This is a genomic window from Pseudomonas sp. WS 5059 (assembly GCF_012985525.1).
GTDB lineage: Bacteria > Pseudomonadota > Gammaproteobacteria > Pseudomonadales > Pseudomonadaceae > Aquipseudomonas.
In genome coordinates, this window is sequence record NZ_JAAQWO010000001.1 from 227,202 (window position 1) to 342,544 (window position 115,343).

Genomic DNA, 115,343 nt, shown 5'->3' on the forward strand with positions numbered 1-115,343 from the left:
CCGAAGAACTGGTGCACCAGGCGCTGCCCAAGGCCAAGGTCGACCAATACGACAGCGTCGACCTGATGTACCAGGCCGTGAACTCCGGGCGTGCCGACGCCGCTGCCACCGACCAGTCTTCGGTCAAGTACCTGATGGTGCAGAACCCCGGCCGCTACCGCAGCCCCACCTACGCCTGGAGCCCGCAAACCTACGCGTGCGCGGTCAAGCGTGGCGACCAGGATTGGCTGAACTTCGTCAACACGGCGCTGCATGAAGCCATGACCGGCGTCGAGTTCCCCACCTATGCGGCCTCGTTCAAGCAGTGGTTTGGCGTCGACCTGCCGAGCCCGGCGATTGGCTTTCCGGTGGAATTCAAATGATTGTTGAGCGCGCGGCGTTGCAGCGGGCGCCCCGCTCAAGGTACTGCCGACCATGAACTATCAGTTGAATTTTGCCGCAGTCTGGCGCGATTTCGACACCTTGCTCGCGGGCCTCGGCCTGGGCCTGCAACTGGCCTTGCTGTCGATTGCCATCGGCTGCGTGATCGGCCTGTTGATGGCTTTTGCCATGCTGTCCCGGCACCGTGCGCTGCGCATCCTGGCCTCGGTGTATGTGACGGTGGTGCGCAACACGCCGATCCTGGTGCTGATCCTGTTGATCTACTTCGCCTTGCCCAGCCTGGGTATCCGCCTGGACAAGATCCCCTCGTTCATCATCACCCTGTCGCTGTACGCCGGGGCGTACCTGACCGAAGTGTTTCGTGCCGGCCTGTTGAATATTCCCAAGGGCCTGCGCGAAGCCGGCCTGGCGATTGGCCTGGGGGAGTGGCAGATCCGCGCCTATATCACCGTGCCGGTGATGCTGCGCAACGTGCCGCCGGCGCTGTCGAACAACTTTATCTCGCTGTTCAAGGACACCTCCCTGGCGGCGGCGATTGCGGTGCCGGAGCTGACCTATTACGCCCGCAAGATCAACGTCGAAAGCTACCGGGTGATTGAAACCTGGCTGGTGACGACCGCGCTCTATGTGGCTGCCTGTTACTTCATCGCCCTGCTGCTGCGTTACCTGGAACAGCGCCTGGCGATTCGTCGATGAGAGGGGTTTTGCATGTATTGGCTGCATGAGTTGTGGATCGCCCGGGCAACCCTGTGGGCGGGGTTCCAGACCAGCGTGTATTGCTCGGTGCTGGCGATTATCTTCGGCACCCTGATCGGCATCGTCGCCGGGCTGGTGCTGACCTACGGCAAGTTCTGGATGCGCGCGCCGTTTCGCCTGTACGTCGACCTGATCCGTGGCACCCCGGTGTTTGTGCTGGTGCTGGCCTGCTTCTATATGGCGCCGGCGCTCGGTTGGCAGATCAGTGCGTTCCAGGCCGGCGCCCTGGGCCTGACGCTGTTTTGCGGCTCCCACGTCGCCGAGATTGTGCGCGGTGCGCTGCAAGCCATTCCCCGTGGGCAACTGGAAGCGGGCAAGGCCATCGGCCTGACCTTCTATCAGTCCCTGGGCTATGTGTTGCTGCCCCAGGCACTGCGGCAGATTTTGCCGACCTGGGTCAATTCCTCCACCGAGATCGTCAAGGCCTCGACCCTGCTGTCGGTGATCGGCGTCGCCGAATTGCTGTTGAGCACCCAGCAAGTGATCGCCCGGACCTTCATGACCCTGGAGTTCTACCTGTTCGCCGGGTTTCTGTTCTTTGTCATCAACTACGCCATCGAGTTATTCGGGCGCTACATTGAAAAGCGGGTGGCCTTGCCATGAATCAACCATTGCTCAACATCAGCGGCCTGCGCAAACAATACGGCGCGGTGGAAGTCCTCAAGGGCGTCGACCTGTCGTTGCAGCGCGGCAACGTGGTGACCTTGATCGGCTCCAGCGGCTCGGGCAAGACCACGCTGCTGCGCTGCGTCAACCTGCTGGAAGAGTTCCAGGGCGGGCAGATTACCCTCGACGGAGAGTCCATTGGCTATGCCGATGTTGCCGGCAAGCGCGTACGCCACCCGGAAAAACTCATCTCCCAACACCGCGCCATGACCGGCATGGCGTTCCAGCAATTCAACCTGTTCCCCCATCTGAGCGCGTTGCAGAACGTCACCCTGGGCCTGCTCAAGGTCAAGCATATGGGCAAGGACGAGGCAGTGGCCCTCGCGGAAAAATGGCTGGAGCGCGTGGGCCTGCTGGAACGGCGCAACCACTTCCCCGGTCAGTTGTCCGGCGGTCAGCAACAGCGGGTGGCGATTGCCCGGGCGATTGCGATGAACCCCAGCCTGATGCTGTTCGACGAAGTGACCTCGGCGCTGGACCCGGAGTTGGTCGGCGAGGTGCTCAGTGTGATCAAGGGCCTGGCGCAAGAGGGCATGACCATGTTGCTGGTGACCCACGAAATGCGCTTTGCCTACGAGGTCTCGGACAACATCGTGTTTATGAACCAGGGCCGGATTGAAGAGCAGGGCCCGCCCCAAGACATCTTCGAGCGCCCGCAATCGCCACGGCTGGCGGAATTTCTGAAAAGTATTCGTTTTTAATCAAGGAGCAACATTATGAGCATTACTCGTTACGGCGCCGGCAGCACCGCCGGTGGTGGCCAACCCCGCCCATTCGCCCGTGCGGTGGAGGCCGATGGCTGGTTGTACGTGTCGGGCCAAGTGCCGGCGGTGGAGGGCGAGATCATCAATGGCGGGATTGTCGAGCAGACCCACCAGACCATGAAGAACGTGGTGGCGATCCTTGAAGAGGCCGACTACGGCCTTGAAGACGTGGTCCGGGTCGGCGTATGGCTGGAGGACCCGCGGGATTTCTGGAGTTTCAACAAAGTCTTCGGCGAGTACTTCACCCCCGAACACGCCCCGGCACGGGCCTGTGTGCAGGCGAATATGATGGTCGATTGCAAGGTTGAGATCGATTGCGTGGCCTACAAGAAAAAAGGCTAAATGCCCGATCTCAAGACCATTAAAAATTCAATGTGGGAGTGAATTCGGGTGGGAGCGGGCTTGCTCGCGGAAGCGGTGTATCAGTGCCAGATTTGTTGGCTGACACACCGCTTTCGCGAGCAAGCCCGCTCCCACAACAGCCCCGCCCCACATGGACCTCTTACGCTGATGAAGACCGCCATGACCGAAGACACCATCAAACGCCGCGCCAAAGGCCTGGACCGGGCGTTCGATATCCTCGATTTTCTCAAGGAAGTCGGCCAGCCCCTGCGCCCCAACGATATTGCCAGTGGCATCGGCAGCCCCAAGTCCACGGTCTACGAACTGGTCGCCTCCCTGCTGGAGCGGCGGATTCTCGAAACCGTGGGCAAGGACGGGCACGTGTACCTGGGGCGCCAGTTGTACTTCCTCGGCCAGGCCCACTTGCGCCATTTCGACCTGACCCGCGAGGCCGATCACGCCTTGCAGGAGATCGTCAGCCAAACCCACGAGACCGCGCAGATGTGCCTGCTCAACGGGCGCAAGTACACGGTGGCGCTGATGCGCGAGGGCGAGCGGCATTTCCGGATTTCTTCGGATATCGGTGAAAACGCGCCGATTCCCTGGACCGCTTCCGGGCGCTTGTTGCTGGGACATTTGAGCGACCAGCAGATCATCGACCTGATCGACCACGACGACTTTATCCTGCCGGACGGCCAGCGTTTACCCCTGGACACCTTCCTCGGGCAGATCCGCCAGGCCACTGTCGACGGGTTCTTTTCCTTCGACAGTGTTGCCGACACCTTTACCCACTGCTTTGCCGCCCCGGTGCGTGACGCCCAGGGCGTCGCCATTGCGACCCTGTGCATCGTCGCCCCACGGGCCGACGCCAAGAACAATTACGCCGACTACCGCCGGGTGCTGATCGAAAGCGCCAATAACCTGGCCCGTCGCATCAATGAATAGCGAAACGGAGTAACGCCATGTCTGCCTTCAATGCCGTTGAAAAAGGTGCCGCCGCCAGCGGTGCCCACCTGGTACGCGACGTCAGCCTGCCTGCCCTGGTGCTGCACCGCGCGGCCCTGGAACACAACATCCGCTGGATGCAGGACTTTGTCAGCAGCAGCGGCGCGCAACTGGCGCCCCATGGCAAGACCAGCATGATGCCGGCGCTGTTCCAGCGTCAGTTGGCGCAGGGCGCCTGGGGCATCACCCTGGCCACCGCCGTGCAGACCCGCGCGGCCTATGCCGGTGGCGTGCGCCGGGTATTGATGGCCAACCAATTGGTGGGCGCGCCGAACATGGCGCTGATCGCCGAGCTGCTGGCTGACCCCGGCTTTGACTTCCATTGCCTGGTCGATCACCCGGACAACGTGGCTGACCTGGGCGCGTTCTTCGCTGCCCGTGGCCTGCGCCTGAACGTGATGATCGAATACGGCGTGGTCGGCGGCCGTTGCGGTTGCCGCAGCGAGCAAGAGGTGCTGGACCTGGCACGGGCAATCAAGGCCCAGCCGGCCCTGGCGCTCACCGGCATCGAAGGTTACGAAGGGGTGATCCACGGCGAGCATGCCGTCAGCGGTATTCGCGAGTTTGCTGCGTCCCTGGTGCGCCTGGCGGTGGATATGCAGAACAGCGGGGCCTTTGACCTGGGCAAGCCAATCATCACCGCATCGGGCTCGGCCTGGTATGACCTGATCGCCGAGTCCTTCGCCGCACAAAACGCCGAAGGGCGCTTCCTCAGTGTGCTGCGCCCCGGCAGCTATGTGGCCCACGACCACGGCATCTACAAGGAGGCGCAATGCTGTGTGCTCGACCGGCGCAGCGACCTCACTGAAGGCCTGCGCCCGGCCCTGGAAGTCTGGGCCCATGTGCAATCGTTGCCGCAGCCGGGGTTTGCAGTGATTGCCCTGGGCAAGCGTGACGTGGCCTACGACGCCGGCCTGCCGGTGCCACTCAAGCGCTACAAGGCCGGCGTGTTGCCGGCGGTGGGCGATGACGTGAGTGCTTGCAAGGTTACGGCGGTGATGGACCAGCACGCCTTCATGAGCGTGGCGGCGGGGGTTGAACTGCGTATTGGCGACATCATCTCGTTTGGCACTTCGCACCCGTGCCTGACCTTTGATAAGTGGCAGGTGGGGTGTTTGGTGGATGAGCAGTTGCAGGTAGTGGAAACCCTACAAACCTGTTTCTAGACCGCGTCGCGGCCATCGCAGGCAAGCCAGCTCCCACATTTGAATGTGTTCACAAATCCCAATGTGGGAGCTGGCTGGCCTGCGATGAGGCCCCAAAACCCAGCCGAGAATCCGAGCATGACCCCACACCCGCGCATTGCCCTGATCGGCGAATGCATGATCGAACTGCAACACCGCGCCGACGGCAGCCTGCAACAGAGCTTCGGTGGCGACACCCTGAACACCGCCGTCTACCTGCGCCGCGAGCTGGGCGCCAACAGCACGGTGGATTACGTCACCGCCCTGGGCGATGACAGTTTCAGCGATGCCATGTGCGCGCAATGGGCCGCCGAAGGCCTTGGCCTGGACCGCGTCCAGCGCCTGCCAGGCCGCCTGCCGGGTTTGTATTGCATCCAGACCGATGCCAATGGCGAGCGCAAATTCCTCTATTGGCGCAACGAAGCGGCGGTGCGCGATTGCTTCACCACGCCAGGGGCCGAACCGGTCCTGGCCGCCTTGCCCAGCTACGATGTGCTGTATTTGAGCGGCATCACCCTGGCGGTATTGGGTGAAGTGGGGCGCGCACGCCTGCTGGCCATGTTGCTGCACGCCCGCCAACGTGGCGCCCGGGTGGTGTTCGACAACAACTATCGGCCGCGTCTGTGGGCCAGTGTCGAAGCCGCTCGTGAGGCCTATCAGCAGGTGTTGGCGCTGGTGGATATGGCCTTGCTCACGGAGGACGACGAACGTGCGCTGTTTGGCTATGCCGACAGCGAGCAGGTGTTCGCCGCCTACCCGGGGATTGATGAAGTGGTGCTCAAGCGCGGGGCGGATGACTGTCTGATTCTCCGGGGCGGCGAGCGTTTTGCGGTGCCGGCGGTGGTGGTAGAGAAGGTGGTAGACACCACGGCGGCGGGGGATTCGTTCAGTGCGGCGTATCTGGCCAGCCGGCTCAGGGGTGGGTCGCCACAAGAAGCGGGCTTGGCGGGGCACCGGTTGGCGAGCCAGGTGATCCAGGTTCCGGGTGCGCTGATTCCCAGGCTATAAGGCCGCCTGCGGCGGATCGCGGGCAAGCCCGGCTCCCACATTTGGCCGGGTTCACATCTCCAAATGTGGGTGCTGGCTTGCCTGCGATAGCGGCCTTGAGCCAACCCCTCAGTCGCGGTAGAACACCTGCACCAGGTGATACCCAAACTTGCTCTTGATCGGCCCATGCACCACCCGCAGCGGTTTCTTGAAGATCACCGCATCAATCACCCCGACCATCTGCCCCGGCCGCACTTCACCCAGATCGCCGCCGCGCTTGCCGGACGGGCAGGTGGAGAACTTCTTGGCCAGCACATCAAAGGCTTCGCCCTTGGCAATACGCTGCTTGAGCTGTTCGGCTTCTTCGCTGGTCTTGACCAGGATATGGCGGGCTTGGGCTTTCATCGGGCAGTTACCTTGCAACGGTCGGGCTTGAAGGCGCGGGATTATGCATCAACTTGGCCATTGACGCCGATCATGCTGCGGATTTTCGTGGCCAACTGGTCGATGGAAAACGGCTTGGCCACCATGTCCATGCCGTCTTCCAGGAAGCCGCGGCGCTCGGCGGCCGTTTCGGCATAGCCGGTCATGAACAGCACTTTGAGCTCAGGGCGGTGCTGGCGGGCGATTTCCGCCAGTTGCCGGCCGTTCATGCCGGGCAAGCCGACATCGGTCACCAGCAAGTCCACCCGCAGGTCAGACTCCAGCAACGGCAAGGCCGCGCGTGCATCGGCAGCCTGGTGGGCGGTGTAGCCCAGCTCATCGAGCAGGTTGACCACCAGCATGCGCACTGCGGCATCGTCCTCGACCACCACCACGGCTTCGCCATCCAGCGCCACGGGGGCTTCCACGGGGATTTGCGGCAGGACTTTTTCCAGGGCGGTGCCGTGCAGGCGCGGCAGGTACAGGCGCACGCAGGTGCCACGCCCCGGTTCGCTGTGGATCGTGACGTGGCCGCCGGATTGCTGGGCAAAGCCATAAATCATCGACAACCCAAGGCCGGTGCCCTGGCCGATGGGCTTGGTGGTGAAAAACGGGTCGAAGGCCTTGGCCAGGATCTTGGGGGTCATGCCGGCGCCGTTGTCGCACACGCCGAGCATCACGTAGTCGCCGGCCTTGACCGGTTCCAGGGTGGTGATGTCGGTGCCGTCGAGGTAGCTGTTGGCCGTCTCGATGCTCAGTTGCCCGCCATCGGGCATGGCGTCGCGGGCGTTGATCACCAGGTTGAGCAGGGCGTTTTCCAGTTGGCTGGCGTCGGTGTTCACCGGCCAGATATCACTGCCCAGTTGCACCTTGAGGTCGATATGGGCGCCTTTGGTACGGCGGAACAGGTCTTCCAGGGACGCAACCAACTGGTTAGGGTCCAGGGGCCGGCGGTCCAGCGACTGGCGCCGGGAGAAGGCCAGCAGGCGATGGGTCAGGGCCGCCGCACGATGGGCCGAGGATACGGCGGCATCGGTGAAGCGCCCGATCTCATCGCTGCGCCCGGCGGCGATGTAGCGTTGCATCAGGTCCAGGCTGCCGATGATGCCGGTGAGCATATTGTTGAAGTCATGGGCGATCCCGCCCGTGAGCTGGCCGACCGCTTCCATTTTTTGCGCATGGCGCAGCGCATCTTCAGCGCGCTCGCGCTCGAACATTTCGTTTTGCAGGCGCTGGTTGGCCTCGGCCAGGGCCTGGGTACGCTGGGCCACGCGTTCTTCGAGGTTGTCGTTGAGGTGGCGCAGGGCTTCTTCGGTGAGTTTGCGTTCGGTCTCATCGATCACAAAGATGTAGAAGCCATTGACCGAGCCATCGGCGCTGAAGCGTGGCAGGTACTTCATCAGCGCATGCCGGGGCCGACCGTCGCGATGGGGAGTGACGGTGATGAAACTGCACGCCTTGCCCTTGAGCGCAGCAGCGATTTTGTCGGCGCGCCCGGCGTACACCTGGGCACCGATCACTTCAAGGATGGTCTTGCCATACAGCTCTTGCGGGGTCAGGCCGTACCAGTCGAGGTAGGCGCTGTTGTTCAGGCGAAAGCGCTCCTGGTGATCCACATAGCCGATCAGCACCGGCATCGCGTTGATGATCAGTTGCAGCTCGGTCTGGCTCTGGCGCAGGGCTTGCTCGGTGTGCTTGCGTTCGGTCAGGTCCAGGGCTGCACCGAGAAAACGCGCCGGTCGGCCGTGGTGATCCTTGTAGCAGCGGCCCCGGGCGAACACCCAGCGTATCTGCCCGTCGGCCTGGAGCAGGCGATATTCCTCGGCGTACTCGGTGCCATGGGTAATGCAATGCTTGATGCTGCGGGCCACCATGCCGCGGTCTTCCGGGTGCACGCCTTGCAGGTAGTCACTGATGGGCAACTGGTGGGCGTTAACCGGATCAACCCCATGCAACTGGGCAAAATGGCTGTCGGCGATAAAGCGGTCTTCGCTGATATCCCAGTCCCAGGTGCCCACTGCATCGGTGGCGGCCAGGGCCAGTTGCAAGCGTTGCTCGGTATCGTGCTGGGCCTTGAGGCTGGCCTCGGAGCGTTGTTGCAGCTCCTGGGCCAGTTGCCGGCGCTCGTTGGTTTCAATCGCTGTCACCAGGACCCCGGCGACCCGGCCACGTTCGTCGCGGATCGGGCTGTAGGTCAGGTCCAGCCAGATTTCCGTATCGCGGTGGTTGCGTTGCAGGACAAAACGCTGCTCGCTGAAGGTGCGCACCTGGCCGGCCAGCACGGCGCTGTAGATGGGGGCGGTGAAGTGTTGCAGTTCCGGCCAGACCCGGTGGGTCGGCTGGCCAAAGCCCTGGGGGTGCTTGTTGCCGGCCAGCAGGGCGAAGCCATCGTTGTAGATCTGCGTGAGTTCGTCGCCCCACAGCAACAGCATCGGCATCGGTGAATGGATGACGATATCGATTGCCGTGCGCAGGCTTTGTGGCCAGTGGCTGGCATCACCGAGGGGGCTTGTGGCCCAGTCCAGCCGTGCGATCAGGGCCGCGGCCTCGCTGCCGGTGGGTGATCCGTTCATGTAAGTGTCCCGCGCGTAACGTCTTGAAGAATGACAGAAGCCGATTATCCCGTGCTGCGGAAACGGCTGGCTACCCCTCGAAAAATAGCATGCTTGAGGGGTTTATCTTCAAATGAGCGTGTGGGTGCTGAAACCTTTCATCTTTTATGCCAGCTCAGGGCGGTCGCGAAACTGCTCCAGGGCCTCGGGGTTGGCCAGGGCATCGGTGTTTTTCACCGGTTCGCCATGCACGACATTTCTTACCGCCAGTTCGACGATCTTGCCGCTGATGGTGCGCGGGATGTCACTCACGCTGAGAATCTTCGCCGGCACGTGGCGCGGCGTGGTGTTGGCGCGGATCACCTCGCGGATCTGCTGTTCGAGGGCGGCGTCCAGGTGTTCGCCGTCATTGAGCCGCACAAACAGCACCACGCGCACATCGTCCTGCCAGCGTTGGCCGATGGCCAGGCTTTCCAGGACCTGCGGGACTTTTTCCACCTGGCGGTAGATCTCCGCCGTGCCGATGCGTACGCCGCCGGGGTTGAGCACTGCATCCGAACGCCCGTGGATCAGCAGGCTGCCATTGGCGCGTTGCTCGGCATAGTCGCCCTGGGCCCACACACCTGGGAACTGGCTGAAATACGAGGCGCGCAGTTTTTCCCCTTGGGGGTCATTCCACAGGCCGATGGGCATGGCCGGGAAGTGCCGGGTGCACACCAGCTCACCTTTTTCGCCGACCAGCGGCCGGCCCTGGTCGTCCCACACTTCGATGGCCATCGCCAGGCTCTTGCATTGCATTTCACCGCGCCGTACCGGCAGCACCGGGTTGCCGATGACAAAGCAGGAGACGATATCGGTACCGCCCGACATCGACGACAGGCACAGCTCCTGTTTGATCTCGCGGTACACGTAGTCGTAGCTCTGGGGCGACAGTGGCGAGCCGGTCGAGATCAGGCCCTTGAGGCTGCCCAGGTCATGGCTGCGGCGCGGTTGCAGGCCGGCTTTTTCCAGGGTGGCGAGGAATTTCGGGCTGGTGCCGAACACGCTGATGCGCTCCTGGTCGATCAGGTCAATCAGGCGCTCGGGCCCCGGATGAAACGGCGAGCCGTCATACAGCACCACCGTGGCGCCGATGGCCAGTACCGAGACCAGCCAGTTCCACATCATCCAGCCGCAGGTGGTGTAGTAGAACAAGCAGTCGTCGCGCGACAGGTCGGCGTGCAGGCCGTGTTCCTTGAGGTGGGTCAGCAGCACGCCACCGGTGCCGTGGATGATGCACTTGGGCACGCCGGTGGTGCCGCTGGAGTAGAGGATGTACAGCGGGTGGTCGAAGGGCACGGCGACAAACTGTGGTTCGCCGCCCGCGCGGTAGAAGTCATCCCACAGGGCTACGTTGGCCTGGGTCTGGTAATCCTCGACGCGCGCCTCGGGCCGGGCGTAGGGCACGATGATCAGTTGTTGCAGGGTGGGCAGGCGCTCGAGGATTTCATTGAGCTTGGCGCTCTGGTCGATCAGCTTGCCAGCGTAGCGATAGCCGGCGCAGGTGATCAGCACCTTGGGTTCGATCTGGCCGAAGCGGTCGATCACCCCTTGGGTGCCGAAATCCGGCGAGGAACACGACCAGATCGCCCCGAGGCTGGTAGTGGCAAGCATGCCCACCAGGGTTTGCCAGGTATTGGGCATGCACGCCGCCACCCGATCTCCCTGGCCCACGCCGGCTGCTTGCAGGCTGCGCTGCAGGCCGGCGACGTGGCGGGCCAGTTCGGCATAGGTCAGTTGTTCGCGCTGGCCGTCTTCGCTGATGGCGACCACGGCGGGGTGGTCATCGCGGCGGCGCAGCAGGTGCTCGGCAAAGTTCAGGGTGGCGCCGGGAAACCACTGCGCGCTGGGCATCTGCGCGCCTTCCACCAGCACTGTGCCGGGCGGCGTACGAAACTGCACGTCGAAGAACTCGACAATCGCCGCCCAGAACGCCGGGCGCTGGTCGATGCTCCATTGGTGCAGGCTGGGGTAATCGTTGATCTGCAAGGCGTGGCGATCATTGATAAAGCGCCGGAACTGGTCCATCCGGGTGTTGTGGATGCGTTCCGGGCTGGGTTGCCAGAGGATATCGGACATGGCGCACTCTCTTGTTCTTGTATGAAATCTGCCAGGCATCACACATCCAAACTGTGGGAGCTGGCTTGCCTGCGATAGCGGTGGTGGCTGGCCGACCGCTATCGCAGGCAAGCCAGCTCCTACAGGGGGTTTGCGGTGTTTGGGTTTACTGGGCCAACCACCCGCCATCGATGTTCCACGCCGCGCCACGCACCTGGCTGCCGGCCTCGCTGCACAGGAACAGTACCAGCTCACCCAACTGCGGTGGCGTGACAAATTCCAACGACGGCTGCTTCTCGGCCAGCAGGTCATGCTGGGCCTGTTGCGGGTCGACGCCTGCGGCAATGCGGTCATCGATCTGCTTTTGCACCAGCGGGGTCAAGACCCAGCCCGGGCAAATGGCGTTGCAGGTCACGTTGCTGGTGGCGGTTTCCAGGCCAACGACCTTGGTCAGGCCGATTACCCCATGCTTGGCCGCGACGTAGGCCGCCTTGCCCACCGAGCCGACCTGGCCGTGCACCGAAGCGATGTTGACGATCCGCCCCCAGCCCTTGGCCTTCATGCCCGGCAGGCTCAGGCGCGTGCTGTGGAACACCGACGACAGGTTAATGGCGATGATCGAGTCCCAGCGCTCCACCGGAAAATCTTCCACCGCCGCCACATGCTGGATGCCCGCGTTATTGACCAGGATGTCGATGCCACCGAACTCGCGCTCGGCGTAGGCGACCATCTCGGCGATCTGCGCCGGGTCGCTGACATCGGCCGGGTGATGGCCGACCTTGCCGCCAAACGCCTGCACTTGGGCGATCACCGCGCTGGCATCGCCGAAACCGTTGAGGATCAGGTTGGCGCCGGCCTTGGCCAGGCTCAGGGCAATGCCCAGGCCGATGCCGCTGGTGGAGCCGGTGACCAGGGCGGTCTTGCCGTTCAATGTCGTCATGAAAACCTCACACAATGCCGGTGGCGTAGAAAGTACCGATCACCACGAACACCGCGAGGGTCTTGATGATCGTGATGCCGAAAATGTCCTTGTAGGCTTCGCGGTGAGTCAGCCCGGTCACCGCCAGCAGCGTGATGACCGCGCCGTTGTGTGGCAGGGTGTCCATGCCGCCGCTGGCCATGGCCGCGACCCGGTGCAGCACTTCCAGGGGGATATTGGCGGCATGGGCCGCGGAAATAAAGCTCTCGGACATGGCCGCCAGGGCGATGCTCATGCCGCCGGAAGCAGAGCCGGTGATACCGGCCAACAGGGTCACGGTAATCGCCTCGTTGACCAGCGGGTTGGGGATGCCCTTGAGCCAGTCCGCCAACACCAGGAAGCCCGGCAGCGAAGCGATCACCGCACCGAAGCCGTATTCCGAAGCGGTGTTCATCGCCGCCAGCAGCGCGCCGCTGACTGCGCTTTTACTGCCTTCGGCCAACTTGCTCTTGATCGCCGAAAAGCCAAACACCAGGACCATGATGATCCCCACTAGCAACGCCGCCTGCACCGCCCAGATTGCGGTGAGCTTGGCGATTTCCGTGGTCACCGGCGCGCTCATGCCCGGCAGGGCAAGGCTGTGGGTCTTGCCGTACCACTGCGGGATCCAGTGGGTGAACAGCAGGTTCATCACCCCCACCAGGATCAATGGCGACAGGGCGATCCACGGGTTGGGCAGGCTCAGGTCTTCGGCGGTTTCCGGCTCGTTGCGCAAGTCGGTGCCATAGCCTTCGCCGGCACGCTGGGCCTTGTTGCGCTGGCGTGCCAGGTACAGCATGCCGGCGCAGAACACAAAGATCGTGCCGATCAGACCCAGCCAGGGCGCGGCCCAGGCGGTGGTGTTGAAGAAGGTGCTGGGGATGATGTTCTGGATCTGCGGCGTGCCGGGCAGGGCGTCCATGGTGAACGAGAACGCGCCCAGGGCAATGGTCGCCGGGATCAGGCGCTTGGGGATATTGCTCTGGCGGAACATCTCGGCGGCGAACGGGTACACCGCAAACACCACCACGAACAGCGACACGCCGCCGTAGGTCAGCAGGGCGCACACCAGCACGATCACCAACATCGCCTGGCGGGTGCCGAGCAAACGGATGGCGGCCGCGACGATCGAGCGCGAAAAGCCTGACAGCTCGATCAGCTTGCCGAACACCGCGCCGAGCAGGAACACCGGGAAGTAGAGTTTGATAAAGCCGACCATTTTTTCCATGAACACCCCGGTAAAGGCGGGGGCGACGGCGGAAGGGTCGGTGAGCAGTACGGCGCCAAGGGCGGCGATGGGGGCAAACAGGATGACGCTATAGCCACGGTAGGCAGCCAGCATCAGCAGCGCGAGCGCCGCCAGGGCAATGATCACACTCATGGTGTGTCTCCATCGGATTGTTATTGTTGTGGGGTAATGCTGTAGGAAGGGGCTATAGCGGGAATTGTGCCAAGTTTGTAAGTTATTGATATATATAGATATTTATAATTTCTGTGCTGTGATTTTCATGCGGAGTCTCTATTTCAAGACAGATGAAATTCCAATGTGGGAGCGGGCTTGCTCGCGAAAGCGCTGTGTCAGGCAATGATTTGTTGCTGATAGACCGCATTCGCGGGCAAGCCCGCTCCCACAGGGGGGGTCTTGGGAAATAGATTTGTGTCTCTTTATTGAGATTGAGCGATGCCCAGCGCCACCATCTTCTTGTACAGCGTCGAGCGCCCAAGCCCCAATTGCTTGGCCGCCTCGATCACATTGCCCTCGCACTGGCGCAACGCGGCCGCAATCAACTGCCGGTCAAACCGCTGCCGTGCCGCGCTGAAGGTCTGGACCTCGACTGGCGCCACGGCGCTGCGCTCTACCGGGCTGAACGTACCAATCGCCGCACGAATTTCCCGTGCATCCAGCACCAGGTCATCACTGAGCAACGCTGCGCGCTCCAGCACGTTGCGCAACTCACGGATGTTTCCTGGCCAGGCATGCTCGGCCAGCAGCGCCAGGGCTTCGCGGTCCAGTTCATGCTGGCTGCGCAGTTCTTCAAGGATCGCTTCGCTCAACGCCGGAATATCATCCAGGCGTTCGCGCAGGGGCGGGACCTGGATCGGCAATACGTTGAGGCGGTAATACAAATCGGCGCGAAATTCGCCGCGCTTGATCGCGGCTTCCAGGTCGGTGGAGGTCGCGGCGATCACCCGTACGTCGCTGTGGATCATTTCGTTGGAGCCCACCGGCTCGAACTCTTTCTCCTGCAGCACCCGCAGCAGTTTGCTTTGCAGGGGCAGCGGCATGTCGCCGATTTCATCGAGAAACAACGTCCCGCCCTGGGCGATTTGCAGTTTGCCGGCGCGGCCCTTGCGGTCGGCGCCGGTGAATGCGCCGGGCGCGGTGCCGAAAAACTCGGCTTCCAGAAGGTCGTGGGGGATGGCGGCGCTGTTGATGCTGACAAAGGCCTTATGGGCGCGTGGCGAGGCGCCATGGATGGCCTGGGCCAACAGCTCCTTGCCGGTGCCGGTTTCGCCCAGCAGCAACACCGGCGACTCGGCACTGGCACTGCGCCGCGCCCGGCGCTTGACCTCCAGGCTGGCAGCGCTGGTGCCGATAAAGTGCGCGAAGTTGTATTTGCTCTGGCGCGAGCGCAGCAGCGAACGGGTCGAGGCCAACTCCTGTTGCATGCTCAGGTAGCGCTCGATCATCGGCGAGAGGTTGCGCAACTCATCGAACAGGGCAAAACCGATGGCGCCGATGACCTTGCCGGCATCGTCGTGGATCGGCAGGCGCATCACCACCAACGGGCCTTTGGGCGTGTCCTGGATATCCAGGAGGATCGGCTGGTCACTGCGCACCACCTGGCGCAGCAGGCTGTTGGAGATCACCTGCTCGCACGGCTGGCCGATGGCCTGGTCGGCGCTTTTGAGGCCGAAGCGCTTGGCGTAGCGCTCGTTCATCCACACGATGTTGGCGTCGCGATCGACAATTACCGTGCCTTCGCTGGACTGCTCGATGATCTCGAACAGGGACTGGATCGCCAGGCCACGAACGTGCGGGTAGTCCTTGAGGCTTTCGGTGGTGTTCATGCTCGGGGCGCCAACAAAAAAGATGAATGAATGACCTGATCCCCTGTAGGAGCCGGTTTGCCGGCGATGGCGATTTTACTGGCGCCATCGCCGGCAAGCCGGCTCCTACAGAGGGAGTTGCGTGGCGGCCAGCAGTTCCTGGGTGTAGGGGTGCTGTGGTGAGTCGAACACCGCCTGGCTCGGCCCGCGCTCGACCACCTTGCCGTCCTTGATCACGATCATGTCGTGGGCCATGGCCCGCACAACGGCCAGGTCATGGCTGATAAACAGGTAGGTCAGGCCGTACTTTTCCTGCAATTCACGCAGCAGCGCCACCACTTGTTTTTGCACGGTGCGATCCAGGGCCGAGGTGGGCTCGTCCAGCAGCATCAAGGCCGGGCGCAGCACCAGGGCGCGGGCGATGGCGATGCGTTGGCGCTGGCCACCGGAGAATTCGTGGGGGTAGCGATGGCGGCTGGCCGGGTCGAGGCCCACATCTTGCAGCACCTTGATCACCTGCGCGTCACGCTCCTGCAGGCTGCAGGGCGCGTGCACTTCCAGGCCTTCGCTGATGATCTGTTGCACCGACATGCGCGGGCTCAGGCTGCCATAGGGATCCTGGAACACCACCTGCATCTGCTTGCGCCACGGGCGCATCTGTTTCTGGCTGAGGCTGTCGAGGGCCTCGCCCTGGAAGCGGATGCTGCCGCTGGAGTCGAGCAAGCGCAGGATTGCCTGGCCGAGGGTGGACTTGCCGGAGCCAGACTCGCCGACGATCCCCAGGGTCTTGCCCCGTTGCAGTTCCAGGCTGATGCCATCCACCGCTTGCAGGTACTGCTTGCGCCGGAACAGCCCGCCAGCGATGGGGAAACGCACACTCAGTCCGTCGACCTGCAACACCGTCTCGCGTGCATCCTGGCACAGTGCCGTGCCGACCGGTTCGGCATCCAGCAGCAGGCGGCTGTAGGGGTGTCGTGGGGCGTTGAACAGGGTTTGGCAGTCGGCCTGCTCGACGATTTCCCCGGCCTGCATCACGCACACGCGCTGGGCAATGCTGCGCACCAGGTTGAGGTCATGGCTGATCAGCAGCAAGGACATGCCCAGGCGTTGCTGCAAGGATTTGAGCAGCAGCAGGATCTTGCGCTGCACCGTCACATCCAGGGCGGTAGTCGGCTCGTCGGCGATCAGCAGTTCCGGCTCGCAGGCCAGGGCCATGGCGATCATCACCCGCTGGCGCTGGCCGCCCGACAACTGATGGGGGTATGACTTGAGGCGTTCCTGGGGATTGCGGATGCCCACCAGGTCCAGCAGCTCGAGGATACGCGCCTGGGCCGCCTTGCCGCCGAGGCCCTTGTGCAGCAGCAGGGTTTCGCCGATCTGTTTTTCGATGCTGTGCAAGGGGTTGAGGGAGGTCATCGGCTCCTGGAAGATCATCGCGATACGGTTGCCCCGCAGTTTTTGCAGGGTGCTGGCGGCGGCGCCGAGCAGTTCCTGGCCGCGATAGCGCACCGACCCTGTGGTAGTCGTGCCGGCCTGGGGCAACAGTTGCAGGATCGAATGGGCCGTCACCGATTTGCCCGAGCCCGACTCGCCCACCAGCGCCAGGCACTCGCCGGGGCGGATATCCAGGCTCAGGTTGCGCACCACGGTCTGGCCGCTGAAGGCGACGCACAGGTCGCGGATCTCGATCAGGTTGTCAGTCATGGATGCATCGCCCTTCATGATCGTGGGTCGAAGGCGTCACGCAGCGCCTCGCCGATAAATACCAGCAGCGACAGAATCAGCGCCAGGGTGAAAAAGGCCGTGAGCCCGAGCCACGGCGCCTGCAGGTTTTGCTTGCCCTGGGCGATCAATTCACCCAGGGACGCGCTGCCCGCCGGCATGCCGAAGCCGAGGAAATCCAGGGCGCTGAGGGTGGAAATCGCCCCGGTCAGGATGAAAGGCAGGTAGCTCAGGGTGGCGGTCATCGCGTTCGGCAGGATGTGCCGGCGGATGATCTTGCCGTCACTCAGGCCCAGGGCTCGGGCGGCTTTCACATATTCCAGGTTGCGCCCGCGCAGGAATTCGGCGCGCACCACATCCACCAGGGCCAGCCAGGAAAACAGCGCCATGATCCCCAGCAGCCACCAGAAGTTGGGCTCGACAAACCCCGAGAGGATGATCAGCAGGTACAGCACCGGCAGCCCCGACCACACTTCGAGGATGCGCTGGCCAAGCAGGTCGACCCAGCCGCCGTAATAGCCCTGCAAGGCACCGGCGGCAATGCCGATGACGGCGCTGATCGCGGTCAGGCCGAGGGCGAACAGGATCGATACCCGTGCGCCGAAGATCACCCGCGCCAGCACATCGCGGGACTGGTCGTCGGTGCCCAGCCAGTTCACCGTGGACGGCGGGCTGGGGGCAGGGCGGGTCAGTTCGTAGTTGGGCGTGTCATCGCTGAAGGGGATCGGCGGGAACAGCATCCAGCCGCCGTCCTTGGTGATCAGGTGCTGCACGTAGTCGCTGCGGTAGTCGGCCTGGAATGGCAGTTGCCCGCCGAACTGCTGCTCGGTGTAGCGCTTGAACACCGGGAAATACAACTGGTCCTGATAGCTCAGCACCAGCGGTTTGTCGTTGGCGATCAACTCGCCGCCCAGGGTCAGGATAAACAGGCCGATAAACAGCCACAGCGACCACCAGCCCCGGCGGTTTTGCTTGAAGCGCTCGAAGCGGCGACGGGCCACGGGAGACAGATTGAGCATCAGGCGTTCCTCGCGGCAAAGTCGATACGCGGGTCCACCAGGGTGTAGCAGAGGTCGCCGATCAGTTTTATCAAGAGGCCAAACAGGGTGAAGATAAACAGTGAGCCAAACACCACCGGATAGTCCCGCGACACCGCCGCTTCGTAGCTCATGCGGCCCAGGCCGTCGAGGGAGAAGATCACCTCGATCAGCAGCGAACCGGCGAAGAACACACTGATAAACGCCTGGGGGATCCCGGAGATCACCAGCAGCATGGCGTTGCGAAATACATGGCCGTAGAGCACGCGCCGTTCGCTCAGGCCCTTGGCGCGTGCGGTGACCACGTACTGACGGGTGATTTCATTGAGGAACGAGTTTTTGGTGAGGATGGTCAAGGTGGCGAAACCACCGATCACCAGGGCGCTGACCGGCAGCACCAGGTGCCAGAAGTAATCGGCGATCTTGCCCAGGGTGCTCAGTTGCTCGAAATTCTCCGACACCAGGCCCCGCACCGGGAACCAGTTCAGGGTGGTGCCGCCGGCAAAGACCACGATCAAGAACATCGCGAACAGGAAGGCCGGCATCGCGTAGCCAATGACGATGGCGGTGCTGCTCCACACATCGAAACTGCTGCCGTGGAGCACCGCCTTGCGGATCCCCAGGGGGATCGACACCAGGTAGGTGATCAGCGTGGCCCAGAGGCCGAGGGAAAGGGTCACCGGCATCTTTTCCAGGATCAGGTCGATCACCGTGGCGCCGCGAAAGAAGCTGTTGCCAAAATCCAGCTGGGCGTAGTTCTTGAGCATCAGCCACAGGCGTTCGGGGGCGGATTTGTCGAAGCCGTATTGTTTTTCGATGTCCTTGATCAGCTTGGGGTCCAGGCCGCGACTGGCGCGTGAGCCACTGCTGACGCCGTCGCCGGCCGAGCCGCCGACGCCCCCGCCGCCAATCCCCTGCAAGTGGGCGATGGCTTGCTCCACCGGCCCGCCGGGCGCGGCCTGGACGATCACAAAGTTCACCAGCAGGATGATCACCAGGGTCGGGATGATCAGCAGCAGGCGCCGCACGATATAGGCAAACATCAGCGGGCACCTCGCGGCTTGTTCAGTTCGGCTTTCATCTGCTCATTGGTCAGGGGGGTCGGGCTGACCTCCCACCACGACTCCAGCGCCTCGTCGTTGCTCGCCTCGATGGCCGGGCGACCGAAGCGGTTCCACCACGCGGCCGAGGTGCCGGGCGGGTAGTAATTGGGGATCCAGTAGTAATTCCATTGCAGCACCCGGTCCAGGGCATGGGCGTAGCTGAGCATCTGTGCCTGGGTGGTGGCACGCACCAGGCCGGTGACCAGGGTGTCGACCGCCGGGTTTTGCAGGACGATGTAGTTGTTGCTGCCCGGGTCGAAGGCCGACGAGGAACCGAAGAAGTTGTACAGCTCCATGCCCGGCGAGGTGGTGACCGGGAAGCCGGTGACGATCATGTCGTAGTCGCGGGTCATCAGGCGGTTGACGTACTGGGATGAGTCGATGCGCCGGATGTTGAGGGTAATGCCGATCTGCGCCAGGTTGCGTTTATAGGGGAGCAGCAGGCGTTCGAGGCCGTTTTGCACATTGAGGAAGGTGAACTCCAGAGGGTCGCCGGCAGCGTTCACCAGCTTGTCGCCCTTGGGCGTCCAGCCGGCGTCTTCCAGCAAGGCCAGGGCTTGCAGTTGCTTGTCGCGGATCATGCCGCTGCCGTCGGTGGTCGGCGCCTTGAACACTTGGGTGAAGACTTCGTCGGGGATCTGCCCGCGCAAGGGTTCGAGAATCGCCAGTTCCTGGGCGTCGGGCAGTTGGGTGGCGGCCAGCGGGCTGTTGGAAAAGTAGCTTTGCTGGCGGATATACAGGTTGCGCATCATCTGCCGGTTGGCCCACTCGAAATCCCAGAGCATGGCCAGGGCCTGGCGCACGCGGCGGTCCTGGAATATCGGCTTTTGCATATTGAACACGTAGCCCTGGGCCGCTTGCGGGGCTTGCTTGGCCAGGTGCGCGCGTTGCAGGCGGCCATCGTCCAGGGCCGGGCCGTTGTAGCCGATGGAATAGCCGGTGGCGGAGAACTCGCGGTTGAAGTCATAGGCGCCGCCGCGCAGGACCTGGCGCGCGACTTCGGTATCGCCGAAGTACTCCAGGCTCAAGCGGTCGAAGTTGTACAGGCCGCGGCTCACGGGCAAGTCCTTGCCCCACCAGTCGGGGTCGCGCTGGAAGGTGATAGTGCTGCCGGAATTGATCTTGCTGACTTTGTACGGACCGCTGCCCAGGGGCACCTCATAGCCGCCGCCGTTGGCGAAGTCGCGGCTTTTCCACCAATGTTCGGGGAACACCGGCAGGGTCGCGATATCCAGGGGCAGGGTGCGGTTCTCGTTGCTGGAGAAGTCAAAACGCACTTGCAGCGGGCCTTCGACCTCGACGTGCTTGACGTCGGCAAACAGCGTGCGAAAGCGCAGGCTGCCCTGGGTCATCAGCAGGTTGAAGCTATAGCGTACGTCTTCTGCGGTGATCGGCTTGCCGTCGGCAAATCGCGCCTTGGGGTTGAGGAAAAAACGCAGGTACAGGCCGTCCTCGGCGCGCTCCATCTTTTGCGCGACCAGGCCGTAGACGGTATAGGGCTCATCCAGCGAGCGGTAGGCCAGGGGCGAGTACACCCAGCCGTCCAGCTGGCTGACGCCGATGCCTTTGTCGATATACGGCAGTACATGGTCGAAGCGGCCGACTTCGAGGGCCGAGCGCTTGAGGCTGCCGCCCTTGGGGGCATCGGGGTTCACATAGTCGAAATGCTTGAAATCGGCGGGGTACTTGGCAGGTTCGCCGTAGACGGTCAATGCCTGTTGCGGGGCAGCAAACGAGATGGAACTCGCCAACAGCAGGGCCAGGGTAGAGCCAACTAACGTGAGTAAGTCCAGTCGCATTATCAGCCTTGAGCGCCGGGTGAAGAAGGAAGGGGACTTGTACCCTAACCGCACGCGGGTCGCCAGTCACCCCACTGGCACACAAACACAACGGCCCACCAAAAGGCGGGCCGTTGTGTTTTGCAAAGATGTGGATCAGTCCTGGCGGCTGGTCACTTCCAGCAGGTGATAACCGAACTGGGTTTTCACCGGGCCCTGCACGGTGTTGACCGGGGCGCTGAACACGACAGTGTCGAATTCCTTGACCATCTGGCCAGGGCCGAACGAACCCAGGTTGCCGCCATCACGGCTCGATGGGCAGCTGGAGTTGGCTTTGGCGATTTCTGCGAAATCAGCGCCGCCTTCGATCTGGGCTTTGAGTTCGTTGCACTTGTCTTCGGTGGCAACCAGGATGTGACGGGCGGTAGCTTTAGCCATGATGGGTAACTCCTTGAATAAAAAAGGTGAGCGTACCGGATTCAGGCGGTTATTTCCCGGCAAAGTTCCACTGATTTACATCAGGCTTGATCGCGCAGACGTGCGGCCGCTTCACGCAGCAACTGCTCAGTCCCATCCCAACCCAGGCAGCCGTCGGTCACCGAGACGCCGTAGCGCATCGACGGGCTGAGCGGCTGGCAGCCTTCGAACAAATGACTCTCCAGCATCATGCCGATCAGCGAGGTGTCGCCCTGCAAGCGCTGCTCCAGCACGTCATTGAACACCGCTGGCTGGCGCATCGGGTCCTTGCCGCTGTTGGCGTGGCTGCAATCGACCATGATCCGCGTGGCCACTTTACTTTTGGCCAGGTCGGTCTTGACCTGGGCCACGCTCTGGCGGTCGTAGTTCGGGCCGCGATGGCCGCCGCGCAACACCAGGTGGGTGTCGGCGTTGCCCGGAGTCTGGATGATCGCTGGATGGCCCTGGCTGTCGACGCCAAAGTGGCGGTGCGGATGGGCTGCCGAACGCATGGCGTCGCAGGCGATGGCCACGCCGCCGTCGGTGCCGTTCTTGAAGCCGACGGGCATGCCCAGGCCGCTGGCCATTTCCCGGTGGATCTGCGATTCGGTGGTGCGGGCGCCGATGGCGACCCAACTGAGCACATCGTCGAAGTAGCCGGCGGCCATTGGTTGCAGCAACTCGGTGGCGACCGGCAAGCCCAGGCGCAGCATTTCGCGCATCAATTCCCGTGACAGCGTCAGGCCGGCGGCCATGTCATCGCTGCCATCGAGGTGCGGGTCATAGGCCAGGCCTTTCCAGCCGATGGTGGTGCGCGGTTTTTCGACGTAGGCGCGGATTACCAGGAGCATCTGGTCGCTGACGTCATTGGCCAGTTTTTTCAGATTGCGCGCGTATTCCATGGCGGATTCGGGATCATGGATCGAGCAGGGCCCGACGATGACCAGCAGGCGCGAATCTTCACCCGTGAGAATCGCGCGGATCGCCTGGCGATGAGCGTTGACTTGCTCGGTCAGGAACGGGCTCAGGGGCAATTGGTGCTTGAGCTCAAGGGCGCTGGGCAAACGCTGGGTCAGCGCTTCATTGGCGCTGGACAGGGTGGTGACGGGCAGGGCGGCGATGGAGGAGTTCATATGTTCTGCTTCCTGGGCAAGCGGCGGGCTGTTCCCGCGCGCTCTGCCCTACTGGGGTGTTCGACAATTGGCCGTATTGGCTGCGTGTGTTGGCTTGCCACCAAGAGGTGACCGATCGGAGGCGGCAGGCTGTCCCGAACGGAGCTTGCTAAATCGCCAGGCGGTGCAGGTGTCGTAACGGTAATAAGTGCTGAAGTTCATGGTGTGGTTTCCTTTAAGTTCGGTGTGTAGCAAAAAATGTTCAGGGCTGAAAAAACAAAACCCCCGGTCGGGGAGCCGACCGGGGGTTAGATTTCTCTGGCAGGCGACCCCTTGAGTAGTGGGCGCCGATTTCAGGTATCAGGCGCGCCAGTGGCTAAACCAATACCCAAAATAAAAGCTGGCCAGTGCGCTCAAACCGTTCACGCGGGTAGCCACGACCGAACGCTGTGCGTTGGCAGTAGGGCAAGCCTGGGTGAGGGTGAGTTGCAACATGGTGTTTCTCCAAATGATGGGGTGGAGCTTAACTGACGCATGCCGCTGGATTCAATCAGTAATTTCTATCGCGAGGAGGGGCTTACCACTATGGCGGATGTCCCGATATGCTGGATGGATACTCACAATGATTGCCTGGACGCGACCTGTGACGCAATGGAGCCCACTGCTATGGCATTCACCCTCAAGGCAGCATCGGATCAACACCTGGCCTTTGCGCGCAGCCTGACACACCAGGCGATGGGCCATTACTATCGGCAGTATGATCTGACATGGTCCGACAAAGGCTTCGACACCGCCTGGGCCGGGCGGGAAAACTGGTTGATTTGCCAGGACGACAGGCTGGTAGGGTTCGTCAGCCTCAGCCGCGATGACAATGCGCTATACATTCGCGAACTGCACATTCTCGAGGCTTTTCGCCGCCAGGGCGCAGGCAGTTGGGTGCTGGAGCAGATGATCTGCAAGGCGCATGTCGAAAAGCGGGGTTATCTGCGCTTGACGGTATTCAAGACCAATCCGGCTAGAAGGCTGTATCAGCGCCAGGGCCTGAGTATTGTCGGTGAGGAGGGGTGTTTCTGGCGCATGGAGTCCGTTTGTCTATCAGCGCAGTCGTCCCGGTAAACCTCGCGCTCGACTTGAATCGGTGCATACTGCTCTTTAGGAGCCAATCTCCTGATCATTGCCCGGGCTTTTTGCCTCGTTAAGGATGATCCCCTCTTTCATGCCCAAAAGGACCGCGACCTTATGGGCTTCTCCCCGCCGCCCCTTTTTACGCCCAGCGAGCACTTGATAGGTGGTCGCCGGATCCACGCCATGTTCCCTGGCGAATGCCTGGACCGATTTGCCTTGATGTTCCAGCCAGGCTTTGGCTTGTGCAGCGGTACGGATTCCGGGCATAGTTCAAAACCGTTCAAGTTTGTGTAAAGCGAGATGACATCGTCACCTCTTGGGGTGTGCCAGAAAGGATATTACATCCAAATGAGTGGAATAGGTTCGCGCTTACGGCAAGAAAGGGAGCGACTTGGCTTGTCGCAAAAGGTTTTTGGTGAAATAGGAGGCGTGGAGGCTAACGCGCAAGGTAAATATGAAAGTGGTGGCCGCGCACCCAAGGCCGATTACTTATCCCGCGTCGCAGAAAAAGGTGTCGATATTCTGTTTGTTTTGACAGGTAGCCCAACTCCCATCCAGTTGGACAACCTGAGCCAGATCGAAGAAAAAGTCCTGGGCGACTACCGCGCGATGTTTAAAGAGGATCAGGATGCAATCCGCAGGCTGACCAGCACCTTGGCAGAGCATTGCTCTGTGGCAAACGGAAAATCCCGGCCGATCCCCAAGGAATCCTGACCTTTTGCCCAGGAAACAACCCCGCCTGCCGCTCGGCAGGCGTTCGTAGTGGATTGAAACTCTATATATATGACGCGTTCAGCTAGGTCTGTGCCGTGGTTTTTTGCTAAGGTGTCCGGCAACCTATAAGACCATTTCGCGAGGTGTCTGCTTGATTAGGGTGCTAGTAGTCGATGACCATGATCTCGTTCGTACAGGCATTACACGAATGCTGGCTGACATCGATGGCCTGCAAGTAGTCGGTCAGGCCGAGTCGGGGGAGGAATCCCTGATCAAAGCGCGTGAATTGAAACCCGATGTGGTCTTGATGGACGTCAAGATGCCGGGGATTGGCGGTCTTGGCGCGACCTGCAAGTTGCTGCGCAGTCATCCGGATATCAAGGTGGTCGTGGTTACGGTTTGTGAGGAAGACCCTTTTCCTACCAGGCTTCTGCAGGCAGGTGCAGCGGGTTACCTGACTAAAGGCGCGGGGCTTGCGGAGATGGTCCAGGCTATCCGCCTGGTATTTGCCGGCCAGCGCTACATCAGCCCGCAGATTGCCCAGCAATTGGCGATCAAGTCTTTCCAGCCGGTCAGCGATTCGCCGTTTGATGCCTTGTCCGAGCGCGAGATCCAGATCGCCCTGATGATTGTCGGTTGCCAGAAGGTCCAGTCGATTTCGGACAAGCTCTGCCTGTCGCCGAAAACCGTGAACACCTACCGTTATCGAATCTTCGAGAAGCTATCCATCAGCAGTGATGTTGAACTGACCTTGCTCGCGGTTCGCCACGGCATGGTGGACGCAAGCGCCTGAAATGCAAGCCACTGAAATAACCGCCGCGTTTGATCCCAGTGCATTTCTAGCGACCTGCAGTGGCCGGCCTGGCGTGTATCGCATGTTCGACAGCGAGGCGCGTCTGCTATACGTCGGCAAGGCCAAGAACCTCAAGAAGCGCCTGGCCAGTTACTTTCGCAAGATCGGCCTGGCGCCGAAGACCGCCGCGCTGGTGGGGCGTATCGCCCAGGTCGAAACCACCATCACCGCCAATGAAACCGAGGCGTTGCTGCTTGAGCAGACGCTGATCAAGGAATGGCGGCCGCCCTACAATATTCTGTTGCGTGACGATAAGTCCTACCCGTACGTGTTTCTGTCGGACGGTGACTTTCCGCGCCTGAGCATCCATCGCGGGGCGAAGAAGCGCAAGGGCAAGTATTTTGGCCCGTATCCCAGCGCCGGGGCGATCCGCGAGAGCCTGAGCCTGCTGCAAAAGACCTTCTTCGTGCGTCAGTGCGAAGACAGCTTCTACAAGAACCGTACCCGCCCGTGCCTGCAATACCAGATCAAGCGCTGCAAGGCGCCTTGTGTCGGGCTGGTCGAGCCTAAGGAATATGCCGAAGACGTGCGTCACTCGGTGATGTTCCTCGAAGGGCGCAGCAATGCCCTGGCCGACGAACTGTCGGGGGCCATGGAGCAGGCGGCCAGTGTCCTGGATTTCGAACGGGCCGCCGAGCTGCGTGACCAGGTGTCGTTGTTGCGCCGGGTACAGGACCAGCAGAGCATGGAGGGCGGCACCGGTGACGTCGACGTGATTGCGGCCTTCGTCAACCCGGGCGGGGCCTGTGTGCACCTGATCAGCGTGCGTGGCGGTCGGGTGCTGGGCAGCAAGAACTTCTTTCCCCAGACGGGGATCGAGGAGGAGGTGGCCGAAGTCATGGCTGCGTTCCTCGGCCAGTATTACGTCAGCAGCCCCGAGCGCGACTTGCCGGGTGAATTGATCGTCAACGTGGTTCACGAAGACTTCCCCGCGCTGATCGATGCGATCCACGCCCTGCGTGGCCGCGAGCTGGACATCAGCCACCGGGTGCGCGGCACCCGTGCACGCTGGCAGCAATTGGCGGTGACCAACGCCGAACAGGCCCTGAGCGCGCGCCTGGCCAATCGTCAGCATGTGGCCGCGCGCTTTGAAGCGCTGGCCGACGTGCTCAAGCTCGACGAACCGCCGCAACGCCTGGAGTGCTACGACATCAGCCACTCCAGCGGCGAGGCGACCGTGGCGTCCTGCGTGGTCTTCGGTCCGGAAGGGCCGATCAAGTCCGACTATCGACGCTACAACATCGAAGGCGTCACCCCTGGTGATGACTATGCCGCCATGCACCAGGCCCTGACCCGGCGCTTCAGCAAACTCAAGGACGGCGAGGGCAAGCTGCCGGATATCCTGCTGGTAGACGGCGGCAAGGGCCAGTTGTCCATGGCCCGTGATGTGCTCAACGAACTGGCGGTGCCCGACCTGATCCTGCTCGGCGTGGCCAAGGGTGCGACGCGCAAGGCCGGTTTTGAAACGTTGTACTTGAATGATGCGGCCCATGAGTTCACCTTGAAGGGCGACTCACCGGCGCTGCACCTGATTCAGCAGATCCGCGATGAAGCACACCGCTTTGCCATTACCGGCCACCGTGCCCGCCGTGGTAAGACCCGGCGCACCTCAACCCTGGAAGGGGTTGCGGGTGTAGGACCAAAGCGGCGGCGTGAACTGTTGAAACATTTCGGTGGATTGCAGGAATTGTCCCGTGCCAGCATTGAAGAAATAGCCAAAGCTCCTGGTATCAGTAAAAAGCTCGCTGAGTTGATTTATGCAAACCTACACAGCGAGTAGAATGCCCTCTCACCTCGTAGCCAGTTGTGCCGATGAATATCCCTAATCTGATCACCGTTCTACGCGTCCTGCTCATTCCGATTTTCATTTTGCTGTTTTACCTGCCCTATGAATGGAGCTACATGGCCTCCAGTTCGGTCTTTGCCTTCGCGGCCGCGACCGACTGGCTAGACGGCTACCTGGCACGACGCCTGGAGCAGAGCACGCCGTTTGGCGCGTTCCTCGACCCCGTAGCCGACAAGCTGATGGTCGCCGTGGCGCTGGTGCTGCTCGTACAAGAGCACGGCAACCTGTGGCTGACCCTGCCTGCCGCCGTGATCATCGGTCGTGAAATCGTCGTCTCGGCCTTGCGCGAATGGATGGCCGAAATCGGCGCACGCGCCCATGTGGCCGTGTCCAACATGGGCAAATGGAAAACCGCCGCGCAAATGCTGGCGCTGGTCATCCTGCTGGCCAACCCGTCGAATTTCACGTTCTGGGTACTACTGGGCTACGCCTTGCTGCTGATCGCCGCCGGCCTGACCTTGTGGTCCATGCTGCAATACCTGCGCGCCGCCTGGCCCCATCTGCGCACGACCGTGGAAAAGAAATAAAACTTTTTTGAATCAAGGGGTTGACGGGTGGTGAGGATTCTATAGAATGCGCATCACCAAGACGCGGGAATAGCTCAGTTGGTAGAGCACGACCTTGCCAAGGTCGGGGTCGCGAGTTCGAGTCTCGTTTCCCGCTCCAAATATCGATCTACAGGGTTCCATTGAAGTCTGTAGATCATTGAAAAAAGACGCTTAGGCGTCTTTTTTCGTTCCGTCAGTATCCATCGAAAGCCACGGGTATCCGGACGTGTTTAGTCCAGAATCTAGTCCATGAAAATGGCGGGCTTCGAGATCGGATTGTTGCAGGAGCCCAACGAGTCGTTTGCTGAACATCTAGCCCTGAATTCAACCTTCAGGAGGCTAGAAGCATGGCTCTTTCATATGCTGCCGTCCGGCAGGCCACGCCCACTGGCAAAGACTACACCCTCGGCGATATTGACGGCCTGTCCTTGGCGGTGACAGCCTCGGGCGGGCGCTCGTGGCACTTCCGTTACTGCTGGAACGGCAAGCAAAAGCGCATGTCGCTGGGCACCTATCAGCAGGTCAGTTTGCGTGACGCGCGTTCCCTTCGGGACGAAGCGGGAAAATTATTGGCTCAAGGGGTCAATCCCCAGGCGCGTCCTTAGGCAGTTACTGGATCAGCAGTTCGGCGGTGGCGGTCTCGCGCACGCGCATCATGATCAGGCTGTTGAAGTTGCCTGCCACCTGGGCGGCGCGGTTGCCCAGGCGCGCTTTGATGTAGCTGAGGGGCTGCAAGGTCGGGGCCGTGGAAACAGCGCGTGGCTTGGCAGCTCGACGACGCGGTTTGGTCGCGGCAGATTTGGCGGTTGAACCAAGGCGTCGAGAGTAGGACGGGTTATCAGTCTTCTATTGCACTGTCCGTAAAGAAGGCAAAAGTAGAAAGGGATGTTCGGAATAGAGATCGCCCACCAGGAGGGGCGGTGATTAATCGTGGGCAAATACTCCGTAGATCACCTGCACCACGATTCCCGGATTTGGGTGGCTGTCGTCATCCACCGTCGACGCAGCGTTTGAGGTGATGATCAGCGCATGGGTGTCATTGAACAGACAAGGTCGACGTTCGAGTTGCTCGTCATCCAGGTGCTGCTGCGCCGTAGCCTTGAAGATCTGGGCTACCTGGGCGGGTGCGGAACGAGTCGGTAGTGCTGGGCGCTAGCCTGGAGAGGATGGTGGGTGGCGGGGCAGCGTCAATCGGCAACGGGCGCAGCCCCTTATAGGCGGGTGTTGATCGTCTGGATCAAGCGTGGAGGTGATTCGAGATAGCACTATGCAGTGCTGCACGGGCCGAAGCTGATTACTGTGTACGTAACCGCATGAAGGAATCGTCGCCAATAACCCGGGTGGCGAAGTCCTGTGTTTTCACTAATTCAATAGAGTGTTCGCAGTCCTTGAGGTTGTGGTAACTCTCGGAACTGACGGCGATGATCCTTGCGTTTTTAGCGATGAATCGCCAACGCCATTCGTTTTTGATGTCTTTGTATACGTAAAAGTGGGCAGACTCTGCCATATGGTTCTCCTCGGATGTCGATACTTATGTAGCGGGCGTTTAACGCTATCAATCATGCCGAGAGAGCGTCTATAAACATAGAGATTCGAGTTGCGTCGCAATGTGTCGAAGATTGCAAATTACGTTCGACCTAACGGACGTAGGCGTGCTGATTTTGAGATGGTGTTTGACTTTGTATCGTTAACGTTGATGAAGGAATCGTAAATGGATCTTCTGGTATGACAGGCTGTACGAATCGCTCAGGATTCTCTAGACACCTTGCAAGCTCATTGCGTAACGCTTTTCAAACTCTACCGGTGAAAGTTGATTGTTGAAACCATGGCGGCGTTTTACGTTGTAGAATATTCCGATGTAATCGAATACATCACTACTGGCATCTTCCCGCGTGGTGTAGATTCTCCGCTTGACCCGTTCCCGCTATAGAAGTTGGAAAAAGCTCTCGGTCACGGCGTTATCATGGCAGTTGCCTCAGTGGCTCATGCTGGCAACCAAATTGTTTGCCTTCAAAAAGCTGCGCCAATCGGAACTGCTGTACTGGGCCTTGGTCGGAATGAACCATCACCTCTTGTTTCGGTTTACGCGTCCAAACCGCCATCAACAACACATAAATCGCCAAATCACGGGTCATCTGCGACTTCATTGGCCAGCCTACAACCTGGCGAGAAAACAGATCCAGCACCACCGCCAAATACAACCAGCCTTCATCCGTACGAATGTAGGTAATGTCGGTGACCCAAACCTTGTTGGGTCCCACGACGTCGAACTGGCGCTTCGGCAAATTGGGTGAGGCGACCGCTGGCTTACCGCCGTACTTTCCAGGGCGGCGTCGATAACCTGTCTGAGAACGCAGACCTTCAAGACGCATCCGCCTCGCCACACGATGACGACCACAATCCTCATCGCGCAGATCGTCATGGATTTTGCGATAGTCGTAAACGCCGCCGCTCTCCAGTCGGGAATGCTTGATCAACCCTAGAAGTCGTTGTTCGTTTTGGACGCATACAGATTGCGGCTCAGACAGCCACGCGTAATAACCGCTGGGATGGGCTTTCAGCGTGATGCAAAGCCGTCGAATCGAATAGTCGCCAGCGTGCTGCTTGATAAAGGCGTACTTCAGACGCACTCCTTGGCAAAGTACGCTGCGGCCTTTTTTGATATGCCTCGATCTTCAGTGACGCGCTTGAGTTCCGCTCGCAGACGACGCAGTTCAGCGTGCTGATCATCGTCCTGCTGCCGTTCTTCTTGAGGTTTGCTGTAGCGCTTTATCCAGGCATAGAGGCTATGCGTCGACACGCCAAGACGGCCCGCTACCTCAGCGACAGGCAGCTTCTTTTCGGTCACTTGATTGACTGCTTGGATTTTGAATTCTTCGGGTTAACGCGGGTTGCTCATGGCATCTCCCAATTGGCTTCAGTTTAAGGCAAAGAGGTGTCTACGAGACCCGGGGCGATTCAGTTCATGTGGGAAAACTCGCCAATTCGTTGTCGAAAGTTCCCTCTAGGGCTTTGAGGGCTGGTCAAGGTTGATTGGGATACTTCATTGTAATGAGGAAGGAAATAAGTACATCGTACGTAGCACTTTTTGATCTCATGAAATGGAGTTTATGTACTGCGGCCGGTGGATGCGCTGGCGAGTAGGCTGGAGGTATAGGCTCCAGTCTTACTTTATTTACGGCAGCAACTGCTGTTAAAAAAGTGTCTGGAGAGGTGGGATCATGGCTTCAAAAAGTTTTCAGAGTGAAGTGCCCAAGGCGCGAGTCAACATCAAGCTTGATTTGCATACTGGTGGTGCCCAGAAGAAAGTCGAGTTGCCGCTCAAGCTGATGATCATGGGTGATTACAGCAATGGCAAGGAGCAACGCCCGCTCTCTGAGCGAGGCAAGGTCAACATCAATAAAAACAACTTCGACAGTGTTCTGGGTGAATTTTCGCCTAGCGTGAAACTCGCAGTCGATAACACATTGGCCGGCGATGCGTCTGACACCTCCGTCGAGTTGAATTTCCAGAGCATGAAGGACTTCGAACCCGAGCAGGTAGCGCGGCAGATTCCGCAACTGCGCGCCTTGTTGGCCATGCGCAACCTGTTGCGTGACCTGAAATCGAACCTGTTGGATAACGTGACCTTTCGTCATGAGCTTGAGCGCATCCTTAAGGATGACGCACTCAGTGATGAACTTCGAGCCGAGCTGGCTGCTCTGGCGCCCAAGGAAGAACGTTAATTCATATCGGTAGTTTTAAAAGGAAGTTCCATCATGCCTGCAGAAAATTCCAGCGTGCAATCGCACGGTGCTACAGTATTGTCTGAACATAACAATGGTGTTTATGCCACCTTGTTTAACAAGATCAACTTAAGCCCAGTTACTGAGTTGGGAGGTATCGAGGTTTTCCAGAATTCTGAGGCGCTGTCTGAGGTCTCGGCTGATGAGCGGGTAACGGCCGCCGTGAATGTCTTTTTAAAGTTGATTAAGCAATCTACACAAAAAGTCGAGCGGCTGGACAAGATTCTGCTGGACGAGCACATCGCTTTGCTGGATATGCAGATCAGTCGCCAACTTGACGTGGTCATGCACCATCCTGACTTTCAACGCGTTGAGTCAACGTGGCGTGGCGTGAAATCGCTGATCGACCAGACAGACTTCCGTCAGAACGTTCGTATAGAACTGTTGGATATCAGCAAGGATCACCTGGTGCAGGATTTCGAGGATGCTCCGGAAATCGCCCAGAGTGGTTTGTATCTGCATACCTATACTCAGGAATACGATACCCCGGGGGGTGAGCCGATTGCCTCGGCCATCTCCAACTACGAATTCGACCGCAGTCCTCAGGACATTGCCTTGTTGCGCAATATTTCAAAAGTAGCCGCCGCTGCGCATATGCCGTTTGTGGGTTCCGTAGGCCCGGCCTTCTTTGGCAAAGATTCTATGGAAGAGGTTGCCGCGATAAAAGACATCGGAAATTACTTTGACCGTGCCGAATACATCAAGTGGAAGGCATTGCGTGACAGTGATGATGCACGCTATATCGGCTTGGTCATGCCACGCGTTCTGGGTCGGCTGCCCTATGGGCCCGACACCGTTCCCGTACGCAGCTTCAATTACATCGAAAGCGTAAAAGGGCCAGATCACGACAAGTACCTGTGGACCAATGCGTCGTTTGCCTTTGCCGCCAACATGGTCAAGAGCTTCGTCACCAACGGCTGGTGCGTGCAGATTCGTGGGCCGCAATCGGGCGGTGCCGTCACTGAGTTGCCGATCCACCTGTACGACTTGGGCACTGGCAATCAGGTCAAGATCCCTTCCGAAGTGATGATCCCGGAAACGCGCGAGTTTGAATTTGCCAATCTCGGTTTCATCCCACTTTCGTACTACAAGAACCGCGACTATGCGTGCTTCTTCTCGGCTAATTCTGCGCAAAAGCCCGCGTTGTACGACACGGCCGACGCCACCGCCAACAGCCGCATCAACGCGCGCCTGCCTTACATCTTCCTGCTGTCTCGCATAGCCCACTACCTGAAGCTAATCCAGCGCGAAAACATCGGCACCACCAAGGATCGTCGCCTGCTGGAACTTGAGCTGAACAAATGGATCGGCGGTCTGGTGACTGAAATGACTGATCCGGGCGATGACCTGCAAGCCTCGCACCCGCTGCGGGATGCGAAGGTGACGGTTGAAGACATTGAGGATAACCCCGGCTTCTTCCGTATCAAGTTGTACGCCGTGCCGCACTTCCAAGTCGAGGGCATGGACGTGAATCTGTCACTGGTTTCGCAGATGCCCAAGGCCAAAGCCTGATTCAGTCGTAGGGAAACGATGCCATGAAGATCGATCGCCCTCTATGGGCCGCCGGGGCGTTGCTGTGTCCGCAGCAATTCCAGCAGCAGGCGCGCTGGGAGGCTTGGACTAACGAGCGGCTCGCTCAACTGACCCTGGCGCACCCTTGGGGTGTCCAGGCCGTTGAGTTTGACCCGGAGGCTTTACGACTGGGCAAACTCAAGGCGACTCGACTGCGCGTGCGAATGCCGGATGGTACGTGGATTGACACTGAGCAGGTGGACCGCCTGCCTCTTGCCTTGGAGCTGGCGCAGTTACTGGCTGACGATGATCAGGAAGCGTTGTTGCATTTGGCCTTGCCGCTGGAGCAGGCCAACGGCAACAACTGCTTGTTTGAGGGCGGCAGAGTTGATCGACCGATGCGCTATCGCCAGTCGTGGCGCGAGGTGCAGGACATTTATGCCGACGAGGTGCAGTCGATCAGTGTGCTGGAGCACGCGCTTAGCCTGCGTCTGCACAGTGACGACAACGCTGATTACCTGACGTGCCCGGTCGCGCGTCTGGTGCGTGATGGGCAGGGCGCCTGGAGCCTGGATCCTGCCTATGTGCCGCCGCTATTGAGCTTCGCTGCCCATGCAGGGTTGTTGAACCAGTTGGACAACCTGTTGACGCAGCTATCGGCCAAGCGGCAACGGCTTATGGGCATGCGCCGGGAAAGCAACCAGCGCATGGCCGACTTTGCTGTGGCTGATGTATCGCTGTTCTGGTTGCTCAATGCCTTGAATACCTATCAGCCGGTATTGGCGGATCTTCAGGCATTTCCCGCACGGCACCCCGAGCAGGTCTATCAGCAGTTGATAAAGCTGGCCGGCAGTCTGCTGACGTTCTCATTGGAGCACGATATCGACAAGATTCCAGCTTACCGGCACGAGTCTTTGGAGACGGTGTTCCCACCATTGATGCACACCATTTCCCTGTTGCTTGAAGCCAGCCTGCCGTCGCGGGTCATTGCTTTGGAGCTGGAGGAGCATGGCGCCAATCGCTGGCAGGTCACGTTGAACGACCCTCGGCTGCGCGAGCGTGATGGTGCTGATTTCTATCTGTCGGTGCGCTGCCGACTACCGGCGGCGCAGCTGCAGGACCAGTTCCCACGTCTGTGCAAGATCGGTACGCCGGACGAGGTCAATTACCTGGTCAACGCGGCGCTCGACGGTATTCCGCTGCAATCCCTCAGCCATGTACCGGCGGCGATTCCATTGCGTCTGGAAAACCAGTATTTCGCGCTGGACCTTGATCATTCAAAGGGGCAGGCGGTGCTGGACGAAGGGGTATGCGCTTTCTATGTGCCAAGCACCTTGGCCGACGTGAAACTTGAACTGTTTGCGGTGCTGCGCTCATGAACCTGACGGCTTCCAAAGAACACACAGCAGTGGCTGTGGATATCGATGCGCTGTTGCAGGACACCTACCTGTTGGTGGTCGAGTTGCGCCAAGGCGCCTCCGTGCCGCGCAGCCAGGACCTGTCGCAACTTTGTGTTGAGCAGGTTGAACACGTTCGGCAGCAGTTGAAACTGGCGGGTCTGAGCCAACGCAGCATAGACCACATCAGTCATGCTCAGTGCGCGTTGCTGGATGAAACCGTACTCACTTGCGCCGAAGGTGACGCGCACGCCTCCTGGGCCAGCGAACCGTTGCAGACCAAGTTTTTTAATCGCCATCAGGCGGGCGAGTTTCTGTACGAGGACATGCGCGACGTCTTGCGCGAGCCTGCGCCCGATCGGCAGGTGCTGACGGCCTTTCAACGGGTACTGATGTTGGGGTTTCGTGGGCGCTATCGTGATCTGAGTGATCCCGAGCGTGAGCAGTTATTGGTTGACCTCAGTGCACGGACCATTCCACTTCGGGTCAGTCAAAGCCTGATAACCCAGGCGAACGGCAGTGAGCTGATCGCAGGCCTGGCTTGGCTGCGCTCACCTCTGGTCCATGTAGTGGCCGTGGGGATGTTGCTTGCGGCCACATGGTGGGGAATGGATCACCTATTGAGCGGCGCAATTGCCTCGCTCTTGCCTGATCAGGCGTGAGGGCCAGATGACCTTCAACCTGTATCGAATACTTTACCTGTGGGCAGGGGCACTGGTCCTGGCTTTGCTGGCCATCATTCCGCTCGCGATATGGGTACGTGCCCTCGGCGTGTTGATAGCCGTGTGTTGTGTTGCGTGGGCCTGGGTATCGCTGCGTCACCGTGTCGAACGGCAGCGCGGGTCGGTACGCCTGGCCGATAACATGGCCCTGCCTGCGGCGTCGTTCCGTCACCCCGTCGTGCTGGTTTGCGGTGATGGCCTGGAGGGCCTATTCGGCATTGTTCCAGCCGAGCATTTGGCCCTGCGTGTCACCGAGCAAGGTTGCTATGTGCGCGTGCCCAGCCTGAAGCAGCTGCCGGTCGTCACCGATAGCGTCCTGGCCTTGCGCCCAGGCTGGGGAGGGCAACTTGGCGTGATGTTCACCGTCAACCCCGGCGCCCATAGCGATGGCGCGGTACTCGCCGGTCAAGTGCGTGCCTTCAATCACCAGGTGGCCTTGGCACGCAAGCGCGGCATTGCGCTGCCGCTGTTGCTGGTGAGCTACCTGCAAACCTTGCAGGGCGAGGAGCCTTGGTTCAGTTGGAACAACGGCCAGGCCGAGGCCCGTGTGCGTGATGCGGGGGCCTGCGTCAGTTTGGATGAGTGGCAGCAGCAAATCACTGGCTCGTCCATACAGGCGGCTCGGATGCACGCGAGTGTGCAGCTGAACAGCGTTGTGGCCTGGCTGCATGACGCCGTGCTGCCACACCTCGGCACTCGCAGCTCTCCAGGTTTGGCAACTATCTGCGCAGTCAAGTTGGTGCCGGCATTGCCTTATGCCGTGAAAGGGAGCCTGTGGCAGCAATGGTTACGCAGCAAAGTGGCGCTGATTGACAACAGGCCGGTGGTGACGGATGCGGTCTTGCCGTTCCCGGACGCGTTGCTCAGCCTGTTCCCGCTCGGTCCGCTGCGCTCCCCGGTACATCGCGCAAGCATTGCAGCAGTGTGGTTATTCGCCGTCGCAGGTGTAGTCGCACTCGCAAGCTCAGCGTGGCAGAACACCTTGTTGGTGCGTCAGGTCAGTGACGATCTACGGCGTTATGCGGCCATTCCACAGCCGACTCAGCGTGAGCAGCGCGGGTTTCTTTGGCGTGAAGACGCGGTGACCGTCCTTCGCCAGGATGCCCAGCGCCTGGACGCTTACTACCGGCACGGCGTGCCCTTGGCATTCGGCCTGGGCCTGTATCGCGGCGAACGCCTGCGCGCCCCGCTGCTGGCAGTGCTGGCCGCGCATGTTGAGCCACCGTCGACCACACCGCCCACGCGAATTGCCAACCCCGTACGGCTGGACAGCCTGTCGCTGTTCGCTACCGGCAGCGCCCAGCTCAAGCCGGATTCGACCAAAGTCCTGATCAATGCGCTGGTCGGCATCAAGGCGCAGCCAGGCTGGCTGATCGTGATCGCCGGGCATACCGACGCTACCGGCGACTCACATAACAACCTTCGGCTATCTCACGCCCGTGCCGCCGCCGTGCATGCCTGGATGCAGCAGATGGGCGGCATGCCCGACAGCTGTTTTGCGGTGCAGGGCTTCGGCGCCAGCCAGCCGATCGCCAGTAACGACACCGAAGCGGGGCGTGCAGCCAATCGCCGCGTAGATATCCGTCTGGTACCGGAGGCAGGGGCGTGCGTGCTCTCTACCGCGGAGCCGGACAGGCAACCCCCTGTCGTATCCCGCGACAGTTAAATTTCCAAGAAAAGGAGCTTCACATGGCAATTCCCGTTTACCTCTGGCTGCAAGACGACGGCGGCGCAAGCATCAAAGGTTCGGTGGACGTGCAAAAGCGCGAAGGCAGCATCGAAGTGGTTGCCCAGGACCACAGCCTGTACATCCCCACCGACAACAACACCGGCAAGTTGACCGGGACGCGCGTACATACCCCGTTTCTGTTTTCCAAGGAAATCGATTCGTCCAGCCCTTACCTTTACAAGGCCGTGACCACCGGGCAAACCCTCAAGAGTGCTGAGTTCAAGTGGTATCGCATCGACGACGCCGGGGAAGAAGTCGAGTATTTCATCACCAAACTGGAAAACGTCAAGGTGGTGAAAGTCGCACCGAAAATGCACGACGTCAAAGACCCAGCCAAAGAGAAGCACAATCACCTGGAGCAGGTCGAGTTGCGTTACGAAAAGGTCACCTGGACCTACAAGGACGGCAACATCATCCACTCCGATTCGTGGAACGAACGCCAAAGCGCGTGATAAGCACGGAGCCGCAGGCGTGCTTTCGCCTGCTGGCTGCCGGTGTGCTGGGTTGAGCGTCCGTTCGCGGGCGTTCAGCCAAACACATCGAGTTGCACAACCCCGGCTGGTTTTATCGACGACACACCCTGATCCCCGCACAAGGATGTAACCGTATGGCACCCAATTCCACTCGCTTGCTTCGCCGCCTCAACCCCTACTGCGCCCAGGCATTGAGTGCAGCGGCCTCGCTGTGCCAAAACCGTGCGCACGCACAGATCACCATTGAACACTGGCTGCTCAAGTTGCTGGGGCAGGGAGACGGTGACCTGACCGTGATCGCGCGTCGTTACGAATGGAATATGGAGACGCTGTGGTACGGGCTGCTTGAACACATTGATCAACTACCTCGCAGCGTGCAGAGCAAGCCGCAACTGTCGGAGCCATTGCAGCAACTGATCAAAAACGCCTGGTTGCGGGCCTCGCTGGACGACAACAACGACAGCTTGCGTTCCGTACACCTGCTGAGCGCGTTGATGGAAACGCCCAGCTTGTTGGTGTGTGAAGCCGCATGGCCACTGCTCAGCCTCAGTGAGGCTCAGTTGCAGCGCCTCTTGGTGCTGTTGGATCAATCGTCCGAGGAACGCCCTGAAGTGCAGGGGGCAGTCGAGCCAAGCGATCCCGAAACGTCTTCAGGTGAGCTCGCCATACTCCCACCCAGCGCAACGAAAAAAGTGGAGGCGTTGCAGGCGGTGCTGGACAGGTTCACCCACGACCTCACTGCCAAGGCAGCGCAAGGGCAGATCGACCCGGTGTTTGGCCGTGACGACGAAATCCGCCAGGTCATCGACATCCTCAGCCGCCGTCGCAAGAACAACCCGATTCTGGTGGGCGAGCCCGGTGTCGGCAAGACCGCACTGGTCGAAGGCCTGGCGTTGAGCATCGCCCACGGTATGGTGCCCGACAGTCTCAAATCAGTCAGTGTGCGCACCCTTGACCTTGGCTTATTGCAAGCTGGCGCAGGCGTCAAAGGCGAGTTTGAACAACGGCTGAAAAACGTGATCGACGCCGTGCAACAGTCCGAACAACCGGTGCTGTTGTTCATTGACGAAGCCCACACCCTGATCGGTGCCGGCAACCAGGCTGGCGGCGCCGACGCGGCCAACCTGCTCAAGCCCGCCTTGGCCCGAGGTGAGTTGCGCACCATCGCTGCGACCACCTGGAGCGAGTACAAACAGTACTTCGAGCGCGATGCTGCCTTGGAAAGGCGCTTCCAGATGGTCAAGGTCGATGAGCCGGATGATGCCAACGCCAGCCTGATGTTGCGTGGCCTCAAAGGGCGCTACGCCACTCATCATGGCGTGCACATTCAGGATGCGGCCGTGCAGGCTGCGGTCAGCCTGTCGCGCCGCTACCTCACCGGTCGCCAGTTGCCCGATAAAGCGGTCGACCTACTGGACACCGCCAGCGCCCGAGTGCGCATGAGCCTGGACTGCGAACCGCAGGCGTTGATCCGCCTGAGTGCCCGGAAAGTGGCCTTGGAGCTGGAGGGCCAGGCGCTGGAACAGGATCAGCGCCTTGGCGGGCATGGTGCCAATGAACGCCTGGCGGTGATTGCCGCCCAACACGCCGAGCTGCAACGCCAATACATCGACCTGGAGCAGCAATATCGGCAAGAACTTGACCTGACCCAGCAACTGATCGATGCGCGTCAAGCGCAACCGTTGCAGCGGGAGACCTGCGCGCAGTTGCAGCGGCAGTTGAACTATGTCCAGGGCAACCAGCCGCTTCTGTCGCTGGATGTCGACGCGCGTAGCGTAGCGGAAGTCATTGCCGATTGGACCGGGGTGCCCCTGGGCAGCTTGCTCAAGGACGAACAGGCCAACCTGCTGATGCTGGAGCAGCAATTGGGCGAGCGTGTCATCGGGCAGACGTCGGCCTTGAGTGCCATGGCCCAGCGCTTGCGCGCGGCCAAAACTGGCCTCACCGATGACAAGGCGCCGCTGGGCGTGTTCCTGCTGGTCGGCACCAGCGGCGTGGGCAAAACCGAAACCGCCCAGGCCCTGGCCGACAGCCTGTTCGGCGGCGAAAAATCACTGATCACCCTCAACTTTTCCGAATACCAGGAAGCCCACACCGTCAGCCAACTCAAAGGCTCACCGCCCGGATACGTCGGTTACGGCCAGGGTGGTGTGCTCACCGAAGCCGTGCGCCAACGGCCCTACAGCGTCGTGCTGCTCGACGAGGTGGAAAAGGCCCATCGCGACGTATTGAATTTGTTCTACCAGGTCTTTGATCGCGGCTTCATGCGCGATGGTGAAGGGCGAGAGATCGACTTTCGCAACACCGTCATTCTCATGACCTCCAACCTCGGCAGCGACCTGCTGCAAACCTGTGTACAGGATCAACCTGACGCACCGGACAGCGTGCTGCATGAACTGCTGCGCCCCATCCTGCGTGAGCACTTCCAACCCGCGTTGCTGGCACGCTTTCAGACCCTGATCTATCGCCCGCTGCAAGCTGACGCACTCAAGCGCATCGTGGCGATCAAGTTGGCCCAGGTCGCCAAGCGCCTGCAACGCCATTACGGCCTGGCGTGCCAGATTGACGACGCTCTGAATGACGCGCTGGTTGCCGCCTGCCTGCTACCCGATTCCGGCGCCCGCAATATCGACAGCCTGCTCAACGAGCAGATCCTGCCGGTACTCAGTCAACAGCTGTTGGAGCGCCGCGCGGCGCAGCAACGCACCCACGGCGTGCGCCTCGGCTACAGCGAGGATGACGGTATCAGCCTGCATTTCATCGATGTTCAAGACACGGCTCAGCCCGTTGCCCTGGAGGTGTGAGCATGCTTAATGGATTGCAAAACTTCTTCGACCACAGCCGGCACACCCTGAGTGTGCGCAACGTCGAGGCCAGGCTCGATGTTCTGGCTTTTGAAGGTCAAGAACACCTGAGCCAACCCTTCACCTATTGCGTGGAATTCACCAGCACCGAGCGTGACCTGGCTGCGGAAAGTATGCTCGGCCAGGACGCCAGCTTCAGCCTGCACGCCGCACCGCAAAAGCTGCCGGTCGCCGGGTTCAGCGCTCCTGAGGTCAAACCGCTGCGCACCCTGCAGGGTGTGGTTACCGGCTTCAAACGCCAGTCCGGCTCCAATGACCAGGCCACCTATGCGATCACCCTGCAGCCGCGCTTGGCCCTGCTCGGTCGTGGCCGGCAGTTTCGCGTCTACCAGCACCAATCGGTGCCGGAGATCGTCGAAAGCATCTTGCGTAACCGCCACGGCTTGGAAGGTCAGGACTTTCTGTTCAGCCTGAAACGCGACTACCCCAAGCGCGAACAGGTCATGCAATACGGCGAAAGCGACCTGGCCTTTATTGCCCGCCTGCTGGCCGAGGTCGGCATCTGGTACCGCTTCACCAGCGACGAGCGTTTGGGCATCGATGTGGTCGAGTTCTGCGACGATCAACGCCTCTACCAATTCGACATCGAACTGCCCCTTCGGCCGCAATCCGGGCTGGGCAGCAGCGGCCAGGATGCGGTGTGGGAACTGCAATCGAGCCACGAAGTGGTCGAACAGCAGGTGCATTTCCGGGCTTACCACCACCGCGATGCCGGCGCCCACCTGAGTGGTGAAATCGACCAGAGCCGGGGCGCGACCACCACCTACGGCGAGGCCTACCACTACGCCGAACCCTACCGCGTACTCGGCGATGCGCAGTCCCAGGACGAAGACCTGGAAGGCGAAAGCGGTTACTTCTATGCGCGTCTGCGCCACGAACGCTACCTGAACGGGCAGACCCAACTCAGCGGCATCAGCAGCAGCGCCACCCTGGCGCCGGGCCAGGTGCTCAAGGTCTCCGGCGGTGCGCCCCAGGCCTTCACGCCGGGTGCGGTGATCATCGGCCTGACCACCAAGGCCGCCCGCGACCAAAGCTTTGAGGCCAACCTCCAGGCCATGCCCTATTCAGAAACGGTGTGCTTTCGTCCAGAACTAAAGGAAAAACCGCAAATCGCCGGCACTGTCCCGGCCCGCATCACCAGCCCACAGGCCAACGACCCCTACGCCCATATCGACCTGGAAGGGCGCTACCGGGTGAACTTCCTGTTCGATCGCGACAGCTGGAAGGCTGGTGAGGAAAGCGTCTGGCTACGCCTGGCCCGGCCCTACGCCGGCGACACCCATGGCCTGCATTTACCGCTGATTGCCGGCACCGAGGTAGCCATCGCTTTCGAGCAAGGCGACCCGGATCGCCCCTACATCGCCCATGCTTTGCACGACAGCCAGCACGTGGACCACGTTACCCTGCGCAACGACAAGCGCAACGTGCTGCGCACCCCGGCCAACAACAAGCTGCGCATGGACGACACCCGCGGGCAGGAGCACCTCAAACTCAGCACCGAACACAGCGGCAAGAGCCAGCTCAACCTCGGCCATCTGGTGGATGCCGAGCGCCAGCCTCGCGGGGAGGGCGCGGAACTGCGCACCGATGGGCATGCCGCGATCCGTGGCGGCAAAGGCCTGTTTATCAGTGCCGACGCCCAGCGCCGCGCGCAGGGGCCGATGCTGGAGATGACTGCTGCCGTGGGCCGGTTGCAGCAAGCCGGCGAGCAGTTGCAGGCCCTCTCGGTGGACGCCGAGGCCAGCCAGGCCGATCCGGCGGATGTGCAGGCACAACTGAATCTGCTGCAGCAAAACCTGGAACAGCTCAAATCGGCGGTGCTGCTGCTCAGCGCCCCCCAGGGCATCGCGCTGACCAGCGGCCAGCATCTGCAACTGGCCGCTGAGCACAACCTGATGCTCAACGCTGGCGGCCAGGCCGATATCAGTGTGGTCAGGCGCCTGTGCATGGGCGTGGGGAAGGGGCTAAGCGTATTTGTGCGCAAGCTGGGCATCAAGCTGATTGCCAACCAGGGCGCGGTGAGCATCCAGGCCCAGAACGACAAACTGGAGTTGATGGCACGCTATGGGCTGGAGGTCACTAGCACAGAGGACGAGATCCGCATTACGGCCAAGAAGAAAATCACCCTCAATGCCGGCGGCAGCTACATCACCTTGGACCCGTTCAGCATCGAGTCGGGCACCGAAGGGGATTACATCGTCAAGTCGGCGAGCTACGAGTACGTGGTGGGGGCTGCCAAACAAGTAGCGCAGACGCCACAACTTCCCCCGGTGACTGAGTATGACGCTGACTCTTTGAGTTCGACGGTTTTCTCGGGATGACTTCTTTTCGTGACCAGGAGGGAGCGCACCATGGTTGATGGTGTTTTCAAACGGCTTGCCAATATATTTAGCCCCAGTGATTCGAAATCGGAGGGTTCGCAGGAGCCGCTCTATTTGACGCCGGATGGAAAGCGGCTCCGAAATATGGGGCCAGTGACTGCCAAGTTGCGACCTGAGGCAATAAAAAATTGGAGCCACCCGTTCAAGGAAAAGAGCAATCCGCTAGAGCAACTAACGCAGCTGGCCAATGCAGCGTCGGGTTCATACCCGCTGGGAGTGGGCGGTCTTTGGCATGGCGGTGTGCATTTTGACAGCGGTACGTTGAGCAGTTTAGATAAAGCCAGTGTGCACTGTATCGCCGACGGTGAGGTGGTGGCCTACTGTATTGATCGGAACTCAGCAAAAACAGTTTATGTCGTCAATAAACTGCATTTGATGAAGCCTTACTCTCGTAACTTTGTACTCGTCCGTCACCGACTTGAGCCACCTGCGATTGAGGGAGAGACGGAGTCTCCTCCTCGCAGTCTATTTTTCTACAGTTTGTACATGCACTTGCAGGACGGGGCGACCTACGAAAGTGATTTAACCATTGACCGACCTTCCTTTTGGCCGGAGAGTAAAATTTGTTTCGTTCCGGAGACCGCGAAAGATGTAAGTGCCGGGACTCCCAAACAGTACGGACTGAATGTTCGTCATCGGGCGCACCAAGGTAAAGTACTCGATCTTCTGCCGAAAGGGGCACAGGTAACGGTCAGCGGCGAAGGTGATTTCCGCAAACTGGAAAGCTCCACGGGGCCAAGTTATCTGCAGAACGAAGACGGCTCGTTGCTTGGGTACGTTGATTTCGACCGCCTAGAATCTATTGGGGAGGGAGAGTATCGCCTCAAGGGTGATTTGAACGTTCATGTCGATCCGACGGTTCAAAGTAAAACCATTGGCCAAAAGCTGCCGACCGGAACCCAAGTCAAGGTCAATGGTGAGGGCAAATTTCGAAAGTTGGAGCACATCACTCAATACGTCTATATCAAGTCGCTACAAAGTCTGCGTGTCCCCCAGTATGACGGCGTACATGTGCTAAGTGAACCGCTGCCCATCAAGGCTGGAGAGATGATCGGCCACATCGGATGGTACCAGGACTATGCCGCTGACAGGCCGGAACAGAAGCTGCACCTTGAGGTGTTCAGTGAAGATGATGTGGGAAAATTCATCGAAGACTGCCGCAAGTGGGCGTTGAGTTTGCCCACTACGAGTAAGCCTTGGCTGAAGCTTGCCAAGGGTACTGCCGTTGTGGCCCATCAAGACCATTTCAATGCCAAACAACTACCTACCTTCAGTACGGCTGATGCGGTAAGCGGTACCGATTTGTTGGTTCCCAAAAGCTTGCTTGATAGTTTGCCTGCCGCAGAGAAAATCACGGTGCCTGCAATGGCAGGGCGCAAGGCTTACAACTGGTATCGCCTTAATCAGCTTCTCAACGATACCGACAACAAGCTATTGAATGGCTGGGTGCGCGAGGAAGTGGGCGTTACTCCATGGGTCAGTCCATGGGAATGGCAAGACTATGCTGTCATCACGGACTATACCTCTGCACCTGCCTTTATGGCGGCGTTCCTTCGATCACTTAAGCGTTTCACGGATCAGCAACTCCAACGCTATGGCGCGTTAGCTGATGCGGGGGACTCAGGGCCGATAAAGGAGCGGCTATGCCACATCATTGATCGTGATGGCAATAAGAAAATGACCGCGGAGGAAATACAAGCGGCAATTCGAATACCTGCGCACGCCCAGTCGATCTCGCGGTTAATTATCTGTTGCGAGAGCGAGTGGTATTACAAACCGCAAAAGTGGGATGGATTAGATGAGATTTTTGGTCATGGTGGCTCGACTCCGCATATTAACTGGTTGGCGGAGAAGGAGCGGATCAAACAGCTTAGTTGGTGGGGAGAAGTGGCGGATAAGGTTGGTTTGCCGGTGGATGGGAAGGTCTATCACTTTCATCCGGTGGGGCTGGCGGGATGGTTTAGTAACGTAAAGAAGCACCCGGAAATTTTTATAAATGGCATTAAAACGGAACTGAGGTTCTTGGAGTTGTATGACGGCTCGGTGATTGAAGAAAGTGATTTTGTTTTGGCGGCGGCTACGCTTGGTTGTGAAGTCGAAGCAATAAAGGCTGTCGCAATTACAGAGACAGGCTCTTTAGGAAGTTATTTTACGAAGGCGGAGGACGATAAGGTTGCAACTATATTGTTTGAGCGGCACTACTTTCATCAGTTAACAGGTGGTCGGTTTGATCATTCGGATCCGGATATATCATCCCCTGTTAGTGGTGGTTATGGCCTCCACTCAGCACAATATGGGAAGATGGTTAGGGCCTATCGATTGAGTGCTAGTGAGGCTTTGAAATCCGCGTCATGGGGGCGTTTTCAAATTATGGGGAGATATTTTTCCAACGCTGGATATTCCTCTGTTGAAGAATTTGTACGAGACCTTAATTGTTCTGAGAAAAATCACTTAAAGGCATTCGTAAGTTTTATAAAATTTGATGCAGTACTGTCTTCGGCGATTGTAAGAAAAGATTGGTTAAGATTTGCTCTTAAATATAATGGCCCTGCTCAAAAAGGGTATGATCGAAAGATGAGGGATAACTATAATGCGCTTAAAGGCTTATGATTTATTTGTTAAGGCCTTATTCTGTTTTTATTCAATGCTCTGGACTGGCCCAGTATGGGCAATGCCGGAAAAAATTTGTGATGGCGGGGCCGCGTTATTTCAGTGTCAAGTTGGCGGAGGAAGAGACCTTGCACTCTGTCCAAACTATATTGATGGGGCGTTGTCTGGAGTTCAGTATCGCTTTGGTCGAGAAAAAAATATAGAGCTTGCTTTTCCTGAGGAGGGTTTTGTTTTTGATGCTTTCAAGTCGAACCACTTTGTTCGCTATCAGGCTGACTACAAATTAATTAAATTTAACATCGGCTCTTATGTGTATGGTCTTTATAGTAACTACGATGGTGAAGGTGTTGGAGGTGGTGCGAGAAGTGCAGGAGTAGTGGTTTTTGATACATCTAAAAATTCGGCTGCGCAAGTGTCATGTGGGAAAATATATGTAGACGATCTTGAGAAAGTTATTTCCCACTTGGAGTGTGATGTCGACGATGCTTTGGGGTGTGTAACTAAGTGATTTTGTATTTAAGCGTACGGGTGTATAAATTCGTGGGAAGGGTGTGCTAAGTGGAAGTTTGATTTTTAACTTTGTGGGTTTGTTGGGTCTAAAGTTTGCGTTCCAACTTACTTATTTTATTGGTCTTTTAAAAGAGGTGTATTGCATGAAAGGCATCATCCGCATAGGCGACAAAACAACTGGTGAAGGTGAAGTTCTCTCCGGCTCCACCACCATGAAATTCGGCGGTATCGGCGTCGCCCGCGAAGGCGACCCCGTGGACTGCCCGATCCCAGGCCATGGCCGTACTGAAATCTCCGAGGGCCACCCGGTCTTTCGTGACAACGGCATCCCGATTGCCTTTGAAGGGCACGCCTGTGCCTGTGGCTGTACGTTGATTTCATCGCTGCCCGTTGCAGGTGCCAGCTAACTATGCCAGTCAGGATGGACCAGGTACCGGCCCTGGCGCTTCGGCCGGCCCGTCCTCGTATGTGGCGGTGGCTTGGTCTGTTGGTGCTCTTCCTGTTGTCGGGGGGAGGGGGGGCGCTGCTGTTCAGTACTGCACCGGTAAGCCAGCAGCCGCCTATGTTCTGGGGATTGGCCTTGGGCATCCCGTTTATGGGCTGGTGTGTGCTGAGTTCCGCAAGGGTGCTCTTGTATCTCGGCCAGCAACACGCGGCAGATGGTTGGAATGAGGCCCGTGAGCATGATTTGGTGCAGAGAGTTCGCCAAGGGCGGCGCTCACTGGAGGTATTGAGCGCAAGCCTGCATACAGCCTTGCGCAAACCGGACGAAAGCCCTGCAGCACAGATGGATGCGTTGCTCGGGAGTATCAAAGCCCTAAAGGCGCAACCCGCCCGACGGGATAGCGTAACGCTACGTCATAGCCGTTTGGCTGGCGATGTAAATGAAGACCCCGAGCCTGCATTGCTGCGCACGCTGGGGCAGTTGTTTATCGAACTGGCGCCGTCATTGAAGCAGTTGCCTGATGAAACGCCGCTGGCAGTGTTGCTGGAGGTCGAGAGCGGCTTGCTGGATCGCGCATGGGACCGTGTATGGCAACAGGCTTTGCGTAAGTCGGGTATCCGTCAAACGCTCGTCGTCTTGGAGGGGTGTGGTTTGCCCGCGCTGGACCAGTGGCTCGATGAGTGTAACGACGATCAGGCACTGCTGCTGGTGATTGCAGTGCACTTCGCACCGAAGCAGCCCGAGGCAACAGGTGAGGTGGTAGTGGGGTTGCTGCTTGGCAACCGTTTGACGCAAACGACTTTGCCTCCTGTGGCTGTTCTGCATCGACCGGAGCTTGAACAGCAACCATCGACTGAAGCGTTGCACTACGCCGTGACGCAAGCCTTGAACTGGGGACCGGTGGATGCGACATCGGTGCGCCATGTTTGGCGGGCAGGAATAGAGGCACAACGTCACGCGGCGATAAACACCGTACTGAGTGAGGTGCCCATGTCGGTGACGCGTGACCAAGGAATCCACGACTTGGACATATCGCTGGGCTACTCAGGCAAAGCCGCACCGTGGCTGGCCATTGCCGCTGCAACACAAACCATGCAGGGCGGCGCTGGGCCGCAGTTTATTTTCAGCGGGAGCGGCTGCACTGATGCAGGGCTCTGGAGCACAGCGATGACGCCTGTGCTGCCGCTTTCGAAATAGGGATCTCGAATGCAGTTTCGACGCATTGTAGGCTTCTGGGTGCTGGCTGGCATGCTGTTGTTGGCTGGCACGCTGCTGGGGGTGATGGTATGGCGCTACCCGGACTGGTTGGGTATTCAGCCTGGCAGCGAACGCCAGTCCTTTTGGCTGCTGGCGATCGCTGCAACCACGTTGATAGTGGTGCTGTTTCTGCTGGGTTACCACTTGCTGGGCCGTGAGCTGGGGCGTTCGGCGTATCGCAAGCAGGACGCAAAGAACCTCCAGCCGCAAGCGGCCCGTCCTAAATCTCACGTTGCTCAGGTTGCGCAAAGTGCCGTTCCCAATGGTGCTTATCTTCGAGAACGCTATGGCTTCTTCTGGCGGCGCAAAGTTCGACTCTTATTGGTGGTCGGTGAGCCTGAGCAGATTGAGGCGATTGCCCCAGGGTTGAGCGAGCAGCGTTGGCTGGAAGGGCAAAACACCGTGCTGCTGTGGGCCGGTAGCATCCAAGGTAAACCGCAAGACGCGTTGCTTTTGCAGTGGCGCGGCCTGTGCCGCAGGCGTGCGCTCAATGGGGTGGTCTGGGCATTGAGCAAAGACCAATGCACCGATGCCGCCGCGATGAGCGCCGGTGCCCGTCGCCTGCAAACCCTGGCCCGTGCGTTGCGTTGGCAGTTGCCGCTGCACCTGTGGCAGATCGGCGACAGTGCATGGTCTCAGGAGGAGCGCGATAGCCAGCCCGTGGGCTGCCTGCTGCCATCACGTGTCACTCCCTTGGTTTTAGAAAACAGTCTGGATAGTTTGCTCGACCCCTTGCGCCGTGCGGGCCTTGCGCAAATGCACGATGCCGTGACCCATGACTTCCTCCTGCGGCTGTCCCGCGATTTACAGGCCGAGGGCATTGCCCGATGGCGCCAGGTACTAACGCCGCTAATGGGCGCGTTTTCCCGCGGTGTACCGTTACGCGGCCTATGGTTCAGTCTGCCGGTGCCGCCTGTTGAGAGCACGCTTGAACACTTTTGGCCGGTGAATACGGCCTGGCAAGGCGTTCTCAACGATAAAGCGGCCAGTGGCCGTCGATTGGGCTGGAGCGCACACCGGATCACCTATGCGCTGGCATTGGGATTGGCCGTATTGTGGGGCGCCGGACTGCTGCTGTCTTTCGTCAGCAACCGCGCGCAGATCGCCCAGATACACACCTCACTTGCTGCCCTGCAACACTCCTCGCAGGGTGACGAACAACTCCAGGTCCTCAAAGATGCGCCACCGCGGCCCACGCCGGAGCCGCGTGACCATGTCGGGAAGCGTGAGCTTGACCAATGGCAAACCGAGCTTGATGAGCAAATCAAGAAGATCACGAAACATCCGATTAAACCGATTCCGGTGGCCGGTCTGAAGGTGCATGTTTGCTCGCTGGTGGCACCTGATTCCCCTGCCGGTAAGGACTGGGTGCCGGTGTACATCCACTCCAAGCTGATGATCATCAACGACGTATTCACCACTCACGGTTCGGCCAATATCAATACGCGCAGCATGCAGGTGGACAGTGAACTGAATATTGCCCATGAGTGGATGAGTGTGACGCAGGCGTTGCGGCGGCGGTTGTGGGATCTGCATACGGAAAAGCAAGGTGCTCAGGATGACCCGGCGGAGGCGTTCAAGGCTTGGCAATACATCATTAGTAAGAACAAAGACTTCCAATCACAGAAATTGACGCCTGATGCTCCGCTCGTTGAGTTTTACTACGGCGAAGCCACCCTGAAGGACCTCGACTAATGCGTCTAAAGCTCTTGTTGTCAGGCCTGCTCCTGGCCGTTTGTGGCACGGGCAGCGCGTTTACATTTCCGACGAAGGATACTTCCTTGAACCCGCTCACTGAAATCAAAGCTAACCTGGCTTTTACCTGTGTACACGAGCAGATCCCGACGTTGTCCGATGGGATTGATGAGATGTTCCAGTACGCCCGTTGGTTACAAAAGAACAATCAGCTCAAGCAGGAAAAAACCGTCGATGCAGAGATTGAACGGCTTTACCGTATTGCTGCCGAGAACGGTCATCACAGGGCGAATATCAACCTACAGAACGGCGCGATGCGTGGGCAGTTCAAATTGCGCGGTGCGGACCATCTGCGTCTGAGTCAAAATCTGATCGACGCAGGTGTAGCAACGGGTTACTACTTTATTGGGATCTTCTTACAGCAGGGGGCTGCCGGGTTGGAACAGGATCCGGAAATGTCGCTGCGTTATTACCGCAAAGCGGCGGACCAAGGTAATGCGCAAGCCCAAGCTTATGTGGCTGACAAGTTGGCGCCAATCGATATTGCTCCAGACGTTGCCCAGCAAATGCGCAGTTGTGCGGCAGAGCAGGGCAATGGCATGGCAGCTAGAGCGCTGGGTATTAATTTGTCGACAAAGGGGCGTTTTCAAGAAGCCCTTGATGCATTCCAACTCGGTGTCGCGGCTGGTGATGAGACCGCTGCTTATGCGTTGGAGCAGGGCTTTCGTGGTCCTCTTTCCGATAATCGTCTGCACTACCTTGGCCAACACCAAGATATGGAGCGTGCAGAACGCTACAAGAACATTGGCAAAGTATTAGGCGGGTATTCCTACGCGGACCCAAAGGTCCCCGAGATCAACGATATCGTTCCCTTGCCCCCGACCAAACTGCCGCCATGGGACGGCAAGCTGCAATGGCTGGAAGCACGCCTGGCCAATGTAGCGCCACCAAAACCAACCGACGCGCTGATCAACGAACTCGCCCGAGCCAAGCTGCTTGAACCAACCACCGGCAGATCCATGCCGGGCTCACCTGCGTTCATCAAGGCCAGCAGCCCCGCACCGACTTGCCAAAGCGGCCAGGCCTGCCCCTATACCGGCTACTGGCAAGCCTCGCGCCTAACCGACGCATCGCAAGCTAGTTTGCAGGGTGGCACGATCCGCCACTTCGAAGAGGGCGAAATCCTGCCGCTGCAAAGTGTCGAGCGTCACCATCGCCGCTTCCTACGCGCCGACACCACGACGATCGAGAATGAAATTGTTGAGTGGAGGCTGCTCGGATGACGCACAGATATCTGATTGTCGGATGGCCCCTCGAATGGTCGGCGCTCCTGATAGGCTCGGAAAATGGAAGGCCTGAATGAGCCTGCGCACTTTGATCGCCCGCTGCCTCGGCGAGCGCGACGCATTGTCCGTCGCCCGCGAGCAAGCCGCCCAATGGCAACCCTGGTTGCAGCCCATCAGCACCGACTCCCCCGTCGGCGAAGACCCCGGCTACGACGATGACTTCCAGCGCATGCGCGAAGAGGTCAACAAGCTCTCGGGCGCCGATGCCGAGCAGGTCGCCCAACTGGCGCAGAAGCTGTTGACCCACAGCTGCAAGGACCTGCGCGTTGCCACCTATTACCTGTGGGCACGCTTGCACAAGGACGGCGAAGTCGGCTTGGCCGATGGTCTCAGCCTGCTGGCGGCGTTAGTGGAACGCTTTGCCGACGCGGTGCTGCCCATCCGCCCCAACAGCCGCAAGATGGCCCTGGAATGGTTGGCCGGTGGCAAGGTGCTCGACACGCTGTCGCTGTACCCGGAAGTGGTCAAGGCCGAGGCCGAACGTACTGCCGCAGCACTCGCCTGGCTGGAGCGCGGACTGAATGTGTTGCCGCAGGAGCAGCGCCCTGATTTGGCGCCATTGTATGCCGCCTTGTCCGCGAGGCTGGCGCAGTCCGGCGGCATGGACGCGCTGGTGCCGCAGAACACCGCCAGCCATGAGTCAACCGCGCATGCGCCAGCGCCGCAGATCAAGTCCGGGCGTGATCTATTGGACAGCGGTCGGGCATTGGCGGGCTACCTGCGTGAGCAACCCCTGGGTTGGCTGGCGGCTCATCGGTTGATGAAGAGCTTGCGTTGGGACACCGTGCATCAGACACCCCCTCAGGAGGCTAACGGCAACACGCGTTTGGCGCCGCCGCGCGGTGAATACCGGGCACAGCTCAAACGTTTGTACCTGCAACAGAACTGGTCGGAGCTGATCGAGCAGGTCGAGCGGATCTATGCCGAGGGCGTGAACCATTTCTGGCTGGACCTGCAGTGGTTCTTGTATCAGGCCCTGAGCAAACAACCCGCGCCGCAGGATCGCTGGGCCGATATCGCCAAGCGTGACCTGGGCATGTTCCTTGAGCGCCTGCCGGGTCTGGAGGTGCTGTGCTGGAGCGACGGCAGCCCGTTTGCCGACGAAACCACCCGAGAGTGGATCGCCCAGCACGTCAGCGGCAACCAGCCCCAGCAATGGTTGCCCGTACCCTCGGCGGCACCGACCACTGGCGATACCGACATCCTGTCCCTGGAAGGCGAGGCCGTGGCCCAGGCTGACAGCGACGGCGTGGATCAGGCACTGGCCTGGCTGGCCGCACGCCCCGGTATCCACACCGGGCACCAACGCTGGTTGCTGCGCCTGTTGATGGCGCGGGTGGCCGAGCAGTACAGCAAGAGCGACCTGGCCATCCATCTGTTGGCCGAACTGGACGCCACGGCGCAACGTCACGCCTTGGCCGAGTGGGAGCCCGAGCTGAATTTCGAGGTCAAAGCGCGGCTGCTCAAACTGCTGCGGGTGAAAGCCCAGCGCAATGACGCCGACAAACCTACCCTGGCGCGGCGCATGGAAGCTTTGCTGGCGGCGTTGGTAGCCATCGATCCGGTACGCGCCGCAGTGCTTTGCGGCTAACCCTCCTACATCAGGATTCTTTCTGTGAACATGGACAATCTGACACTGCGCTACTTCGATGCCGAAATGCGCTACCTGCGCGAGGCCGGCAAGGAGTTCGCGGACGCGTTCCCGGATCGGGCGGCGCAGCTCAATCTGGACAAACCGGGAGCGCAGGATCCCTATGTGGAGCGCCTGTTCGAGGGCTTCGCATTCTTGATGGGCCGCTTGCGCGAAAAACTCGACGACGACCTGCCGGAACTGACCGAAGGCCTGGTCAGCCTGCTGTGGCCGCATTACCTGCGCACCATTCCATCGCTGTCGGTGGTTGAACTGGTGCCTGAACTGACGCAGATGAAACGTAGCGAGTTGATCACTCAGGGGTTTGAGGTGCTGTCGCAACCGATCGGCCCGCAACGCACCCGTTGCCGTTACACCACCACCCAGGACTTGACCCTGCGACCGCTGGCACTGGCATCGGTGGGGCGCGGTCATGAAATGGATGGTCGCTCGGTGTTGCGGCTGCGCTTTGCCTGTGGGGCGTTGACTGACTGGAGCTTGATCGACCTCAGCCGTTTGCCGTTGTACCTGAATGCCGATGCGCCGCTGGCCAGCGCGTTGCATCAGGCGCTGACCCTGAATGCACAAGCGATGTATGTGCGCTGGCCCGGCCAGACCGAGCGCCATCCACTGACCGCGCATTTTGCGCCCAAGGGCTTTGCCGATGAAGACCGGCTGTGGCCAAAGGGCGACAGCGCCTTCAGCGGTTACCAGTTGCTGTTGGAATATTTCAGTTTCCGTGAAAAATTCATGTTCGTGACCTTGTGCGGCCTGGAGCAGTTGAAGATTGCGCCTGGCACGGCCTGGTTCGAACTTGAAGTGGTGTTGCGTGAACCCTGGCCAGCCAACTTCGACTTGAGCAGCGAGCACGTCCGCCTGCACGCGGTACCGGTGATCAATCTGTTTGCGCTGGAGGCCGACCCGCTGACCCTGGCGCCCTTGCAAACCGACTACTTGCTACGCCCGATGCGATTGCAGGACGGTCATACGGAGATCTATTCGGTGGACCGGGTCACTGCGTCGAGGAACGCCGAGCGCCAGGACTACGTGCCGTTCACCAGCTTTCGTCACAAGGGCGGCATGCTGCGCTTTGATGCCCCAGAACGCTACTTCCATACGCGCCTGAAGCGCGCAGCGAATGGTTTGCATGACACCTGGTTGATCCTCGGCGGCGAGGGTTTTGACAAGGACCGCCTGCGCGAGCGTGAAAGCCTGTCATTGCGCTTGACCGGCACCCACGGCCAGTTGCCGCGCAAGGCACTGCAAAGCACCTTGCTCGATACGGTGGTGCAGTCCACCCAGGCCGGTTTGCGCGTGCGCAATCTGTGTGCGCCGACCTTGCCGTGTTATCCGCCGAACCGCGACCGCTTTCACTGGCGGGTGCTCAGTCACCTGGGATCGAACTTCCTGCCGATGCTCGACAATGCCGAGGTGCTGCGCGGGACGTTGGCGCTGTATGACTGGACGGGCAGTGAGCTGAATCGCCGTCGTTTGGCGGCGATTGTCGAGGTCAAACATCACCTGGTGCAGCGTTTCGAGAAAGGCTTTCTGCTGCGTGGGGTGGATATCGAAATCACCCTGGATGCCAATGGCTTTTCGGGGGAGGGCGACATCAGCCTGTTCGGCGAGATGCTCAACCGCTTCTTCTCCTTGTATGCCGACATTCATCTGTACACCCAGCTCACGCTGATCCTGCAACCTACTGGAAAGTGCCTGCGATGGAACGAGAACCACAGTCAGCGTATTCCCGGCTGAAAGCCGGCGGCCTGCTCGACGCCCTGCAGGACCAAGTAGCCGAGGCTAACCTGTACCGCTTTTGCCAGTTGCTGGAGCAGGCTCTGCCCGGTCATCCGCCTTTGGGCAGTACCGCGCACCCGGCTGATGATGCGGTGCGCTTTCGGCCTGATCCGGGTATGGGCTTTCCAGCCAGCGAGTTGAAGTCGATTGAAACCGATGTAGCTCATCCGGAACGGCCGGCGACAGTACGCACTCGTCTGCTCGGGTTGTACGGCGTCGACTCGCCGATGCCGACGGTGTTTTTGGATGACATCGCGCAGCGCCGGGAAGGGCATGAAGCGTTGGAAGCCTTCCTGGATATTTTCAACCACCGGATCTTCACCCAGTTCTACCGGATCTGGCGCAAGTATTCCTACCCGGCGACTTTCGAAGCAGGCGGCACCGATGCCACCTCGCAATGCCTGTTGGGCCTGATCGGCTTAGGGATTCCTGGCACCGCCCAGCAGATCGCCACGCCGGTCTCGCGTTTTCTGGCCCTGCTCAGTGTGATGCGCCTGCCCACACGTAATGCCGAGGGCATCACCGCGCTGGTCAAGTTACTGGCGCCCAACACCCAGGCGCAGGTGACCCCGCATTGGCCACAAAAAATTGCGTTGGAACATCCGGCCAGCCTTTCCCGCCAACGTCCAGTGAGCTTGTCCCAGGGGACGCCGTTGGGCAGCGTTGGCCTTGATGCCAACAGCCAACTGCGGCTGACGCTCTACACAGAAGACACGCAGGAAGCCATCGGCTGGTTGCCCGGTGGTGAGTTGTACAGCGATCTGCTGGTGCTGCTGCGCGTGTACCTCGGGTGGCGCTGCACGGCGAAACTGCAGTTGTCATTGCCAGTGCACAGCCTGCCCGCACCGGTGCTGGGGCAAGCCCCTATTCGGTTGGGCATGACCGGGGTGCTGGGCTTGGGAAGCGATGCTTGGCAGGTGGCCGAACACGACACTCTCACGATCAACCTGGGCCGCTACCAAGGCCTTTCGATTAATCCCCACAATAGGGAAACACAGCATGTTGCGTACCGTTTTTAGTCTGGTGATATTCGCGGCTCTCGGCGGGTGTGGTCTGGCCCAGACCGTTGCGGATGGCACGGCATCCACTACCAAGGCGATCTTCTACAAGCAGGTGAAAACCCTGCATCTGGATTTCAGTGCACGCGCGGCGTTGAACACCTCTGCCACGGACATGAGCGCCTTGTCGGTGCCGACCCTGGTGCGGGTGTATCAATTGCGCGACAGCAAGGCGGTAGAGCAGGCCACCTACGACGGGCTGCTGGGCGATGACAATCAACTGCTGGCGAGCGCGTTGTTGGACAAACGCTCGGTGGTGGTGAAGCCCGAGGAAGGCGCGCAGTTGAATGTGCCGATGGACAAGGACGCGCAGTTCGTCACGGTGGTGGCGTTGTTTCGCAGCCCTGATACCCAGTTGAACACCTGGCGCCTGACGTTGACCCGTGATGACCTGGACCCGGATCGGGCTCGGGTCATCGAGCTGGGGGATAATCGCTTGACCCTGCGGCCCTTGGCAAAGGACTGAACCATGACCGAGTACAACCCCTCGCTGTACGAAATGCTGCTGCAAAATTTCGACGGTGAGTTGGATCTGCATCAGGTCAGTGAGGAAGACCAGCACGCCCTCTCGGTGCTGGACAACCTGCAGCGGATCCTCAACAGCCGCGCCGGTGCGCTCAGCCATCTGCCCGATTACGGGCTGCCGGACATGGGCCTGATCCTGCAGGGATTGCCCGCCACGGCCCATGGCTTGATCGGCACCATGACCGCCACCCTGCTCAAGTACGAACCGCGTCTGGCAGCGGTCTCCATCGAACTGCAGCCCCAGACGCTGCCGGGGCATCTGGAGTATGCCCTGGACGCGCAACTCAAAGATGGGCAGCACGTGAGCTTCGGCACCACCCTGGCGCCCGAGGGCAAAGTGCTGGTGCGTCACTTGAAGCGACAGCACTACCTGACCAAGCCTTGAACCTAGAACGGAAGGGAAACCCAATGACGGCGTTGTTTGAGATGCGTATTCGAGTCGGCGGTGATCCACGCGGCTTCAGTGAATTTACGGTATTGCGTGAGGAATTGGCCAAGCTCAGCCATCCTGCTTGCCCGGATGTGGACTGGGCCAAGGTGGAGCAAAGCTGCCTGGCGTTGTTCCAACAAAATGGTGCCGACCTACAAACAGCGTGTTTTTACACCTTGGCACGCGGTCAACGTCATGGGCTGGAGGGCATCACCCAGGGCGTGGTGTTGCTGGAAGCCCTGAGTCGCGAGTGGGCACGCCTGTGGCCGCCGATGGCGTCGGTGCGTCCGGACCTGCTGGGGTGGTTGTTCGATCAGTTGCAACCGCTGATGCGCAGCATGGCGATGACCGCCCACAGTGTGTCCGCGTTGGTTCAACTGGACACCGAGCTGGCACGTTTGCATGCGCGTTTACTTTCTCAGGCGGCGAATCCTCTGCAGACATTGCAGGCTCTGCGCTACCAGGTGGGCAGCCTTATCCAGCGCCTTGAACAGCGCTATGCATCGGGCGAAATAGTGCTGGATCCCGTTAGAGTGATGACACCGACATTGGTGAAACCTGTGGTGATCATGCCTCCCCCTGACGTGGAGCCACGCAGGCGACGTCTGGCCTTGTTGCTGTTTGCCGGGATGCTGATTATCGCCTTGCTCGCGGGACTTGGTTGGCAGACATGGCTGACAAATCAAGACCGTCCACCCCTCATGCCCGAACCCGTGCGATTGGACAGCCTGTCGCTGTTCGATGCCGGCAGCGCAATCCTGAAGCCAGGCTCGACCAAAGTACTGATCAATGCCCTGGTCGGTATCAAAGCCCAACCGGGCTGGCTGATCGTGATCGCAGGGCATACCGATGCGACCGGACCTGTGGAACAAAACCTGGCCCTGTCCCACGCCCGCGCCTCAGCCGTGCGCGACTGGATGCAGCAGATGGGCGACATCGCCGACAGTTGTTTCGCGGTGCAGGGCTTGGCGGCCAAACAGCCTATCGCCAGCAATGCGACCGAGGCCGGACGTACCGTTAATCGGCGTGTGGATATCCAACTGGTACCGCAGGTGGGTGCCTGTGAGCAGACCGCATTGGCGGGGGAAAGTGGTCGATCATAAAGTGCCGACCCAAGTGTTCACCTGCAAGGCGAGCTCCTTTCCTTTCAGCGCGCAATGGCTCTTGGCTGTGGCCGAGGCCACCCGAACCGCATTACCCTGCCCAAGCGTTAGCCCAACTTCGCAGGGGCAATACTTCAAGCAGCGCCCCCGGTTGGAGCGAGATCTGCGCAAAATCCCGCTCCGAAGGCTCACACCTTGACGTTACGCCCCGCCGGCAGCGCCACGATCAATTCAATCAGCAAAATCCCCACCAGCAACAACACCGGCAGGTTCCAGTCTCCACTGTGTTGATAGAGTGCCCCGACTACCAGGGGCCCCGCGACGGCAATCAGATAACCCACCGTTTGCGCCATGGCCGAAATACGCGTGGCGGTGTCGATGCTGGCGGCCTTGGCAACGAACAGGAACGTCCCCAGAGAAAGCCCGGCACCTTGCCCGAAGCCGAGCACACCGGCCCACACGATGGCGCTGGGCAAAGGCGCATACATCAACCCCAGTGTTCCGGCCAGGCACAACAGGATGACTGAAGTGATGTGCGGGCGATGGTCCTGGGTGCGCGCAGCCAGCAAAGGCGTGAAAAAACTGGCGACCATCAGGCTCAGTTGCGAGACCGAGAAAATCAGCGCCGCAGTAGCCACATCGGTGCCACGGTCCCTGAGTAGGGTGGGCATCCACGGCAGAAACACGAACAGGTTCAGCACTTGCAGTCCGAAAAACAGCGTGATTGCCCAGGCCGTGGGGTTGCGATAAACGTTAACGCTCGGCCCGCTATGACCGCTGCCCAACCCATGGTGCGCGGCGTGCCGCAACTGTGGCAACCACAGTAACAAGGCCAGCAAGGCCGGGACGGCCCAGAGCCCGAGGGCGTGGAACGCCGAGGCGCGATCAGCCCCCAGCCATTGGAACAGCGGCAGCGAAACGCTGGCACCCAGTACCGCACCGGCTCCAAGCATCAATGCATAGATCCCCATCACCATACCCATGCGTTGCGGACCGAAGCGTTTTCGTGCGAGCACGGGCATGATCACGTTCATCACGGCAATACCCACACTGCCCACTACGGTGCCCACGATCAGCCCGGACTCACCCAGCCCGCGAACGCTGCAACCGATGCTTAGCAGGATCAGCGCGAAAAACAGCGCACGCTCCTCTCCCAGCCAGTGTCGCAACCTTACGCCGGCCATGGAGAACAGACCCAGCAGTGCCAGAGGTAAGGTCGTCACCAGCAAGGTGGAGGTAAAGCCAAGTTGCAGGTTCTCCAACAATGGGCCAACTGTTGTGAAGATCAGCCGCAGGTTCAGCGACACCAGGATAAAACCCACCCACAGCAGCCATGATTGCGCCGCGGTGGTATTGACTTGAGGTGAAACGGTTGAGGTGTCCATCACTGTTCCAACTCCACCAGGACCAGGCTCTTGAGGTGGCCCGCGCAGGCTTCTTGCAACGCCAGCGGTGCCTGGTCCAGGCCTTTGACCAATGTGTGGGCAATCCGAATACCGCTGCCGCGCTGCCACAGCGCCAGTTGCCGGATCCAGGCGTCAAACATTTCTGGTGCCTCTTCGTCGGCACTGAAACCGCGTATCGTCACGCCCTTGAGAATCAGCTGGAAGGTGTCGAGCTCCACCGGTGCCTTCAGGGTTGCGCTGTGGGGGTTCAGTTCCGCTGACACTGCACCGAGCAATACACAACGTGCACCGTGCCGGGCGATCTCCAGCGCGGCCGCCAGTTGTTCGCCGCCGACCATGTCGACGATAACGTCAATACCCTCTGGAGCAACGCGGGCCAGTTGCTCGCGGATTGGCTCGCCTTCGCGTGTGACCACCGCGTCATAACCCAACTGCGCCTGCATCCAGCGGGCTTTCTCCTGGTTGCTGGTCGTGCCGATGACTCGCGTAGCACCCAGCAGTCGGGCGATTTGCCCGGCCATTGAGCCAATCGCGCCTGCACCGCTGGTGACAAAGACCGTATCGCCCGGACGCACTTGCACGCCCTTGACCAGCGCGGCAAAGGCGGTCCAGCCATGCCCGAGCCACGCGGCGGGGTCAACGACCGGGCTGTCGATGTACGTGCATTGTGCGACCGGCACCATTGCATAATCGCGCCACCCCAAAGGATGCATGACCAGGCTGCCGATGCTCAGATCAACGCCGGCGCCGACCTGTACCACCTCGCCAATGGCGCCATCGGCGAGCGTGTCGCCAGGCTTGAGTGGTGGAAAGGGAATGCCCTTTACCTCCTCGGCACCCGCTTCGGCCATCAAGCGGGTAGAGATAGAGACACGAAACCAGCGGTTGCGCACCAGTACTTGCCCGGGGCCGGGTGCTGCAAGCGCGGTTTCGACCACCGCAAAATGTTCGGCCTTGAGTGCGCGTGAGTTGTAACCGAGTAGTTTGACCTCGCGCGCTTTGAGTGTTTGTTCCGTCATGAACGGGCTCCTGCTGTATTCATTTGGAGGTTCCTGGGGCGGTGTAGCCGTTGAAGGTTGGAAACTACGAGATGCCAGAGGCCGCAAGGCGGGCAACGCTGATCGAGCGCCGGGCTCATTGCGCGGCGCCTGCGCGGCAGTTAGGTCTATTTGGCGTTGAGCCCCACCATGCGGCGTATCAGGCTGGTGCTTTGGTGGTAGTCGTAGTCCAGCACCAGGCGATCGCGCAGCAGGGGCTCGCTGAGTGCGTGCTGCTCTTCAAACACCAACGCCCGTGTGGAGTGCTCACTGGCGGCCACGTCCCACACCAGATTCATCAGCAGGTTCTTCTCTCTGGCGCCCACGCTTTGCGTGTCAAGAAACCAGGAGAACTTCTGGCCAAAGGCGGCGTCGGCGGCCAAGTCTTTCTCGTTGAACCTGAGGATCAGGCCTTGTCCGCACAGCTCTCTGAGCAGATGCAGCACCCGGGGCAGTTTTTCCATGGCAAATACCCGTCCGGCGGCCAGTGCGTTGGGGCCAGGCAGCAGTATGTCGCCGTCGGACATCTCGGCCGTTTCGATGGACGCGATGCACATGCCTTTGAGTATTTCTGAAAACTGCACTATTTCGCTGACCCGCTGGCGAACCACCGCAATACCCTCAAGGCCCAGGACTTCCATGATCACCTTGGCCAGTCCGGCGTACAGGTCCGCCTTGGTTTCCAGACGCACCAGCGTGTACCAATGGCTGTATGAGGTCCACAGGTTGAAGAAACCGGCGTTGGCCAGTTCTGGGACGTTTGCCGCCATGATTCGCCAGCGTGGAATGAACACGTTATCGAATACCACCATCGCCTCGGCTTCTTCGCCTTTGGACGTGAGCGGGTGGTCGTAGGCGCTGGCGTGGGGCTGGGAGACAATCTCCCGGCAGAAAATTTTCACCCCCGGCGCATCGGCAGGGACGTAGGCCCAGAATGACTCGTCGGGCGCCGCGGGGTGCAAACTGCCGACAAATATTTCATTGGATTGCGGTGCTACCGTGCCCACGCCTTTGACGCCGCTGATCCAGATGCCCTCGGCGTTTTGCTTGTTGATCCGCATCACCGCACGATCGGGCGGCGTCAGGTTGAGGTCGGTGCCGTGGGTCCGTGCCCGATAGCCTTGAGGGTCAACAATGGCCTCGGACAAATACAGGCTGTTGCGCTCGGCGTAGTCATGGTAATCGGTGATGTTTTCTGCGTACTCGGGGCATTTTTTCCTGAATGTCGGCAGGTGTCCCATCATGCCGACGGCGAAGCTGGCGATCATGTCCAGGCTACGGCAGTGGGTGCCCCAGGTTTTTTGCGCAACGTACATGATTGCGCGGCGTCGCGACGCCAAGTCTGCTTTGTTTCTGGGGGGCATATAGGCAGAAGAGGCCAGGTAACCGTCGGGGCGTACGTACGTCAGAATGTCGTCGTGTTTACCGCTGAACTGTTCCTCGTAGATTTCTGCAACTTGCGATATGCCGCCAGCCGTAGAGAAGTGTGTAGTCACATCTTCAACAACTTGGCCTTGATAAATAACAGTGCGGTCATCACGCAGTGAAGCTTTGAAGGATTCTGCACTTTTCAGATATTTACGCTTGTTTTGCAGATCTGGCATGGTAGCAACCTCAGTAATGTTCAACGTTGTTTGCGTAGGCTCTGGCCCGCTGTCTAGCGCTGGATCAAGGACAACGTTCTAGCGCCACTATAAGATTCAGATGGGAATTAATGTCGTTACAGACTTTGGCGATCCGGATTCTCTGTTTGGCATTTCGAGTACGCGTTGTTTCCCACCCGGACTCTTGTCTTGTTGACCGGGTGTCATGAATATTGAAGTTCGTGCAATGTGTTCGAAGTTGCAGCAACCCGGTATTTCAAAGCGTGTTTATTGCACTGTCCTACGGCTGTAGCCGGCGATGTTTCCAGCCTTCGGCGCAGCGGTCATAGCGCAGCCGCTCATGCATCCGCCCGCTGCCGTTGGCCCAGAACTCAATTGACTCAAGGCACAACTCGAACAGGCAATATCCGGGTGGGCGTGGCAGCGGGCCGCCGACTAGTGCCAGACGCTGGGCTTGCGCGCGCAACGACTCAATATCGATGAGTTCTTCACTCTGGCGCGAGGCCACCGACATGGGGTGGGTTGCATAGGGCCGACTCTGCCACTGTGCGTCGGCGCGCTCCGACGAAAGCTGCTCGGCGATACCATTGAAAATGATCTGCTGACTGGTTTCACGCCAATACAGCACCCCCGAGGCCCAGGGATTCTCCAGTAGTTCGCGCCCTTTCTGGCTGCCGGCATGGGTGGCGAACACCAGGCCACGCGTACTGATTTCGCTGATCACGATGATGCGTGTCGATGGCCGGCCCTGGCTGTCGGCGGTGGCCAGAGCCAGCGCCCGAGGTTCGCGGATGCCCACGCGGCGTGCACGCTCCAACCAGTTGGCCAGCACGACCATGGGATCGGCGGGCAGCGTCTGGTACTCGGGAAACGGCGCATCCAGCGTGCCGGTGAGAGACTCCGACATACCTTTGCCCAGCAGGGGCTTGCCTTGTAGTGAAGGGTTCATAGCACGATGGTCCCCCGGCCGAACGTGACGCCATTGCCCGATACTTCAACCCGAGTCAGTTGATCGGCCCGGCCCTCAGCCCTGGCGAACATCAGCGACGGCCGGCCGATTTCCACGCCCTGCAGAATCTCGATCTGCTGGCCGAACTCGATCTGGCCGTGGCGTGCCAGGTGAATTGCCAAGGGCCCGGCCGCAGAGCCGGTGGCGGCATCCTCGACCACGCCATAGGCCGGTGAGAACATCCGGCTGCGCCACTGCCGCCCTGCGCCGGCAAAGCAGTTGATGGCCATGTCATGGAAGCTGGCAAGGGCACGATGGTCGGGGTGCAGCGCTGACAGCGCGGCAATATCCGGCAAGCCGACAAACACATGGCGCGGGCCGTTGTGATAGATCTCGATAGGAAAGGTCGAGCCGCTGATCCCCAAGGCGCTGAGCAATTGCGCATCGCGTCCCAAGGTGGTCCAGGTCGGTATGGGCTGGTCCATGCTGGCGGCGATGACGCTGGTGTTGTGGCGCTCCAGTTCAAAAGTGATGGTGCCCATCCGGGTTTCCAGGTACAGCCGGTGATTGTCGGTCTGCGCACCCAACGCAATAGCGGTACCCAGTAATGGATGGCCGGCAAACGGCAGTTCGTTGACCGGGGTAAAAATCCGGATCAACGCATCGCCACCGTTGCGCGGCTTGAGCACGAAGGTGGTTTCCGACAGGTTCATCTCGCGGGCGATACGTTGCATTTGCGTGGACGACAAGTCATCGGCGTCAAAGAACACCGCGACCGGATTGCCTTCCAGAGGGACGCTGGCAAAGGCGTCGATGATGACGTATTGGTGCATGGTTATCTCCCGGCGGCCGAAGCGCTGCTGTCGACAGGTGTGTGGAGGAGGGCATGGCGTAGCAGGTCGGCGATGATGCGTGGGCCTTCCTGGGTCAGCAGCGACTCGGCATGAAACTGCATGGATGCAAACGATGGCCCACGCAGGGCATGTACTTCCCCGGTCTCGCTGTCGCGGCTGATTTCGACGGTTCCGATGCCGTTGATGTCTAGGCGGTCACTGCTGCTCTGGGCGGCGAAGGTGTTATAGAAACCGACCCGTTCGGCGTGGCCAAACAGGTCGATCTGTTTTTGCACGCCCTGGTTGGGAATGGCTCTGCGTTGCAGCTCCAGGCCCAGGCACAGACTCAGCACCTGATGACTCAGGCACACCGCGAGGAACGGTCGCTGCTGGCGCAGCAAGGAGCGGATGGCCACGTGCAGATGGTCGATTTTTGGCAGTTGGGTATCGCTCGGGTTACCGGGGCCTGGGCCCATGATCACCAGGTCATAACCATCAAAGCTGTATTCGTCGCGCAAGCTGCACACCGTTACCACCAGACCCAGGGCACGAAGTTGCTTGGCGATCATCGAGGTGAAGGTGTCTTCCGCGTCGACGATCAACACCTGGCGCCCGTTAAAATCGGCATGGGTCTGTTGCCGTTGCTGGCTGTCCATCAGCCAGAAGTTGGAAACGTAGGCATTGCGGCTGGCCAAAGCCGCCCGCACCTGCAGGTGGCTACCGAAGCGCGAGGGCGCCTGGTTTTTCAATGCGCTAATCAGCCCGGCGGCCTTGGCCCGGCTTTCGGCAGCTTCGGTCACTGGATCAGAGTGGCGCACGATGGTCGAGCCCACGCTGATCTGCACCTGGCCGTTGCCATCGATGTCGGCGGTGCGAATCAGGATCGCCGAATCCAGAGTACGCCCCCCCTTGCCGTCGCTGCCGATCAGCGCAGCCATGCCGCTGTAGTACCTCCGGCCTTGTGGCTCATAGCGTTGAATGACCCGGCAGGCGCTTTCCAGTGGACTGCCGGTGACGGTAGGGGCGAACAGGGTTTCGCGCAGGATTTCGCGTACATCGCGCCGGGTCTTGCCTTCGATGAAGTATTCGGTGTGGGCCAGGTGGGCCATTTCCTTGAGGTAAGGACCGAGCACGCGGCCGCCGTCGTCACAAATGCGCGCCATCATTTTCAGTTCTTCGTCGACCACCATGTACAGCTCGTCGGCTTCCTTGCGGTCGGCCAAAAACTCCATGACCTCTGCCAGGTTGGGACCGGCGGGCGGATAGCGATAAGTACCGCTGATGGGGTTCATCACCGCAAGCCCCTCCTTGACGCTGATATGGCGCTCGGGGGATGCACCGACGAAGGTGCGGTTGCCGGTGTGGATGATAAATGTCCAATAGACACCTTTCTCCCGCTCTAGCAGATGACGAAAGAACGACAGGGCACTGGCTGGTCCGTATTCGCTGATCTCGGCGAGGAAGGTGCGCTTGATCACGAAGTTTGCGCCTTCACCGCAGCCGATTTCGTTGGTGATCACCTGGCTGACGATCTCGGCGTAGCTTGCGTCGCTGAGGTCGAAGCGCTCGTTGTTCAACTGGATGGGCACGTCGGGCAGCAGCCCCAGTAGCTGTTCGATGCCGATGGGCTGCTGTTCGGTGATTTTCATCGCCAGCAATGGCGACTGATCGTCCACGGCGTCAAAGCCACGCTCGGCAATCTGGTGGTAGGGAATCAGCGTCAATACATCCAGGCGAGGCGCGCCGATCGAGGTGGCGGGCAAGTCGATATCGGCCAGGACCGTGGGCTGCGACATCTCGCCTATCAACACGTCCAGCAGTCCCGGGCCGCCGGACTCCGGCCGGTACAGCAGGGCAAACGGCTCGGGCGCCGGTTGCAGGATGCGCTCCATAAGGCGGGCGGCGGCTTGGCTCATGACACCACCTCGTCAGTGGTGACGACCATGGCACAGCGGCTGGCGGCGTATTCGATGGCCATCCAGTGGTGTTCCTTGCTGAAGTCGGCAATAGCGTCGGCCACGAGGAACGGCTGGATATCGTTGGAGTAGGCATCTACGGTCGAGATCAGCACCCCGACATGGGCATACACCCCGCACAGGATCAACTGATCGCGCTCATTGGCGTGCATCCGCTCCAGCAGGTCGGAGTTGAAGAACGCACTGTAGCGCCACTTAGTCAGCAGCCAGTCGCCAGGCTTGGGCGTCAGGGCGTCGACCACCTCGCGGTCAGTGGCGCTGGCCTGCATGCCGGGCCCCCAGAAGTCCTTGAGCAGCCCGCGTTGCGCTTCGCTCATGCTGCCAGGCTGGGCGGTGTAGGCCACCGGCACGCAGTTGTCAGCCGCCCACTGGCAAATGCGCGCGGCGTTGCCCACCACTTCTTCACGCAGGGCGTCGGGCAAGGGCCGTAGGAAGTAGCGTTGCATGTCATGCACCAACAGTACGGCGCGCTCGGGGTCGATACGCCATTGTGCGAGGTTGACAGGCAGGTCGCGGGAGGTGGGTAGGGCATACGGGACGATGTTTGGAATGCCGGTCATGCGACAGTCTCCAGTGGGAAGTTTGCAGTGGGGGCTGCTTGCCAGCCGTTCCAGGCCATCACTGCGGCGAGTGCCTGCTGGGGATTGAGGCGTGGGTCGCAGAGACTGGTGTAGTGGCGGCTGACCTGGAGCAAACCTGCCGCGTCTGTCGCGCATTCGCTGACGTTGTCGGGGGTGGTTTCCAGGTGAAGGCCGGCGGCCACGCCACCGGCTGAAGTCACGGCATGCTTGAAGGTGCAGATTTCCTCGCTAATGGTTTGCACCATGCGGGTCTTGTTGCCGCAAGGGGCGACGATAGTGTTGCCATGCATCGGATCGCTCAACCAGATCACCGGATGGCCGGCTGCACGTACCGTTTCTACCAGCGACGGTAGGCGTTCGCCGACGGCCTGTGCGCCCATTCGCGCAATCAACGTCAACCGTCCTGGCTCGCGTTGCGGGTCGAGCCGTTCGCAAAGCCCCAGCAACTGCTCGCGACCCATCTGCGGGCCGACTTTGCAGGCCACCGGGTTGAGCACCTGGCTGAGCAGCGCCACATGCGCGCCGTTCAACTGTCGGGTGCGCTCGCCAATCCAAGGCCAATGGGTCGACCCCAGGTAGGCCCGGTGCTGGTGATCCTTGCGCAACATCGACAGCTCGTAGTCGAGCAACAGCATCTCGTGACTGGTCCACACCGGCGGGGCGCCTTTATCAAGATCGCGCGGGGCGTCCCAGCCCAGGTGACGCATGATGTTGCGCGCCGATGCATAGCCCTTGAGGATCCGCTGTGGGTTGGCCTGACGCTGTCTGGCATTCGCCGCATGACCGTTGACCATATCGCCGCGATACACCGGCAGCAGCTGTTCGCCGACCTGTTCATGGGGCTTGGATCGAGGCTTGGCATATTGCCCGGCAATCCGCCCGACCCGGATTACCGGGCGGCCCCCGGCCTTTTGCAGCGCCCCGGCGAGCGTCTCAAGCAGTGCGGTCTTGCGTGTCACGCTGTGTACCTGGTGGTCGTCGATGTCTTCGGCGCAGTCGCCGCACTGCATCACCAGCGCCTCGCCCGTGGCGACACGGGCAAGCTGTGCACGCAGTGCCAGGGTATCGCCAACCCGGATCAACGCCGGGCTGGCCCGCAGGCACTCCTGAACCTTGCGCAGGCACGACGGATCGTCCCAGTCGGGTTGCTGCAGCACCTCGCAGCGCTGCACGCGTTGCAATAAATCGTCCATTATTGACCCTGCTTGGCTGGCTATCAGGTGGGAATACCTTCGCGTTTGATTTGCGGCACCGTAATACTTAGTGCGCGCAGTTGCTGGAAGACGTTCATGAACTCGCGATTGCGCTTGATCTTGCCGTCATCCAGCTCGAAGGAATGCAGGAAGTGGTTTTCGTAATAGCCGTCCGGGTAACCGGGGAAGAGGATCTTGCCGTGGCCTTTGCACTCGACCCAGAAGTGATTGGGGTCGTCGGTACCGAAGATCTTGATGTCGTACCATTCCCAGTCCGGAAAACACTTGAGCGACCAGACCGCATGTTCCGCGAGTTTCTGTTTACCGCTGATCACGATCGGTGCGCCGGTATCCGTCGTCCATAGACCGCCACTGCCATCTTCGACGAACAACTCATGTCGACGCAGGCGATCCTGGCCCTTGGTATTCATGTAGGTTGCAACGGTGATGCGATTCTTCTCGCGAAGATCGGAGGCGCCACTGAAGTCGGCTTGGTTAGTTGTGTCTGGCATCATCAATACTCCTTTGATGGTATTTAGACGGGAATGCCGTCGCGCTTTATTTGCGGCATGGCTATGCCTAGTGCGTGCAGCTTGGGCACAGGGTTCATGAACTCGCGGTTGCGCTTGATCCTGCCGTTATCGAGTTCGAATGAGTGCAGGTAGTGGTTCTCGCAGTAGCCTTGCGGATAGCCCGGGATCAGCACCTTGCCGCGCCCGTCGCACTCCACCCAGAGGTGGTTGGGGTCGTCGGTTTCGAAGATCCGTACGTTGTGCCATTCCCAGTCGGGAAAACATTGCTCGAGCCATACGGCAAGGCGTGCCAGGCTCTCGTGGCCCTGGAAAACCAGGGGCTCTCCGGTAGCCGTGGTCCAGTTTCCGCCGCAGCCGTCCTCGCTGAACAAGGTGTGGCGTTGCAGCCGTTCGGCGCCCTTCATGTGCATGTAGCGCTCGACGGTTGCGCGATTGATCCGACGCAACTGCAGGTGGTTTGCGAAGCCTGTCATTGGTGAGGTGTCCTGCATGATTTAAGCCTCCCTGTCTACCGCTGTCCTGGCGGGCATTGCGCTACGGCCTGTTCGCCAGGGCATGCCGGGTATAGCCGATGAAATTGAAGTCAGGCCTTAACGCGATGTGCGACGTCAGCGTTTGCACGTCACGCCAGCTTTTCTGCACCAGATTGCTGCTGAAGTGGGCTTGGGCGCCGCTCAGGCGGAAGATGCGGTTGACGGCGTCCAGAAGCAGTTGTGCAGCGAAGCTCGCATCACGGGCGCAACGTCCGATTTGCAGTGGTGATAACTCACCCTGGTCAATCGCCTGGCAACTGTTGTGCAGCAACAGGCCGCAGGTCTCCAGTGCAGCTTCCGCGCTGGCATAGGCCATGGCCACTTCACCCACTGCCTCGCTGGGGAGGCTGTCACGCCATTGCTCAAGGCACTGCCAGCCGGCCCCCAGGCCACAGGCCAAAAACAGCTGGGCATCGGCGGCAATCGGTGAGGCCTGGTACTGCGGGCCCTGGGCGTGGCGGGAACCACCTTTCATCAAGTCGGTTCTGGCAAAGGTCATATGCGTCGGTACAACCACTGCGTCCAGGATGATCGAGTGACTGCCTGTGCCCCGCATGCCCAGGGTTTGCCAATTGTCGAGGACTTGCCAGGTACCGGCGGGAATGGCGGCGAAGCGTTGCTCCCCGTCATCGACCTCAATGCACAGCAAAGCCCAATCAGCGAAATCAACGCCCGAGAGGTAGTGCCATGTCCCCGTCAAGCGCCAGCCCTGGGCGACGGCCTCGACCTTGCCGGTGGAGCGGAACGAGGCACAAATGCGTACGTCCTGGCTGTCTCCCCAGATTTGCTGTTGTGCAGCCACTGGAAGGTAGGCTGCCATGCGCCCCACGACCGCCTGGATGATGGCGCACCAGGCAGCAGAAGGGCATGCCTTGGCCACAGCCACGATGCGCTGTGACAGTTCGACGAAGGTGCCGGGGTGCCCGCCCTGTTCCCTTGGCACGAAGTAGCGGGAAAAACCGGCGCAGGTCAGCGCCTCCACCACTTCGGCGGCCAGCACACCTTGCTGGTCGGCGTTCAACGCGTGGCGGGCGGCAACTTCACGGACGCGCTCAAAGGGTATCAGTTGAGCGAGGGTGCTCGGCGCTTTCAGCTCTTGCATCGGGTCATCTCCTTGAAATTATTCAACCGACTGTGTGGGTGAGGGTGTTTGGCTGGCGGGTTTGCGCGGGGCGCGCAGGCTCCAGCCGAGCAGGTAGGCCAGCATCAGGCCAAGGGCGGCCAGCAGGCAGCCGAACAGGCCGCTGTAACCGGTGTGGTCCAGCAACACGCCGGCGAGAATCGGCAGCAGCGTGCGACCTGCTACGAACAGACTCGACTGGATGCCGTAGTCCAGCGCCGACAGCCCGGGCCGTACGTGGTACATCATCAAACCGAACACCAGGCCGCCGCTGGCGCCCATCATCAGGGCCACCAGCAACGCCGCGACGGCCATTGCGTCAGGCCCCCAGCAAAGCAGCGTGCTGGCGGCCAGCGTGCCCAGCGTCAGCAGGTTGCCGGCCGCAAACAAGGGCAACGCAACGCGCACTCCCCACTTTCGCGATACATAGCTCCCGGCCAGGCTGGAGAAAGCGGCGACCACCCCGCCACCCACGCCGACAATCTGTGCAATGCGTTCAGGGCTGAAACCCTGGTCGAACATCAACGGCTTGAGGAACACCCAGACGGTGCCGATCAACGGGAAATACAAGATCAGCAATACGGTCCAGGTGCGGTGCCCGGGTTGTGTAAACCACGCCAGCCATTGCCCCATGCTGGGCCTGGATATAAAGGCGTCGCGCTCTTCGGGAACAGGGCAGGCAAGTGTGGTCGGTGTTCGCAGCAGCGGGAGCAGCAGCACTGCCGAAAGCACCCCGAGAGACAAAACGTACAAGGGCGCGGCCCAACCTGTACGGCTGTGCAGGATCAGCATCAGGCCACCGCCGACGATTGCCGCCAGCGAGGTGGCTGTTGAACGAATCGCACCGGCCTGCATGCGCTGGGTTTGCGGCAGCATCCGGATGGCCAGCGCGTTGATGGGCAAATCGACCCAGGTACCGAAGAGGCTGACCGCCATGGCTAGCACGAACAACAGGGCAAATGGTGTCTCAGCCAAATCATGGAGGCCCAGCAACAGCAGGGTGGCGATGTAACCCACGCCCAGCAGCATTCCCCAATTGCGATAATTGTTCCGGCCTACCTGCCAGCGGTCGATGGGTGTCGCCAGCAGGAACTTGCCCAGCGCCGGCAACCCCGTCATCTGCATCAGGCCAATTTGTGTAGCGCTCCAGCCGTGTTCGCGCATCACCAACGGCAGGCCGATGAACAGATAAATCAACGGTGCCGTCAGGGCGAGGTTGATCCAGCCGATCAGCAGCTGTCGTGGCCACCAGAAAGTTGTGTTCATCACCACGCCTCACATGCGCCAGGTCAGTCGCGCGCCGACTTCACGTGGCGGGCTGTAGATGGTGTAGTAGCCGGCGTTGTAACCTTCGGCGTCGTACTTCTTATTGAGCGTGTTGTTGGCATAAGCCGCCACTTCCCACTGGCCGAAGGGATAGCCCACCACCAGATTCAGCAGGCCGTAGCCATTGCGTTCGTAACGGTTGCCGGCATCCAGGTAGATCTTGCTGGTGCCCACCACGCTGCCTTGGGCATACCATCTCTGTGGCGCGGTGTAGCGCAGGTCTACATGGCCATTGAGTCGGGGGGCAAAGGTGTTGTAGTTGCCCGCGTAGTTGGTCGCACCGTCCTGAAAACTGTCGTAAGTGGTGTGGTTGAAGGCCAGGCCTGTGGTCACTTGCCAGCCGGCACCGAGCAGATAGTCCAGGTCCAGCTCTACGCCCTTGGACGTCGCCTTGGCGGCGCTGGCGGTGTAGATCACGCCCACCGCCGGCTGCATTTGCACTTGCATGTTGTCGATTTTCATCACGTAGGCCGCGAGGGAGTAACGCAGCTGTTTGTCCAGCGCCCAGCCTTTGAGGCCGGTCTCGTAGGACCAGATATCTTCCGGCGAATAAGAGGGGTAGTTGAGCCTGGAAACAAAGATGTTATAGCCGCCGGCGCGTACCCCTCGGCTGGCACTGATGTACCACTGGTTGGAGGCATTGATCTGGTACTGCAGGCTCAGCTTCGGCGAGACATAGGTCCAGTCCTGGCTGCTGTGTCCACCACCGGTGGGGGTGATGCCTGCCGACATGCGCTCGATGCGCGCGCCCGCCGAAACGCTCCAGTCATCGTTGAACGGCACATTCCAGTGGGTGAACAGGGCCACCGAATCTGTCTTCAAGCGGCCGCCATAATCAGAGAAGACGGGGCTGCGCAGGGCAAAGTTGCGCAAGTCGTTGTTACCGTGATCACCGTATAGGCCTACTAACCAGTCGGCCCGCCCCAGTTGCCCCTCCACCCGTAACTCCTGCGACAGGGTGCGCATATGGTTGTCGCGCCCGATGTACAGGCGTTCTACCGGCATGAAGTCGGAGTCTTGCAGGACCTTGTCCTGGTAGTCGTTGTAGGCAGTGATGGAGCGCAGGCGCAGGCCCGTATCGAACAGGTGCGAGGCATTGATCGAGAAGGTCTGGCCCAGGGAGCGGTTCCAGCTGGGCGTGGTGGATGCAACGCGGTCGCTGGGCTGGCCGGCATTGCCCCAGAGCGCCGCACCATCGTTGTAATCCTGACGGGTGTAACGGGTGACCACTTCATCGGCGTCGGTTGGGGTCCAGCGCAGTCCCAGGTTCAGGTATTTGTGGTGGGTATGGTCCTCATCCCCGCCCGTATAGGTGTTATGAATGAACCCGGACTGCCGTGCGATCGAGCCGGAAACGCTGCCATACAAGGTGTTGGCAACCAGCGGGCCACTCAAGGCGAAGCGCACGTCCCGCTTGTCCCGGCTGCCCAGCTCGGTCGTTACCGTGGCCCGTGGGGTATCTTCCATCTGCTGGCTGTGGATGGCGACCACGCCGGTCTCTGCATTGCGCCCGTACAAGGTGGACTGCGGTCCACGCAGTACTTCGACACGATCCACATCTAGGAGGCTGTTCTCGAAGCCCTGTGCCATCAATGTGGGAACGTCATCGACCAGGAGCAGTACCGAGGAAGAATAGGAGTGGATACCGGCCGTCACGCCGCGCATCACCGGTGCTTTCATACCGGCCTGGCCAAAGGGCTGGAAGGACAACCCGCCAATGCGACCCTCCAGTTGCTCCATAGTCGTGATGCCCGATTGCTCAAGATCCTGGCCATCAATCACCGCGACACTGGCGGGTACCATTTCCAGCGGCCGCTCAATCTTGTCGGCCGTCACCACCACGGAGGGGAGGGCGATGCTGGTTGCATTTTCGGCAGAGTCCGACGCGGTTTGTGCATAAACAGCTGCCGGGCAGGCAAGGGCAGACAACGCAATGAAAACGGTGCGCAGCACCGAGTCAGGGGCATAATTCATGTGGTAGCCAGGCCCGAAATAGGCGCTAATTAAGGTCGGGCCACTATAGGATGCCAATGCGAATAAATCTTGTTACACTTTTTTGGAGGTCCGGATTATCTGTTTGGCATTTCGGAGATCTCCCCCCGTCATTGGGTAAGCGCAACACAAGGAATGATGAAAATGAGCTATCGGTTTTCTTCCACGGACAGGGCCGCACCTTCTCGCCTGGGGCAATCGCCTTGGCGTCGCTCCCAGTTACCGGAAAGCCTGGGAACCTGCTTCAGTGACTCGCTGACATTCGAGGATGGCCTGGCAGTGACCTACTCCAGTTTCAATCCAAACTTTGACCTGGTGGAAGTTGGGTCGTTTGAAGGGGAGCGTGCCCTGACGGTGGCGATTGCGTTGTCCGGACAATCGAGCAGTACCGGTATGGACGGGCAGCGTTACGACTTCATAGGCGGCCACAGTACCGTCGCCACCTACGGCAGTTTGCGGGGAGAGCGGTGTTATCCGGCCAAACAGGCTATCCGCCAGTTGCGTCTGGTGGCCAAGGCGCCACTGCTGCAGCGGTACGGCTTGGAATACTTGCTGTTGGACAATGCCAAGGACCTGTCGGCCAACCATTTATTTTGCGGCAAGCACGGTGCGGCCACCCAGAGGCTGGCCGATTCATTGGTCCATCTGCACGACCAGGCTGGAGGGCTGCTCGATATCCACATTGCCGCACTCGGGTTGCTGTCGGAGCAGATCCGCCCGCTTGCCCCCGCGCCAACGCCTGTAGAGGACAAGATCCGCGCAAAAGACCAGGATTTGATGCTGAGCGCACGGGATATCCTGATGAGCCAATTCGATCGGCAATTAACCGTCGGGTATCTGTGCGCTACGTTGAGCACCAATGAATTCAAGCTTAAACAGGGCTTTCGCAAGGTGTTTGGCACCAGCCCTTACCGCATGCTCACGGATATCCGCATGGCAAAGGCCAGGGAGCTGCTGGAGTCGGGCATGTATGTGTCTACGGTGGCGTACAAGGTCGGGTTTCAACACCTTTCGAGCTTCAGCGCTGCGTTTGAAAAGTATTACGGGCGCACCCCCAAATCATTGCGCCAGGCAAAATGACCGGCCCTGCGGCCCCAAGTGCCTCATAGGCCAGGCCTGACGCATGGCCGGAGCAGGCCAAGGCGACCGTCTCCATGCCTGCGCTTGGGCCTTGCAGGGTTGGCGATCAAGAGGCAGTGCTGACCCTGGCCGGCGGCGTCGGGGTTGAGACCAACTGCGGGTTTTCCACGGTCTTTGGCCGGCTGTTCCAAAATGGCACCAGCATCAGGCTGGCCAGCAGGGCCGTGGCGGTGAACACCAGGAATACGGTGATGGTGTCGAAGTAACCCGGCAGCAAGCCGCCCAAAACCGCACCTACCGAACCACAGCCATTGACGAAGCCGGCAGCCGAAGCCGCGCCGTGCTTGCTGCCGAAGTCAATCGCCGCCGAGCCACAGATCATCGAGTCCGGCCCGTAGAGTGTCAGGCCCATCATAAATAGCAGGCCGACCACCATGTACAGGCTGCCGCTTTGCATCGCGGGAACAAACAGCGCCAGGCAGATAGTCAGCAGAACCAGGCTAAGGACACAGGCGGGCACACGACGCGCACCGAAGTATTTATCCGATGCAATACCGATGAGGATGGGGCCGACTAAACCCGCAAGCTCAAAAGAGGTAGGCACGATTGCAGAGGCTACCTTGCCGATCTCGGGCATGCGCTCGTAGATAATCACCGGGCCCCACAGCAGGATCGCGTAACGGGCGGGCTTGAGCATGAAGTAGGCAAGGCCGAGCACCAATACCGTACGATTCTTCATCACGATCCGTAAACCGGCCCACATGCTTTCCCGTGGTACTACGACGTTACTGACCGGTTCGAGCTCGACTTCTACAGCCGGCAGGCCTACGTCTTCCGGACAGTTGCGTTGCAGGAAAAAGAACAGCACGGTCGCCACCAGCACCACGATCGCGCTGCTGATGAACGCTACGCGCCAGTCGTGATAGACCTGGTAAGCCCACCAGCCGGCAAATGGGGTAGCCACCAAGCCGCCAAAGGCGTAGGAGGTGCTCCAGTAGCCAAGTACGCGGCCGCGTTCTCCCGTACTGAAGAAGCTGCTGACGTTCTTGCACAAGCCTGACCACCCGGTCGATTGCGCAAGACCCTGAATGATCATGCAAGACGCGAAGATCGGCAGGGTGGCGTAGGTCCCCATCAGGAGCGCTGCCCCCGCCGAAATGGCCAGGCCGCTCAAAACTACGATCCTGGGGCCGAAACGGTCCGAGAAGTTTCCCCAGAGAAACTGACCTATGGCGTAGGCGGCCAGATAGAGGGCGTCGAGGTTGGCCATCATGGTCTTTTCGAGCATAAAGCCTGGGTCTTCGCCAATACCAAGCTTGGCGACGGAGAACGCCTTGCGGGTGAAGTAGAAGGCGGCATAAGCCACCCAAGTGATCAGGAAAACCTGCACGCGCCAACGCTTGAGGGAGTGCCAACTGCTTGCAAGGACCGACGGATTATTTTTGTTCATGGTGTTCTGATCCCGTAAAAGGTGCCAGACAGCGCAAAAGAGGATTTTTTTGTTTTTGTTTTTGCGGTACGAGCCCGTCCAGGCCCACGGCATCGATCAGATGGCCGTGAGAATGGAGTCAGGCTGTCAGTGGTAAAGGGCGCCTTGTCGCCAGCAGGCAGGGCCTGCTGAAGGCTCGGGGGGGCAGTAGAGGTGCATATCCAAACGCAGTGTGGGTCATGATCTTCTCCAGCAATATTATTGTTGTGAGGAGTGATGCATGGAGCCGATAAAGCCATCGCTGAAACGGTGGCTAAGATCGTTGTGGTGCCTGTTATGCGTGCTGACTGAGGTGGGTCAACCCTTGTCGGCCTTGCCGGCGGCGGCAGCGAATTTGGCCAGATGCACATCGAATCGACGAGGGTGCCGGTTGTGGTCTTCGGCATGCTCTTTACGCCGAATGGCGTTGCGCACCATCAGGGAGCCGAGGTAGCGGATCGGTTCTGGAGGGAAGTGGCCTAGCGGGCCTTGCAGCAGTGGCGAGCGCGTCCACGGGTTGTCCAGGCCCAGCACCAGTGACGAGAGGATCTGCCCGCCCATATGGCAAGGGCCAACGCCGCTGCCGGAATAGCCGAAGCCATAGAAGACATTGCCTCTTGAGCCCATGCGGCCGAAGAACGGCAGCCCCGTGACTGATCTGTCGGAGGGGCCATTCCAGGTGGCGGCGATACCGACGTCGGCGAAGTCCGGAAAAAAATCCTTGAGTGTGTTGCGCAACAGTCCTGCATAGGGCGACGGTTGGTCGAACACCGGCAGGATACGTCCGCCATACGCGAAGGTGTTGCCACCTTTGCCGAGCATGATCCGACCGTCCGGGGTGTTGTGGTAATAGTGGACGAATATCCGCGAGTCCAGAACCGTGACCCCGTTGGTCAGGCCGATTTTTTTCAGCAGGTCAGGCCGTGGCTCGGTGATGATCATGTCGCTGGAAACGATCGCCACAGAACGCGCGAATTGTGGAAAAGCCCTGGCCATCCAGGCGTTCATCGCCAACACGACCCGGTCGCACGTTACGCTCCCGTTGGGGGTATGGATGATGGCTGGTGCGCCTTCTTCCAGGCGGGTCATTGGCGAGCTTTCATAAATACGCACGCCCAGGTCCAGGGCCACTCGGCGCAGCCCGCGGACCAGCTTGCCCGGCTGTACGCTGGCCGCCGCTGGCGAGAACCAGCCCTCAAGGTGGCGGGTCGAGCCAGCCAGGCGTTGTGCATCGGGCAACGCACATTTGGAAAACGAGTTGATACCGTTGCGTTCGAGCGCGGCGATCACCCCGTCGGTGGAGCCGATCTGCGCTCGGTTGGTCGCCGTGTAGAGCGTACCGTCGAGACGGTACTCGGCATCGACCGCGTACTTGTCGCAAAAGCGGCCGATGGCGTAGATGCTTTGCTCCGACTCCTGGACCAGGCGTATTGCCTCTTGGGTGCCGAACAAGCGCTCCAGGGTGAAGTACTTGGCCGACCAGGACAGTGCGCACCCGCCATTGCGCCCACTGGCACCGGCGCCGCAGATATCGGCCTCGACAATCACCACGTCAAGCTCGGGGTTCTGCTCCTTGAGCATGATGGCAGTCCACAACCCGGTATAGCCTGCGCCAACGATGCAGACATCGGCGCGCGTGTTCTGGCGCAGGGGCGGGCAAGGCGCAGCGGGTTGATGTTTTAAGGCCTGGTCCAGCCAGTAGGGGCGCATAGGGTCGTCTCCGTTGGATCGTTACGAGGCAGGTTTATGAATCAGTCGCACGCAGCGACTACGATCATTTCCACGCGCCAGCCGGGGTCGATCAATTGCGCCAGGGTGCAGGCACGGGTGGGTGCGTGGCCGGCAGGAAAAAACTCATCCCAGATCCTGTTCAGCCCTGCATAGTCCTCGCGATCGGCGAGCAGAATGCGCACCGAAAGGACCCGCTCGCGGCTACTGCCGGCACTGAGCAGGAGTTGTTCGATACCCAGGAGCACTTCAAGGGTCTGCGCTTGGATATCTCCTGCGAGGTCTTCGGCAACCTGCCCGCCGATGTACAGGTGATGGTTGTAGCGGACCATGTCCGAACGGCGTTTTGACACAGCGAAACGTTCAACTTCCATAGCGCATTCCTTGTAAGCGGCTGGGGCATAACGGCTTGGGCATCTTGTGAAAAACATGCTTGCAGTTTATTTTCCATAAATGAAATCGATTTAGCGTATGCATGAATAAGCTGAAACTATAGATAGGTGCTGCAATGACGATCTCCCATACACAGCTCAAGGCTTTCCATGCGGTCGCGATGAACGGCAGCTTCACCCGGGCGGCCAACCAGCTGTGCCTGTCCCAACCTGCGGTGTCAGACCAGGTTCGCAAGCTCGAGGACTACTACGGGGTGATGGTGTTCTACCGCGACAAGCGCCTGGTGCGCCTTACGGAGGTGGGCGAGCGGCTGTTCGGCCTGACTCAGCGCCTGTTCGATATCAGTATCGATGCCCACGACATGCTGACGGACTACCGGACCTTGTCGACGGGCACGCTGAACCTGGCCGTGGATGCGCCGGTGCATGTCTTGCCCTATGTCTCTCGCTTCTGCAGCCGATACCCAGGCGTGGATGTGAAGATTGAGACCGCCAATACCGATGAAGTCCTGCAGCGATTGTTCGGCCATCAGGCAGACATCGCCTTGCTGGGGCGCAGCATCGACGACGATCGCCTGCTGACGCTGCATCTGCGCAGCGATCCCATGCTTGTGTTCGTGGCGCATGACCACCCCTGGGCCCAGCGTGAATCGGTTTGCCTGGCCGACCTGGACAACACTCCCATGGTTTTACGCGAGCAGGGCTCGGTCACGCGGCTGTCCCTCGAGGAAGAGATGGCGGCGGCGGGCTTGCGCATTCGCAAGGCGATCGAAGTGGAGGGGCGTGAAGCCGCGCGCGAGGCGGTAGCCATTGGCATGGGCGTCGGTGTCGTTTCTGCGGCCGAATTGGGCTCGGACTCCAGGCTTCGCGGGTTGCCGATCATCGATTGTCAGCGCCAGTTCACCGAGACATTGGTGTGCCTGCGCGCGCAGAGCTCCCGGCGTATCCTGACGACCTTTCTGGACCTGGTTCGAGAAGGGCTGGACGGGCACGATTGATGCCCTGCGTGGCAACCCCCGCAGCCGATCAACCACTGGCTGACACAAGATTGATCTCGGTCATCTACCCTTCCTGACACTCCCTCTACCCTTGGGTTTCCATAAAAGGCCAAGGATGGCTCAAGGAGCCTGCGGCCATGCATTCTCAAGGAAGAGTCAGTCATGCAGTCATTGAAGATTATGTTGTTGTCGTCGGCGTTCAACGGCTTGACCCAACGGGCCTGGCTGGATTTGCGCCAGTTGGGCCATGTGCCCAGTGTGGTGCTGTTCACCGATGAAGCCACGGTCTGCCGGCAGATCGAGGAATCGGCGGCGGACCTGGTGATCTGCCCGTTTCTCAAGGACCGGGTGCCGCAGCAGCTCTGGAGCAATCCGGATCGCCCGGTGGTAATCATTCACCCGGGGATTGTCGGCGACCGTGGCGCCAGCGCACTGGACTGGGCCATCACCCAGCAGGTCAAGCGCTGGGGCGTCACGGCCTTGCAGGCGGCGGAGGAAATGGACGCCGGCCCGATCTGGTCGACCTGTGAATTCGACATGCCCGCCGATGTGCGTAAATCCGAGCTGTACAACGGCGCGGTGAGTGACGCGGCGATCTATTGCATCCGCGATGTAGTAGAAAAATTCGCCCGCGGTTTCGTGCCGGTGCCCCTCGACTACACGCAACCTGACGTCATCGGGCGTTTGCAGCCGAACATGAAGCAAGCTGACCGCACCTTCAGTTGGTACGACTGCGCCCGGTTCATCAAACGCACCATCGACGCCGCCGACGGCCAGCCCGGTGTGTTGGCGAGCCTCGCCGGCGGCCAGTATTACCTGTATGACGCGCATCTGGATTCGCGCCGGGGTACGGCGGGGGAAATCCTCGCGGTACAGGATGACGCGGTATTGGTCGCGGCCGGTGATCATAGCCTGTGGGTCGGCTCGCTCAAGCGCAAGGCCCAGCCCGGCGAGGAAACCTTCAAGTTGCCGGCCCGTCACGTGCTGGCTGGGCAACTGGCGGGTGTACCGGTACTGGACGGCTCGATTGCCCACCAAGGGTTCGATGAGATGGCGTATCAACCGATTCGTTATCAAGAGTCCGGTCACGTTGGCGAATTGACCTTTGAGTTCTACAACGGTGCCATGAGCACCGAACAGTGCCAGCGCCTCGTCGCGGCACTGCGCTGGGCCAAGGCGCGGGACACCCAGGTGCTGCTGGTCCGGGGCGGGCGTGGGAGTTTTTCCAATGGTGTGCACCTCAACGTGATTCAGGCTGCCGAGGTGCCGGGGCTGGAGGCCTGGGCCAACATCCAGGCTATCGACGATGTCTGCCAGGAACTGCTGACAGCCCGGCAACTGGTGGTCAGTGGCCTGACAGGCAGCGCCGGAGCCGGCGGTGTGATGCTGGCGCTGGCGGCCGATGTCGTATTCGCCCGGGCGGGGGTGGTGCTCAATCCGCATTACAAGACCATGGGCCTGTATGGCTCCGAATACTGGACCTACAGCCTGCCGCGCGCGGTCGGCAGTGAAATCGCCCACAGGCTCATCGAGCAATGCCTGCCGATCAGCGCCTTCCAGGGCCGCCAGTGGGGGATGATCCAGGATATCGGCCCACGCTGCCCACGGGCATTTGGCTCATGGTTGCTGCAACAGGCCAGCGACGCGTTGACCGATGAAAAGTACGCCCTGCATCGCGCGCGTAAAGCCCAGATGGACCTGGAGCAGATTGCACGCTTGCGCGAAAACGAGCTGGCACAGATGCGCTTGGACATGGTGGAAAACCGCCAACAGTTCGCCGAGAAGTGCCACAACTTCGTGTTCAAGCGCAAGACCTGCCAGACCCCGCAGCGCTTGATGGCGCCGTGGGCATTGGTGCCCAAGGCCACGCTGGTTGACTGAGAGGAACACCCCGCATCTACTCTTTTGCCGCCAGGGCGGAATTTCCTTTCGGCCCTGGCGGTCCATAATGCCAATGGAAAAAAGACAGAAAGGGTGAATTGTTGATGCGGCGAATTTATAGGGGCGTCATCTGCCAGGCCTTGTTGGCCATGGTTTTGGCTATCAGCCCGGCGGGATGGGCAGAGGCGGGCGCCACACCGGCGCCAGTCGAGGTCGTCGACAGTTTGCCGCTGTTGCCCGAAGACGCCGACCTCAAGCAGCTCAGCCAGCAGCTTGAGCTGATTCGCCAGAGCGTGCCGGTCAGTACCAGTGACGAGAAGCTGGCGGAGTTTCGGCAGGGCGCGCTGCAGGTGCAACAACTGGCCGGGGCCTTGCTTACGGTGCGCGCCACCGAGATGGAGCGCCTTGACGATCAACTCAAGGTATTGGGCGCGGCCCAGCCCGGCGAAGCGCAGAGCCTCACCGAGCAACGGGATGCCCTGACCCGCAAGAAGAACAGCCTGCTTGAGGATGAGCAGCAGGCCAAGCAACTGAGCCAGACGAGCCGCGACCTCGCCGCGCAGATCGTCAACCTGCGGCGCAATCTGTTCAACTCCCAAGTCACTTCACGTACCGACTCGCCCTTCAGCCCCACCTTCTGGTCGACCCTGATCCGCCCCACCAGCGAGGACTTGCAACGCCTGGACAACCTCAAGGCCGAAGGTATCGTCGCCCTCAAGAGTGCCGTCAGCCCCGAGAACCGCTGGGCGTTCTTCAGCACGCTGCTGGCGGCGGTGCTGATCTGGAGTTTCGGCCGGCGACTGCTGGAGCATCTGCTCACCTGGGCAATGATCCGCTGGCTGCCGGAGGGGCGCCTGCGGCGTAGTACGTTGGCGGTGGCGGTGGGGTTGTCGTCGATCCTGACGATCATGGGGGCGGTCTCGCTGATGCGCTGGGGGCTGGAGAGCAACGCGGTGTTGAGCGAAAACCTGGCCCGGCTTTCCGATCACCTGGTCACCCTGGCCACGTTCTGTGCGTTTATTGCGGGCCTTGGCCGCGCCTTGCTGATGCTGCCGCGACCGTCCTGGCGGTTACCGGCCATTGCCGATGAAATCGCCAGTGCCCTGGGGCCTTTCCCGGCGATTCTGGCGGTGGCGCTGATGCTGGTGGCCACCGAGGAGCGCATCAACAACGTCACTGGCGCCAGCCTGGCGCTGACCGTGGCGCTCAATGGCCTGACGGCCCTGACCACCGCGTTGATCTTTATCGCCGCGATGCTGCGCGTGCGCCATGTGCGCAAAAAACTCGAGCTGCCGCGCCCGGGTGGGCTCGCCGGTATGCTGCCCTTTGTGGCGTCAATCTGGGTGGCGGTGATTGTCCTCGCGTTGTTCACCGGGTATCTGTCCCTGGCCTACTTCCTTACCGTCAAGCTGCTGTGGGTCAGCGTCGTGGCGGCGTCGGCCTACCTGCTGATCGCCTTTTTCGGCGACGTCTGCGAAACCCTGCTTTCGCCCAAGCAGCCCAGCGGCCTGGCACTGGCCAATGCCCTGGGGCTGTCGCCACGGCACCAGGCCCAGGCCTGTACGGTGCTGGCGGGCGTTGGCCGTACATTGCTGCTGCTCACCGCCGTGATGGCGGCTTTCCTTCCGGCAGGCTCCAGCCCCAGCGAATTGCTCCAGGGCTTCAGCCAACTGGGCGAGTCCAGCAAGACCCTGGGCAACCTGCACATCATTCCCCAGGACATCCTCATTGCGCTGCTGATGTTTGTCATCGGGCTGTTCGCCGTGCGCACCTTGAAGCGCTGGCTGAGCGAGCGGCTGCTGCCGGAAACCAACATGGACGCCGGCATGCGCGCCTCCCTGGTGACCCTGGTGGGCTACCTGGGCTTTGTGCTGCTGACTCTGTTGGTGATGTCGATCCTGCGGATCAACCTGACCAGCCTGACCTGGGTGGTCAGTGCCTTGTCGGTGGGCATCGGCTTCGGCTTGCAGGCGATTGTGCAGAACTTCATCTCCGGGCTGATCCTGCTCACGGAGCGGCCGGTGAAGGTTGGCGATTGGGTCAGCCTGGGGGGCGTGGAGGGCGATATTCGGCGGATCAACGTCAGGGCCACCGAGATCCAGATGTCCGACCGCTCGACGGTGATCGTGCCGAACTCGCAATTCATCTCGCAAAACGTGCGCAACGTCACCATGGGCAACGCCCTGGGCGTGGTGGGCATTACCCTCACGTTGCCGCTGGATACCGATGTATTGAAGGTTCGCGAACTGCTGATGCAGTCGTTTACCGAGCACGAGGCGATTCTCGATACGCCGGCACCCTCGGTCACGTTCAAGGACCTGGCCAGGGACGGCCTGATCATTGGGGTCAGCGGCTACGTCAACAGCCCGCGCTCGGTGTCCGGTACCCGCAGTGACTTGCTGTTCATCCTGCTTGCGCGCCTTCAGGAAATGGGCATTACGTTGTCTTCGCCCCAGAGCTTGGTATTGGTTCCGGGAGAGGGAAGCGCAGTGGCAGGCGATGTTCCTGTAAAGCCATGACGAGGTAGCGCTGCGTGACAATAAAAACCCCGATAACTGTGATTGCTGCGCTGTTGTTCTGTTTTTCGATGGCCGCGTGCAAGAGTAAAGACATGTCTGAAACCTACAGCTGGACGGGAACGGTATCTGCGCCACAGGAATACCCGATGGAGGTTTACCGTGGCGCCATAATCGCTGAGGGTTTTACCTACGGTTTTGATGCGATCTGGGGCACGCAGAACACCGGTTGGGGCAGCCAGGGCGGAACGATGACCACCGCGATCGAAAAAAAGGGCGTGCCCTATCAGCTGGAATTTACCTGGTACTCGCTGGTGGAGCGCACGTTCTATAGCGGTCACTGGGCCTTGGACAAAGACGCGATCAAGCGCCTCTTGGATGAGGGTTTTATCGATCAGGAGACCCATAAAAAAGACACCTACAGCACCTTTGTCGTGGGCTTGGCGCCACAGGGCCGGGTGGTGCTGTGGCTGAGCGGAGCGGGGCACCAGAAGGAGGTCGGGGCCTTTCAGGCGCAGGCTACAACCATTACCAAGCAAAGCGCCTACAGCAATGCCCAGTACATGTTTAAAGACGGCTATGCAGAGCGCATGCTCAATGATCCTTCCTATAAGACCTTCAGCCCGCAAATCCGGCAAAAAATACTGACGCAAGGCTATCCTGCGCCAGAAATCTATGGCGTCTACCGGGAGAAATATAGCTGGAGACCGGTGGTTGTCCTGGAGAAGGGCGAGTGGCTCGATTTTGGCTTCAGTGCCTACAACGGCGAGCAGGAAAATTTATTCGCAAAGGATCTACAGGATAACCACTACGCCAAAAGGGCCATCCCAAAGTTCTGTGGCCTCTATTGGCGCAATGGAAACGGCCGGTATGGCGTGTGGATTGACGCCTTCGATGAAGAAGAAATCTTTGAGGCTTTCCAGAAACTGGGCAAGCAAAAAGATATCGACCTGGTGGTGAAGGTTGACGCGCAAAACACCAGGGTTTCCCTGGCATTGAGGTCGGGCGCGCAGGAGTTGCCCATCGGCAAAGCCAACGTCAGGCTATCTCGCAGGATCGAGTAGGCTCCCCCGGCCGATGGGAGAGCCCCACTGCAATGCTCAGCCAGCTAGCAGGGCTGGGCCGCAAGGCTGTTGCTGACATTGCGTCCCAGCACCAACACCGTCACAAAACCCAAGCCCACCAGCACTGTGGCGAGGCTCAGCAGCACCGAGCTGCCCAGTTGGTCGACGATCCGCCCGCCAAAGAACGAGCCCAGGGCAATGATCACCTGGAACAACGCAACGAACAGCGGCATGCCGCGTTCGACATCCTTGGGCGCCACGACAAACATCCAGATACTGGCGCAGGCCGGAAAGGCGCCGAAGGCGAAGCCCCAAAGCGCGATCAGCATGGCTGCGCCGGTCATGCCGGTGGCGAAATGGGGGAACAGCGCAGTGCTGGTGCCGATCATCAGCGCCACCAGCAACAGGGTGTGGCGTACGCTGCGGTTGGCAGCAAAACCGGCAAAGATATTGCCCATCACCCCGGCCACGCCAAACAACAGCAGCAACGAGCCAATCGTTGGTCCATCGAAGCCGGCACTGTGCTTGAAGAAGGGCGCGACGTAGGTGTACGCGGCAAAGTGCGCCAGGCCGATCAGCAACACCGCGATCAACCCGACCCGCGCTTGGGGGTTGATAAACAAGGCGGGCAGGTCGCTGACGCGAATTGCCTTCTCCGGATTGAGTCGTGGCAGCAGGAAAATCTGCGCCAGGAGTACCGGTACGCCCATCAGTGCGGTGATCAGGAACGTCATGCGCCAGCCCATCAGGCCGCTCAGCCAGGTGCCTACCGGCACGCCCAGCACGGTGGCGAGGGTCACGCCGACCATGATGATCGAAGTGGCCTGGGCAACGCCCACACCCCTGGGCGCGAGGCGGCCGCTGAGGGCGATGGCGGTGGCCCAGAAACCACCGATGCTGATGCCCAGCAGCACACGGCCGAACAGCAGCAGGCCAAAATCACTGGCCAACGCCACCACCGAGTTGGCAATGATCATGATCAGCGTCAGGCCGATCAGCAGATAGCGACGGTCCATGGTGCCAATGCTGACCGACAGCAAGGGCGCGGCGAGGGCGGCCATGATGCCGGGCAGGGTCACCATCAAACCGGCGTGGCCGGCACTGATGCCCAGGTCACTGGCGACATCATTGAGCACGCCCACCGGCAGAAACTCACTGGTCACCAGGGCAAAGGCCCCCACGGCAACCGAGAGAATCGCCAGCCACTGCTGTTTGACGCTCTGTTGATTATGTTCGGGAAGGCTATGAGGGGCCTGGCTAGCGCTTGGCATGGGGCGAAGATCCGGGGGGAATGCAGCCTGAAGCCAGGCCGGGGAAGAATGTGGAGGCGATTATAGGAATCAGCGTTGCCAATTAAACAGGCCGCTCGGTTTGATAGTCATCATCACTGCAATCAATGCGACCCACGGTTTTGACATGTCCAGCCCCCGATTCGACTCGCCAGCGCTAGCGATCACCCGTCTCTGCGGTGCTAATGCCGTGGCACGCTCACGGGCAGCGACTAATCGGTGGTCGAAGGCACAGCAGTGGCGCTGAAGTCGAGCAGGGCGATAAAGCTGTCCAGCAACGGTGATGGGTTGTCGGTGTTCCAGCTCAGGTACAGGCCGATGGCTGGGTTGGGGAAAGCGCTTACCGGGGCGATGCGACGAAACACGACCTTGTCGCGCAGGATCGAGTTGGCAATCGACTCCGGCACCAGGGCAACGCCGAAGCCACAGGCGACCAGGCCGATCAGCGTATGGAGCTGCGCGGCTTCCTGTACCACCCGAGGGTAAAAGCCGGCGGCCTCGCACAGGGCGATAAGCTGGCTGTGATAACCGCTGCCCAGGGCTTGAGGGGTGAACACAAAGTCTTCGCCGGCGAAGTCCCGCAAGTCGATCTGGTCGTCGCCGGCCTTGGGGTGATCGGCCGGCAGGGCCATCACGATCTGCTCATCCAGCAACAGGCGCGACGCAATGTTTGGTGCGGCCATCGGCAATTTGCGTATGAAGGCAATATCCGCTTCCCCCGACGCAATGGCCTGGGCCTGGCTGGCAGAAGGCATCTGCTTGATGATCAATTGCACCTTTGGGAACGTCTCGCGGAACCGGCGCAGGCTATCGAGCAGTGGCTCGTAGTAGGTGATCGACACGGCAGTCACCGTGAGTTTGCCGGCGATACCCTGCGCCACCTGGCGCGCGTGTTCGATGCCCAGCGCCAACGCCTTGAGGGTGCCATAGGCGGCGTCGAGGAATGCGCCACCGGCTGGGGTCAGTTTTACCCCGCGCTTGCTGCGGGTAAACAGACTGAACCCCAGCTTGCCCTCCAGGCGATTGATGGCCTGGCTCAGAGGGGGCTGGGCCATGTGCAGGCGCATGGCGGCCCTGTGAAAGTGCAGTTCTTCAGCCACAGCGATGAACTGGCGTAGCAGGCGGGTTTCGATCATGTCTGCTGCTTCTTGATTTGAATTGATCAGGGGGCGGTGTGATTACACGAGGTACTTACGGAACCAGCCCAAGGTGCGTTCCCAGGCCAGGTTCGCCGCGGCCTCGTCGTAGCGTGGGGTCGAGTCGTTATGGAAGCCGTGGTTGGCGCCCTTGTAGATGTAGGCTTCATAGGTCGTGCCTGCGGCTTTCAAGGCGGTTTCATAAGGCGGCCAGCCTTCGTTGATCCTCGTGTCCAGTTCGCCAAAGTGCAACATGATCGGCGCCTTGATCTTCGGCACGTCCCTGGTGTCAGGTTGGCGCCCATAGAACGATACGGCCGCGCCCAGTTCCGGGTAGGCCACGGCCGCGGCGTTGGTCACGCCACCGCCGTAGCAGAAGCCCGTGATGCCGACTTTGCCGGTGCTGGCGTCGTGATGCATCAGCCATTCGATGGCGGCGAAGAAGTCATTCATCAGCTTGGCCGGGTCGACGGTCTGTTGCAGCGCCACGCCTTTTTCATCATTGCCGGGATAGCCGCCCACCGAACTCAGGCCATCGGGCGCTAGGGCGATAAACCCGGCTTTGCCCAGGCGCCGGGCGACGTCTTCGATATAGGGGTTGAGCCCACGGTTTTCGTGGACCACCACCACCGCCGGCAGCTTGCCTGTGGCCTTCGCCGGGCGGACCAGGTAGCCGCGCACCGAGCCGTTGCCCTTGGGCGAGGGGTAGGTGATGTAGTCGGCAACGATGTCCGGGTCGGTGAATTTCACCTGCTCGGCCAGGGCGTAGTTGGGGCTCAGGGAAGCCAGCAGCGCCGAGGCGGTCAGGCCGCCAAAGGTGAACAGGGCCGCGCGGTCGAGAAACTCGCGACGGTTGATCTTGCCGTGGGCATAGCCGTCGTAGAGTTCCAGCAGCTCAGGGGCGAAGTCTTTAGCGGTCAGGCGCGTCATCGTCAGGTTCCTTTTTTCGGCACGTGGCGTTGAATGTAGACCATTCTCAGGCCTGGCGGCCATGGGCCGTATCGGCCAGGCGCCCGGTATCGACACGCACGAAGATCGAGTCGCCAATCGCCGTCAGCACGCCATCGGCGTACACCTCGCAGATCACGCGGCTCTTGCGCCCGACGTCACCCTCGACCTTCGCGCGCAAGGTCAGCGGCACGCCCATGGGGGTGGGCTTGATGAATTTGATGCCGAGGTTGCCGGTCACGCAGTCGATACGCGGCAACTCGCCAGGTGTGCGCTGTTCGGCACGGTAGTGATAGGCCATGGCGGTCCAGTTGGAGTGGCAGTCGACCAACATGGCGATCAGGCCGCCGTAGACCAGGTCGGGCCAGCCGCAGTATTGGGCGTCGGGCAGGTGCTCGGCGACGATATGCACGCCGTCCGCATCCCAGCGGCTCTTGATATGCAGCCCATGGGCGTTGCTGGGGCCACAGCCGTAGCAGACGCCGTCCGGCGCCGTGGTGTCTTGCAGGGAAGGTTTGTGCATCGTGCATCCTTATTGTTCTTGGGCCAATCCATGAGCCTAAAGGTCCACGCCCCTATCGCGCAAACTTCTTAGCCAAGGCCACGCAGGCAATCACCGCCACGGTCACGGCGAGCATGCCCAGGCTCACCGGTTCATGCAGCAGGCTGGCCGCCAGCGCCAGGCCGAAGAACGGCTGCAGCAACTGCAACTGCCCGACCGCCGCAATGCCGCCCTGGGCCAGCCCGCGATACCAGAACACAAAGCCGATCAACATGCTGAACAGCGCCACGTAACCCAGGCTTAGCCACGCTGGCAGGCTGATGCCGGTGAAGGAGGCGGGGGCCAGGAGCAAGGTCATGGGCGCGACCACCGGCAGCGAAACCACCAGCGCCCAGCAGATCACCTGCCAGCCGCCGAGGGTGCGTGCCAGCTTGGCCCCTTCGGCATATCCCAGCCCGCACACCAGCACCGCCAATAGCATCAGCAGGTCGCCGGCGGGGGCGGCGCTCAGGCCCTGGGCCAGGGCATAGCCCACCACCAGCAGGCTGCCCAGGATCGAAAACAGCCAGAACACCGGGCGCGGTCGCTCGCCGCCGCGCAGCACACCGAACACCGCGGTGGCCAGGGGCAGCAGGCCGATAAACACGATGGAGTGGGCCGAGGTCACATACTGCAAGGCCAAGGCGGTGAGCAACGGGAAGCCAATCACCACCCCCAGGGCGACAATCAGCAACGGCCCCCACTGGTTGCGCGCGGGGCGACGTTCCCGCAACAGCCACAACAGGCACAGGCCCAGCACGGCGGCAATGCTCGCCCTGGCCACGGTCAGGAACACCGGTTCGAATTCCAGCACCGCCAAGCGGGTGGCGGGCAGCGAGCCGCTGAAAATCAGCACGCCGATCAAGCCATTGATCCAGCCGCTGCGGCTATGTTCGGGGGGGATGGTCCGGGACGTTTGTTCCATGCAGGGGGCGCTCGACAGGGGAGGGTTGCGTTTCGGGCATCCTAGGGCTGAAGATTGCGACAATCAAAAAATTGTCATGGATACATCACCCATGCCCCGTGCCCGCTACAAGTCCCTGGTGGATGCTTTTGCCAGGGATATCCGTGCTGGAACCCTGGTGCCCGGCACCCGCCTGCCGACCCACCGCCAATTGGCGACCACCCATGGCCTGGCCCTGGTCACGGCCAGCCGGGTGTACAGCGAACTGGAGGCCATGGGCCTGGTCAGCGGCGAGACCGGGCGTGGCACTTTTGTGCGGGAAATTGCCCTGGCGCCCGGCCAAGGCAGTGGGCAAATGGCGGTGGCGGCGGGCATGCTCGATCTGAATTTCAACTACCCGTCCTTGCCCGGCCAGGCCGACCTGCTGCGCACGGCCTTGCGCCAATTGGCGTTGTCTGGCGACCTGGAAGCGCTGCTGCGTTACCAGCCCCATGCCGGGCGCGTCCATGAGCGGGCGGTGATGGCGCGGCATCTGCTGCACCGTGGCCTGAGTGTCGCGGCCGAGCAGGTGCTGGTGGTCAGCGGGGCGCAGCATGGCCTGGCGGTGAGCATGATGGCGTTGCTCAAGCCCGGCGATGTGGTGGCGGTGGATGCCTTGACCTATTCCGGTTTCAAGGTGCTGGCCGAGACCTTGCACCTGGAGCTCGTTGCGATCCCGGTCACGCCGCGCGGGCCGGACCTGGCGGTGCTGCAACAGCTGTGTCGCCGACGCCCGGTGCGCGCGCTGTACTGCATGCCGACCTTGCACAACCCCCTGGGCTGGGTGCTGGGGCTCGACCAGCGCGAGGCGCTGGTGCGCATCGCCCGCGAACACGAGCTGATCCTGATCGAAGACGCCGCCTATGCCTTCCTCGTCGAGCACGCGCCACCGCCCTTGGCGCACCTGGCGCCGGAGCGCACGGTGTACGTGGGCGGGCTGTCCAAGAGTGTCGCCACCGGCCTGCGGGTGGGGTTCGTCGTGGCGCCACTGGCGTGGGTTGCGGCGCTGGAAAGGACGGTCATGGCCACGGTATGGAATGCGCCGGGGGTAATGACGGCCATCGCCACCGGCTGGATCGAGGACGGCACGGTACTCCAACTGGAGGTACAAAAACGCCAGGACGCCCAGGCCCGGCAGGCGCTGGCGGCTGAGGTGCTGGCGGGGGTGGAGTACATCAGCCATCCCTCGTCGTATTTTTTATGGCTGCCGTTGGGGGAGGATGCCCGGGCGGATCAGGTCACCATGGCGTTGGCGCAGGAGGGTGTTTCGGTGTCCACTGCCGAGCCGTTTGCGGTGTCAGGGCATGTGCCCCATGCAATCAGGCTGGCATTGGGCTCGGTGGACAAGAGCGCGTTGCGCGCGGCGTTGCTCAAGGTACGGCGGGTGGTTGAGTAACCACCCGCCGCACGTGGTCTCAGCCGTCGATCCAGGAGTGTTCGGCGCCTACTTTGACCTTGAACTGATGGAACAGCGGGTAGTAGTGCTCCTTCATTTGCTTGATCCGCAGGCCCAACAGCTCGGAAGGGACAATGCCCTTGCTCGTGTAAAACTGGCGCAGGCGCGCTTCAATGTTGACCACCGGCCCGGATGAGACGACTTTGTTATCGACAACTTTTGATTCTTTGGTAATGCCATCGAAACCCAGGTCGTACATGTCCGGTCTTTTCGATTTAAGTACGTCGTTAAACAAATTGGGGCCCACCGTCTGAAAAATTTTGCGCTCATAGGCGTTGAACTCAGGGGTGTATTGCACCTGCCCATTTGACCCTCGGGTAACGGTGGGGCGATTGGCTGCGAAGTAGGGCTTGTTGGCGGAAAACCGCTGGTTCATTTCGGCGATCATATCGGTAATGACAGGGTTGCCAGGCTGCGTTGCAAAGTTACTGGTGTTGTAGAACGGGTGGTAGTCAGTGAGGCTATGGGCCACAGGTTTATTCAGGAGGACATCATTGGCGCCCGCTTTTAGTAGCGTATTGCCGATGTCAGCTTGAATGACATCATCGGTATCGAGATAAATGCCACCGTATTTATTCATGATGGGATAGCGTGCAACATCCGACGCGGCGGCCAGGTTTTTCCCCTGGCCTTGGCGAAAGTAGTTATACAGTTCGCCGTTTTTCAGCTGTTTGAAAACCTCGTCTTCATTGAGGTTCATCACCGTCAGGCCAGGGGCCTTGCTTTGCAGTTTGCTTTTTATCTGTTGAAAAACCGCTGGGTTATCGGCATCCACATGCAGCACAGATTTATACCCCCACGCTTTGCTTGCATTGTTGGCCATGTTGTCGACCAGGTTGGCGGGGATGTCCTGGCCAGCCCAGAAATAATGCAGTTCTTTGGGTAAAGGCTGCACATCTTTGGGGACATTTATCGTGATCGGCGCGGGGGCCTCAACAAAATGGTAGTTGTGTGCGTCGATCCGCTTGGCTTTTTTAAGCTCATCGATGGTTCCCCGCTGCCATTTGCCTTTGCCGGTTCTCCAGTAGTAGAGATGGTTTGGCCGTTCAGCGCCGCTCAATAGGCGGGTGGCTTTCCATGTACCGATGGAGCTATTGAAGCTGACACTCTGGTCTTCGCCCATGTAGTTGATGGCATAGGGCGACGCTGGGTTGCCCGTTGCCTTGATATCGTCCATTGGCACTACATACGTACTGTCGCCAAGTTTCCAGGGTGTTGGCGTGCTGCCGGCCCCTCCCAGCAACTGGTTGGTCCTGGATGTGGGGGCCCACCCAGCCATGCCCAGATCCTGCACGGGGATATCCGCGCCCGCGCCGCCGGGGTGGACGATGACCCGCTGCCCCTCTTTCAAACGCGACTCATAAAACGCACCATCGACCCTGACGTATTCCTTATGGCTCTGGCCCGTGTAGACATTGCCTTGCAGCCCTTTAGGCCTGAGTTCATCCGCCGCGATATGTTTGATTTCGTAACCCAATAGGTCGGTATTGAGCGATTTCACCTCACCATTGGCGGCCACCCGGCTGGGTTTGAAATCATTCAGTGGGGGGCCAAAGGCTCTTTTCTTGAGCACGTCGTATTGATGCCAGTTGCCCTGGAACAGTACGACGTTCCCCTCGATTGTCTCTTGCCCAACCCGGAACGTACCGGTTGCTGCCAGACCGTGCTGCTGGCTGGCGGTCTTTGCCACCTCGGCGCCGATGGCCGGCAAGCTGTTGGGGTCGTTTAACCTGGGCGTATCAACGACGAAATGGTCCAGTGATTTGCCGTACGCCTGTTGCGTGCGAGGGTCAAAGGCATACCACTTTTGGCTCGCCTCATCGAACTTGGCCAGGGCCTTGTTTTCAAGTGCGCCGCTGGCTGCTTTGTAGGTGCCTTCGGCAATGTCAGGTTTTTTTGCCAGTTCCAGCAGGTTCACACTGCGGTAGCTGCCGCGCAAGGATTTGACGCCCTTGTGGGCGGTACGCCCCAGGCTTACGACAGAGCGCGCCAAGTCATCGATACCCCCTACTGGATTGAGCGCACCAACCGCCGCGCGCCCAATGATCTGCCCGGTACGCCCCAGTTTCGACAGGGCCGATGCTCCGGTGGCTAGGGCTTTTGCGCCTTTGGCGGCCGGCCCCAGGCCGATTGCAAAACCGAAGATATCAAACGCCAGATCGACAATGCCGCTGCCGATATTGCCCTCGATAAAGTTCTTGATGGCCGACCTGAAGGGAATGAGATTGAGCGCAATCTCTTCAAGGATCTTATAGGTCGGTACTTCCGTATCAAAGGTGGTGGCGCCCTTGGCATAGCGTTCTACAGCAGGCAGTTCCATGTCCTTGATCAAGGCATCAGCAATGTAGCGGGTCCTGGCACTGCTGAAGCTATTGGGGGCGTCTTCTACACCTGGGGTTTCCTGGGTTATGCCCGCTGCGTACTGACCCGAGGGTGTTATTGCATCGAATCTTTTACCGCCAGAGGAATGCATGAAACTGCTCTGGGGAGCGTACTCCTTGTAACTCTGGTCTGGCCGCCGGGTCACCGTGCCCTTCAAGCGATCAATGGCATAGGTCATGACGCTACCGTTGCGTTCGGTCTTGACCAGGACAACACCCGGTTCAACCTGAATGGGCTGATCGTCCCGTGTGTAGCGCATCTCCTTGCTGATGGTTATTTTTCCGAACTCCAGGTTCTGCCTGTCGGTGAGCGGCAGTTTGGAAATCAGTAGCTTGATCTGGGTAGCCGTGGTTTTTTTGACGTCGTTGGCGTAGTCGGCAAATGTCCTTTTGAACACTTCCAAGGGGCGCGCCAGGTTTTTGAGCTTGGGCATGACCTCGTTGAGGTTGATCGCAGTCGATGAGCAAACCCACGCCGCAGGTTTGCCATCAGGCTCAATGTTGATGGTGCCGTACGTCAGGTCCCTTACAAAGGCACGGCCGGTCTCTCCCCAGTTGTCCGCCGAGTCGGGTGCCCCGTTGAGCCCGCGACCGTCGATATACAGGTCCAGGATCGAGTAGGGACCGGGGAAAAACCTGCTGGCGGGCTGCGAGGTAATGCATTTTTTGTCGAAGAGTGCCGGGTCCATCTCCGGCAGCGCATGCTTGAGCTGTTCCAGGGCAATGGCTTTGGTGGTGGGCATGGGCGGCAGTTGGGTTTCGGAGGCCTCCTTGAGTTCGCGCACTTGCGCGCTGAATGCCTCGCGCACGGCAGTTATTGCGGCGGGCGTCACGGGGTAACCCATGCCGCTGGCTGCCCCCCAGTCTTTGATCGCCTCGCTCTGGGCCCTGTATTCCACCTGCCGTTCTTCTTCAGTGATGGGCGCTGTACCCGCGTCGAGCATGATCTGCGCATAGCTCATCGTCGCCGTTGCCCCGGGGGCTTTTGCTTCAATGCGCGCGGTTGCCGTGGCCAGGCTGACCCAACTGTGGGTTCCCACCACTACCTGCTCCGGAATGTCCTTGACCAGGAACGCCGGCGCCCGGCTGGCCAGTAGCAGATGGGCTTGAAGCGTGGCTTGCGCGGGCGAGGTTGCACGCCCCTGGGCCTGCAGGTGCGCGGCCAATTCCTCGCAGACCGTGGCGGCCGACTTACCGACGTTGCCGGGCGAAACAAGCCGGTAGCCCGCGATCTCGCCGGGGACTTGGCCGGTGGGTGCGCTGGTGCTCTCCACGTTCAAGGCCGCCAGCAGCCAATCAGCGGCACTGCCTTTGACGGCGCGAGCCGCGAAGGTGGCTTGGATGGCACTGCCCAGTGCCTGGCCCCGAGCAGAATTGATCAAGGTATCAATCAACAGGCGTGGATTACTCTGCTCTTGAGGCGAGACTTGCCTGCCTTGCAGCAGATAATCCAGCACACGGTGAAAGGGCCGCAGGGTCAGATCGCCGAACTGGCCTGCGCGTATATCCGACTGCAATTGTTCCTGGCTGTCCTGGTCAAGCGATACGGGCCAGGCCAGCGCGCCACCCAGGTTGCCATTGCTCGCAGCCTTGGGGGGTGGCGTGGCGAGGGCGCTGGCAAGGTTGACCAGTTGTGCGTGATCGGTCGGGATATCCCAGCCATGGTCTTGGATAAACTGCAGCAGGCTGACCCTATTGGGTTGGCCGCTGGTGCTGGGTTGGTAAGTGCTGTCGGCCGGCAGGTCGATCATCGTTTTGGTCAGCGCATTCTGGATTTGCCCCACATATTCGCTGCCGGATTCGACGCCAGACGCCAGGTGACGAAGCTCGGCGATGGCTTGATGGCGGCTACCAATATCCCCCAAGTGCGCTTTTTGCACGTACAGAGCGCTGTCGCTGCGCGCCTTGATCAAATCGGCGCTGGTGGTGGGATCGAGCTTGGTAAAGCCTTGCTGTTGATCGATTTGTTCAGCACGCAGGCGCATCGACGGGCCCGTCAGGTCCAGCCGCTCATTGTAAAAGTGCCCGACCAGCCAATAGGGAACCGGGTCATGAATATCGCTTGCGGGGGGCGAGAACGTCGTGTCAGCGTGGCCCGCCGCAATGACTTTGCCGGCCTGCAGGATGGGCCCACTGATGGCTGCCCAGCGTGCGTCGTCGAGCCCGACTGTGTGGCGCTTCTGTTCGGGGTCAAGGTAGTGCTGGCGCTTGAAAGAGAGTGTTCCTGACTCCGGGTGGAGGGTGATCGAGCGGGTGTTGATGCCTTTTTCTTCAAGCCACTGACGGACGTCGGGCGACTTGAAGGCATTTTGCAGTTGTGCCCACCACTGGCCGAATGTGGAGTCGGGAGCAATCGTGTTGATCGTCACATTCTTTTGGCGATTGGCGACCTCCAGTAATGCCGAGCTATACGCCGTCGCCAATGCGCGATCACCCACGGTGCGAGGATGTTCTGCTGATTCAGATGGGGTGGGAGTTTCACGCTTGTGCCGCGAGGGCAACGGCGTGACAGGCAGATTGAGTAGCTGGCGTGGGGGGCGCTGCGCAGGGCTGGGCTGGGAAATACTGCTCATAAGGATTGCTGCCTCAAAGTTCGGGAATGGGCCTGGGTGTCAACCGCTACCGGGCGTTAGCCTTGTGTAGCGGTTTGCCCCAGGTTGATTCCCTTGTTTTGGCAGCCGATGACTTTCCTTATGTTTCAATTATGTTCTGATCAGAAATCCCAGCGGGTCGTCAGCATCACGTTGCGCGGATCGCCGTAATAGGCGGTGTTGTAGAAGCCGATATTGGTGTAGTACTTCTTGTCGAACGCGTTGTTCAGGTTCAGCGTCGCCGACAGGTTTTCGGTGACCTGGTAACGCGCCATCACATCCACTAGCCAGTAGGCTTGCTGGGCAAACTCCTCGTTCTTGGCCTTGTAGCGGTTGTACAGTTCCTGCCAGCTTCGGTTCTGCCAGCGCGCGCCGCCGCCCACGGTCAAGCGGTCCAGTGGGCCCTTGAGTTTGTAGGTGGTGTAGAAGCTGAGTTGGTCCTCGGGCTCCCAGGTCGAGACCTTCTGCCCACTTTGGTCGCGGATGATCTTGTGGGTGTAGCCAGCCTGGGCCTGCCAGCCGGGCAGCAGTTCACCGGACATTTCGGCCTCCAAGCCCTTGGTCTTGGCTTCGATACCCTTGGTGGCATAGCCCAATGACGGGTTGGTCGGCGCGGCGTTGTATTCGGCGTCGGCTTCTGCGCGGTTGCTCTGGTGCACTTCAAAGTAGGCCAGGCTGGTGTTGAGCCGGCCGCCGAAGAATTCACCCTTGATGCCGCCTTCGTAGTTCTTGCCTTCGGAGGGTTCCAGCAGCTTGTTGTTGCGGTCGCGGTTGTAGCTTTCCGGCATGAAGATGTCGGTGTAGCTGGCGTAGGCGGTGAAGTTTTCGTTCAGGTCGTAAGTCACGCCGGCGTAGGGCACCAGGCGCCCGGTTTCGGTGGAGTCGTCGGTGCCGCGCAGCTTGTAGTTGGCGACGCGGGCGCCGAGGAACAGGTTCAGCGGGTCGGCCAGATTGAAGCGCGAGGTCATGTAGCCAGCGCTTTGGCGGGTGGTCAGGTCGTTGACGTAGGTGGGGGCGCCCCAGTCGGGTTCGGCAAAGTTGCCATCGAAGTTCCAGAAGTCCACCACATTGCCGTTGGCGTGTTTGGGGCTGCCGTAGTCCTTGCCTTTCCAGTGGGAGTTGGAGGCCGAGCCACCCACTACCAGTTCATGCTCGCGCCCCAGCAGGCTGAAGGGGCCGCTGAGGTACACATCGGCGGCATTGGCACGGGTCTGGCCGGTGAATTTATTGGCGTAGACCGTGGACAGGCCGGTGTCGGGATTCGGCGCGCTCTGTATCGAGCCCAGGGGCGCGTGGTAGCCGCTGAGTTGGTGGGTCACTTGCGCCTTGGCTACCCAGCCATTGGCGAAGCTGCGCTCCAGGGTGGCGAAGGCGCCCCGGTTGTACTGCTCCCAGCGGCTCCACTTGGCGCCGTTGTTGTAGGAGCGCTTGACGTCGATGCGGTCGCCCTTGGTGTTGAACAGCGGGCGGCTGCCGGACCAGCCCGAGCCCATGGGGTCGTTGTCCTGATAGTCAAAACCCACGGTCAGCAAGGTGTCGTCGTCAAGATCCGCTTCCAGTGAGCCGAAGTAGACGCTGGTCTTGCGCTGGTAGCGCTCCATGAACGAATGCTTGTCCTGATAGGCCGCCACGGCGCGCCCGCGGATATTGCCGCTGTCGGTCAGCGGTCCGCTGACGTCGACCTGGGAGCGGTAGTTGTCCCAACTGCCGGCACCCAGTTCGATGCTGGCCTTGAAGTCATGGGTGGGCTTTTTACGGATCAGGTTCAAGGTCGCCCCCGGCGCGCCTGCACCGGTCAGCAGGCCGGTGGCACCTTTCAGGATCTCCACCCGGTCGTAGATCGCCATGTCGGTCAGGGTCTGGCCGGACGAGTAGGCCGAGTTGCGCAGGGTGGGGATGCCGTCGTACTGGAAGTTTTCGATGGAAAACCCACGGGCGAAGTAGTTGGTGCGCTCGCTGTCGTAGGTCGACACGGTGATGCCGGGGGTGTGGCGCATCACATCGTCAATGGCGTTGAGGCCGAAGTCGTCCATGTGTTGGCGGGTGATCACGGTGATCGACTGCGGGGTCTCCCTGGGCGTCAAGACCAGGCGCGTGGCGGTGGCAATGGTGCCCGGAGTGTAGGAGCCGGTGCCCTCGGTGACGGTGCCCAACTGGTTGGAGGTGACCTGGGTGGCAGCCAGTGCCAGGGTGCCGCTGGCCTCGGTCAAGGCCTGCAACTGGTAGCCATCGGCGCTGGCTTGCGCCGCAAAGCCGGTGCCTTCCAACACCTTGGCAAAGCCATCCACTACGTTGTAACTGCCGCGCACGCCTGCACTGTTCAGGCCGGCCACTTGTTGCGACTGGAAGGCTATCGGCGTGCCTGCGGCCTGGGCATAGCGGCTGAGCACTTCGCCGAGGGGGCCTGGGGCGATATCGAAGGCCTGGACCTGTTGCTGCGCGTAGGCAATGGCCGGTAATGCCAGCGGCAGGCAGCCAAACAGCAGGCGGCTGGCCAGCAGCAGGCTGCCACGGGAGGATGGGTTGGAAGACATGTAATCGGTGCTCCTTTGGATGTTGGCCAAGGAAAGGACGCGGCAAAACCGAAAACACGCAGACTTTATTGAGAATTATTCGCGCTGTTTTTCAAGGACACACGGGTGACCCACGGTGTGTAGTTGCTGACTTCGATCGGCAGCGTGCGCTGGAGCAGGCGCAAGGCCCGCGCCGGGTCGTCGACCGGCAGCATTACCGTGACCCGCAAGCCTTGCAGGGCCTGGCGATCGAACAGCAACAGGCCGCTGCGATGTCGTCCCAGGCGCTCCAGCACATCCGCCAGGGGCTCGTCGTTGGCCAGCAACTGGTGGGTGTTCCAGGCGGCCTCGTGGGCGCGGGCATCGAATTTTTCCACCGGCCCTGGGCCGCTTGCCTCCAGGCGCACCTGCTGGCCGGGGTTGAGGGTCAATTGTTGGGTGCCGCTGTCGATGCGAGTGGACGATTCGAGCATCCTGACCACCGTCGCATCGCCGCTGCGCTCGACGATAAAACGCGTGCCCAGGGCGCGAATGCTGCCTTGCGGGGTGTCGACATAGAACGGGCGCTGGGCATCCTTGGCCACGTCCACCAGCAGCTCACCGCGCAGCAGGCGTATGCGCCGTTGGTGGACGTCGAAGTGCAGGTCCACCGCCGAACCACCATCCAGTTGCAGGGCACTGCCATCGGCCAGGCGTTGTTGCTGCCATTGGCCGCTGGCGCTGCTGAGGTCGGCGAACAGGTAGCCGCGCTGGCTGTACTGATAGGCCGGCAGGGCAAACAGGCCGATTAACAGGGTGAGGGCCAGGCCCTTGATCGCCTTCGGCTGTTGGCGCGCCCGGCGCAACGCGGCCCGGGCCGGCGCCTGCTTGAGTGGCGACAGGTGGCCTTGCAAGCGCGCAACCGCCAATGGATGTTGCGGGTCGGCGGCCAGCCAGGCGTGGAAAGCCTGTTGGCTGGCGGCGTCGGGCTGATGGTCGAGGCGCACCAGCCACTCGGCAGCCTGGCGCAGGATGGCCGGGGTCATGCCTGGACGCACGCGTCGCAGGCCAGCAGGGCTTCCACCAGGTCCTGTTGCACGGTGCGCACCGAAACCCCGAGGCGCTCGGCGATCTGGGCCTGATCCAGGCCATCGAGGTGGCGCAGGATAAAGGTCTCGCGGATCCGTGGCTTCATCCGCGCCAGGGCCCGGTCAATCGCTTCGAGCACCTGTACCGCCTGCAGGATCTGCTCGGGCGAGGGCGCTTGCTCAAGGTACTGGGCGCAGCGTTCCAGTTCTTCCTGATAGGCCCGCTCCAGGCGGCGCCGGCGATTGCTGTCCATCAACAGGCGGCGGGCCACCGTGGCGAGATAGGCCTGGGGCTCACGGGGCGCCACGTAGGGGCTGGCCGACAGCAGGCGGATGAACGTGTCATGTGCCACGTCTGCCGCGTGCTGGGAGCAATTCACGCGCCGGCGCAGCCAGCTCAGCAACCAGCCGTGGTAGCCGCGGTACAGGGCTTCAAGCGTCGCGGCTTCGGCGGGCTGGGCTGGTTTCATGCGAAAAATTCGTAAGTGGGAATTAATCTTATTCTAGTTGTTTCTGACTGGCGGCTGCAATGGGCGAGGGGGCCTCGGTCTCAGAACCGGCCCGTTCAACGTCTTTTATAGAAGGACTCGAGAAAAGACGGCCTTACCTCGTCGGTCGGCGAATTTAATGTGGATAATTTTGCGTATCGGTCAATATTTGTTGGTTTTTTTGACTGAGTATCGCGCTCTGAGCGCGATATGGCCGTGGAATAGCGGTCGGGGTCATGCCTAAAAAGTGTTGAAAAGTAACTTCGCTCTAAGTGGTTGTGTATTTATGTAGCGCTTTTCGCGTATTGAGCGAATCGACAGTAACGTCTTTTTGACAGAATCAGCTCTGTGTGCACCGAACCGGTCAGCCTTTTCCACGTTGTGTTTAAAGCCCGGGTACCCATAAACATTAGGCGCTGGCATGGCGGCGGCTGCATGCCTTGGCGCGAAGTCCTTGGGCAGTGAGGGAACCGTGATGGCCAATCGGTCATTCCAACCCCGCTTCGGTCAGTGGCATATGCCCTGCACCCACTTACGGCAACCTCTGCGCTTACTTCACCCATAGGCTTGATAATGACGAAACCCTTCCCGAACCAGAGCGGCATCTACGACGTCATCGTTGTTGGCGGTGGCGTTGTGGGATGCGCGATGGTCCGGCGCTTTACCCTGGAGGGCGCGCGGGTGCTGTTGCTGGAAAAAAGCCCGGACATCCTCTCTGGTGCGAGCAAAGGCAACAGCGCGATCCTGCACACCGGCTTCGATGCGCCAACCGGCAGCCTGGAGCTGCAATGCATGCAGGACGGCTACCAGGAATACCTGGACATCCACCAGAACATGTCGCTGCCGCTGCTCAAGACCGGCGCGCTGGTGGTGGCCTGGAACGAGGATGACCTGGACAAGCTGCACGGCATCGTCGAACAGGCACACGCCAATGGGATTGCCGATGTCAGCCTGATCGGCCGCGAGCGGGTGCGCAGCCTTGAACCGCACCTGGCCCAAAGCGCCCTGGGGGCGGTCCAGGTGCCTGGTGAATTTCTTATCGATCCGTGGTCGGCGCCGCTTGGGTATCTGCTCCAGGCCATGACGCATGGGGCACAGGTGCGCTTCAATACCGAGGTCAACGGCGGTTATTTCGATGGCGAACTGTGGGCCCTGGAGACCACCAACGGGTTTATCCGGGGACGCACGATCATCAACTGCGCCGGCTTGTTCGGCGATGTACTGGAGCAGCAGTTGCTGGGCGCGTCGAGCTTCTCCATCCACCCGCGCAAAGGCCAGTTCGTGGTGTTCGACAAGGCGGCCGCGCGCTACCTGGGCAACATCATCCTGCCGGTGCCCAACGAGCGCACCAAGGGCATCGTCCTGACCCGCACCGTCTACGGCAATTTGTTGGTGGGGCCTACCGCCGAAGAACAGGAAGACCGCCTGCATGCAGGCCTGGACAGCGACGTGCTGCGCCAGTTGGTGGACGCGGCCGTCGAGCGGATTCCTGCGCTCGACGGCATGCCGGTCACCGCCACCTATGCCGCGCTGCGCCCGGCCACGGAAAAGAAAGAGTATCGGGTGCAGCGGGTCGAAGGTAAGAACTGGATCAGCGTCGGCGGCATCCGCTCCACCGGCCTGACGGCGGCGCTGGGCATTGCCCGGCACGTGTTCAGCCTGTATCAGCGCGAGCACACGCCAGTCCCCGCCTCAATCCTGCAATGGCCGGTGCTGCCCAATCTCGCCGAACATTTGCCCCGCGATTACCACCGGCCGGGCTACGGCGAAATCGTCTGCCACTGTGAAATGGTGACCCTGCGGGAAATCCAGAATGCCTTGGCCAGCGCGCTGCCGCCCGGTGACCTGGGCGGCCTGAAACGCCGCACGCGGGCCTGCATGGGGCGCTGCCAGGGCTTTTATTGTGGGGCGCGGGTGGCCGAGCTGAGCGCTGGCCACCTGGCCATTCCCCTTGCCACAGGTGTTTGTCATGAAGCCCATTGAAGTCGAAAACATTGATGTCGCGATTATCGGTGGCGGGCCGTCGGGGCTGTCGGCGGCGATGACCCTGCGCAAGCTGGGCGTTGGCACGGTGGTGGTGTTTGAGCGTGAGCCCGAGGCGGGTGGTATCCCACGTCATTGTGGGCACCCGCCCTTTGGTTTGCGCGAATACGGCCGCGTCTATACAGGGCCTGGCTATGCGCGCAAAAACGTCGCGCAGGCGTTGAAGGCCGGGGTGCAGATTCGCGTCAAGCACTCGGTGACGCAGATGGGCCTGGGCGGGCGGCTGGAACTGGTGAGCCCGGAGGGCGCCAGGGTGATCCAGGCGCGACGCGTGCTGATTGCCACCGGGGCCCGGGAAACACCACGTTCGGCGCGCCTGCTGGGCGGCGATCGCCCGCTGGGGGTGATCAATACCGGCGCGTTTCAGTCCTACCTGTACCTGGAGCATCTCAAGCCCTTTGAGCGTCCGCTGATCGTCGGCACCGAGCTGGTCAGCCTGTCGGCGGTCATGAGTTGCCGGCGTGCCGGAATCCAACCGGTGGCGATGATCGAGGCCAACCTGCGGGCCACGGCGCGCTGGCCGCTGTCGCTGTTTCCGCGGTTATGCGGGGTGCCGATGCATTTCGGTGCACAACTTCTGGCAATCCACGGCACCGGGCGGGTAGAGGGCGCAACGGTGCGCCTGGCCGATGGGCAGACCCAGACCTTCGATTGTGACGGCGTGCTGCTTACCGGCCAGTTCACTCCCGAGTCGAGCCTGGTACGCTTGAGCGAGCTGCGGCTGGACCCGAAAAGCGGCGGCCCGCATATCGATCAATACGGGCGCTGTTCCGATCCGGCCTACTTTGCCGCGGGGAATCTGCTGCGCCCCGTCGAGACGGCAGGTTGGTCGTTTCGCGAAGGCCATAAGATCGCTACGATGATCGCCCGCGATCTGCAGGGGCAACTGCCGCCTGCTGCGCCGAGCATCGAGATCGCCTGCAAGGGCGCCTTGAAGCTCTGCGTGCCGCAACGCCTGAGCCCGTCCACAGTGGCCGGTATGCAGCACCTGCAACTGCGGGTCAGCCGTGGGGTGAAAGGGCGCCTGGTGGTACGGGCCGATGGCCAGGAAATCTGGGCCCGCGCCGGCAGTTCGCTGCCCGAGCGACGGATATTGATACCCATCGCCAGCCTCAAGCTGTCCCAGGGCGTACAGCAACTCGAAGTCGACTTTGTCGGCCACTAACAAGACCTGCCGAGGAGTCTTAAACATGCGGATTGCCGCGCTCGATCAAGGCACCACCAGCACCCGCGTGTTGGTGGTGAGTGACAATGGGTCAGCTGATATCCAGCTCTCGTTGCGCCATCAGCAACACCATCCCCATCCTGGTTGGGTGGAGCACGATCCACTGGAGCTGCTCAGTAACCTGCAGCGTTGCCTGGAGGCCACCGGCCAGGTGGACGCCATCGGCCTTGCCAACCAGGGCGAGAGTTGCCTGGCGTGGGACGCCCAGACCGGCGAGCCGTTATCCCCGGTGATCGTCTGGCAAGACAATCGCACCTGGGCCGAAATCGCCCAGTTGCGCGGCGACGGCGGCGAGGCCCTGACCCTGGAGCGTGCGGGTTTGCCCCTGGACCCGTATTTCTCGGCGAGCAAGCTGGCCTGGATCGTGCGCAACCTGCCAGCCGCGCAGAGCGCATTGCGCGCCGGGCGGCTGCGCCTGGGCACCACCGATGCGTACTTTCTCGACCGCCTGACCGGGGTCTTCGCCACGGACGTCACCACCGCTTCGCGCACCTCGCTGATGAACCTGGCGACCGGGCAGTGGGACAGCCAGCTCTGCGAGCTGTTTGGCGTGCCCATGGAAACCCTGCCGCAGATCCGCGACACCGTCGGGCACTTTGGCGAGATCGGCGCCACGCCGGTCACCGCCTCGATTGTCGACCAGCAAGCCTCGCTCTACGGCCATGGTTGCCGCAATGAGGGCGACGCCAAGATCACCTATGGGACCGGGGCGTTTGCCCTGACCGTGACCGGCGAGCAGATCATCCGCGCCCCGGAAAAGGGCCTGCTGGCGACCATCGCCTGGCAGATTGACGGCAAGCCCACTTACGCCATGGACGGTGGTGTCTACGATGCCAGCGCAGCCGTGGAATGGGCCGGGCGGCTTGGCTTGTTCAGCGATTTTTCGGAGCTGGCGGCATTTGACGAAGCACCGGCCATTGGCCGCCAACTGGCGTTTGTGCCGGCGTTGTCCGGCCTCGCTTGCCCGCACTGGGACCGCAGCGCGGCAGCCCTGTGGGTCGGCATGAATGGCAGCACCACGCGCCAGGATATGTGCCAGGCCGTGCTTGAGGGTGTGGCATTGCGCAGTGTGGAAGTGATCAGCGCAATGGACGGGTTTCTCAGCGTCACCGATCACCTGTCCATCGATGGCGGCCTGGCGCGCAGCCCCTATTTTGCGCAGTTTCTCGCCGATGCCTTGCAGCGCTGCATCGTCACCCAGCGCTTCGATGAGCTGACCGCATTCGGCTGCGCAGCGCTGGCAGCCAAAGGCCTCGGCGTGGCGCTCAAGCCGCCGCGCAATACCAGCACCAGCTATCACCCCAAAGTCAGTGCCGCCCAGGCCCAGCAGTGGCGGGCCACGTTCAGCGATGCGGTGACGCGCTGCCGCGACTGGCGCTGAGCGCTTACCACTCCGGCCGGGTCAGGGCAGGGGCTTCCAGGACTTCAACCTGGGCTTCGGCCAGGGCCTTGGCCAGTTCGCCCAAGGGTTTGCGGTCGATGATCAGGCGGTCGATGCGCTCCAGGGGGAATACCTGGAACAGCGCACGCTTGCCCATTTTCGAGGAGTCGGCAATCACCGTGAGGTAGCGCGTGCGGGCGATCATGGCGCGGGTGATTTCCGCTTCCTCGATGGAAAAGTCAAAGGCGCCGTCGGTGTTCAAGGCGCCAATGGTGACCACCGCATGCTCAGCGTTGAACCGGGCGATCTGCTCCATGGCCAGGGCGCCGATGTTCTGTTCCGATTCGGGGCGGTATTCGCCGCCGATCATGAACACGCGATTACCGCTGGCGCCAATGGCGGCGGCGATCAACAAGGAGTTGGTGATCACGGTGATGCGGTTGAGCCTTGCCAGTTCACGGGCAAAGAACAGGGTCGTGGTACCGGTATCGATCAGCAGGCTGTCGCCCGGCGCATAGAGCCCGGCGGCGAAGCGCGCCACTGCACGTTTCTCCTGGGAGAATTCATTCATCCGGGTCTGGAAGGCGTTCTCGTGCTCGCCGCTGGGCGGCAGCGAGGCGCCGCCATGGAACTTGGTGACCTGGCCATCTTCGGCCAGGGCCGTGAGGTCGCGGCGAATGGTCTCTTGCGAAGTGCCGAGGGTGCGCGCCAACTCGTCGACCGAGATGCGTTCACGCTGGCGTAGCAGTTCAAGGATATGTTGGCGTCTTTCATTGGGGCGCATGGGCAACCATCCTCTTGATGCTACGTGAATGCGCCACGGCGGCGCAGTGCTGTTACCGAGGCACTCAAATGATGCCCCGCCAGTAAGCGGCGGGGCGCGTGGGCGCCAGTGGAGGTGGTGTGAACTTGGTATTGGCGTTTGCCGTTCACGGCCGTAGAGTCCGCTGCCTTGAAAGGTGTGATCAGAGATTACGCAATAGAGTTGACCGATTCCAGTGTGTTTAACCCGCAAAACCACAAAAAACACACGATTGGCATGGGAAGTGGTTAGTAATAGGGTGTGAAAGCGCCACAAATGGGGCTGTAAAACGCGTTTGGCCAATGGAGCGACCGAACTGGGGCGTACTCCTACAACAACAATTGATTCAGTACAGATGGAGCGAAAGCAATGGCGGAATTCGGCAATTACGTTATTTACCTGATCATGATCGGCGCGGTGGTTGGCGCGTTTGCATCCGTGATCAAGCCGGACAGCGGCCTGGGCAAGGAGTTTGTCAACGGCATTCACTCCATTGGCCCGGTGTTCCTGGCGCAGGCGGGGATCATGGTGGCGATCCCGTACCTGTCCAAATTCATCGAGGTCGCACTAGGGCCGTACTTCGGCGCGATGGGTTCCGACGTGTCGATTGCGGCGCTGTCGATCATCGCCGTGGACATGGGAGGCTACCAGTTGGCCGATGCCCTGGCAGCGAACCGCGACATGTGGATCACCGCCATGATCGTTGGCTATACCTCCGGCGCGACCATCGTCTACCTGATCCCGGTCGGCCTGATGATGCTCGAACGCAAGGACCACAAGTACCTGGCGCTGGGGGCCATGGCCGGTTTGATCAGCATCCCGTTTGCGGTGCTTGCGTCGTTGATGATGATCACCGCCTTCAACCTGCCGGTGCGGGATATCGTTTCCACCACCTCGCCGGCCCTGCATTACCTGAGCCTGGGGTTTGTCGACTGCGTGCGCTTGCTCGCGCCATTGTTTGTGTTCTGCTTCCTGCTGGCCGCCGGCCTGCGCTACCGGGCGGCGTGGATGGTGGCCGGGTTCCTGGTGTTCGGTAAGTTGATGGATGCCTTTATCAAGATCGTCCTGGCGCTGGCCATCGTCGAGCACTTCACCGGGTTCTTCATGAAGAACTTCGGTGTGTGGGGCTTCGACCCGATGTTCGCCGACGAGAAGGAGCTGTTCCGTGCCATCGAGATTGCCGGCTACATCGGCATCATGCTCGCCGGTACGTTCCCGATCTGCTACCTGTTCAACCGCTACTGCAAGAAACCCATGGAAGTGCTGGGCAAGCACATCGGGCTGTCAGCCGATGGCGCGGCGGCGTTTGTCATGGTGTTTGCCAACATCATCGCGGTCTACCACCTGTTCAAGAAGATGAATGCCCGGGACAAGGTCTTGTGTGTGGCCCTGGGTGTCTGTGCGCAGGCCACCATTGGCGACCACCTGGCCTTTACCGCGAACTTCCAGCCGACGCTGATCATGCCGATCCTGCTGGCCAAGTTGTTTGGCGGCCTGCTCGCAGTGGCGATCGCGATCAAGATCTCGGTGCCCGCCGCCCAGCGTTACGAAGCGCAGGAGCGCGAGCGCGAAGAGGCCGATGAGGCCGGCGTGCCGGCTGCGCAGGCAGTGTGACCCTGACTCTTTAATCCACGGCAAGGGCGCGCGCCCTTGCATTGCCTTGAGGTAACAATGAGAAAGATTTTTCTGGCCTGCCCCTACAGCCATGCCGATGCGTCAGTGACCCACGAGCGTTTTATCCAGTGCAACAAGGTGGCGGCCATCATCATCGAGTCGGGTCATGGGGTGTTCAGCCAGGTGTCCATGTCGCACCCGATCAACCTCGCGTTCGAAGGCAAGGACAGCGCCACCATCGGCAAGCTGTGGGCGCCGGTGGATGCGCTGTTCATGGACATGATGGAAGAACTGATCATCCTTGACCTGCCGGGCTGGGACCTGAGTTCCGGGATCAAGCGCGAGATCGAATTCTTCAAGAACCGTGGGCAGAAGGTCAGCTTGTGGTCCGAGGTCCACGCCGAGTTCAACTAATTCCCCCGGCAACGCAAACCCTTGTGGGAGCGGGCTTGCCCGCGATAGCGGTGTGTCAGTCAAGTATTTCTAACCTGACCCACCGCTATCGCGGGCAAGCCCGCTCCCACATTTGATTTGCGATGTAGCGCAAATTTTATGCCCAGCCGAGCCCCCCCTGTGGGAGCGGGCTTGCCCGCGATAGCGGTGTGTCAGTCAAGTATTTCTAACCTGACCCACTGCCATCGCGGGCAAGCCCGCTCCTACATTTGATCTGCGATGTAGCGCAAATCTTATGCCCAGCCGAGAGCCCCCTGTGGGAGCGGGCTTGCCCGCGATGACGGAGTGTCAGAAAAGTATTTCTAACCTGACCCACCACCATCGCGAGCAAGCCCGCTCCTACATTTGATTTGCGATGTAGCGCAAATGTTGTGCCCAGCCGAGAGCCCCCTGTGGGAGCGGGCTTGCCCGCGATAGCGGTGTGTCAGTCAAGTATTTCTAACCTGACCCACCGCCATCGCGAGCAAGCCCGCTCCTACATTTGATTTGCGATGTAGCGCAAATGTTGTGCCCAGCCGAGAGCCCCCTGTGGGAGCGGGCTTGCCCGCGATAGCGGTGTGTCAGTCAAGTATTTCTAACCTGACCCACCGCCATCGCGGGCAAGCCCGCTCCTACATTTGATTTGCGATTTAGCGCAAATGTTGTGCCCAGCCGAGCCCCCCCTGTGGGAGCGGGCTTGCCCGCGATAGCGGTGTGTCAGTCAAGTATTTCTAACCTGACCCACCACCATCGCGGGCAAGCCCGCTCCTACATTTGATTTGCGATGTAGCGCAAATGTTGTGCCCAGCCTAGATCCCTTGTGGGAGCGGGCTTGCCCGCGATAGCGGTGTGTCCGTCAAGTATTTCTAACCTGACCCACTGCCATCGCGGGCAAGCCCGCTCCTACATTTGATTTGCGATTTAGCGCAAATGTTGTGCCCAGCCGAGCCCCCCCCTGTGGGGGCGGGCTTGCCCGCGATGACGGAGGTTCAGTAATGGCTCCCACAGATAACAGTGTTAGCAGTCGAGACTGTACAAGCGTCAGGTCAGGATATTAAAATGAGAAGTATTATCATTAACTGCTCATTGGACCTGACATGTACGACGACAGTCTCGTCTCGCCCGTCGAACAACTCTACACCCGTCACCATCTCTGGCTGCGCGGCTGGTTGCGGCGTCGCCTGGGGCACAGTGCCGATGCCGAGGACCTGGCGCACGACACGTTCATCCGGGTGTTGCGCACGCAGCAGGACGTGCGGGAGCTGCGCCAGCCCATGGCATTTCTGGCCGCGATCGCCAATGGCTTGCTGATTAACCGCTGGCGGCGCCAGGCGATTGAGCGGGCTTACCTGGAGGCGCTCGCCGCCCGTCCGGAAGGTGAGGAGCCGTCGCCCGAAACCCGTTACTTGATGATCGAGACCTTGCTACAGCTGGACTCGCTGCTGGTGGGGCTGTCGATGCAGGTGCGCAAGATCTTCTTTTTGTCCCAGCTCGACGGCCTGACGTACCCGCAGATCGCCACGCAGTTGAACTTGAGCGTGGCCCAGGTGCAGCGGGCGATGGGCAAGGCTTTCAGTGTGTGCTACGCGAGCCGTTTCGAATGAATGGCAAGCCGGTTGCACCGAAAGTCCGCGAGACGGCCATCGACTGGATCGTCCGGTTGCAGTCCGGGATGATGAGCCCGGACGAGCAACAGGCGTTGCAGCATTGGCGCCAGGCAAGTGCCGAGCACGAATACGCTTGGCAACGCGTCGCCAGCTTGCCGCTGATGCTTCAGCCGGGGGCCAGCCTGTTGGCGGATGTCACCGCACGACGCGCGCTGGAGGCAGCCGGGGCTGATCCGGCGCGGCGCCGGCAGGTGCTCAAGTGCTTGCTGGGGTTGGGCTTGCTCGGTGGTTTGTCCTGGCAGGGCGCGGAATCGACCCTTCTGCGCGCAGCCTTTGCCACCTACCGCACGGCTACCGGCGAGCGCCGCCGCTGGACCCTGGCCGATGGCAGTTCTCTGTGGTTGAACACTGCCAGCGCTGTCAGCCTGGACTTTAGCGCGCAGCTGCGCCGCGTGCAGTTGATCGAGGGCGAGGTGGCGCTGGATGCGCGCGTTGAGTCGCGCCCACTGCAACTGCTCACAGCGGATGCGCTGCTGCGCAGCCACGATGCCAATCTGCTGGTGCGCCATGATCAGCAGGGCACGTGGATTACCGTATTGCGCGGGCTGGTGGAGGTGAGTTCGCCGCGCCACCCGGCACCGGTATCAGTAGCGGCAGGCTGGCAGACCCAGGTCGATCGCCAGGGTGTGGGTACGCCACGGCAAACCGATGGATTTCTGGCCCAGGCCTGGCTGCGCGGGATTCTGCCTGCCGAGCGCATGCGCCTGGATGTGCTGCTGGCCGAGTTGTCCCGTTACCGGCCGGGCGTCTTGCGATGCAGCGAGCAGGTCGCGGGGTTGCGCGTGACGGGCAGCTTCCAGCTCGACGACACCGATGCCGCGCTGGCGTTGGTGGCCCATGCACTGCCGGTGCGTATCGAGCGGCGTACCCGCTATTGGGTGACTGTGGTGCCGGCCTGAACATTTATTTACGTTCTCTGCGCAGTTTTTCAAAACTCGCTTGGCCTATAGGGATAACCCACCGAAACAGGTGGGCCTTCACCTCTAGGAGCCCTGCATGATTTCTCCCGCAAGTGTCTTGCGCACCCGCACATTGGGTCTGCTGTTACTCAGCCTGCAACCGCTGTACAGCACGGTAGTTTTCGCCCAGGCCGAGCGCCAACCCTACAGCATCGAAGCCGGCCCGCTGGACCAGGCACTCTCGCGTTTCGGCGTGCAGGCGGGTATCAGCATGGCGGGCAGTTCGACGCTGACGGCGGGCAAACGCAGCAACGGCCTGCACGGAGATTTCAGCACCGAGGCCGGCCTGGCGCAGTTGCTGGCAGGCACCGGCTTGAGTTTTCAGCGCCAGGCCGATGGCAGCTTCGAACTGCATCCAGCGACCAGTGCGTTGGTGCTGCCGTCGCAGAAAGTCACTGGCGATGACCTCGAGAAAAAAGCGGTGTACACCGCCCCACGTTCGTCGGTGTATATCTCCAACGAAGAAGTGCGCCGCTTTGGCGTGATCTCCGTCGGCGACCTGCTCAAGGGCCAACCGGGGGTGCAGGTGGGTGACAGCCGCAATGGCGGTGGCCTGGATGTGAATATCCGCGGGATCCAGGGGCAAAGCCGGGTGGCGGTCACGGTCGACGGTTCGCAACAGGCGCTGGATGTCTATCGCGGCTATGCGGGCACGCAACAGCGCAGCTACATCGACCCCGACCTGATCAGCGATGTCGCCATCGACAAAGGCCCCAGCCTGACGTCCAGCGCCATCGGCGGCACGGTGGCGATCCGCACCCTGGGGGTCGATGACATCCTGCGTGACGGCAAGAACGTGGGCCTGCGCCTGAAGGGCGATCTGTGGAACAACGGCGTCGAGCCGGCCTCGCGCAACGGCCATTCGACCACCGAGAACCTGTACTCCGAGCCGCACCAGAACCGTGGCGGCCTGTTCGGTTCCGACTCGGAATCGGGCAGCGCGGCGTTTGCCTATACCCACGATCTGTTCGATGTGGTGGCCGCCTACGCCCATCGCAACCAGGGCAACTACTTCTCCGGCAAGCACGGCCAGGACCGCTACCGCACCTTTGACCGCTATGGCCGCGAAAACATGACGGTGGCCACCACCTACAACGCCGGCGAAGAGGTGCTCAACTCCTCGGCAGAGACCGAGTCGATCCTGCTCAAGACCACCCTGCGCCCGGCCGACGACCACACTTTCGACTTCGGCTACAGTCGTTACGATGGGCGCATAGGCGAGATCATGCCCTCGGACATCTTCCGTTTCGGCACTGGCGGTATCTACCAGTACCCGCGCGGCAGCACCAAGATCGACACCTACACCGCCCGTTATCACTACCTGCCCACGGGCAATATGCTGGTGGACCTGACGACCAGCCTGTGGATGACCGATGCCAAGACCAGCCAGTTGACCTCGGTGCTGGCGCCCAAATCCCAGGCCTATCGTTCGGACCGCAACTGGACGCGCCAGCACGACCGGCGCATCGGTGGCGAGCTGGCCAATACCTCGCGTTTTGACACGCACTATGGCGATTTCAAACTGGACCTGGGCGGCTCGTTCCAGCTCGAGGAACTGCAGCCGCAAAAGAGCGTGGTCACCACACAGAACGATATCAACGCCAACCGCAGCCTGCGTGATGGTTCGCGCAAGGAGTTCAGCCTCAACGGCAAGCTCGAGTACAAGCCGGTTGACGAGCTGACGGTGTGGGGTGGCGGGCGCTATACCTACTACCGCACCAAGGATCATGTGCCGCACGCCACCGCCCAGCGCGAGGAGCGCGAGTTGCGCTACGTGAACGTGATCAAGCCGGGCAGCTACGGCAATATGCTGTGGTTCCCCGACGCCAACGGCCAATACACCGATGCCACCGACCCGCGCCTGAACAACGGGATTGTGTTCAGCGACACCAACAACCCGTTCGATGGCCCGCGCTACAACGACTACGGGGGCGTTGGCACACGGGTCTATCCGTCGCAGGTGGGCGAAGTGGTCACCGGCTACACCTATTCGGGCAAGCAGCGCGACAGCAAGGGCGCCTTTTCGCCGGCCATCGGCATCAACTACGAGATCGCGCCCGATACCTTCATCTACGCCTCGTACACCCAGGGCCTGCGCATGCCCTCGTTGTTCGAAACCAGCCAGGGCACCTTGCAGACCATGCCTGGCAAGGGCCTGAAACCGGAGCGTTCGAGCAACTGGGAAATCGGCGCAAGCACTCTGCAAAAAGGCCTGCTGGCGGACAACGACACGGCGGCGATCAAGCTGGCGTACTTCAACAACACCATCAAGAACTACGTGACCCGTTACTACGACCCAAGCCCCGGCCTGATGGGCCTGATGAACTTCAGCAATACCGACAGCTTCAAGACCAGCGGCCTGGAGCTGCAATCGAAATACGATGCCGGCTGGGTCTTTGCCGACCTGTCGTCGACCTATTACCTCAAGACCGAAACCTGCGACTCGGCCTTCGCCGCGCGCCTGCGGGCCAGTTCCACTCGCTGGCAGAAGCTTGACAACACCCCCAACTGCACCCCAGGCAGCTTCATGGGCTCGTACACCAATACCCAGAACCCGCCGCGGGTCGCCGGCAACCTGACCACGGGGCTGCGCTTCTTTGACCAGGCCCTGACCGTGGGCGGGCGCCTGACCTACACCTCGGGCCCGACCGTCACCGCCGACAAATCCTGGCAGACCGGCGCCACCACGCCGCAACTGGTCTACCGCGAAGTGGCGCTGGTGGACCTGTTCCTCGACTACAAATGGCAAGACCACACCCAGTTCAACGTGTCGCTGGATAACCTGACCAATCGTTACTACCTGGACCCGCTGGCCCAGAGCTTCATGCCGGCACCGGGGCGTACGTTGCGCATGGGGGTGGTGACCAAGTTCTGATCAGCGGCGCCTAGTGGCTCAGGGAGTGTTCGTAGGCCGCGGTCATCACCTGCCAAGTGTGGGGATTGGCCGGGATCAGGTGCTCGATGCGCAATGAGGTGACGGTGATGTCCTGGGGAATGCCGAAGGTGGTGAAGGTGGACATGAAGTCCAGCTCGCCATGGCGCGAATTGACGCGGGTCAGCACCAGTGGCGGCAGTTCATTGGCCAGGGGGGTCGAGCCTTGCGGCACCGGCAGGCTTTCCAGCAGCGTGGCCAGGGTCGGGTTGCCCAATGCTTCACGGGCAGCCCGTTGCCAGGCAAGGTTGCGGATCTCGTCGGCATTGAGCAGGTGGTCGCCCAGGCCACCCGGTTGCAGCAGGGTGGTCAGCAGGTTCAGGCCTTGTGCCGCGTCTGGCGCCAAACCCACCAGGTCGAACAGCACCTGGGTGCTGGCGTTGGCGGCGAGCACTTGCCAGTGGCTCCCGAGCACGATGGCCGGCGCCGGGTTGTTAGCCTCCAGCACATGGCTGATGGCATCCCGAATGGCATCCATTGCCGGCGCGGCGAGCGGCGTGGCTTCGTAGCGCGGGGCGTAGCCGGCTGCGAGGAACAGGCTGTTGCACTGCTCCAGGGGCACCTCGAGGGCGCTGAGCAGGTTATGCAAGGTGCCAGGGCTGGCCTTGGCGCGGCCGGTTTCGATGCAACTCAGGTGGCGCTGGGAAATACCGCTGATCAGCGCCAGCTGCAATTGGCTCAACTTCGCCTGGCGGCGGAACAGCCGCAGTTGCGTACCGGCGTCGGTCTCGGGGTTGGCGCGGGGGAACGGTGGGCGGTTCATGGATGGACTCTGGCAGGGCGGGGCGGGGGGCGTCCATGACCTCGCAGGTCATTGAGATGGCGGCGACGTTATCACTAATCTGCGGCTTGCCCAATCCTGCGTGGTGGACCCTATGCACAGACCCTATATCGCCCTTGCCAGCCTGTTGGCGTTTTCCCTGTACACCCTGGGCACCTTGCTCTGGGCCGAGCAGTCGCTACTGGCGTTCGGCCTTGAGCTGTTATCCAGGCCCGACACCGCCCAGGTGGTGATCGACCTGTACCTGATGGCGGCCCTGGCGTGTGTGTGGATGTACCGCGACGCCCGCGCCAAGGGCCGGTCGCTGGCCAGTGTGCTGCCGTATTGGCTGCTGACGGCAATCTTTGTCTCGGTGGGGCCGCTGCTGTATATCGTGGTCCACGGCTTTGCCAGGGACCGGCGATGACCAGCCTCGTGCATCTGTTTGCCCTGTGTGTGCTGGTGTTGTTCATCAAGATGTTGGCGATCTCCTGTTACCAGGGTTTTTTCCGCCTCCGGCACCGTGCGTTCAGCAATCCTGAGGATGCCGGTTTCTTCCAGCGCCCGGCCATTGCGCAGGAGCTTGCGCCGGTCAGCCGGGCGGCGAAAGCCTGGGCCAATGACCTGGAAAACATTCCGCTGTTTTTCGTCCTCGGCGGGTTATGCCTGGCGCTGGATACCAACGCCGCCGCGACGGCCTGGCTGTTCGGCCTGTTCACCGTCGCGCGGGTACTGCATACCTTGCTGTACCTGGGCCGCCGCCAACCCTGGCGCACCCTGGCCTATGGCGTTGGCCTGGCGTGCCTCTTGGGGTTGGCGGGGTTGATCGGTGCGGCGCTGTTGCCTATTCGATAGGGTATCGACCGGATACGCCGCGATCGCCGGCAAGCCGGCTCCTATAGGGGCTAGACGAAGGCCTGGCGGCTGAAACCGCGTGGCAGGCGTTGCAGGCCGGGCAGGGCAGTCAGGCGTTGGGTCCAGGCGCTGCGCCAATCATTGCTGGCGGTGTTGGACTTGGCTTTGCGCGATGCACGGCGGGACGCGTTGCGCTGGTTGCGGCGGGCTTCCTTATAGGCATCGGTGTTGCGGCAGGTGCGGCATTTGACCCGGTTCAGTTCCACCGTGGACGTGAGGTTATTGCCGTGATGGCCGCAAGCGAGGTGCCCTGCGACCTTGAAGTGAGTGACCATGTCAGCGTCTCCTTCTGTGAGGGTTCGCGGCACCGCAAATCTGTAGATGCTCGCGCTCAAGGCCAGGCCGATTGAGGCCGTGCCCTTATATTTCCGACCCCACGGGCGGGCTGACGTTCACCGCAAGCCGTGGCGCGCTGAATCTGAACAATTCTCACGGTTTCCACAGGCCTGCGCCGGGTTTGCGGGGGGCCAGTCAGCTCGGCAAACCAGCGCCTGCTGGGCGGTCTTGGCGTTATAGGCGCCAGGGACTATTGTTGGTTGTCTGGCGCACAGCCCATAGGAGGGCGATACCATGAACACCAGTGCTCTACTGGAACAACTGCTACGTGCAGGTCAAGCCTCGATGTCCCAGCAAGGCGGTTCGGCGGCACCCCAGGGCGGCGCGGGAGGGCTCGGTGGGTTGGGCGGCCTGCTCGGTGGATTGCTCCGGGGCGGCGGCTCCGCTCCTTCTGCGTCGGGCGGTGGCGGCCTGGGCGATCTGCTCGGTGGCCTGGGCGGTATGTTGGGCGGGACCCAGGCGGGCGGTTCGAGCCAGACCCGTAGCGGCGGCACCAACTATGCGGCCCTGGCGTCGTTGGGGATGATGGCATTCCAGGCGTATCAAGCCTGGCAACGCCAGCAGGCCTCTGCGCCGCAGCAGGCCTTGCAGACGGTTGATCAACTCTCTGGCGCCGAGGTCGAGGCCCATAGCCATGCGGTACTGCGCGCATTGATCGCGGCGGCCAAGGCGGATGGGCGGATTGATGAGAAGGAAAAGGCGTTGATCTCCCAGGAGATCGGGCGCCACACCGACGATCCGGACTTGCAACAATGGCTCGACGATCAAGTCGCCAAGCCCTTGGATGCAACCGACTTTGCCGAATATGCCAATGACCCGGCGGTGGCCGCCGAGGTCTACCTGGCCAGTGTGATGCTGGTGGATGACCAGCAGGTCACCGAGCGCAACTACCTCAATGAATTGGCCGATGCCCTGGGTATCAAGCCTGAATTGCAACTGCACCTTGAACAGCAAGCCAAACAGGCCTGATCCACAAAGACAGCGAAGCAGGAGCCTGGCCGGCTCCTGCATGTTGGTCAGATCGCCAATTCCCCCCCATCTGCCCGCTGGATCACCACCGTGGACGCCCGCGCCCGTATTTTGCCGACGGTGACGTCGGTTGCCACGTTAGTGGATGGCCAGTTGCTTGGATGCTGGATGTTGATAAACACCGTCTTGTTGTCCGGCGTGAAGGTCACCCCGGTCACTTCCGAACCATTGGGCCCAACGAAGAAGCGCCGCAGGTCTGCCTGGTTCTGTGCGTTGACCGGCACTTGCTTACCCTGGGCGTCGACCATATTGGTGGGAATCACCACCAGCATCTGGTCGTTGGTGTAGTCGGTCAGGGTTTTTTCGCCGTTGTCGGTCTGGATCCACATCACGCCACGGCTGTCGAAGGTCATGCCGTCGGGGCTGGCGAATTGGTTCAGTGCGGTCAGGCCCGAGCGGTTGAGGTCCGGAGTGCCGGCAGCGTTGGCGCCAAATACAAAGATGTCCCAGGTGAAGGCCACTTGGTTGTCAGCGTCATGCCAGCGGATGATGTGCCCGTGCTTGTTGTTCACCCGCGGGTTGGCGGCGTTGGCCACGGTACGGCTGGTGTTGTTGGTGAGCGTCAGGTACACGTCGCCATTGAGCGGGTTGACCGAGGTCCATTCCGGACGGTCCATCGGCGTGGCGCCCAGGGCGTCGGCCGCGCCACGGGTGTTGAGGATGATCCCCGGCAGGTCGGTGAACTTCGCGCCCAGGGTACTGCCATCGAGCGTCGGGCTGGCCACGTCGAGCAGCAACCAGTTGCCGCTGCCGTCGGCATTGAAGCGCGCCACGTAGAGTTTGCCGCTGTCCATGTACTTGGCGCCGGTGGCCAGGCGGTCGCTGGGGTTGGCGTCTGCCGGGTCCCACAACGCGGTGGAGACGAATTTGTACAGGTACTCGTTCTGCGAGTCATCGCCGCTATAGAACACCACTGGCTTGCCGGCGGTGGTCAGGCCCGGCCAGCAACCTTCATG

The 115,343-nt window shown here is 60.8% G+C and carries 95 protein-coding genes, 1 tRNA gene and 2 pseudogenes (2 of these 98 cut by a window edge); 52 read left to right on the top strand and 46 right to left on the bottom strand.

All coding sequences use genetic code 11. The features are described from left to right. The 8 genes from HBO12_RS01050 to HBO12_RS01085 form a co-directional block, all read left to right on the top strand. Positions 1-362: the 3' portion of a transporter substrate-binding domain-containing protein gene (locus HBO12_RS01050; protein WP_169956574.1), read on the top strand. 484 nt of this gene lie to the left of the window's left edge; 362 of the gene's 846 nt are visible here — the last part of the coding sequence; its start codon lies off the left edge, out of view; its stop codon occupies positions 360-362. Between the two features lie 52 nt (positions 363-414). Further along, on the top strand, positions 415-1,077 hold the full coding sequence (locus HBO12_RS01055) for an amino acid ABC transporter permease (protein WP_170041175.1): 663 nt from the start codon (positions 415-417) through the stop codon (positions 1,075-1,077). Between the two features lie 12 nt (positions 1,078-1,089). Then, a complete protein-coding gene (locus HBO12_RS01060) occupies positions 1,090-1,740 on the top strand; it encodes an amino acid ABC transporter permease (protein ID WP_057440845.1) in 651 nt (216 codons plus the stop codon). Further along, positions 1,737-2,504 carry an amino acid ABC transporter ATP-binding protein gene (locus tag HBO12_RS01065; protein ID WP_170041176.1) on the top strand — a complete coding sequence of 256 codons (768 nt, stop codon included), beginning with the start codon at positions 1,737-1,739 and terminating at the stop codon, positions 2,502-2,504. Before HBO12_RS01060 ends, HBO12_RS01065 begins: the two co-directional genes overlap by 4 nt. 15 nt (positions 2,505-2,519) lie before the next feature. Continuing rightward, on the top strand, positions 2,520-2,909 hold the full coding sequence (locus HBO12_RS01070) for a RidA family protein (RefSeq protein ID WP_170041177.1): 390 nt from the start codon (positions 2,520-2,522) through the stop codon (positions 2,907-2,909). A gap of 180 nt (positions 2,910-3,089) precedes the next feature. After that, complete coding sequence (locus HBO12_RS01075) at positions 3,090-3,854, top strand: IclR family transcriptional regulator (RefSeq protein ID WP_169956620.1); 765 nt, start codon at positions 3,090-3,092, stop codon at positions 3,852-3,854. Positions 3,855-3,871: 17 nt separating this feature from the next. Continuing rightward, positions 3,872-5,080: an amino acid deaminase gene (locus HBO12_RS01080; protein ID WP_170041178.1), complete on the top strand. Its 1,209-nt coding sequence runs from the start codon at positions 3,872-3,874 to the stop codon at positions 5,078-5,080. Positions 5,081-5,197: 117 nt separating this feature from the next. Then, complete coding sequence (locus tag HBO12_RS01085) at positions 5,198-6,106, top strand: sugar kinase (protein WP_170041179.1); 909 nt, start codon at positions 5,198-5,200, stop codon at positions 6,104-6,106. Between the two features lie 108 nt (positions 6,107-6,214). Here HBO12_RS01085 and HBO12_RS01090 read toward each other — a convergent pair whose 3' ends face one another. The 13 genes from HBO12_RS01090 to HBO12_RS28275 form a co-directional block, all read right to left on the bottom strand. Beyond that, a complete protein-coding gene (locus HBO12_RS01090; RefSeq protein WP_029293742.1) occupies positions 6,215-6,490 on the bottom strand; it encodes a peptidylprolyl isomerase in 276 nt (91 codons plus the stop codon). Positions 6,491-6,531: 41 nt separating this feature from the next. After that, positions 6,532-9,081 carry a PAS domain-containing protein gene (locus HBO12_RS01095; RefSeq protein WP_169956564.1) on the bottom strand — a complete coding sequence of 850 codons (2,550 nt, stop codon included), beginning with the start codon at positions 9,079-9,081 and terminating at the stop codon, positions 6,532-6,534. Between the two features lie 144 nt (positions 9,082-9,225). Beyond that, positions 9,226-11,178 (bottom strand): acetoacetate--CoA ligase, encoded by a 1,953-nt coding sequence (locus HBO12_RS01100; RefSeq protein ID WP_170041180.1) that lies wholly within the window; start codon positions 11,176-11,178, stop codon positions 9,226-9,228. Positions 11,179-11,323: 145 nt separating this feature from the next. Further along, on the bottom strand, positions 11,324-12,097 hold the full coding sequence (locus HBO12_RS01105) for a 3-hydroxybutyrate dehydrogenase (RefSeq protein WP_057959252.1): 774 nt from the start codon (positions 12,095-12,097) through the stop codon (positions 11,324-11,326). Positions 12,098-12,104: 7 nt separating this feature from the next. After that, positions 12,105-13,496, bottom strand: a complete 1,392-nt coding sequence (locus tag HBO12_RS01110; protein ID WP_029293751.1) for a GntP family permease — start codon at positions 13,494-13,496, stop codon at positions 12,105-12,107. 284 nt (positions 13,497-13,780) lie between these two features. Then, a complete protein-coding gene (locus tag HBO12_RS01115) occupies positions 13,781-15,187 on the bottom strand; it encodes a sigma-54 interaction domain-containing protein (RefSeq protein WP_169956536.1) in 1,407 nt (468 codons plus the stop codon). A gap of 105 nt (positions 15,188-15,292) precedes the next feature. After that, a complete protein-coding gene (locus HBO12_RS01120) occupies positions 15,293-16,870 on the bottom strand; it encodes an ABC transporter ATP-binding protein (protein ID WP_170041181.1) in 1,578 nt (525 codons plus the stop codon). A gap of 14 nt (positions 16,871-16,884) precedes the next feature. Beyond that, on the bottom strand, positions 16,885-17,907 hold the full coding sequence (locus HBO12_RS01125; protein ID WP_170041182.1) for an ABC transporter permease: 1,023 nt from the start codon (positions 17,905-17,907) through the stop codon (positions 16,885-16,887). Next, complete coding sequence (locus HBO12_RS01130; RefSeq protein WP_170041183.1) at positions 17,907-18,968, bottom strand: microcin C ABC transporter permease YejB; 1,062 nt, start codon at positions 18,966-18,968, stop codon at positions 17,907-17,909. Before HBO12_RS01130 ends, HBO12_RS01125 begins: the two co-directional genes overlap by 1 nt. Continuing rightward, positions 18,968-20,827, bottom strand: coding sequence for an extracellular solute-binding protein (locus tag HBO12_RS01135; RefSeq protein WP_170041184.1), 1,860 nt, complete (start codon positions 20,825-20,827; stop codon positions 18,968-18,970). The genes HBO12_RS01130 and HBO12_RS01135 overlap by 1 nt, the downstream gene beginning before the upstream one ends. Before the next feature lie 135 nt (positions 20,828-20,962). After that, the gene (locus HBO12_RS01140; protein ID WP_032861429.1) at positions 20,963-21,244 is read right to left on the bottom strand and encodes a peptidylprolyl isomerase; all 282 of its coding nucleotides are present in this window, start codon (positions 21,242-21,244) and stop codon (positions 20,963-20,965) included. Positions 21,245-21,324: 80 nt separating this feature from the next. Continuing rightward, a complete protein-coding gene (locus tag HBO12_RS01145; RefSeq protein ID WP_169956525.1) occupies positions 21,325-22,395 on the bottom strand; it encodes a 3-deoxy-7-phosphoheptulonate synthase in 1,071 nt (356 codons plus the stop codon). A gap of 339 nt (positions 22,396-22,734) precedes the next feature. Continuing rightward, positions 22,735-22,869, bottom strand: a complete 135-nt coding sequence (locus HBO12_RS28275; protein WP_262376865.1) for a hypothetical protein — start codon at positions 22,867-22,869, stop codon at positions 22,735-22,737. Positions 22,870-23,040: 171 nt separating this feature from the next. Here HBO12_RS28275 and HBO12_RS01150 point away from each other — a divergent pair, with 171 nt between their 5' ends. Next, positions 23,041-23,490 (top strand): GNAT family N-acetyltransferase, encoded by a 450-nt coding sequence (locus tag HBO12_RS01150; RefSeq protein WP_169956618.1) that lies wholly within the window; start codon positions 23,041-23,043, stop codon positions 23,488-23,490. A 36-nt stretch (positions 23,491-23,526) separates the two neighbouring features. Here the strand turns inward: HBO12_RS01150 and HBO12_RS01155 are convergent, their stop codons facing one another. Further along, complete coding sequence (locus HBO12_RS01155) at positions 23,527-23,766, bottom strand: DNA-binding protein (RefSeq protein WP_169956523.1); 240 nt, start codon at positions 23,764-23,766, stop codon at positions 23,527-23,529. Between the two features lie 81 nt (positions 23,767-23,847). Between HBO12_RS01155 and HBO12_RS01160 the strand changes: the two genes are divergently transcribed. The 6 genes and pseudogenes from HBO12_RS01160 to HBO12_RS01185 all read left to right on the top strand — a co-directional run. After that, on the top strand, positions 23,848-24,213 hold the full coding sequence (locus tag HBO12_RS01160) for a helix-turn-helix domain-containing protein (protein WP_170041185.1): 366 nt from the start codon (positions 23,848-23,850) through the stop codon (positions 24,211-24,213). 151 nt (positions 24,214-24,364) lie between these two features. Beyond that, positions 24,365-25,006: a response regulator transcription factor GacA gene (gene gacA, locus HBO12_RS01165; RefSeq protein WP_029293774.1), complete on the top strand. Its 642-nt coding sequence runs from the start codon at positions 24,365-24,367 to the stop codon at positions 25,004-25,006. 16 nt (positions 25,007-25,022) lie between these two features. After that, a complete protein-coding gene (gene uvrC, locus HBO12_RS01170) occupies positions 25,023-26,846 on the top strand; it encodes an excinuclease ABC subunit UvrC (RefSeq protein ID WP_170041602.1) in 1,824 nt (607 codons plus the stop codon). A 32-nt stretch (positions 26,847-26,878) separates the two neighbouring features. Beyond that, positions 26,879-27,439 carry a CDP-diacylglycerol--glycerol-3-phosphate 3-phosphatidyltransferase gene (gene pgsA / locus HBO12_RS01175; protein WP_029293776.1) on the top strand — a complete coding sequence of 187 codons (561 nt, stop codon included), beginning with the start codon at positions 26,879-26,881 and terminating at the stop codon, positions 27,437-27,439. Between the two features lie 63 nt (positions 27,440-27,502). Beyond that, a tRNA-Gly gene (locus HBO12_RS01180) sits at positions 27,503-27,578 on the top strand. A gap of 229 nt (positions 27,579-27,807) precedes the next feature. Further along, positions 27,808-28,053 (top strand): annotated as a pseudogene (locus HBO12_RS01185) (Arm DNA-binding domain-containing protein); the annotation flags it as partial. Between the two features lie 16 nt (positions 28,054-28,069). Here HBO12_RS01185 and HBO12_RS28280 read toward each other — a convergent pair. The 3 genes and pseudogenes from HBO12_RS28280 to HBO12_RS01195 form a co-directional block, all read right to left on the bottom strand. Further along, the gene (locus HBO12_RS28280) at positions 28,070-28,195 is read right to left on the bottom strand and encodes a hypothetical protein (protein ID WP_262376924.1); all 126 of its coding nucleotides are present in this window, start codon (positions 28,193-28,195) and stop codon (positions 28,070-28,072) included. Positions 28,196-28,754: 559 nt separating this feature from the next. Then, positions 28,755-28,967 (bottom strand): YegP family protein, encoded by a 213-nt coding sequence (locus tag HBO12_RS01190; RefSeq protein WP_170041187.1) that lies wholly within the window; start codon positions 28,965-28,967, stop codon positions 28,755-28,757. Between the two features lie 249 nt (positions 28,968-29,216). Further along, a pseudogene (locus tag HBO12_RS01195) lies at positions 29,217-30,326 on the bottom strand (IS3 family transposase). Positions 30,327-30,681: 355 nt separating this feature from the next. Here HBO12_RS01195 and tssB point away from each other — a divergent pair. The 20 genes from tssB to HBO12_RS01295 all read left to right on the top strand — a co-directional run bounded on the left by tssB (position 30,682) and on the right by HBO12_RS01295 (position 56,729). Continuing rightward, a complete protein-coding gene (tssB, locus tag HBO12_RS01200) occupies positions 30,682-31,185 on the top strand; it encodes a type VI secretion system contractile sheath small subunit (protein WP_170041188.1) in 504 nt (167 codons plus the stop codon). Positions 31,186-31,218: 33 nt separating this feature from the next. Beyond that, the gene (gene tssC / locus HBO12_RS01205; RefSeq protein ID WP_170041189.1) at positions 31,219-32,757 is read left to right on the top strand and encodes a type VI secretion system contractile sheath large subunit; all 1,539 of its coding nucleotides are present in this window, start codon (positions 31,219-31,221) and stop codon (positions 32,755-32,757) included. 23 nt (positions 32,758-32,780) lie between these two features. Continuing rightward, positions 32,781-34,136 (top strand): type VI secretion system baseplate subunit TssK, encoded by a 1,356-nt coding sequence (gene tssK, locus HBO12_RS01210; RefSeq protein ID WP_170041190.1) that lies wholly within the window; start codon positions 32,781-32,783, stop codon positions 34,134-34,136. Continuing rightward, a complete protein-coding gene (gene tssL / locus HBO12_RS01215; RefSeq protein ID WP_170041191.1) occupies positions 34,133-34,816 on the top strand; it encodes a type VI secretion system protein TssL, short form in 684 nt (227 codons plus the stop codon). Before tssK ends, tssL begins: the two co-directional genes overlap by 4 nt. Before the next feature lie 7 nt (positions 34,817-34,823). Beyond that, positions 34,824-36,542 (top strand): OmpA family protein, encoded by a 1,719-nt coding sequence (locus HBO12_RS01220; protein WP_170041192.1) that lies wholly within the window; start codon positions 34,824-34,826, stop codon positions 36,540-36,542. Positions 36,543-36,565: 23 nt separating this feature from the next. Continuing rightward, a complete protein-coding gene (locus HBO12_RS01225) occupies positions 36,566-37,057 on the top strand; it encodes an Hcp family type VI secretion system effector (protein ID WP_065952232.1) in 492 nt (163 codons plus the stop codon). A 155-nt stretch (positions 37,058-37,212) separates the two neighbouring features. Then, positions 37,213-39,882, top strand: coding sequence for a type VI secretion system ATPase TssH (gene tssH, locus HBO12_RS01230; RefSeq protein WP_170041193.1), 2,670 nt, complete (start codon positions 37,213-37,215; stop codon positions 39,880-39,882). Between the two features lie 2 nt (positions 39,883-39,884). Next, a complete protein-coding gene (locus tag HBO12_RS01235) occupies positions 39,885-42,263 on the top strand; it encodes a type VI secretion system Vgr family protein (protein WP_170041194.1) in 2,379 nt (792 codons plus the stop codon). Positions 42,264-42,293: 30 nt separating this feature from the next. Beyond that, complete coding sequence (locus HBO12_RS01240; RefSeq protein ID WP_170041195.1) at positions 42,294-44,933, top strand: N-acetylmuramidase family protein; 2,640 nt, start codon at positions 42,294-42,296, stop codon at positions 44,931-44,933. Further along, entirely contained in the window at positions 44,914-45,441 is a 528-nt protein-coding gene (locus HBO12_RS01245; RefSeq protein WP_170041196.1) for a hypothetical protein, read from the top strand. Before HBO12_RS01240 ends, HBO12_RS01245 begins: the two co-directional genes overlap by 20 nt. Before the next feature lie 145 nt (positions 45,442-45,586). Next, the gene (locus tag HBO12_RS01250) at positions 45,587-45,850 is read left to right on the top strand and encodes a PAAR domain-containing protein (RefSeq protein WP_038846786.1); all 264 of its coding nucleotides are present in this window, start codon (positions 45,587-45,589) and stop codon (positions 45,848-45,850) included. Positions 45,851-46,005: 155 nt separating this feature from the next. Then, the gene (locus HBO12_RS01255) at positions 46,006-47,085 is read left to right on the top strand and encodes a hypothetical protein (protein WP_262376868.1); all 1,080 of its coding nucleotides are present in this window, start codon (positions 46,006-46,008) and stop codon (positions 47,083-47,085) included. A 9-nt stretch (positions 47,086-47,094) separates the two neighbouring features. Then, positions 47,095-48,840, top strand: coding sequence for a phospholipase D-like domain-containing protein (locus HBO12_RS28285; RefSeq protein WP_262376869.1), 1,746 nt, complete (start codon positions 47,095-47,097; stop codon positions 48,838-48,840). A gap of 86 nt (positions 48,841-48,926) precedes the next feature. Next, on the top strand, positions 48,927-50,123 hold the full coding sequence (locus HBO12_RS01265; RefSeq protein ID WP_346343179.1) for an SEL1-like repeat protein: 1,197 nt from the start codon (positions 48,927-48,929) through the stop codon (positions 50,121-50,123). 76 nt (positions 50,124-50,199) lie between these two features. Beyond that, positions 50,200-51,777 carry a type VI secretion system protein TssA gene (gene tssA / locus HBO12_RS01270; protein ID WP_170041199.1) on the top strand — a complete coding sequence of 526 codons (1,578 nt, stop codon included), beginning with the start codon at positions 50,200-50,202 and terminating at the stop codon, positions 51,775-51,777. 24 nt (positions 51,778-51,801) lie between these two features. Beyond that, positions 51,802-53,571 (top strand): type VI secretion system baseplate subunit TssF, encoded by a 1,770-nt coding sequence (tssF, locus tag HBO12_RS01275; protein ID WP_170041200.1) that lies wholly within the window; start codon positions 51,802-51,804, stop codon positions 53,569-53,571. Beyond that, complete coding sequence (gene tssG, locus HBO12_RS01280; protein ID WP_169952897.1) at positions 53,535-54,632, top strand: type VI secretion system baseplate subunit TssG; 1,098 nt, start codon at positions 53,535-53,537, stop codon at positions 54,630-54,632. The genes tssF and tssG overlap by 37 nt, the downstream gene beginning before the upstream one ends. Next, positions 54,613-55,137, top strand: a complete 525-nt coding sequence (gene tssJ / locus HBO12_RS01285; RefSeq protein WP_169952899.1) for a type VI secretion system lipoprotein TssJ — start codon at positions 54,613-54,615, stop codon at positions 55,135-55,137. The genes tssG and tssJ overlap by 20 nt, the downstream gene beginning before the upstream one ends. Before the next feature lie 3 nt (positions 55,138-55,140). Beyond that, a complete protein-coding gene (tssE, locus tag HBO12_RS01290; RefSeq protein WP_170041201.1) occupies positions 55,141-55,581 on the top strand; it encodes a type VI secretion system baseplate subunit TssE in 441 nt (146 codons plus the stop codon). Positions 55,582-55,604: 23 nt separating this feature from the next. Beyond that, on the top strand, positions 55,605-56,729 hold the full coding sequence (locus HBO12_RS01295; RefSeq protein ID WP_170041202.1) for an OmpA family protein: 1,125 nt from the start codon (positions 55,605-55,607) through the stop codon (positions 56,727-56,729). A gap of 188 nt (positions 56,730-56,917) precedes the next feature. Here the strand turns inward: HBO12_RS01295 and HBO12_RS01300 are convergent, their stop codons facing one another. The 13 genes from HBO12_RS01300 to HBO12_RS01360 form a co-directional block, all read right to left on the bottom strand. After that, the gene (locus HBO12_RS01300; protein WP_169952905.1) at positions 56,918-58,114 is read right to left on the bottom strand and encodes an MFS transporter; all 1,197 of its coding nucleotides are present in this window, start codon (positions 58,112-58,114) and stop codon (positions 56,918-56,920) included. Beyond that, entirely contained in the window at positions 58,114-59,154 is a 1,041-nt protein-coding gene (locus HBO12_RS01305; RefSeq protein WP_169952907.1) for an MDR family NADP-dependent oxidoreductase, read from the bottom strand. The genes HBO12_RS01300 and HBO12_RS01305 overlap by 1 nt, the downstream gene beginning before the upstream one ends. 146 nt (positions 59,155-59,300) lie before the next feature. Further along, complete coding sequence (locus HBO12_RS01310) at positions 59,301-60,776, bottom strand: 4-hydroxyphenylacetate 3-hydroxylase N-terminal domain-containing protein (RefSeq protein WP_170041203.1); 1,476 nt, start codon at positions 60,774-60,776, stop codon at positions 59,301-59,303. Positions 60,777-61,056: 280 nt separating this feature from the next. Continuing rightward, positions 61,057-61,683, bottom strand: a complete 627-nt coding sequence (gene phzG, locus HBO12_RS01315; RefSeq protein ID WP_275941748.1) for a phenazine biosynthesis FMN-dependent oxidase PhzG — start codon at positions 61,681-61,683, stop codon at positions 61,057-61,059. Between the two features lie 38 nt (positions 61,684-61,721). Then, entirely contained in the window at positions 61,722-62,558 is an 837-nt protein-coding gene (locus HBO12_RS01320) for a PhzF family phenazine biosynthesis protein (protein ID WP_169952913.1), read from the bottom strand. A 2-nt stretch (positions 62,559-62,560) separates the two neighbouring features. Continuing rightward, positions 62,561-64,474, bottom strand: coding sequence for an anthranilate synthase family protein (locus HBO12_RS01325; protein WP_170041204.1), 1,914 nt, complete (start codon positions 64,472-64,474; stop codon positions 62,561-62,563). After that, complete coding sequence (locus HBO12_RS01330) at positions 64,471-65,094, bottom strand: isochorismatase family protein (RefSeq protein WP_170041205.1); 624 nt, start codon at positions 65,092-65,094, stop codon at positions 64,471-64,473. The genes HBO12_RS01325 and HBO12_RS01330 overlap by 4 nt, the downstream gene beginning before the upstream one ends. After that, positions 65,091-66,308, bottom strand: coding sequence for a 3-deoxy-7-phosphoheptulonate synthase (locus tag HBO12_RS01335; protein WP_169952920.1), 1,218 nt, complete (start codon positions 66,306-66,308; stop codon positions 65,091-65,093). The genes HBO12_RS01330 and HBO12_RS01335 overlap by 4 nt, the downstream gene beginning before the upstream one ends. Positions 66,309-66,331: 23 nt before the next feature. Then, complete coding sequence (locus HBO12_RS01340) at positions 66,332-66,820, bottom strand: PhzA/PhzB family protein (RefSeq protein ID WP_170041206.1); 489 nt, start codon at positions 66,818-66,820, stop codon at positions 66,332-66,334. 23 nt (positions 66,821-66,843) lie between these two features. Continuing rightward, positions 66,844-67,332, bottom strand: a complete 489-nt coding sequence (locus HBO12_RS01345) for a PhzA/PhzB family protein (protein WP_170041207.1) — start codon at positions 67,330-67,332, stop codon at positions 66,844-66,846. Positions 67,333-67,375: 43 nt separating this feature from the next. Further along, positions 67,376-68,476, bottom strand: coding sequence for an acyl-CoA dehydrogenase family protein (locus HBO12_RS01350; RefSeq protein WP_170041208.1), 1,101 nt, complete (start codon positions 68,474-68,476; stop codon positions 67,376-67,378). An 18-nt stretch (positions 68,477-68,494) separates the two neighbouring features. Next, on the bottom strand, positions 68,495-69,760 hold the full coding sequence (locus HBO12_RS01355) for an MFS transporter (protein WP_170041209.1): 1,266 nt from the start codon (positions 69,758-69,760) through the stop codon (positions 68,495-68,497). A gap of 9 nt (positions 69,761-69,769) precedes the next feature. Beyond that, positions 69,770-71,794 (bottom strand): TonB-dependent receptor, encoded by a 2,025-nt coding sequence (locus HBO12_RS01360; protein ID WP_170041210.1) that lies wholly within the window; start codon positions 71,792-71,794, stop codon positions 69,770-69,772. A 69-nt stretch (positions 71,795-71,863) separates the two neighbouring features. Here HBO12_RS01360 and HBO12_RS01365 point away from each other — a divergent pair, with 69 nt between their 5' ends. Continuing rightward, positions 71,864-72,892 (top strand): helix-turn-helix transcriptional regulator, encoded by a 1,029-nt coding sequence (locus tag HBO12_RS01365; protein WP_170041211.1) that lies wholly within the window; start codon positions 71,864-71,866, stop codon positions 72,890-72,892. A 106-nt stretch (positions 72,893-72,998) separates the two neighbouring features. On the opposite strand, the gene HBO12_RS01370 is transcribed toward HBO12_RS01365, so the two are convergent. From HBO12_RS01370 to HBO12_RS01380, 3 genes are all read right to left on the bottom strand, one after another. Next, entirely contained in the window at positions 72,999-74,342 is a 1,344-nt protein-coding gene (locus HBO12_RS01370) for an MFS transporter (protein ID WP_169952934.1), read from the bottom strand. 336 nt (positions 74,343-74,678) lie between these two features. Continuing rightward, complete coding sequence (locus HBO12_RS01375; RefSeq protein WP_170041212.1) at positions 74,679-76,070, bottom strand: FAD-dependent oxidoreductase; 1,392 nt, start codon at positions 76,068-76,070, stop codon at positions 74,679-74,681. Between the two features lie 41 nt (positions 76,071-76,111). Further along, the gene (locus HBO12_RS01380) at positions 76,112-76,462 is read right to left on the bottom strand and encodes a RidA family protein (protein WP_170041213.1); all 351 of its coding nucleotides are present in this window, start codon (positions 76,460-76,462) and stop codon (positions 76,112-76,114) included. A 134-nt stretch (positions 76,463-76,596) separates the two neighbouring features. Between HBO12_RS01380 and HBO12_RS01385 the strand changes: the two genes are divergently transcribed. The 4 genes from HBO12_RS01385 to HBO12_RS01400 all read left to right on the top strand — a co-directional run bounded on the left by HBO12_RS01385 (position 76,597) and on the right by HBO12_RS01400 (position 82,939). Further along, positions 76,597-77,478, top strand: coding sequence for a LysR substrate-binding domain-containing protein (locus HBO12_RS01385; RefSeq protein ID WP_170041214.1), 882 nt, complete (start codon positions 76,597-76,599; stop codon positions 77,476-77,478). A 162-nt stretch (positions 77,479-77,640) separates the two neighbouring features. Continuing rightward, on the top strand, positions 77,641-79,359 hold the full coding sequence (locus tag HBO12_RS01390) for a hydrogenase maturation protein (RefSeq protein ID WP_170041215.1): 1,719 nt from the start codon (positions 77,641-77,643) through the stop codon (positions 79,357-79,359). 149 nt (positions 79,360-79,508) lie between these two features. Further along, positions 79,509-81,878, top strand: a complete 2,370-nt coding sequence (locus HBO12_RS01395) for a DUF3772 domain-containing protein (protein ID WP_463671597.1) — start codon at positions 79,509-79,511, stop codon at positions 81,876-81,878. A 92-nt stretch (positions 81,879-81,970) separates the two neighbouring features. Further along, the gene (locus HBO12_RS01400; RefSeq protein WP_222932583.1) at positions 81,971-82,939 is read left to right on the top strand and encodes a DUF2931 family protein; all 969 of its coding nucleotides are present in this window, start codon (positions 81,971-81,973) and stop codon (positions 82,937-82,939) included. Positions 82,940-82,983: 44 nt separating this feature from the next. Here HBO12_RS01400 and HBO12_RS01405 read toward each other — a convergent pair whose 3' ends face one another. The 5 genes from HBO12_RS01405 to HBO12_RS01425 all read right to left on the bottom strand — a co-directional run bounded on the left by HBO12_RS01405 (position 82,984) and on the right by HBO12_RS01425 (position 87,778). Further along, positions 82,984-84,210, bottom strand: a complete 1,227-nt coding sequence (locus HBO12_RS01405; RefSeq protein WP_169952948.1) for an MFS transporter — start codon at positions 84,208-84,210, stop codon at positions 82,984-82,986. 230 nt (positions 84,211-84,440) lie between these two features. Next, a complete protein-coding gene (locus HBO12_RS01410; RefSeq protein ID WP_170041218.1) occupies positions 84,441-85,364 on the bottom strand; it encodes a LysR family transcriptional regulator in 924 nt (307 codons plus the stop codon). Positions 85,365-85,406: 42 nt separating this feature from the next. Continuing rightward, on the bottom strand, positions 85,407-86,294 hold the full coding sequence (gene yghX, locus HBO12_RS01415) for a YghX family hydrolase (RefSeq protein ID WP_170041219.1): 888 nt from the start codon (positions 86,292-86,294) through the stop codon (positions 85,407-85,409). Positions 86,295-86,340: 46 nt separating this feature from the next. Then, positions 86,341-86,835 carry a PaaI family thioesterase gene (locus HBO12_RS01420; RefSeq protein ID WP_170041220.1) on the bottom strand — a complete coding sequence of 165 codons (495 nt, stop codon included), beginning with the start codon at positions 86,833-86,835 and terminating at the stop codon, positions 86,341-86,343. A 52-nt stretch (positions 86,836-86,887) separates the two neighbouring features. Next, a complete protein-coding gene (locus HBO12_RS01425; RefSeq protein ID WP_170041221.1) occupies positions 86,888-87,778 on the bottom strand; it encodes a DMT family transporter in 891 nt (296 codons plus the stop codon). A gap of 91 nt (positions 87,779-87,869) precedes the next feature. Here HBO12_RS01425 and HBO12_RS01430 point away from each other — a divergent pair, with 91 nt between their 5' ends. Beyond that, the gene (locus tag HBO12_RS01430) at positions 87,870-89,192 is read left to right on the top strand and encodes an aminotransferase-like domain-containing protein (protein ID WP_169952959.1); all 1,323 of its coding nucleotides are present in this window, start codon (positions 87,870-87,872) and stop codon (positions 89,190-89,192) included. 19 nt (positions 89,193-89,211) lie between these two features. Here the strand turns inward: HBO12_RS01430 and HBO12_RS01435 are convergent, their stop codons facing one another. The 4 genes from HBO12_RS01435 to HBO12_RS01450 all read right to left on the bottom strand — a co-directional run bounded on the left by HBO12_RS01435 (position 89,212) and on the right by HBO12_RS01450 (position 98,274). Then, positions 89,212-94,206 (bottom strand): glycosyltransferase, encoded by a 4,995-nt coding sequence (locus HBO12_RS01435; RefSeq protein WP_170041222.1) that lies wholly within the window; start codon positions 94,204-94,206, stop codon positions 89,212-89,214. Between the two features lie 140 nt (positions 94,207-94,346). Beyond that, positions 94,347-96,758 carry a TonB-dependent siderophore receptor gene (locus tag HBO12_RS01440; RefSeq protein ID WP_170041223.1) on the bottom strand — a complete coding sequence of 804 codons (2,412 nt, stop codon included), beginning with the start codon at positions 96,756-96,758 and terminating at the stop codon, positions 94,347-94,349. 65 nt (positions 96,759-96,823) lie between these two features. Further along, complete coding sequence (locus tag HBO12_RS01445; RefSeq protein ID WP_170041224.1) at positions 96,824-97,762, bottom strand: FecR family protein; 939 nt, start codon at positions 97,760-97,762, stop codon at positions 96,824-96,826. After that, on the bottom strand, positions 97,759-98,274 hold the full coding sequence (locus tag HBO12_RS01450; RefSeq protein WP_170041225.1) for a sigma-70 family RNA polymerase sigma factor: 516 nt from the start codon (positions 98,272-98,274) through the stop codon (positions 97,759-97,761). Before HBO12_RS01450 ends, HBO12_RS01445 begins: the two co-directional genes overlap by 4 nt. A gap of 591 nt (positions 98,275-98,865) precedes the next feature. Here HBO12_RS01450 and HBO12_RS01455 point away from each other — a divergent pair. Genes HBO12_RS01455 through HBO12_RS01465 form a run of 3 tightly spaced genes read left to right on the top strand, consistent with a single transcriptional unit; the run spans position 98,866 to position 102,941 of the window. Next, a complete protein-coding gene (locus HBO12_RS01455; RefSeq protein ID WP_170041226.1) occupies positions 98,866-100,275 on the top strand; it encodes an NAD(P)/FAD-dependent oxidoreductase in 1,410 nt (469 codons plus the stop codon). Next, positions 100,262-101,500: an NAD(P)/FAD-dependent oxidoreductase gene (locus HBO12_RS01460; protein ID WP_170041227.1), complete on the top strand. Its 1,239-nt coding sequence runs from the start codon at positions 100,262-100,264 to the stop codon at positions 101,498-101,500. Before HBO12_RS01455 ends, HBO12_RS01460 begins: the two co-directional genes overlap by 14 nt. Before the next feature lie 25 nt (positions 101,501-101,525). Next, the gene (locus HBO12_RS01465) at positions 101,526-102,941 is read left to right on the top strand and encodes an FGGY family carbohydrate kinase (RefSeq protein ID WP_169952974.1); all 1,416 of its coding nucleotides are present in this window, start codon (positions 101,526-101,528) and stop codon (positions 102,939-102,941) included. Between the two features lie 4 nt (positions 102,942-102,945). Here HBO12_RS01465 and HBO12_RS01470 read toward each other — a convergent pair whose 3' ends face one another. Next, positions 102,946-103,725, bottom strand: a complete 780-nt coding sequence (locus tag HBO12_RS01470; RefSeq protein WP_169952976.1) for a DeoR/GlpR family DNA-binding transcription regulator — start codon at positions 103,723-103,725, stop codon at positions 102,946-102,948. Positions 103,726-104,112: 387 nt separating this feature from the next. Here HBO12_RS01470 and eutH point away from each other — a divergent pair, with 387 nt between their 5' ends. From eutH to HBO12_RS01495, 5 genes are all read left to right on the top strand, one after another. Beyond that, on the top strand, positions 104,113-105,357 hold the full coding sequence (gene eutH, locus HBO12_RS01475) for an ethanolamine utilization protein EutH (RefSeq protein WP_169952978.1): 1,245 nt from the start codon (positions 104,113-104,115) through the stop codon (positions 105,355-105,357). Between the two features lie 57 nt (positions 105,358-105,414). After that, positions 105,415-105,771 (top strand): DUF1937 family protein, encoded by a 357-nt coding sequence (locus tag HBO12_RS01480; protein ID WP_170041228.1) that lies wholly within the window; start codon positions 105,415-105,417, stop codon positions 105,769-105,771. Positions 105,772-106,886: 1,115 nt separating this feature from the next. Next, entirely contained in the window at positions 106,887-107,393 is a 507-nt protein-coding gene (locus HBO12_RS01485) for a sigma-70 family RNA polymerase sigma factor (RefSeq protein WP_169952982.1), read from the top strand. After that, positions 107,390-108,355, top strand: a complete 966-nt coding sequence (locus HBO12_RS01490) for a FecR domain-containing protein (RefSeq protein ID WP_169952983.1) — start codon at positions 107,390-107,392, stop codon at positions 108,353-108,355. Before HBO12_RS01485 ends, HBO12_RS01490 begins: the two co-directional genes overlap by 4 nt. Positions 108,356-108,452: 97 nt before the next feature. Further along, a complete protein-coding gene (locus tag HBO12_RS01495; RefSeq protein ID WP_170041229.1) occupies positions 108,453-111,290 on the top strand; it encodes a TonB-dependent receptor in 2,838 nt (945 codons plus the stop codon). A 10-nt stretch (positions 111,291-111,300) separates the two neighbouring features. Here the strand turns inward: HBO12_RS01495 and HBO12_RS01500 are convergent, their stop codons facing one another. Then, positions 111,301-112,110: a helix-turn-helix domain-containing protein gene (locus HBO12_RS01500; protein WP_170041230.1), complete on the bottom strand. Its 810-nt coding sequence runs from the start codon at positions 112,108-112,110 to the stop codon at positions 111,301-111,303. Positions 112,111-112,222: 112 nt separating this feature from the next. On the opposite strand from HBO12_RS01500, the gene HBO12_RS01505 reads away from it, so the two are divergent. Next, positions 112,223-112,534, top strand: coding sequence for a DUF2834 domain-containing protein (locus HBO12_RS01505; RefSeq protein WP_169952989.1), 312 nt, complete (start codon positions 112,223-112,225; stop codon positions 112,532-112,534). Further along, complete coding sequence (locus HBO12_RS01510) at positions 112,531-112,962, top strand: MAPEG family protein (protein WP_169952991.1); 432 nt, start codon at positions 112,531-112,533, stop codon at positions 112,960-112,962. The genes HBO12_RS01505 and HBO12_RS01510 overlap by 4 nt, the downstream gene beginning before the upstream one ends. A 50-nt stretch (positions 112,963-113,012) precedes the next feature. Here the strand turns inward: HBO12_RS01510 and HBO12_RS01515 are convergent, their stop codons facing one another. After that, positions 113,013-113,297, bottom strand: coding sequence for a hypothetical protein (locus tag HBO12_RS01515; protein WP_169952992.1), 285 nt, complete (start codon positions 113,295-113,297; stop codon positions 113,013-113,015). A 295-nt stretch (positions 113,298-113,592) separates the two neighbouring features. On the opposite strand from HBO12_RS01515, the gene HBO12_RS01520 reads away from it, so the two are divergent. Continuing rightward, a complete protein-coding gene (locus tag HBO12_RS01520; protein ID WP_170041231.1) occupies positions 113,593-114,327 on the top strand; it encodes a tellurite resistance TerB family protein in 735 nt (244 codons plus the stop codon). Positions 114,328-114,374: 47 nt separating this feature from the next. Here HBO12_RS01520 and HBO12_RS01525 read toward each other — a convergent pair whose 3' ends face one another. Continuing rightward, positions 114,375-115,343 carry the 3' portion of a PhoX family protein gene (locus HBO12_RS01525; RefSeq protein ID WP_170041232.1) on the bottom strand. It continues 1,062 nt past the right edge of the window, so 969 of the gene's 2,031 nt are visible here — the last part of the coding sequence; its start codon lies beyond the right edge, outside the window — the gene reads right to left on this strand; it ends in the stop codon at positions 114,375-114,377.

Coding starts and splice junctions, on each gene's coding strand:
- HBO12_RS01055 (WP_170041175.1), top strand. CDS start 415: ATGAACTATCAGTTGAATTTTGCCGCAGTCTGGCGCGATTTCGACACC.
- HBO12_RS01060 (WP_057440845.1), top strand. CDS start 1,090: ATGTATTGGCTGCATGAGTTGTGGATCGCCCGGGCAACCCTGTGGGCG.
- HBO12_RS01065 (WP_170041176.1), top strand. CDS start 1,737: ATGAATCAACCATTGCTCAACATCAGCGGCCTGCGCAAACAATACGGC.
- HBO12_RS01070 (WP_170041177.1), top strand. CDS start 2,520: ATGAGCATTACTCGTTACGGCGCCGGCAGCACCGCCGGTGGTGGCCAA.
- HBO12_RS01075 (WP_169956620.1), top strand. CDS start 3,090: ATGACCGAAGACACCATCAAACGCCGCGCCAAAGGCCTGGACCGGGCG.
- HBO12_RS01080 (WP_170041178.1), top strand. CDS start 3,872: ATGTCTGCCTTCAATGCCGTTGAAAAAGGTGCCGCCGCCAGCGGTGCC.
- HBO12_RS01085 (WP_170041179.1), top strand. CDS start 5,198: ATGACCCCACACCCGCGCATTGCCCTGATCGGCGAATGCATGATCGAA.
- HBO12_RS01090 (WP_029293742.1), bottom strand. CDS start 6,490: ATGAAAGCCCAAGCCCGCCATATCCTGGTCAAGACCAGCGAAGAAGCC.
- HBO12_RS01095 (WP_169956564.1), bottom strand. CDS start 9,081: ATGAACGGATCACCCACCGGCAGCGAGGCCGCGGCCCTGATCGCACGG.
- HBO12_RS01100 (WP_170041180.1), bottom strand. CDS start 11,178: ATGTCCGATATCCTCTGGCAACCCAGCCCGGAACGCATCCACAACACC.
- HBO12_RS01105 (WP_057959252.1), bottom strand. CDS start 12,097: ATGACGACATTGAACGGCAAGACCGCCCTGGTCACCGGCTCCACCAGC.
- HBO12_RS01110 (WP_029293751.1), bottom strand. CDS start 13,496: ATGAGTGTGATCATTGCCCTGGCGGCGCTCGCGCTGCTGATGCTGGCT.
- HBO12_RS01115 (WP_169956536.1), bottom strand. CDS start 15,187: ATGAACACCACCGAAAGCCTCAAGGACTACCCGCACGTTCGTGGCCTG.
- HBO12_RS01120 (WP_170041181.1), bottom strand. CDS start 16,870: ATGACTGACAACCTGATCGAGATCCGCGACCTGTGCGTCGCCTTCAGC.
- HBO12_RS01125 (WP_170041182.1), bottom strand. CDS start 17,907: ATGCTCAATCTGTCTCCCGTGGCCCGTCGCCGCTTCGAGCGCTTCAAG.
- HBO12_RS01130 (WP_170041183.1), bottom strand. CDS start 18,968: ATGTTTGCCTATATCGTGCGGCGCCTGCTGCTGATCATCCCGACCCTG.
- HBO12_RS01135 (WP_170041184.1), bottom strand. CDS start 20,827: ATGCGACTGGACTTACTCACGTTAGTTGGCTCTACCCTGGCCCTGCTG.
- HBO12_RS01140 (WP_032861429.1), bottom strand. CDS start 21,244: ATGGCTAAAGCTACCGCCCGTCACATCCTGGTTGCCACCGAAGACAAG.
- HBO12_RS01145 (WP_169956525.1), bottom strand. CDS start 22,395: ATGAACTCCTCCATCGCCGCCCTGCCCGTCACCACCCTGTCCAGCGCC.
- HBO12_RS28275 (WP_262376865.1), bottom strand. CDS start 22,869: ATGTTGCAACTCACCCTCACCCAGGCTTGCCCTACTGCCAACGCACAG.
- HBO12_RS01150 (WP_169956618.1), top strand. CDS start 23,041: ATGGCATTCACCCTCAAGGCAGCATCGGATCAACACCTGGCCTTTGCG.
- HBO12_RS01155 (WP_169956523.1), bottom strand. CDS start 23,766: ATGCCCGGAATCCGTACCGCTGCACAAGCCAAAGCCTGGCTGGAACAT.
- HBO12_RS01160 (WP_170041185.1), top strand. CDS start 23,848: ATGAGTGGAATAGGTTCGCGCTTACGGCAAGAAAGGGAGCGACTTGGC.
- pgsA (WP_029293776.1), top strand. CDS start 26,879: ATGAATATCCCTAATCTGATCACCGTTCTACGCGTCCTGCTCATTCCG.
- HBO12_RS01190 (WP_170041187.1), bottom strand. CDS start 28,967: ATGGCAGAGTCTGCCCACTTTTACGTATACAAAGACATCAAAAACGAA.
- tssB (WP_170041188.1), top strand. CDS start 30,682: ATGGCTTCAAAAAGTTTTCAGAGTGAAGTGCCCAAGGCGCGAGTCAAC.
- tssC (WP_170041189.1), top strand. CDS start 31,219: ATGCCTGCAGAAAATTCCAGCGTGCAATCGCACGGTGCTACAGTATTG.
- tssK (WP_170041190.1), top strand. CDS start 32,781: ATGAAGATCGATCGCCCTCTATGGGCCGCCGGGGCGTTGCTGTGTCCG.
- tssL (WP_170041191.1), top strand. CDS start 34,133: ATGAACCTGACGGCTTCCAAAGAACACACAGCAGTGGCTGTGGATATC.
- HBO12_RS01220 (WP_170041192.1), top strand. CDS start 34,824: ATGACCTTCAACCTGTATCGAATACTTTACCTGTGGGCAGGGGCACTG.
- HBO12_RS01225 (WP_065952232.1), top strand. CDS start 36,566: ATGGCAATTCCCGTTTACCTCTGGCTGCAAGACGACGGCGGCGCAAGC.
- tssH (WP_170041193.1), top strand. CDS start 37,213: ATGGCACCCAATTCCACTCGCTTGCTTCGCCGCCTCAACCCCTACTGC.
- HBO12_RS01235 (WP_170041194.1), top strand. CDS start 39,885: ATGCTTAATGGATTGCAAAACTTCTTCGACCACAGCCGGCACACCCTG.
- HBO12_RS01240 (WP_170041195.1), top strand. CDS start 42,294: ATGGTTGATGGTGTTTTCAAACGGCTTGCCAATATATTTAGCCCCAGT.
- HBO12_RS01245 (WP_170041196.1), top strand. CDS start 44,914: ATGCGCTTAAAGGCTTATGATTTATTTGTTAAGGCCTTATTCTGTTTT.
- HBO12_RS01250 (WP_038846786.1), top strand. CDS start 45,587: ATGAAAGGCATCATCCGCATAGGCGACAAAACAACTGGTGAAGGTGAA.
- HBO12_RS01255 (WP_262376868.1), top strand. CDS start 46,006: ATGTTCTGGGGATTGGCCTTGGGCATCCCGTTTATGGGCTGGTGTGTG.
- HBO12_RS28285 (WP_262376869.1), top strand. CDS start 47,095: ATGCAGTTTCGACGCATTGTAGGCTTCTGGGTGCTGGCTGGCATGCTG.
- tssA (WP_170041199.1), top strand. CDS start 50,200: ATGAGCCTGCGCACTTTGATCGCCCGCTGCCTCGGCGAGCGCGACGCA.
- tssG (WP_169952897.1), top strand. CDS start 53,535: ATGGAACGAGAACCACAGTCAGCGTATTCCCGGCTGAAAGCCGGCGGC.
- tssJ (WP_169952899.1), top strand. CDS start 54,613: ATGTTGCGTACCGTTTTTAGTCTGGTGATATTCGCGGCTCTCGGCGGG.
- tssE (WP_170041201.1), top strand. CDS start 55,141: ATGACCGAGTACAACCCCTCGCTGTACGAAATGCTGCTGCAAAATTTC.
- HBO12_RS01295 (WP_170041202.1), top strand. CDS start 55,605: ATGACGGCGTTGTTTGAGATGCGTATTCGAGTCGGCGGTGATCCACGC.
- HBO12_RS01300 (WP_169952905.1), bottom strand. CDS start 58,114: ATGGACACCTCAACCGTTTCACCTCAAGTCAATACCACCGCGGCGCAA.
- HBO12_RS01305 (WP_169952907.1), bottom strand. CDS start 59,154: ATGACGGAACAAACACTCAAAGCGCGCGAGGTCAAACTACTCGGTTAC.
- HBO12_RS01310 (WP_170041203.1), bottom strand. CDS start 60,776: ATGCCAGATCTGCAAAACAAGCGTAAATATCTGAAAAGTGCAGAATCC.
- phzG (WP_275941748.1), bottom strand. CDS start 61,683: ATGTCGGAGTCTCTCACCGGCACGCTGGATGCGCCGTTTCCCGAGTAC.
- HBO12_RS01320 (WP_169952913.1), bottom strand. CDS start 62,558: ATGCACCAATACGTCATCATCGACGCCTTTGCCAGCGTCCCTCTGGAA.
- HBO12_RS01325 (WP_170041204.1), bottom strand. CDS start 64,474: ATGAGCCAAGCCGCCGCCCGCCTTATGGAGCGCATCCTGCAACCGGCG.
- HBO12_RS01330 (WP_170041205.1), bottom strand. CDS start 65,094: ATGACCGGCATTCCAAACATCGTCCCGTATGCCCTACCCACCTCCCGC.
- HBO12_RS01335 (WP_169952920.1), bottom strand. CDS start 66,308: ATGGACGATTTATTGCAACGCGTGCAGCGCTGCGAGGTGCTGCAGCAA.
- HBO12_RS01340 (WP_170041206.1), bottom strand. CDS start 66,820: ATGCCAGACACAACTAACCAAGCCGACTTCAGTGGCGCCTCCGATCTT.
- HBO12_RS01345 (WP_170041207.1), bottom strand. CDS start 67,332: ATGCAGGACACCTCACCAATGACAGGCTTCGCAAACCACCTGCAGTTG.
- HBO12_RS01350 (WP_170041208.1), bottom strand. CDS start 68,476: ATGCAAGAGCTGAAAGCGCCGAGCACCCTCGCTCAACTGATACCCTTT.
- HBO12_RS01355 (WP_170041209.1), bottom strand. CDS start 69,760: ATGAACACAACTTTCTGGTGGCCACGACAGCTGCTGATCGGCTGGATC.
- HBO12_RS01360 (WP_170041210.1), bottom strand. CDS start 71,794: ATGAATTATGCCCCTGACTCGGTGCTGCGCACCGTTTTCATTGCGTTG.
- HBO12_RS01370 (WP_169952934.1), bottom strand. CDS start 74,342: ATGAACAAAAATAATCCGTCGGTCCTTGCAAGCAGTTGGCACTCCCTC.
- HBO12_RS01375 (WP_170041212.1), bottom strand. CDS start 76,070: ATGCGCCCCTACTGGCTGGACCAGGCCTTAAAACATCAACCCGCTGCG.
- HBO12_RS01380 (WP_170041213.1), bottom strand. CDS start 76,462: ATGGAAGTTGAACGTTTCGCTGTGTCAAAACGCCGTTCGGACATGGTC.
- HBO12_RS01385 (WP_170041214.1), top strand. CDS start 76,597: ATGACGATCTCCCATACACAGCTCAAGGCTTTCCATGCGGTCGCGATG.
- HBO12_RS01390 (WP_170041215.1), top strand. CDS start 77,641: ATGCAGTCATTGAAGATTATGTTGTTGTCGTCGGCGTTCAACGGCTTG.
- HBO12_RS01395 (WP_463671597.1), top strand. CDS start 79,509: ATGGTTTTGGCTATCAGCCCGGCGGGATGGGCAGAGGCGGGCGCCACA.
- HBO12_RS01400 (WP_222932583.1), top strand. CDS start 81,971: ATGTCTGAAACCTACAGCTGGACGGGAACGGTATCTGCGCCACAGGAA.
- HBO12_RS01405 (WP_169952948.1), bottom strand. CDS start 84,210: ATGCCAAGCGCTAGCCAGGCCCCTCATAGCCTTCCCGAACATAATCAA.
- HBO12_RS01410 (WP_170041218.1), bottom strand. CDS start 85,364: ATGATCGAAACCCGCCTGCTACGCCAGTTCATCGCTGTGGCTGAAGAA.
- yghX (WP_170041219.1), bottom strand. CDS start 86,294: ATGACGCGCCTGACCGCTAAAGACTTCGCCCCTGAGCTGCTGGAACTC.
- HBO12_RS01420 (WP_170041220.1), bottom strand. CDS start 86,835: ATGCACAAACCTTCCCTGCAAGACACCACGGCGCCGGACGGCGTCTGC.
- HBO12_RS01425 (WP_170041221.1), bottom strand. CDS start 87,778: ATGGAACAAACGTCCCGGACCATCCCCCCCGAACATAGCCGCAGCGGC.
- HBO12_RS01430 (WP_169952959.1), top strand. CDS start 87,870: ATGCCCCGTGCCCGCTACAAGTCCCTGGTGGATGCTTTTGCCAGGGAT.
- HBO12_RS01435 (WP_170041222.1), bottom strand. CDS start 94,206: ATGAGCAGTATTTCCCAGCCCAGCCCTGCGCAGCGCCCCCCACGCCAG.
- HBO12_RS01440 (WP_170041223.1), bottom strand. CDS start 96,758: ATGTCTTCCAACCCATCCTCCCGTGGCAGCCTGCTGCTGGCCAGCCGC.
- HBO12_RS01445 (WP_170041224.1), bottom strand. CDS start 97,762: ATGACCCCGGCCATCCTGCGCCAGGCTGCCGAGTGGCTGGTGCGCCTC.
- HBO12_RS01450 (WP_170041225.1), bottom strand. CDS start 98,274: ATGAAACCAGCCCAGCCCGCCGAAGCCGCGACGCTTGAAGCCCTGTAC.
- HBO12_RS01455 (WP_170041226.1), top strand. CDS start 98,866: ATGACGAAACCCTTCCCGAACCAGAGCGGCATCTACGACGTCATCGTT.
- HBO12_RS01460 (WP_170041227.1), top strand. CDS start 100,262: ATGAAGCCCATTGAAGTCGAAAACATTGATGTCGCGATTATCGGTGGC.
- HBO12_RS01465 (WP_169952974.1), top strand. CDS start 101,526: ATGCGGATTGCCGCGCTCGATCAAGGCACCACCAGCACCCGCGTGTTG.
- HBO12_RS01470 (WP_169952976.1), bottom strand. CDS start 103,725: ATGCGCCCCAATGAAAGACGCCAACATATCCTTGAACTGCTACGCCAG.
- eutH (WP_169952978.1), top strand. CDS start 104,113: ATGGCGGAATTCGGCAATTACGTTATTTACCTGATCATGATCGGCGCG.
- HBO12_RS01480 (WP_170041228.1), top strand. CDS start 105,415: ATGAGAAAGATTTTTCTGGCCTGCCCCTACAGCCATGCCGATGCGTCA.
- HBO12_RS01485 (WP_169952982.1), top strand. CDS start 106,887: ATGTACGACGACAGTCTCGTCTCGCCCGTCGAACAACTCTACACCCGT.
- HBO12_RS01490 (WP_169952983.1), top strand. CDS start 107,390: ATGAATGGCAAGCCGGTTGCACCGAAAGTCCGCGAGACGGCCATCGAC.
- HBO12_RS01495 (WP_170041229.1), top strand. CDS start 108,453: ATGATTTCTCCCGCAAGTGTCTTGCGCACCCGCACATTGGGTCTGCTG.
- HBO12_RS01500 (WP_170041230.1), bottom strand. CDS start 112,110: ATGAACCGCCCACCGTTCCCCCGCGCCAACCCCGAGACCGACGCCGGT.
- HBO12_RS01505 (WP_169952989.1), top strand. CDS start 112,223: ATGCACAGACCCTATATCGCCCTTGCCAGCCTGTTGGCGTTTTCCCTG.
- HBO12_RS01510 (WP_169952991.1), top strand. CDS start 112,531: ATGACCAGCCTCGTGCATCTGTTTGCCCTGTGTGTGCTGGTGTTGTTC.
- HBO12_RS01515 (WP_169952992.1), bottom strand. CDS start 113,297: ATGGTCACTCACTTCAAGGTCGCAGGGCACCTCGCTTGCGGCCATCAC.
- HBO12_RS01520 (WP_170041231.1), top strand. CDS start 113,593: ATGAACACCAGTGCTCTACTGGAACAACTGCTACGTGCAGGTCAAGCC.